This is a genomic window from Xanthomonas sp. F4 (genome assembly GCF_011761895.1).
Genome location: NZ_JAASQX010000001.1, coordinates 112,290 through 223,151 on the forward strand (window position 1 = coordinate 112,290; position 110,862 = coordinate 223,151).

The window sequence follows — 110,862 nt, forward strand, 5'->3', positions numbered from 1 at the left end:
CCATCCGCTGTGGATGCTCGGCTTCCTGGTGCTGACCGCGCTGACCTTCAGCCTGTTCGGCTTCATCATCGGCGTGTGGGCCGACGGCTTCGAGAAGCTGCAGGTGATCCCGCTGATGGTGATCACGCCGCTGACCTTCCTCGGCGGCAGCTTCTACTCGATCAACATGCTGCCGCCGCTGTGGCAGAAGATCAGCCTGTTCAACCCGGTGGTGTATCTGGTCAGCGGCTTTCGCTGGGCGTTCTACGGCAAGGCCGACGTGCACATCGCGGTCAGCGTGGGCATGACCCTGGGATTCCTGGCGCTGTGCCTGGGCGTGATCTGGGCGATCTTCCGCAGCGGCTACCGGCTCAAGCCCTGAGGCGGTAGCCGGGGCCGCGGCGTGCGGCCGGCCACCGCAATGTGCCGGCAGGCGCCGTGCCTGTCGGCGGTCGCGCTTACTTGGCGTCGAGCCAGAAGGCTTCGACCTGGCCCTTGACCTTCATGGTCATCGGATTGCCGCGGCGGTCGCGCGCCTTGCCGACCTGCACGCGGATCCAGCCTTCGCTGATCGAGTATTCCTCGACGTTGTCGCGCTCCACGCCATTGAAGCGGATGCCGACGCCGCGCGACAGCGTCTCGGCATCGTGGAAGGGGCTCTGCGGGCTGACCGCCAGGCGGTCGGGGGGCGTGTCGGACATCGTGGTGGCTTCGCGTGGCGGCGGACAGCGCCGTCTTCCGGGCTGCGAAGGATAAACGCCCGCGGCGCCGTTGCCGAGTTCCGCGCTTCCGTCGTCGCGCCGGGCGCGGCACACTGGCGCTCCCCCGTGATGCCCGATCCGCCGCCATGCCCGACAACAGCGCCGACTACGACGATCCCGACGACCTGTTCGACGACGACGACGATCCGGACACCCAGCAGGGCCTGATCTGGAACCTGTTGCTGCTGATCAACCCGGGCGACGAGGAAAGCGCGCTGCGCCAGTTCGACGCCTACCGCGAGGCGGCCGGCGAAGCAGAGCGCGAGAACGCCGATTGGCTGTGGACGCTGAAGGACGCGATCGACTGGCGCGCGGGCTTCTACGTCGACGGCCACGACCGCGAGGCACTGATCGGCGCGATCGACGAACTGGCCGCGCGCTGGAACCTGCGCATCGACTGGGGCGGCGACATCGACGACGCCGATTTCCTCGAGGATCACGACAGCGCCTCGCTGCTGGCCGTGGCCTACGACCGCCTGCGCGAGCACGGCTACAGCATCTGGTGCTGGGACGCCGGCAGCGAGATCCGCGCCGGCTGGATGGCGCTCAGCCGCGACGACCAGGACATGCAGCGCCTGGCCGCGATCCTGGGCATCGACCTGCGCCCGGGCAGCGATCCGTTCTAGGCAGACGTCAGTCGGCGCTGCGGGCGTGCTGTAGGAGCGGCTTCAGCCGCGACAGGCTTTCCCGGGAACGCCATCGCGGCTGAAGCCGCTCCTACGAAAAGCGCGTTGGCGGACGCGGTGGCATCGCTCACTGCGCCTCGCCGCGCGCCTGCGCACGCGCATGGCGGATCAGGGCTTTCAGCAGTTCGCGATCGCTGTGCCGCGACACCGGCACCGCGCCCAGGCGGATCGCTTCGTCGCGCAGGGGCGCCGGCACGTCGTAGTGCGCGCCGCTGAGCTTGTTCTGGAAGGCGCGGCGGGGAATGCCCAGCCGCGCCGCCATGGCGTGCAGTTCGTCCAGCGTGTCGGCGAGCAGGTGGCCCCAGCGCTGGCCGCGCCAGGGATGCACCGCGTCGTCGATGTAGACCGCCATCGGGTCCGGTCAGGCCGGCTTGTGCGTGCCGTCGGCATCCGCCGCGGCGTCAGGCGCCGCGCTGCTGTCGGCCTGCGCCGGCGCGGAACCGGTCGTCTCCGGCGCGTCGTCCGCGTCGGTCCCGTCCTCGTCTTCGTCCGCATTCTCTGCCGCGCCGTCGCCAGCCGCGAACTCGGCGACCAGCGCGTCCAGATACTCGGCCGGGGTCTGGCCGGCCTCGGCCGCCAGCGCGTCGATCATCTGCTGCAGCTGCGTCGAGTATTCCAGGGTGATGGTGTTGCCTTCCTGCTCCTGCAGGTTGGCCAGGTGCTTGAGCATCGCCAGCATCGGCACTGGATTGTCGGCATTGCCCATGGTCTGGCCGCCGACCGCCAGCAACCACTGGCGTCCCTGCAGGCCGATCGCGGCCAGCACGCGGCCGCTCTGGTCCTGCAGCACGGCATGGTTGGCGATGGGCTGCTCGCGGCCCAGGCGGGCGAAGGGGCGCGGCGACTGCTGCTTCTTGCGCTTGTCGCGCTTGGCTTTGGATTGCTTGGACACGGCGGTCTCGTTGGCGAAGTGGCGGCCATTGTAAGCGCCGCGCCGTGTACGGTCCTGCCGGGCCAGCGCGGTGCGGCCACTGGCCGCCGGATGCGCCGCCGCGATCAGCGTGCGCTGGCCGCTTCGGCCCCGCCGCTGCCGGCGGCGGCCGTCACCGGTGCGCCGCCGTTGATGCTGCGCAAGGCATCGCGTGCGGCGGCGGCCGCGGTCTCCGGCGAGGTCGTGCGCGGCTCGGCGATCTGCACCGTGGCCTTGGCCGGTGTCGCAGCCGGTGCCGCCGGGGCCGCGCCAGGCGTGGCGGCAGGCGCCGCCGCGGGCGCGGCCTTGCCGCTGGCCGGTGTCGCGGCCGCTTCCGTCGCCGCGGCGCTCAGGTCCGGCACCTTGGTGTCGGCATCGGATTGCACCGTGCCCAGGGCGACACTGTGGTCGCCATCGGCCGTGGCGGCATCCTCGGCATCCTTGGTCATCACCACGATGCTGATGCGGCGGTTGATCGGGTTGTTCGGCACCTGCTTGTCGAACAGCACCGACGAGGACAGCCCGACCACGCGCGAGACCTTGTCCTCGCCCATGCCGCCGGCGACCAGCTCGCGGCGCGCGGCGTTGGCGCGGTCCGCGCTCAGCTCCCAGTTGCTGTAGCCGTTCTTGCCGCTGTACTGGGTGACGTCGGTATGGCCGGTGATGCTGATGTGGTTGGGCACCTGGTTGATGAAGCCGGACAGCTCGTGGAGGATGCCGCGGGTATAGGGCTTGAGCACCGCGCTGCCGAGGTCGAACATCGGCCGGTTTTCCTTGTCCACGATCTGGATGCGCAGGCCGTCCGGGGTCAGGTCCAGCAGCAGCTGGTCCTTGAACGGCTCCAGCGCCTGGCTCTTGTCGATGGCTTGCTTCAGTTCCTGCATCAGCGTTTCCAGGCGCTCCTTTTCCTTCTCGCGCTGGCTGCTCTTGCTGTTGTCGTCGCCCTTCAGGCTCTTGCTGCCGAACGGATCCTTGTTGTTGCCGCGCTGCATTTCGCCGGCGCCGCCGAGCTTGATCATCGAGGTGCTGGCGCCGCCGGGGCCGGCCATGCCGGGGCTCGGCGCCGGGCTCTTGCCGGCCAGCGGGCTGGGATTGCGGAAGTATTCGGCGATCGCCGCGCGCTGTTCCTTGGTGGTGGCCGCGACCAGCCACAGCACCAGGAAGAACGCCATCATCGCGGTCACGAAGTCGGCATAGGCCACCTTCCACGCGCCGCCGTGGTGGCCGCCGCCCTGGACCTTCTTGACCCGGCGGATGACGACGGTGGGCTTGGTCTCGGCCATGGCGGCGTTACTTGATCGTCTTCAGATGCGTTTCGAAATCGGCGAAGCTCGGCCGCACGTCGGTCGGCAGGGTCTTGCGCGCGAATTCGAGGGCGATCTTCGGGTTGTAGCCGCGCAGGCAGGCCAGCAGCGCGGTCTTCACCGATTCGAAGATGCGGCTGTCCTGCTCGGCGCGCGCTTCCATCGCCGCCGACAGCGGCGAGACGAAGCCGTAAGCCATCAGGATGCCGAGGAAGGTGCCGACCAACGCCGCGCCGACGTGGTGGCCGATCTCCTCGATCGGGCCGCCGATCGCGCCCATGGTGATCACGATGCCCAGTACCGCGGCGACGATGCCGAAGCCGGGCAGGCCGTCGGACACCTTGCTCAGCGCATGGGCCGGCGCCATCGCCTCGTGGTGGTGCTTCTCCAGCTCCAGTTCCAGCAGCGGTTCCAGTTCGTGCGGCTCGATGTTGCTGCCGATCATCAGGCGCAGGCAGTCGGTGATGAAGTCGAGCAGGTGATGGTCGGCCAGCACCTTCGGGTAGTTGCCGAAGATCGCGCTGTCGGCCGGCCGCTCGACGTGGTCTTCCAGGGCCATGAAGCCGTCGCGGCGCGCCTTGTTCAGCAGTTCGTAGATCAGGGTCAGGGTGCTGCGATAGTCGTCGGACTTGTACTTCGGACCCTTGAACACCCCCATCACGTCGGCGATGGTGGCCTTGACGATCTTGCCCGGGGTGCTGACCAGGAACGCGCCCAGCGCCGCGCCACCGATGATCATCAGCTCGTAGGGCTGCCACAGCGCGCCGAGTTTGCCGTGCGACAGCACGTAGCCGCCGACCACGCTGATGATGACGACGATGAAGCCAACGATGATGAGCATGGCGGGGCAGCCTGCGGGCCGAAGCGGGGACGCCCTAGATGTCGGCCCCGCGGCGCCATTCTGAAGGTGTGAACTGTGCCGGCTTTTTGGCGGTGTGGGTGGCGGACCGGGTGCTCAGCCGGTCATGCCGCTGTCATGGCGGACGCATTTGAGCGTCTCGCCCACACCCGCCAGGGTCAGCGTGGCCTGGTCCGGCTGCGACTGCCAGAAGGTGTTTCCCAGTGCGTCGGCGTAGCGCGCGCCGGTGGCGGTGCCGGCATCGGTGCGCTGCATGTCCAGGCGGGTGCCGCGCACCTGCAGGGCCAGGCGCTCGCGCGCCGGATCGGCCGCCGCCTGCACCAGTTCCTCGCCGCAGCGCCATTGCATGGGCAGGGCATCGGCCTGCAGGCCGGGCGCGGCGGCGGGCGAAGACGTGGCCGCTGTCGGCGTGGTCTGCGCCGGCGGCGGGGTGGGGCTGCGCTGGCAGGCGCTCAGGGCCAGTGGCAGGAGCAGGAGGGGAAGCAACGGGGTACGCATACCGGTGGTCTCCCTATGGCGGCGCGGCTGCGCCGGAATCAGGCCGGTTCGGTCTCGCCGCCGGCGCGGTGCAGCGGGTTGGGCAACGCCTGGCCCTGTTCGGTGAACTGCAGCGAGACCGAATTCAGGCAGTGGCGCTCGCCGCTCGGCGGCGGGCCGTCCGGGAACACGTGGCCGAGATGGCTGTCGCAGCGGGCGCAGACGATCTCGGTGCGGATCATGCCGTGGCTGGTGTCGCGTATCTCGCGCACGTGGTCGGGGTGGTAGGGCGCGAAGAAGCTCGGCCAGCCGGTGCCGGAATCGAACTTGGCGCTGGAGCGGAACAGCGGCAGTCCGCACAGCCGGCAGGTGTAGACGCCCTCCAGCTTGTTGTCCAGGAACACGCCGCAGAACGGCGCTTCGGTACCGTGCTGCAGCAGCACCCGGCGTTCCTCCACGTTCAGGTCGCCGATCAGGCGCTCGCGCTCGGCAGTGGTGGGAGGCGTGAGGTCGAATCGGCTCATGGCGGGACCCGTGGCTGGAGGAGGGGAAAACAACATGAGGGCTGTACGCGGCGGATCAAGCGCGCCGTACCGCGTCGACGCGGCCTCGGCGATGCGCTAGCGTGGAACGCTCCCCCGGCCCATCGACGGAGCCACCGTGAACCGCTTGCTGCCCTGCGTTGCCATCGCCTTGCTCGTGCCGGCGCTTGCCGCCGCGCAGATTCTTCAGCCAGTCCCCGGCGCACCGGCCGGCAATCGCGACGCCAATACCCTGCAGTCCGCGCCGCCGCCGGCGCCCTCGGTGGCCAGCCGTCTCGACGAGCGTGCGCCGGCATCGACGACCGCTCCCAGTGCCGCGCCTGTGCCGTCCAACCTGGACGACCGGCAAGGAAAGACTCGGCACACGCGCCCGGCCAGCCCGGCAGTGCCTGCGGCCGCGGTCGCCGACCCCTCCGCACGCCGTCCGGTGCGCCTCTACGACCGCAGCGGGCAGGTGGTTCCCGGAGCGATGCAGGTCGGCCCGAACCGCGCGCTGGACACCCGCACCGGCCGTTATTACGACACCGTCCCCAGCGGCGACGGCGTGCGCATCCAGGAGTGATGCGCTTGCACCCGCGCGACGAACGCGCGGCGAACGCCGCGTGGCCGCCATCCTCACAAATCGGTTTCTAGACTGGCGTACCGGCCGCGATTGCCGCGGCGCCATGTTTCGCAGGAGAACCGATGAGCAAGCTTCCCGACAACACCCTGATCGTCGTCGCCGACCGCACCAGCGCGCGCCTGTTCCGGGTCAACCTGGCCGGCGAGACCGCGCTGCTGGAGCAGACCGAAGTGCTGAACCCGACGCCGATCGAGGGCGTGGAGGACGGCGACCGGCCGATGACCATGGATGAGGCCGGGTTCGTGCGCCAGGTGGCCGAGCGGCTGTACCAGGACGCGTTGCGCGGACAGGTGGAGCACCTGATGCTGGTCGCCGACCCGCACACGCTTGGGCAGTTGCGGCCGCTGCTGCACAAGGAGGTCCAGAAGCGGGTGGTGGCGGAACTGGCCAAGAACCACGCCAATTCCTCGCGCGACGATCTCGAGAAGCTGCTGGTCTCCTGACCTGCATCCCGCGCGAAACGCTCAGTCGGCGATCGGCAGGCTGAGCGTTTCCTTCACTTCCTCCATCACGATGTAGCTCTTGGACTCGCGCACGTGCGGCAGGGTCAGCAGAGTGCTGCCCAGCAGCTTGCGGTAGGACGCCATCTCGCTGATGCGCGCCTTGAGCAGGTAGTCGAAGTCGCCCGAGACCAGGTGGCACTCGAGTACGTTCGGCAGCTTGAGCGCGGCGCGGCGGAACTCCTCGAAGATGTCGCCGGACTTGTAGGCCAGGCTGATCTCCACGAACACCAGCAGGCTGGCCTTGAGGTAGTGCGGGTCCAGCCGCGCGTAGTAGCCGGTGATGGCGCCGTCGCGTTCCAGCCGGCGTACCCGCTCGGTGCAGGGGGTGGTCGACAGGCCGACCCGCTCGCCCAGTTCGGTGAAGGAGATGCGCCCTTCCTGCTGCAGGATGCGCAGGATCTTGCGGTCGATCTTGTCCAGTTCGCGGAGGCGTGCGGCCATGCGGGTGGGTCTCAGGGGTTTGGCCTGCCAGGCCGGCAGAAGTCAGGGGAAAATCCTGGGTTGCGCTGCCTATACTGCACCGAACTTCTGCCCTGGCGCCATCCAGCCAGGGAATTGATCCGAACGGAGTAGGCGCATGCGGGTTCTGGTTCTCGGCAGCGGTGTGATCGGCACGGCCACGGCGTGGTATCTGGCCCGCAGCGGCTGCGAGGTGACGGTGGTCGACCGCCAGCCGGCGGCCGGGCTGGAGACCAGCTACGCCAATGCCGGCCAGGTCTCGCCCGGCTATGCGTCGCCGTGGGCGGCGCCCGGGGTGCCGCTGAAGGCGCTGAAATGGCTGTTCCAGCGCCATGCGCCGCTGGCGATCACGCCGACTGCCGACCTGCAGCAGTACCTGTGGCTGGCGCAGATGCTGCGCAATTGCACCGCCGAGCGCTATGCGATCAACAAGGCGCGGATGGTGCGCCTGTCCGAATACAGCCGCGACTGCCTGGACCAGCTGCGCGCCGAGACCGGCATCGCCTACGAAGGCCGCCAGCTCGGCACCACCCAGTTGTTCCGCACCCAGCAGCAACTGGACGGCGCGGCCAAGGACATCGAGGTGCTGCGCGAGTACGGCGTGCCCTACGAACTGCTGGACCGTGCCGGCATCGCCCGGGTCGAGCCGGCCCTGGCCAGCGCACCGGCGACCCTGGTCGGCGCGCTGCGCCTGCCCAACGACCAGACCGGCGACTGTCGCCTGTTCACCCAGCGCCTGGCGGCGATGGCGGCTGCGGCCGGCGTGCAGTTCCGGCAGGGCGAGACCATCGAGGCACTGCAGGCCGATGGCGATCGCATCGACGGCGTGCGCATCGGCGGCCGGCTGGAGCGCGCCGACCGCTACGTGGTCGCGCTGGGCAGCTATTCGCCCGGCCTGCTGGCGCCGCTGGGCATCCGCCTGCCGGTGTACCCGCTGAAGGGCTATTCGCTGACCCTGCCGATCCGCGACGCGGCGTTGGCGCCGACCTCCACCATCCTCGACGAGAGCTACAAGGTCGCGATCACCCGCTTCGACGAGCGTATCCGCGTCGGCGGCATGGCCGAACTGGCCGGCTTCGATCTGTCGCGGCCGGCGCGGCGCCGCGCCACGCTGGAGAAGGTGGTCAACGACCTGTACCCGCACGGCGGCGACCTGGCCGCGGCCGAGTTCTGGACCGGGCTGCGTCCGGCCACCCCGGACGGCACGCCGGTGGTCGGCGCCACCGGCTACCGCAACCTGTTCCTCAATACCGGCCACGGCACGCTGGGCTGGACCATGGCCTGCGGCTCCGGCCGCTACCTGGCCGACCTGATGGTCTCGCGGCAGCCGCAGATCAGCGGCGAGGGCCTGGACATCTTCCGTTACTCCCGCGGTTCCGCCGCGTCCGTCGCCGAGGCCGTCGCGTGCGCCCAGCCCGTGCATTGATCGACCTCGACGCGCTGCGCAACAACTACCGCCTGGCCCGCCAACTGAGCGGCGGCAAGGCACTGGCGGTGGTCAAGGCCGATGCCTACGGGCATGGCGCGGTGGCGTGCGCGCGCGCGCTGGACGGCGAGGCCGACGGCTTCGCGGTGGCCTGCATCGAGGAGGCGCTGGAACTGCGCCAGGCCGGCATCGCCGCGCCGATCCTGCTGCTGGAAGGCATCTTCGACGCCGACGAATTGCCGCTGGTCGCCGAACACCGGCTGTGGTGCGCGGTGGCCTCGCCCTGGCAGGTGGAGGCGATCGCCGCCTTCGCCGCGCCGCAGCCGCTGTGCCTGTGGCTGAAGCTGGACAGCGGCATGCACCGGCTGGGCCTGGCGCCGGAGGAATTCCGCGCCGCGCATGCGCGCCTGAGCGCGTTGCCGCAGGTCGAGCGGCTGGTGCTGATGAGCCACTTCGCCCGTGCCGACGAACTGGACAGCGCACGTACCCGCGAGCAGGTGGAGGTGTTCCGCCAGGCGACTGCCGGCCTGGCCGGCGAGACCAGCCTGTGCAATTCGCCGGCGCTGCTGGGCTGGCCTGAGCTGCACAACGACTGGGGGCGGCCGGGGCTGATGCTGTACGGTGCCGACCCGTTCGCCGCGACGGCGGCGCTGCCCGGCGAACTGCGCCCGGTGATGACCCTGCAGTCCAAGGTCATCTCGGTGCGCGACCTGGGGCCGGGTGAGCCGGTCGGCTATGGCGCGCGCTTCGTCGCGGCGCGCCCGACCCGGGTCGGGGTGGTGGCGATCGGTTATGCCGATGGCTATCCGCAGTTCGCGCCCAACGGCACGCCGGTGCTGATCGACGGCGCGCCTGGTGAACTGATCGGGCGCGTGTCGATGGACATGCTGACCGTGGATCTGACCGACCACCCGCAGGCCGGACTCGGCAGCGAGGTGCAGTTGTGGGGCGCGCAGCCGCGTATCGATGCGCTGGCCGGGCGTTGCAACTCCAGTGCCTACCGGTTGCTGTGCGGCCTCAAGCGCGCGCCGCGCACTTATCTCGGCGGTTGACCCGTGCCTGACGGCGCCGGCGCGATGCCGGCGCCGCGCGGACGGCTTCAGCGCTCGGCGACCGCGCTGTCCTTGTTGCGGAACTGGCGGCGCAGCCAGTCGTCGAGCATGCGTTTTTCGTAGCGCAGCGGATCGGTGCTCAGGCCGACCGAGCTGTTGTACAGGTAGCTCGGGTCCATCAGCTTCGGCTGGCCCTGCGCCAACACCTCGCCGTCGGCGCCGTACAGGGTGAAGTCGAGGCTGATCCGCGGCGGGTACAGGTCGCGCATCACCCGCACGTCGTTCCAGTTCGGGCCGTGCCATGGCTCGTAGTCGCCGGCGCGCTTGATGTCGGTCAGTTTGATGTCCAGGCGCTGGCCGGGCTGCAGTTGCTTGGCGGCCTGCTTCTGCAGGTAGGCGGCCAGGTCCTGCACCCAATCGCCGCGTTCGGCTTCCCAGCGGTTGCGGCTCTGCCGCAGTTCGCTGAAGCTGGCCGGATCGGCCCAGCTGACCTGCACCGGGCCGTCGCTGGCGAGGCTGCGCGGCGCCTGCGGGTCGGTGACGTTACGGATCTCGGCGGAGGCGCCGCCCGCCCACAGGCAGGCAACAGCCAGCGCCGTCCAGGCATAGCGGATCTTCATGGCGGATCTCCAGGAGGCGTGTGTCCAGTGTGTGCCTGTGCCGGCGCGCCCGCAATCGCGGCGAGGCGTGTGGCGAGCACCGTTGGCCGCGGATTCATCCGCTCCGGCGTGACGGCCGGCTCACATCGCCTCGCCGCCTGCTTCACGGTGCGCGCGCGAGCATGGAGGCCACTGGAGTGATGCGGGGATCGCATGAAGACGCCGTTGTTCCACCACGCCCATACCGGTAGCGATGTGCGGCTGCAGTTCATCGAGTGGGCCAAGCGCCACGGGCACAGCCCGGCCAGTGGCGCGGCCGCGTTCGTCGAGCACCAGGCCAACCTGGACGAGGCGGCGCGCCAGCTGCGCCTGAACCCGGGCGACGACGTGCGCCATCTGTTGCGGCGCTACCTGGTCTCGCTCGGCGAGGCGCAGGACGTGGCCGTGCAGTTCCCGCCCAGTTACCACTACCGCAGCCCGCAGGGGCAGAGCTTCCGCTATACGCTGATGCTGGTGCTGGCCGAAGACGGCGTGGAGTGGAAGGCGCGGGTGTGGGCCGGCCTGGAGTACCTGGGCCTGATCGTCGGCCGCGGGGCCGGCCCGCGTGCCAACTACACGCGATTGGCGCGGATGGCGGTGGAGCACGAGCTCGCCAGCGACGCACCGCGTTTCACGCTCGGCTGAGCGGTTCAGGAAGCTTGTCATGTCCGTTGTGAGCGCACCCCAGCGACCCGTGATCCCCGCAGAATGCCGTCGGCAATGCCGGCAGCTGGGGGCGGCACGCGTCCAGCAACTGCTGGAATCCTCTCCGCCGCCGCCGTGGCGCGAGGAAGCCGAGCGTTGGCTGGAAGAGCAGGCCTTGCGCAGCGCGCGCCTGACCCAGTGGCTGGTGTTTGCCGGGATCGGTCTCTCGCTGCTGGGCATCGTCCTGGTGATCGCCTTCTTCTGGTGACCAGGTTCCGCAGGTGCAGCGTGCACCCTGGCTTGACGGCGGCGGAGTGGCTTAACAAGATGGGGGTTCCGCCTCGCCGTTCCTAGCGCGTCGTTGTTGCGCCGCGGATGCAGGGCACCGTCGTCATCCGTTGCCGTAGGCCGCTTCCAGAGTTACTCCGTCATGCATGCCAGCCCAGAATCCACCTCGTCTTCGTTCGCGCAGGCGACGGACCTGCAATACCGCGAAATCTTCGACAAGATCGATTCCGGCTTTTGCGTGATCCAGATGCTGTTCGAAGGCGAGCGCGCGGTCGATTACGTGTTCCTGCAGGTCAATCCGGCCTTCGAGCGCGAGACCGGCCTGCGCGAGGTGGTCGGGCGGCGCATGCGCGACATCTCGCCGACCCACGAGGAGCACTGGTTCCAGCGCTACGGCGAGGTGGCGCTGAGCGGCCGCTCGGCGAAGTTCGAAAACTTCGCCACCGCGCTGGACCGCTGGTGGGCGGTGGATGCGTTCCGCGTCGGCGCGCCGGAACTGCGCCAGGTTGCCGTGCAGTTCCTCGACATCACCGAGCGCAAGCGGATGGAGCGCGACCTGGCCGAGAGCGAGGCGCGCTTCAGCGCACTGGCCGAGGGCCTGCCGATGCCGGTGTGGGTGCTGGACGCCCAGGGCGAGCTGCGTTTCACCAACACTGCCTACGCCGAGTTCTTCGGCATCGATCTGGACACCGATGGGGTGCGCCCGGGCTGGGGCGATGTGCTGCATCCGGAGGATGTGGGCGTGTTCGCCTACGAACTGCGCAACGCGCTGCACGACCAGCGCAATCTGCGCGCGCTGGTGCGCGCGCGCCGCCACGACGGCGAATGGCGCTGGGTGGAAATGACCGCGGTGCCGCGCTACTCCGCCGAGGGTAAGTTCATCGGCCTGGCCGGCAGCAGCCCGGACGTCACCGAACGCCGCGACATCGAACTGGCGCGCGAGCAACTGCTGGAGTCCGAGCGCAGCGCGCGCAACGCCGCCGAGAGCATGGCGCGGCTGAAGGACGAATTCCTGGCGACGCTGTCGCACGAACTGCGCACGCCGCTGACCACCATCCTCGGCTGGAGCGATCTGCTGCTGCAGCGGTTGCCGCCGGGCGACCCGAGCAGCAAGGGCCTGTCGGTGATCGCCAGTAGCGCGCGTGCGCAGCAGCGGCTGATTTCCGACATGCTCGACCTCAGCAGCATGCTGCTGGGCAAGGTGCAGTTGGAAGTGGAGGCGCTGGACCTGGCCGAGCAGGTGCGCGAGGCGATGCGCGCGCAGGAGCCGGTGGCCGAAGGCAAGGACCAGGCGCTGACCCTGCAGGCGCCCGCGCAGCCCTGCATGGTGCTGGGCGACGCCACGCGCCTGCAGCAGGTGTTCTGGAACCTGTTGTCCAATGCGATCAAGTTCACCCCCGCGCACGGGCGCATCGCCCTGGCGATCGAGCTCGACGACGATGGCGAGCACGTCAGCGTCGCCGTGCGCGATTCCGGCGACGGCATCCCGCCGGAATTCCTGCCGCACCTGTTCGGCCGCTTCCGCCAGGCCGACAGCACCACCACGCGTCTGCACGGCGGCCTCGGCCTGGGTCTGGCGATCGTGCAGCAACTGGTGGAGATGCACGGCGGCCAGATCAGCGCGTTCAGCGAAGGCCGCGACTGCGGCTCGGTGTTCACCGTGCGCCTGCCGCTGCACCGCGACGCGCCGGGCTCGCGCCCGCTGCGCGAAGTGCGCGCCTTCGCGATGGCCGAACAAGTGGTCGAGGCGTATTCGCTCAAGGGCGTGCGCCTGCTGGCGGTGGAGGACCAGCCGGACATGCTCGACTACCTGCGGCGCCTGCTCGAGGAGCAGGGGGCCGAAGTGGTCGCGGTGGGCTCGGCCAGCGAGGCGCTGGAGGTGCTCGATGGCGGCGGCCATGCGGCGATCGACGTGATGGTCACCGACATCGGCATGCCGGGCATGGACGGCTACGGCCTGATCCGCACCGTGCGCGAGAACATGGGTCTGAGCGCGGATGACCTGCCGGCGGTGGCAGTGACCGCGCTGGCGCGTGCCGACGATCGCCAGCGCGCGCTGCAGTCCGGCTTCCAGGAGCACCTGGCCAAGCCGTACAGCGTGGCGCAGCTGGTGTCTGCGGTGCGCTTCGCGCGGCAGCGCTGACTGCCGGCTCACACCGGCGGCGCTAGGGTGCAGCGGTCCCCATACGGAGTCCGCCGATGACCCAGTTTGCCGAGCGTATCCACACCGACCAGGCGCAGATCCAGGCGCTGGAAGCGTTGATCCTGCAACTGCCCGGTCAGTCGCATGTGCGCATCGAACTGACCGACGGCAGCGTGTGCTTCGGCACCGTGTCGGTGCGCCCCAGCATCCAGCAATTCCGCGATGCCGACGGCAACGAAGGCAGCAATGCGCAGGTGCGCATCGACGATCTCGACGATCCGGCCCAGCACCGTTACCTGTGGCTGGACGAAATCCGCAGCGTGCGCCAGCTGCCGGCGCGGCCCTGGGACAGCGATCCGCGCGGCGACGCCTCTTGACGCATCTTTCACTTTTTCCGCGGCGGGGCTGGGCATCATCGGCGTTCCCCCGTGTTCCCGGATATCCAAGACGCATGACCATGTCTTCGCCGATTCGTGCCCGTTGGGTGTTGTGTGCGCTCAGTGCCGCCTTGCTCGCTGCCTGCGGCGACACCGCCAAGCACCCCATCGAGGACGGCATGGGGCCGAACCCGGTGCTGCCCGATCCGGTCAAGCGCATGATCCCCACGGTCAAGGTCGCCGAGGTCAAGCGCTGGGCCGATGGCGCCGCGCCGGTACCGGCCGCCGATCTGGCGGTGCAGGCCTTCGCGCGCGACCTCGACCATCCGCGCTGGCTGTACGTGCTGCCCAACGGCGACGTGCTGGTCGCCGAGACAGCCGAGCCGCCGGCGCCGGAAAAAGAGAGCAGCGGGCTGCGCGACAAGATCCAGGGCGCGATGATGTCCAAGGCCGGTGCCAGCGTGCCCAGCGCCAACCGCATCACCCTGCTGCGCGATGCCGACGGCGACGGCGTCGCCGAAGTGCGCACGCAGTTCCTCAAGGGCCTGTATTCGCCGTTCGGCATGGCCCTGGTCGGCGACCGCCTGTACATCGCCAATGCCGATGCGCTGGTCAGCTTCCCGTACAAGGAGGGAGACACCCAGATCACCGCCGCGCCCAGCTTCGTCGCCAACCTGCCCGGTGGCATCAACCACCACTGGACCAAGAGCCTGCTGGCCAGCCGCGACGGCAAGAAGCTTTACGTGGGCGTCGGCTCCAACAGCAACGTCGCCGAAAACGGCATGGAGCAGGAACTCAACCGCGCCGCGATCCTGGAAGTGGACGCGGCCAGCGGCGCCACCCGCGTGTTCGCCAGCGGCCTGCGCAACCCGGTCGGCCTGGCCTGGCAGCCCGGCACCGACACCCTGTGGACGGTGGTCAACGAGCGCGACGAACTCGGTAGCGACCTGGTGCCCGATTACCTGACCTCGGTGCGCGAGGGCGGCTTCTACGGCTGGCCCTATAGTTACTACGGCCAGCACGTGGACGAGCGTGTGCAGCCGCAGAACCCGGAGATGGTGGCCAGCGCGATCAAGCCTGATTACGCGCTGGGCGCACATACCGCCTCGCTCGGCCTGGCTTTCTACGAAGGCGCGCTGCTGCCGCAGACCTACCTCGGCGGCGCCTTCATCGGCCAGCACGGCTCCTGGAACCGCGACCCGCCGTCGGGCTACAAGGTGATCTACGTGCCCTTCGCCAACGGCAAGCCCAGCGGCAAGCCGCAGGACGTGCTGACCGGCTTCCTCGACGCCGAAGGTCGCGCCCAGGGCCGCCCGGTCGGTGTGGCAGTGGACAAGCCGGGCGCACTGCTGGTCGCCGACGACGTCGGCAACGTGATCTGGCGGGTGACGCCGAAGCCGGGCAAGTGAGCTTCAGGCGCTGGCGTTAGGCGCGCCTGTTCGCACCTTAGGAGCGTATTTGGTCGCGATCAGCGCTTCCTTGATGGAGCCCGGTCGCGGCTGAAACCACTCCTGCAAAAGCATTTCGGAGCTGACCGGTACAGGACCACTAAGGCTCCCGCATTCGCGCATCCCGATGCACGGCGTCGCCGCGTCCTTCTAAGAAGATGTGCACTTCTTCGCAGCAGCGGCTGCAGCCGCGACCGGGGATTCCTGGTAAGGCCCGGTCGCGGCTGCAGCCGCTCCTACTTATCGAGTCTGGACTTCCTACGCCAACTGCCCGGCATCAATGCTCCACCGGCGCCGGCTCCACGCCGAAACGGCGGGCGTAGCCGCGTTCGTTGAATACGCGCTCCACTTCGGTGTCGCCCAGTTCCGGGGCGGCGTAGACGGCGTAGACCACGCTGCCGTCGTCGCGCGCGCCGCGCTGGTGCAGGCGGTAGCGCGGGCGCCCGGTGCCGGTGTTCTCCGGGTAGTGCAACGGCGGCTGGCTGCCATCCAGGTCCACTTCGCTGTTGTCGACGACGCCGCCGATGAACACTGCGCGCATGCTGCCTCTCCGGTCATTGGGTGTCTTGCAGCCTAGGCGCGGCGATGTTGCCGGAACATCAATGATGCGTTGGATTCGCGCAAAACCGGGGTCGCGGCGCGCTGCCGGTAGAATGCGCGTCCCTGTTCCGATGACCATGCCCGATGCCGGCCGCGCAAGACGCTCCCCTCGATACCCTGTTCCTGCCGTTTTCCCAGGGCGTGCTGCGCTGGCCTGCGGGCAAGGTGCTGTTCCTGCGCGCCCGCGACGGCTGGGCGCTGCGCCAGCACGCGCAGTCGGCGCAACTGGTCTGCGAGCAGGACTACCGGCCGTTCGCCAGCGCGCTGCAGCAGGGTGGCTGGACCGTGCGCGCCGAGCAGGACGGCGCCGCCGATGCCGGCGGCTACGCGCTGGTGCTGGTGCTGCCGCCGCGCCAGCGCGAGGAGGCGCGGGCGCTGCTGGCGCGCGCCGTGGCGCTGGCCGCGCCTGGCGGCGTGGTGGTGGCCTGCCAGGCCAACAACGAGGGCGCGCGCTCAGGCGAGGACGACCTGCAGCAACTGGCCGGCCTCGGCGGCAAGTTGACCAAGCACCACTGCCGGGTCTACTGGACCGCGCCGCTGCAGGGCGGCCACGACGCCGCGCTGCAGCAGCGCTGGGCAACGCTGGATGCGGTGCGGCCGATCCTGGACGGGCGCTTCCGTAGCCGCCCCGGCGTGTTCGCCTGGGACCGCATCGACCCGGCCTCGGCGCTGCTGGCCGAGCACCTGCCCGCCGACCTGCGTGGCCGTGCCGCCGATCTCGGCGCCGGCTACGGCTACCTGTCGGCGGAACTGCTGGCGCGCTGCCCGCAGCTGACCGCGCTGGACCTGTTCGAGGCCGACGCGCGCGCGCTGGCGCTGGCGCGCGCCAACCTGGCGCAGGCGCCGACCGGGACGACGCTGGGCTTCCACTGGCACGACGTGACCACCGGACTGCCGGGGCAGTACGACGTCATCGTCAGCAATCCGCCGTTCCACGCACCGGGGCGGCTGGAACGGCCCGACATCGGCCGGCGCTTCATCGCGGTGGCGGCGCAGGCGCTGGCGCCCGGCGGGCGGCTGTTCCTGGTCGCCAACCGCCATCTGCCCTACGAGGCGGTGCTCGATGCCAGCTTCGGCGCGACCGAGGTGCTCGCCACCCGCGACGGCTTCAAGCTGATCCACGCGGTGCGCAGCCGCGGCGGAGTGCGCCGATGAAACTGGTCAAGCACCTGGCCAACCTGGGCTACGGCAGCCGCAAACAGGTGGCGCTGATGTTCCGCGAAGGCCGCATCACCGACGCCGAGGGCGAGGTGCTGTACGCCGACGACCAGGTGCCGCACGCGGCGATCCGGGTTGACGGTGAGCCGCTGGATCCGCCGCCCGGGCTGATCCTGGCGCTGCACAAGCCGGTCGGCTACACCTGCTCGACCAAGGATCCGGGACGCATCGTCTACGACCTGCTGCCGCCGCGCTTCCGCCTGCGCTCGCCGCTGCTGTCCACCGTCGGGCGGCTGGACCGCGACACCAGCGGCCTGCTGCTGATGACCGACGACGGCGCGCTGCTGCACCGCATCGTCTCGCCGAAGGCACGCCTGGCGAAGGTCTACGAGGCCACCCTGGCCGAGGATCTGCGTGGCGACGAAGCGGCGCAGTTCGCCAGTGGCACGCTGATGCTCGAGGGCGAGACCACGCCGCTGCTGCCGGTGGCGCTGGAAACGCTGGGGCCGCGGCAGGTGCGCGTCGCCCTGCACGAAGGCCGCTACCACCAGGTGCGGCGCATGTTCGCCGCCGTCGGCAACCACGTGACCGCGCTGCACCGCAGCCGCATCGGCGGCTTTGCGCTGGGCGATCTACCCCCGGGACAGTGGCGGGTGCTGGAGGCAGCGGACGTGGCGGTGCTGTTCGAGGGCCGGGAGTAGGGATTGGGGATTCGGGATTGGCAAAGGCGCGATGCGCCTCGCACCGCGGCGAATCCCGCTTTTACGAATCCCCAATCCCGAATGCCTAATCCCGGCCGTCAAGCGCCCGCTTCCAGCCCTCCAGCCCCAGCTTCTCCAAGGTCTGGAGATTGCGCTCGACGATCACGTCCGCGTCCGGGAACGCGGCCACCGCGCGTTCCACGCTGTCCTCGCGCAACAGGTGCAGGGTGGGGTAGGGCGCGCGGTTGGTATAGTTGCCGATGTCCTCCGGCGCGGTGCCGGCGAACTGGTACTGCGGATGAAAACTGGCCACCTGCAGGATGCCCTGCAGGTCCAGCGCCTCGACCGCGGCGTCGGCGTTGTCGAGGAAGTCGTTGTAGTCCAGGAAGTCCTGCAGCACGTCCGGGTGCACGATCAGCGTGGTGTCGATCTGCTCGGCCGGGGTGTCGCGCAGCAGCACCAGTTCCTCGGCCAACTGTTCGAGCAGCGCCTCCGGCGTGCTCGCATCGCTGAGCACGTAGCGGATCTGCTGCTTGACGTGCACCGCCTTGGCGAAGGGGCACAGGTTCAGGCCGATTACCGCGCGTTCCAGCCAGCGGCGGGTGTCGCCCAGGTAATCGGGCGCGTCGCCAGGGATCTCGTCGTGCATCGGTCGCAGCAATGGCTTAAGGAAGATGGAGGCGATTGTAGGCGGTGTCCAGCCACGCCGGCGTTTCGGTGTACATCTCGCGGATCAGCCGCTGGATCAGCGGCAGCAGTTCGGAGCTGTCGTTGCGGCGATGGCTGAGGATGATCGGCGAGGTCGCGTGTTCGTCGTCGAGCAGGCGGTAGTGCAGGTCGCGGCGCAGCACCCGCACCGAGGCGGGGATGACGCACAGGCCCATTTCCGCGGCGACCAGGCCGAGCGCGGTCTGCAGCTCACGCACTTCCTGCACCGCCAGCGGGCGGATGCCGCGGTCGCGCAGCAGCGACAGCACCTGGTCGGCGAAGCTCGGCCGCGGCTGGCTGGGGTAGACGATCAGGCGCTGCGCGGTGAGCGCGTCCGGCGCCAGCGGGGCGTCGGTGGCGGCCAGCGGATGCTCCATCGGCAGCGCGACCACCAGGCGCTCCTCGCGCAGCACCAATCGCTCGACCGCATCATCGTCGTGGCGGATGCGGCCCACACCCAGATCGATGCGGCCGGTCTTCAGCGCCTCGATCTGCTCGCCCGACATCAACTCCAGCAGGCGGATGTCCAGGTCCGGGCGCTGCTGGCGCAGCCGCCGCACCAGCGTCGGCAGGCCGCCGTAGAGCGCGGAGGCGACGAAGCCGATCGCGAACACCCGCTGCTCGCTGCGGCCGAGCCGGCGCGCGGCGTCCTGCATCTGCTCGACCCGGCCCAGCACCTGCAGCGCTTCCTCGTAGAACAGCTTGCCAGCGTCGGTCAGCCGCAGCGGGCGGCTGCTGCGCACGATCAGGCGCGTGCCCAGTTGCTCTTCCAACTGCTGGATCTGCCGGCTCAGCGGCGGCTGCGCGATGTGCAGCAGCTCGGCGGCGCGGGTGAAGTTGCGCTCGCGGGCGACGGCGACGAAGTAGCGGAGTTGGCGCAGGTCCATCGGAAGTCCGTACTCGCTCGGAGTATGTTGCGCTGCAATAAAAGCAGGAATGAAGCGGTTCGCGTAGATAAAATACCAAAAAGGTATGGAGCGAGACCGGCAGAGTCTTGGACGTGGTCGCGCGGCCGGCGCAGTGTGGCCCACATGGACCCGTTGCCCACCCCCGCCCGCCGCACCGCCGCCACCGTCGAGCGGGTCGAGACCTTGCTGCTCGACCTGCCGACCATCCGCCCGCACCGCCTGTCGGTGGCGACCATGCAGGGGCAGACCCTGATGCTGGTGCGCCTGCACTGCTCCGACGGTGTGGTCGGCGTGGGCGAAGGCACCACCATCGGCGGCCTGGCCTACGGCGCGGAAAGCCCGGAAGGCATGAAGTTGGCGATCGACCGCTACCTGGCGCCGCTGCTGGCCGGCGCCGACGCCACCGCCGTGCAGGCGCTGATGCAGCGCATCGGCAAGCAGGTCAAGGGCAATCATTTCGCCAAGTGCGCGGTGGAGACCGCGCTGCTGGACGCGCAGGGCAAGCGCGTCGGCCTGCCGCTGTCCGAGTTGCTGGGTGGGCGCCTGCGCGAGCGTCTGCCGGTGGCCTGGACCCTGGCCTCGGGCGACACCGCGCGCGACATCGCCGAGGCCGAGCAGATGCTGGACCTGCGCCGCCACCAGGTGTTCAAGCTGAAGATCGGCGCGCGGCCGCCGGCCGAGGACATCGCCCACGTGGCCGCGATCAAGCGTGCGCTGGGCGCGCGCGGCGCGGTGCGGGTCGACGTCAACATGGCCTGGAGCGAGGCCGAGGCGGTGCGCGCGCTGCCGGCGCTGGCCGATGCCGGGTGCGAGCTGGTCGAGCAGCCGGTGGCCTCGCGCGAGGCGATGCAGCGGCTGATGCAGCGCTTCCCGCTGGCGTTGATGGCCGACGAGATCCTGGCCGGGCCGGAGAGCGCGTTCCTGGCCGCGCGGGCGCCGGCGGCCGACGTGTTCGCGGTGAAGATCGAGCCGTCCGGCGGGCCGATCGCCGCGCAGAAGGTCGCCGCCATCGCCGAGGCGGCCGGCATCGGCCTGTACGGCGGCACCATGCTGGAAGGGCCGATCGGCACCATCGCCTCGGCGCAGGTGTTCGCCACCTTCCCGCAACTGCAGTGGGGCACCGAACTGTTCGGGCCGCTGTTGCTGACCGAGCACCTGCTGACCGAGCCGCTGCGCTACGCCGATTTCCATCTGCATCTGCCCACCGGCCCCGGCCTGGGCATCGCGCTGGACGAGGCGCAGGTGCAGGCCTTCCGCCGCGATCGCGGCCGCAGCGTGGTGGCGGTCAGCGCCACCGCGGAGGACTGACCATGCTGTTCCACGTGACCATGGACGTGAATCTTCCCGCCGACATGCCGCCGGAGCGCGCCGAGCAGCTCAAGCGCGAGGAGAAGGCGCGCTTCCAGGAACTGCAGCGCGACGGCCGCTGGCGGCACATCTGGCGGGTGGTCGGGCAGTACGCCAACGTCAGCATCTTCGACGTGGCCGACAACGCCGAGCTGCACGCGCTGCTGCTGTCGCTGCCGCTGTTCCCCTACATGCGCATCGCGGTGACCCCGCTGTGCCGGCATCCCTCGTCGCTGTACGAGGACGATCGCTAGTTCCGCTGCGGACGCCCCCTCGGGAGGGGACGTGTCTCGGCCGCCATCGCCACCACGAGAAAGGAAGGGCATCACCATGAGCGTCAAGATCTTCGCCACCCCCGATGTGCAGGCGTTCCTGCGCCAGGTCAGCGGGTTGGACATGCCGGGCGGTGCGCCGCGGGTGAAGCAGATCGTGCACCGCGTGCTCTCGGATCTGTTCCGCAGCATCGACGAGTTGGAGATCACCCCCGACGAATACTGGGCGGCGATCGCCTGGCTCAACGACCTGGGCGCGGCCGGGCAGGCCGGGCTGATCTCGCCCGGGCTGGGCCTGGATCATTTCCTGGACCTGCGCCTGGACGCCATCGATGCGGCACTGGGCATCGACAATCCCACCCCGCGCACCATCGAAGGGCCGTTGTACGTGGCCGGCGCGCCGGTGGCGCACGGCTTCGCCCGCCTCGACGACGGCAGCGACGAGAACGGCCACACCCTGGTCATGCACGGCACCGTGTACGGTGCCGACGGCCGCCCGCTGCCCGGGGCCAGCGTCGAGGTCTGGCATTGCGACACCCGCGGCTTCTATTCGCACTTCGACCCCACCGGCAAGCAGGCGCCGTTCAACATGCGCCGCACCATCATCGCCGACGGCAACGGCCAGTACCGCTTCCGCAGCATCGTGCCCAAGGGCTACGGCGTGCCGCCGGGCAGCCCGACCGAACGCCTGCTGTTCGCGCTCGGCCGGCATGGCCAGCGGCCGGCGCACATCCACTTCTTCATCGGCGCCGAGGGCCACCGCAAGCTGACCACGCAGATCAACATCGCCGGCGATCCGCTGGTCGACGACGACTTCGCCTACGCCACCCGCGACGGCCTGGTGCCGGCGATCGTGGAGCACGGCGACCCGGCCAGCATCGCCGCCAACGGCGTGGACGGTCCGTTCGCCGAAATCGCGTTCGATTTTCACCTGACCCCGCTGGTCGACGGCGTCGACAACCAGGCCAATCCGGCGCGTCGCCGCGTGGCCGCCTAGCCAATCGCGCAGCGCGGCCAGGTTGCGGCCGCGTCGCGCATCCAACGCCGTCTTCAGTTCCTGAGTTCCTGGCACCCGCTGCCGCCGCCGTCTCCGGCGGCGGTACGGACCTCTGCGCGTCGCCGTCCGGCGGCCGCATCCACGCATCGGCTCGGAGGGAGGGCCCGATCATGCAGCAGTTTCCACAACCAACGCGTTGCAGGACGCAACGGCAGGGCACGCCACGCTGGACCACGCTGTTGTGGACCATGGCGGCGGTTTCCGGCGGTGCCGCCGCCAACAACGGCGTGGCCTTGCCCGGCTACGGCGCGCAGACCCAGGGCCTGGCCGGCACCTCGATCGCCTTGCCGCTGGATGCGGCGGCGTCGGCCAACAACCCGGCCGGCATGGGCGCGGTCGGCGACCGCATCGATGCCGACCTCACCCTGATCTCGGCGCCGGTGCGCAGCCAGGTCGGCACGACGCGCTACAAGGACGATGCGCTGATCCCGGTGCCGACCGCCGGCTACAACCGCCAACTCAACGACGACCTGAGCCTGGGCGTGTCGGTGTTCGGCCATGGCGTGGCGCTCGACTACGGCGCCCCGGTCTATGGCAGCCACGACACGCTGTCCAAGCTGCAGCAGGTGGTGCTGGCGCCTACCCTGGCCTGGCGCGTGGGCGAGCACCAGTACCTGGGTGTCTCGCCGCGGTTGGCCTACCAGCGCCTGCACATCGCCGGCCTGGAGGGGATCGGTTTCCAGTCGGCCGGTGCCGACTCGGCGTACGGCTATGGCGTGGCGCTGGGCTGGTACGGCCAGTTGGCGCCGGGGTTGAACGCAGGCATTACCTGGTCCAGCCGCATCCGCTTCGGCCGCCTGCAGCGCTACCGCGGACTGCTGCCGGAAGGCCGCCTGGACCTGCCGCAGCAGGCCGGCGCCGGCCTGGCCTGGCAGCCCACCGCGGCGCTGACCCTGGCGGCCGACTGGCTATGGATCGACTGGTCCGGCGAGCGCGCCTACGGCAATCGCATCGACCAGGGCGGCGCGCTCGGCGATGCGGACGGCCCCGGCTTCGGCTGGCGCAGCCAGCGCGTGTTCCGGCTCGGCGCCGACTACCGCCTCGACGATGCGTGGTCGCTGCGGCTGGGCTATTCGCGCGCCAGCCGCCTGATCCCCGACAGCCAGGCGCAACTGGCCGTGCTGGCGCCGCTGGCGCAGTACCGCCACTACGCGCTGGGCGCGACCTGGCGGCTGTCGCCGCAGCTGTCGCTGACCGGCAGCGTCACCCACGCGCCGGGTGGCGCGGTCGCCAGCGGCGGCGTGCAGGCCGGGACCCGCGATCTCACCTACTTCACTCTCGGCATCGGCTGGACCTTCCGCTGAGCCTCACGGAGACGACTCCATGCAAACCTATCTGTTGCTGCACGGTTCCTGGCATGACGGCCACGCCTGGGACGGCGTCGCCGACCACCTGCGCGCGCACGGTGCGCAGGTGCATGCGCCGACCATCGCCGGGCATGGCGCCGGCGCCGACAAGCGCGTCTCGCACGCCGACTGCGTGGCCTCGGTGGTGGACTACGTGCGCCGCCACGACCTGCGCGACCTGGTCGTGCTCGGCCACAGCTGGGGCGGCAGCATCGTGCAGCGCCTGGCGGAAGAGGAACCGGAACGCTGCAAACGCCTGGTGTTCCACAATGCCTTCGTGCTGCGCGACGGCGAGGCGCTGTTCGACCTGCTGCCGCCGCACTACCAGGCGCTGTGGAAGAACGCGGTCGATGCCGACGGCGGAATCATGCTGCCGTTCCCGATCTGGCGCGACGGCTTCATCGGCGACGCCGACCTGGCGCAGGCGCAGCAGGCCTACGCGCAGCTGAGCCCGACCCCGGCGCGCAGCCATTTCGACGCGGTGCCGCTCAAGCGCTTCCATGAGCTGCAGATCCCGCGCAGCTGGCTCTACGCCACCGACGACGTGGCGCTGCCGCCGGGCGAGTACGGCTGGCATCCGCGGCTGAGTGCGCGCCTGGGCGCCTATCGCCTGGTCAGCCTGCCGGGCAGCCACGAAGTGTGTTTCAGCGCGCCCGCGCGGCTGGCAGAGAAGATCCTGCTGGCCGGCCGCGATTGACGATCCCCACCGGAGAACTCCAGATGACTCCTGCATCCCCCCTGCGCATCGGCATCGTCGGCGGCGGCATCGCCGGCGTCGGCCTGGCCCTGGGCCTGTGCCGCCACCGCCATCTCGACGTGCAGTTGTTCGAATCGGCGCCAGCCTTCGGCGAGATCGGCGCCGGCGTCTCGTTCGGTCCCAACGCGGTGCGCGCGCTGGCCGGCCTGGGCATGGGCGAGCCTTATGCCGAACTCGCCGACCGCACGCCGGCACCGTGGCAGGACGTATGGTTCGAATGGCGCCGCGGCGAGGACGCGCGGCTGCTGGGGCAGACCCTGGCGCCGGGCGTCGGCCAGTCCTCGGTGCATCGCGCCGACTTCCTCGACGCGCTGGCCACGCGCCTGCCGTTCGGGCTGGCCCAGTTCGGCAAGCGCGCGGTCGCCGTGGAGCAGGATGCCGACGCGGCGCGCGTGCGCTTCGCCGACGGCAGCCAGTACGAAGGCGACGTGCTGATCGCCGCCGACGGCATCAAGTCGGCCTTGCGCGGCGAGGTGCTGCGCGCGCTCGGCCACGCGCCGGCGGAGCCGCGCTTCACCGGCACCTGCGCCTATCGCGGCCTGATCGACGCGGCGCGGTTGCGCGCCGCCTTCGCCACGCGCGGTGTGGACGAGCACCTGGTCGACGTGCCGCAGATGTTGCTGGGCCTGGACGCGCACATCCTCACCTTCCCGGTGAAGCAGGGCCGGCTGATCAATGTGGTCGCCTTCGTCTCCGACCGCAGCGACCCGGCGCCGCAGTGGCGTACCGGCCAGGCCTGGGTGCGCGAGGCCAGCCGTCGCGAGATGCTGGAGGCGTTCGCGCACTGGGGCGAGGCGGCGCGCACTTTGCTGGAGTGCATCGACACGCCCACGCACTGGGCGCTGCACGATCTGGCCGAGTTGCCCGGCTACGTGCACGGGCGGCTGGCGCTGATCGGCGATGCCGCGCACGCGATGCTGCCGCACCAGGGCGCCGGCGCCGGGCAGGGCCTGGAGGACGCCTATCTGCTGGCGCAACTGCTGGCCACGCCCGGCCTGACCCGCGGCGATCTGCCGGCCCTGCTGCAGGTCTACGAGCGCCTGCGCATGCCGCGCGCCTGCCGCGTGCAGCGCACCTCGCGCGAGGCCGGCGAGCTGTACGAGCTGCGCGATCCGCAGGCCGGCGCCGACGATACGCGGCTGGCGCAGACGCTGGCGCAGCGCTTCGACTGGATCTGGACGCATGACCTGGAGGCCGAAGTGGAGCAGGGGCGGCGGATGCTGGCCGCGGGCGTCACTGCGAGCGGTTAGACCGGGATTGCGGCGGGCGGCGTTGGGCGCGCGCGGCGTGGAGACGGTAGCGCGGTTGGTTGTGCCGTCTCGTTGCGATGCGCCGCACGTCGCTTGCGCATGCGTTGCAATGGGCAAGAGGCGTTGCGGTTGCCATGGCCGGGACGTCCGCGCCTGCACAGGCCGGATGGCGTGCGCAGGTCGCGACATGGCGTGCACGTCGCCGTGGCGCGCAGCAGTCGAAGGCGAGGCGATGCGCAATCGCGTGCACTCACACACCACCGGCGGAAACATCGTGCGGTCCAGTGCAAGACGCCCCGTCGACACGCGGTGGTCGTCTGGCACCCTGGCACCGGCATGGCGATGACGCGCGAAGCGCCTGCGCCGCAGCCTCAGTCGCGGAAGTTGTCGAACTGCAGCGGCAGCTCGAAATCGCTCTTCTTCAGCAGCGCGATCGCGTCCTGCAGGTCGTCGCGCTTCTTGCCGCTGACCCGCAGCTTGTCGCCGTTGATCTGCGCTTCCACCTTCAGCTTGGCCTCCTTGAGCGAGGCCACGATCTTCTTGCCCAGCTTCTGCTCGATGCCCTGCTTGACGGTGATCTTCTGTCGTGCGCCGGCCAGGTTGGTCTCCACGTCGCCGAACTCCAGGCAGCGCACGTCGATGCCGCGGGCCAGCAGGCGCGCGCGCAGGATGTCGGTCATCTGCTTGACCTGGAAATCGCTGGGCGCGGACTGCGTGATGACCTGGTCGTCCAGTTCGAACTTGGCCTCCACGCCCTTGAAGTCGAAGCGCGTCGACAGCTCGCGGTTGGCCTGGTCGACGGCATTGGTCAGTTCGTGCTTGTCGACTTCGGAAACGATATCGAAGGAAGGCATGGGCGGGTCCTCGGCAAAGATGCCTATCGTAGAACGTGCGGGCGGCGCGTGGGGACGTGCATGTGCGCAATGCCGTGCGTTGGTCGATGCGGCGCGTCGCGACTGAAGGCGCTTCCACAGGAGGCGACATCGGCCGGCACGCCGGCTGGCGCCATGTGGGAGGGACTTCAGTCCCGACGCGATGGTTCCGGCGCCACGCACCGCGCCGATCGGGGCGATAATGCGCCGATGCCCAACTCCCGTTCCAATGCCGCCGCCGCCGCGTGGATGATCGCCGCCGTCGCGTTCTTTTCGCTGATGGATGCGTCCATGAAGCAGCTCAGTACGCATTACCCCGCGCTGCAGGTCGCGGCGCTGCGCGGCGGCGCCTCGCTGCCGTTCGTGCTGCTGTGGGTGCTGGCCAGCGCCGGGCCGCGTGCGATCTGGCCGGTGCGCTGGGGACTGCATCTGCTGCGCGGGGTGCTCGGCATCGCCATGATCGGCTGCTTCGCCTGGGCCTTGCGCAGCCTGCCGCTGTCCACCGCCTACACCATCTACTTCGTCGCCCCGCTGCTGGTGGCGGCGCTGTCGGTACCGCTGCTCGGCGAGTACGTGGGCCCGCGGCGCTGGGCGGCGATCGGCGTCGGGCTGGTCGGCGTGCTGGTGGTGCTGCGCCCCGGCATGGATGGGTTCGTCTCGCTGCCGGGGCTGATGGTGCTGCTGGCGGCCGTGGCCTATGCGGTCGCCTCGGTGTTGGTCAGCCTGCTGGCGCGCACCGACACGTCGCAGTCGCTGGTGGTGTGGTTCCTGCTGATCATGGCGCTGGGCGCCGGCGCGTTGGCGCTGCCGGACTGGACCCCGCTGCGCCCGGCCGACACCGGCTGGATCGCCGGCATGGGCCTGGCCGGGGCGCTGGGCCAGGTGGCGCTGACCCAGGCGTTCCGCCGCGGCGACGCCTCGCTGGTCGCGCCGCTGGAGTACAGCGGCCTGCTGTGGGTGATTCCCTGGGACTGGCTGCTGTGGCGCAAGCTGCCCGATGTCTGGACCTGGGTGGGCGGGGCGATCATCGTCGCCAGCGGCCTGTACCTGCTGCACCGCGAGCGGATCCGCGCGGTGGCGCATCCGCCGCCGCAGGCGCGGCCGTAGTCGTAGCCGGCTGCGATGCGCGCCTACGTTAGAATCGAATGGAATAACGCACGCCATCCTGGCCTGCTAGGCTTTGCGCCCCCTGTCGCTGCCGGTCCCGCGCGTTGATCCAGTTCGAGCGCCTGCACAAGTCCTATTCCGTCGCCGGCCAGCCGGTCGTGGCGCTGCATCCGCTCGACCTGCGCATCGACGCCGGCGAGGTGTTCGGCATCATCGGCCATTCCGGCGCCGGCAAGTCGACCCTGATCCGGCTGATCAACCGGCTCGAGGAGCCCAGCGGCGGCCGCCTGATCATCGACGGCGAGGACGTCACCGCGCTGGATCGCGCCGGGCTGCGCACGCTGCGCCAGCGCGTGGGCATGATCTTCCAGCACTTCAACCTGCTGTCCTCGCGCACGGTCGCCGGCAACGTCGCGTTCCCGCTGGAACTGGCCGGCACACCGCGCGCGGAGATCGACGCGCGGGTGGCCGAACTGCTGGAGCGGGTGGGGCTGGCCGCGCATGCCGGCAAGTATCCGGCGCAGCTGTCGGGCGGGCAGAAGCAGCGCGTCGGCATCGCCCGCGCCCTGGCCACGCGCCCGCGGATCCTGCTGTGCGACGAGGCCACCAGCGCGCTGGATCCGCAGACCACCGCCTCGGTGCTGGCGCTGCTGGCGCAGATCAACCGCGAACTGGGCCTGACCATCGTGCTGATCACCCACGAGATGGGAGTGATCCGCCGCGTCTGCGACCGCGTGGCGGTGCTCGATGCCGGGCGCCTGGTCGAGAGTGGGCCGGTCACCGAGGTGTTCCTGCATCCGCAGCATCCGACCACCAAGCGCTTCGTCTCCGAGGCCGAACACGTCGACGAGGCCGAGCTGTACCGCGACCTCACCGCGGTGGACGGGCGCATCCTGCGGCTGACCTTCCTCGGCACCGATACCTACGCGCCGCTGCTCGGGCGCATCGCCCGTGCCACCGCGGTGGACTACAACATCCTGTCCGGGCGCATCGACCGGATCAAGGACACCCCTTACGGCCAACTGACCGTGGCCCTGGTCGGTGGCGACATGGATGCGGCGCAGGCCGCCTTCGTCGCCGCCGGCGTGCATGTGCAGGAGCTGCGCCGATGAGTCCGTTCGCCACCGCCGCCGCCGGCTTCTTCCGCAATCTCGATGCCGGCAAATGGAGCGAGATCGGCCGCGCCACCGTCGACACCCTGTTGATGCTCGGCGGTTCGCTGCCGCTGACCCTGCTGATCGGCCTGCCGCTGGGCGTGCTGCTGTTCCTGACCGGCCCGCGCCAGACCCACCAGAAGCCGCTGCTGTACGGCGGCCTGGCGCTGGTCATCAACGTGCTGCGCTCGGTGCCCTTCATCATCCTGATGATCGCGATGATCCCGCTGACGCTGTGGGCGATGGGCACCTCGCTGGGCGTGCGCGGCGCGATCCTGCCGCTGGTGGTAGGGGCGGCGCCGTTCTACGCGCGGCTGGTGGAGACCGCACTGCGCGAAGTGGACCGCGGCGTGGTCGAGGCCAGCCTGGCGATGGGCGCGACCACCTGGCAACTGGTGACGCGGGTGCTGCTGCCGGAAGCGCGGCCGGGCCTGATCGCCGGCGCCACGGTGACCACCATCGCGCTCATCGGCTTTACCGCGATGGGCGGCGCGATCGGTTCCGGCGGCCTCGGCGACCTGGCCTACCGCGACGGCTACCAGCGCTCGCATGCCGACGTGGCGCTGGTGACGGTGGTGATCCTGCTGCTGCTGGTGCAGGCGCTGCAGATGCTCGGCGACCGCCTGGTCGCGCATTACAGCCGGCGCTGATGCCCTCCTGGTTGTCGTCGTAGGAGCGGCTCTTGTCCCTTTGCGGGATCAGCCGCGACCGCTGGCGGTAGCGCGGTCACGGCTGACCTACAGCGCACACGAGCGTCGCTCCCACAACACGACGCAATCTAAGATCTTTCGCCGCAGAGCGAGGCCGGGTCTGCTAGCGTGCTGACAAAGCTGGCCGCTGCCCTTCTCCTTCCCCACGTTTTCCGGATACCTGCCATGACCCGATTCCCGTTCCGCCTCCTGCTCGCCAGCGCCGTGCTCGCCCTCGGCGGTTGCGGCAAGCCCGATGCCGGCGCCGCCAGCGACCACCTCAGCGTCGCCGCCACCGCGGTGCCGCACGCCGAGATCCTGGAGGTGGTCAAGCCGATGCTGGAACAGCAGGGCGTGACCCTGGACGTGCGCGTGTTCAACGACTACGTGCAGCCCAACGACCAGGTGGTGCAGAAGCAGATCGACGTGAACTACTTCCAGACCGAGCCCTACCTGCAGGCCTACAACCGCGACCGCAAGAGCGATCTGGTCACCGTGGTCGGCGTGCACATCGAGCCGTTCGGCGCCTACTCGCGCCGCTACAAGTCGCTGGACGCACTGCCGCAGGGCGCCGACGTGGTGATCCCCAACGACCCCAGCAACAACAGCCGCGCGCTGATCCTGCTGGACAAGGCCGGGGTCATCAAGCTCAAGGACCCGCGCAATGCGCTGTCCACCCAGCGCGACATCGTCGCCAATCCCAAACAGCTGAAGTTCCGCGAGCTGGATTCGGCGATGCTGCCGCGGGTGCTGGACCAGGTCGACCTGGCGCTGATCAACACCAACTATGCGCTGGACGCCGGCCTCAACCCGACCCGCGACGCGCTGGCGATCGAGAGCAAGGATTCGCCATACGTGAACTTCCTGGTCGCGCGTGCCGACAACAAGGACGATCCGCGCGTGCAGAAGCTGGCCAAGGCGTTGACCAGCCCGGAAGTGAAGGCCTTCATCCAGCGCAAGTACCAAGGCGCGGTGCTGCCCGCGTTCTGATCGGCCCACACGCATGCCGCTGCTGCTGGCCATCCCGCTGGCGATCGTGATCGCGCTGGCGGTGACCGCGGTGCTGCTGCCGCTGTCGCTGCTGCAGCGGTTCCGCGTGGGCACGGCGCGGCGTCAGGCGCGCGGCTGGCTGATCGCAGTGCAACTGTGGTCGGCGCTGCTGTCCAGCGTGGTGCTGCTGGTCTTCGCCCTGATCGCCGCGCACTGGTGGCCCGGTGCGGCCATCAGTGCGTTGGCCGGCTGGGGTATCGGCGTGCTGCTGGGTGCGCTCGGCATCGTCGCCACCCGCTTCGAGCCGCTGCCGCACGGGTTGCACTACACGCCGAACCTGTGGCTGGTGCTGGGCATGACCGCGCTGGTGGCGGTGCGCATCGGTGCCGGGGTGTGGCAGGGCTGGCGCAGCCTGGTCGATGGTGCGGCCTGGCCCACCGAGGGCTGGATGAGCCACGCCAGCCTGCTGGCCGCGGCGGCCTTGTTACTCGGTTATGCCTGCGCCTATGCCTGGCTGTTGCGGCGGCGCCTGCGCCGTTTCGATCGCTACCGCGGTTTCGATCGCTCGCCGCGTTGAGGGCGAGCGCGCCTGCAAGACGATTCGGTACCGCTTCTGTCGATCGCGCTGCCAGCAGCTTTCAGCGCAGAGTCGAGCGCCGCACACGCACAAAAACAAACGGGCCCTTTCGGGCCCGTTTGCGCAAACACTGGAGACGGAACGCTTAGAAGCGCGCGCCGACGCCGAAGCTGAACAGCCACGGATCCAGCTTCAGGTCTTCGCCGGTGCCTTCGCCGGCCACCTTCACTTCCGGACGCGAACGCATGTAGCGCGCATCGGCACGGGCGAACCAGGTGGAGTTGATGTTCATGTCCACGCCGACGGTGCCGATGGCGCCCTTGGCGGTGTCCAGGCTCACGTGCTGGCCGGTACCGGCAAGCGCGTCGATCTTCTCGTTGCTGAAGTTGGACTCGTAGTAACCGACGCCGACGAACGGACGGAACACGTTGTCCGCCTGGCCGAAGTGGTACTGGCCGCTCAGCGCGATCGGCTGCTGTTCGACGGTGCCGACCTTGCCAACGCCGTCCGCCTTGACGCGGTGGTTGAACTTGTCGGCAGCGCCCCACAGTTCGACCGCCCAATTGTCGTTGATCAGCCAGCTGGCGCTGATGGTCGGCGCCGGGCCGCCGTCGACGTCGAGGCCGGCCGCCGGCTTGGAGTGCGTGTCGAGCAGGGTCGCGCTGCCGACGACGGAGAAATGCTTGCCGGACGCGGTATCGGCATCCTGTGCGAATGCGGCGGGCGCAAACGCAAGGGCGGACACGACAGCCAGGCTCAGGATCTGAATGGACCGCATGGGGTATCTCCTCATCTTTTTCTTGTGGGGCCACGGGAGTGGGCGCGCACACCGTATCGATGAGAAGATGAATCGTCGCCGACCCTCGCCGGACCAATGCAGGCGACGTTCAGGCACTTGCGCCTGACGCTTGAAATAACGAGGTTTTAAGGCTTTTGGCTGTTCATCCTGATGTGTGCGACGTGACGACGCAGCCGCTGTTGCAGGGTCTGCCCGCGCAGATACGCGACGATTGCCGGGTGCTGGTGCTCGGCTCCATGCCAGGCGCGGCGTCGTTGCAGCAGGCGCGTTACTACGCGCATCCACGCAACCGGTTCTGGCCACTGATGGCGGCGCTGTGCGGTTTCGATGTGGCACTGGACGCCGAAGCGCGGATGCAGGCGCTGCACGCCGCCGGCGTCGGCCTGTGGGACGTGATCGGCCAGTGCCGACGCCGCGGCAGCCTGGATGCGGCGATCGTGCGCGGCAGCGAAGTCCCCAATGCCTTGCCCGAACGCATCGCGCAGTTGCCGCAGTTGCGCGTCATCGCCTGCAACGGCGCGGCGGCGGCGCAGGCGTTCGCGCGCTTCGTGCAGCCGCAACTGCCGCTGCGCGATCGGCCGCTGGCGTTGCTGGCGCTGCCTTCCAGCAGCCCGGCCAATGCCGCCTTCGCCTGGCCGCGCCTGCTGCAGGCGTGGTCTCAGCTGCAGCCCTGGTTGCGCGCGCCGGCAGCCGGTGATTGAAGGGCGCCTCCAATCCCTCACGCGGCACATGCTTAGGAGCGGCTTCAGCCGCGACGAGGCGCTCCCTGCAACACTGTCGCGGCTGAAGCCGCTCCTACGAGAGACGGCGTGCTGTGCGGGAAAAACAGGTGATTGGCGGTGCCCTGACGTCGCGCCGATCGATCAGCGCCGCGCGCGCAGGCGCAGCCACAGGGTCTGCAGCGCCAGCGCGGCGGCCAGCAGCAGCGCCACCCATGCCGCGGTCTGCGCACCGGCGAGCGTGCTCTCTGCCTGTTTGACGTAGACCGCGGCCAGCGCCCACAGCGCCGCCGCCGCATAGGCAAGATTGCCGCGCATCGCCCGATTCATGCCCAGCAGCAGCGCCGCCGCCAGCGCGAACAGCACCAGGCTCCACGGCAGCATCCGCTCGGTCGAGAGCCAGCGGTAGGCCACGACCACCTGCGCGGTGTTCAGGAACGCCGCCAGCGACAGCCAGCCGGCATGCAGCGACAGCGGCAGCCAGGCCCACAGGGTCTGGCCCGGTTCGGTCGCCCGATCGCGCGACAGCCGCAGCGCGGCCAGCAGCATCGCCGCCAGCGCGGTCCAGATCACCGCCAGCGCCAGCAGGAAGTGCTGCTGGGAGAACACCGGCATCCACGCCGCGGTCAGCGCGAAGCCCAGCGCGGCCGGTGCCCGCACCTGCGCCAGCGCGCTGCCGCGGCGGTGCCGCGCGCTGAATTGCCACAGGCCGAAGGCCAGGTCGAGCAGGAAGATCACGCCCCAGATGGCAAAGGCGTAGCCGGCGGCGACGATCAGGGTCGGGTAACGGTCGGAGATGGCGCCGTTGGTCGGGCCGAACGCGCCGCGTTGCCCGAACCAGGCGACCAGCGGCATCGCCAACGCCATCAACAGCACCAGGATCCGCATGCCTGCCCTCCGGAAATCTGCGGCGAGCCTAGCGGCGGCCCCGTGAAGGCGGTGCACCGGCGGCGGGCGCCGCGGGCCGGCAACATGCGCCGGCGTACTGTCCGCCGGCAGTCGCGCGCCGCGCAGGCGATCGGGCTTTTTTGCCCGGCAAAGGTTGGCGCTGCGGCTGCGGGCCGCCACAATAGGGGTTTCCCCCTCATTAGTTGCCGGAGTTGCCCGCATGGCCGAAATCAAGGAAGCACTTGTCCCCGATATCGGTGACTACAGCGACGTCCCGGTAATCGAAGTGCTGGTGGCCGTCGGCGACACGGTGAAGAAGGACCAGAGCCTGGTCACCCTGGAGTCGGACAAGGCGACGATGGAAGTGCCGTCGCCGTTCGCCGGCGTGGTCAAGGAACTCAAGGTCAAGGTCGGCGACAGCCTGTCCGAGGGCAAGGTGGTGGCGCTGATCGAAGTGGCCGAGGGTGGCGCCAGTGCCGCACCCGCTGCGCCTGCAGCCGCCAAGGCCACGCCCGCGCCGGCCCAGCAGGCCGCCGCCCCGGCCGCCGCACCCTCGCAGAATGCGGTCAAGCCGGCGCCGGCCGCTGCCGCTGCCGCGGCGGGCGGCGTGGTCGAGGCGCGGGTGCCGGACATCGGCGACTACAGCGACGTGCCGGTGATCGAGGTGCTGGTCGCGGTCGGCGACACGGTCAAGAAAGACCAGAGCCTGGTCACCCTGGAGTCGGACAAGGCGACGATGGAAGTGCCCTCGTCGGTGGCCGGCGTGGTCAAGGAACTCAAGGTCAAGGTCGGCGACAGCCTGTCCGAGGGCAAGGTGGTGGCGCTGATCGAAGTGGCCGGCAGCGATGCCGACGCACCGTCCGCGCCCGCGATCCAGCCCAGCGCCGAGACCGGCGGCGGCGTCGAGCCGGTGCCGACCTCCTCTGCGCCGGACAAGCTGGCCCAGCGCGAAATCGCCCAGGTCCAGGCCACGGCGCCGGCCAAGGCCGCCGCGCCGTCCGCCACCCAGAGCAGCCCGCCGGTGGCGTTCGACGCCGACAGCGTGCTGCCGCAGAAGGTGCCCTATGCGAGCCCGGCGGTGCGCGTGTTCGCCCGCGAACTCGGCGTGGACCTGTTCCAGGTCAGCGGCTCGGAACAAGGCGGCCGCATCAGCAAGGACGACGTGCAGCGCTACGTCAAGGCGGCGCTGTCCGGCGCCGCGCCGGCCGCTGCGGGTGCCGCACCTGCCGCCGGCGGCAACGGCCTGAACCTGCTGCCGTGGCCGAAGGTGGACTTCGCCAAGTTCGGCGAGGTCGAGGTCAAGCCGCTGTCGCGGATCAAGAAGATTTCCGGCGCCAACCTGGCGCGCAACTGGGCGATGATCCCGCACGTCACCCAGTTCGAGCAGGCCGACATCACCGATCTGGAAGCCCTGCGCGTGGCGCTGAACAAGGAGAACGAGAAGGCCGGCATCAAGCTGACCATGCTCGCCTTCCTGCTCAAGGCCAGCGCCGCGGCGCTGAAGCAGTTCCCCGAGTTCAACGCCTCGCTCGATGCCAGCGGCGAGAATCTGACCCTGAAGAAGTACTTCCACATCGGCTTCGCCGCCGACACCCCGAACGGGCTGGTGGTGCCGGTGATCCGCGACGTGGACAAGAAGGGCGTGGTCGAGCTGGCGCGCGAGAGCGGCGAGCTGGCCAAGAAGGCGCGCGACGGCAAGCTGGGCCCGGCCGACATGAGCGGCGGCTGCTTCTCGATCAGCTCGCTCGGCGGCATCGGCGGCACTGCCTTCACTCCGATCGTCAATGCGCCGGAAGTGGCGATCCTGGGCGTGTCCAAGTCCTCGATCCAGCCGGTCTGGAACGGCAAGGAATTCGCGCCCAAGCTGCTCCTGCCGCTGTCGCTGAGCTACGACCACCGCGTCATCGACGGTGCCGCGGCCGCGCGCTTCACCACCTACCTGAGCCAGGTGCTGGCGGACATGCGCCGCGTGCTGCTGTAAGCCCTGCCGTCACGGCGCCGCGTCCGTCGCGGTGCCGGTTTTCCCCCACTTGCGCGCGCCGCGTGTTTGCGCGGTCGCGCCGACGAACTGCAAACGCCCACCGCCGCGGCGATGGGCCACAGGAGAAGCTGCATGGCGGTCATTGAGGTCAAGGTCCCGGATATCGGCGACTACAGCGACGTTCCGGTCATCGAGGTGCTGGTCGCCGTCGGCGACACGGTCAAGAAGGATCAGGGCCTGGTGACGCTGGAGTCGGACAAGGCCACGCTGGAAGTGCCGTCCGCGGCCGCCGGCGTGATCAAGGAGCTGAAGGTCAAGCTTGGCGACACCCTGTCCGAGGGCGCGGTGATCGCGCTGCTGGAGACCGCCGACGGCGCCGCTGCTACGCCCGCCGCGGCCCAGGTCGAGGTGCCGGCCAGCAAGCCGCCGGTGGCGCCCTCGCACCGCGCGCCGGCCGAGCCGCCGGCGCCCAAGCCGGCGCTGTCCAGCGGCAAGCCCGCCGACATCGAATGCAAGATGGTGGTGCTCGGCGCCGGCCCTGGCGGCTACACCGCCGCGTTCCGCGCTGCCGACCTGGGCCTGGACACGGTGCTGATCGAGCGCTACGCCAGCCTCGGCGGCGTCTGCCTCAACGTCGGCTGCATTCCCTCCAAGGCGCTGCTGCATGCGGCCGCCGTGATCGACGAGGTCGCCCACGCCGGCGACTTCGGCGTGGACTTCGGCAAGCCGAAGATCACCCTGGACAAGCTGCGCGAGTACAAGGAGAAGGTGGTCGGCAAGCTCACCGGTGGCCTGGCCAGCATGGCCAAGCAGCGCAAGGTGCGCACCGTCACCGGCGTGGCGTCGTTCGTGTCGCCGAATGAGCTGGAGATCGTCGGCGCCGACGGCAAGACCCAGTTGCTGCGCTTCGAGCACTGCATCGTCGCCGCCGGCTCGCAGGCGGTGAAGCTGCCGAATTTCCCGTGGGACGACAAGCGGGTGATGGACTCCACCGACGCGCTGGAACTGCAGGACATCCCCAAGACCCTGCTGGTGGTCGGCGGCGGCATCATCGGCCTGGAAATGGCCACCGTGTACAGCGCGCTGGGCAGCAAGGTTACCGTCGTCGAGTTCATGGACCAACTGATGCCGGGCGCCGACAAGGACCTGGTCAAGCCGCTGGCCGACCGCTTGAAGAAGCAGGGCGTGGAGGTCCATCTCAAGACCAAGGCGGCCGAGGTCAAGGCCGACAAGAAGGGCATCACTGTGTCCTTCGAAGCCGCTACCGCGGGCGAAACGCCGGCGCTGGCCGCCACCACCTACGACCGCGTACTGGTCGCGGTGGGTCGCGCGCCCAACGGCAAGAAGATCGGCGCCGACAAGGCGGGCATCAACGTCACCGAGCGCGGCTTCATTCCGGTCGACCGACAGATGCGCACCAACGTGCCGCACATCTTCGCCATCGGCGACATCGTCGGTAACCCGATGCTGGCGCACAAGGCCACCCACGAGGGCAAGCTGGCCGCGGAAGTGGCCGCCGGCGAGAAGAAGGAGTGGGTGGCGCGGGTGATTCCGTCGGTGGCCTACACCAACCCGGAAATCGCCTGGGTCGGCGTCACCGAGACCGAGGCCAAGGCCAAGGGGTTGAAGGTCGGCGTGGCCAAGTTCCCGTGGGCGGCCAGCGGCCGCGCCATCGGCATCGGCCGCACCGAGGGCTTCACCAAGCTGATCTTCGACGAGGAGACGCACCGGGTCATCGGCGGCGCCATCGTCGGCGTGCACGCCGGCGACCTGCTGGCCGAGATCGGCCTGGCGATCGAGATGGGCGCGGAGGCCGAGGACATCGGCCACACCATCCACGCGCATCCGACCCTGAGCGAGTCGGTCGGCATGAGCGCCGAGGTCTACGACGGCACCATCACCGACCTGTACATCCCGAAGAAGAAGTGACGCCCCGCGCGACCGTGCCGCCGCGTGCGGTGCGGTCGCTGCGTTGGTGAATCGATGCATGGAGGTCGCTGTGGGGCAGGACAATCTGTGTCCCGAACTGCAGGCGCTGCTGCAGCGCGAACTGGCCGGCGGCAACCGCATCGCCGAGCCGCCGCGGCGGACCGACTGGCCATATCCGGGCTCGGTGTTCGTGTCGCTCAAGCGCGACTTGCGCAGCGACGTGGCGTCGCTGCCGGCGGCGGTGCAGCATGCGATCTGCACCGATCCGCACTACGGCTGGCACGACGAGTGCTACTGCACGGCGCACCAGCATCTGCTGGTGGCGGGGGCGACCAAGCCGCCCTGAGCGTGTATCGGCTGCGCGACGCGGCTGCCGCCGTGCCGGCCATTGGCCACGTACCCGTTAAACGACAGAACCCCGCATCGCTGCGGGGTTCTGCATGAAGCTGCTTGCGGGTCCCGGGTCCCGGGTCCCGGGTCCCGAACCAATCAGAACGCGAAGGTCACGCCCGCGACCGGACCCTTGAATTCCTGCTTCAGGCCGATGCTGGCATTGTCGCGCTTGCGGTCCACGTCGAGCTTGAACCAGTCGTAGCCGGCGAAGATGCCGAAGTTGCGGGTGAAGCGGTATTCGACGATGGCGTTGGCGCGGCTCAGGTCGCCGTCGTACTTGTCGAAGTTGCCCCACTTGGTGTTGAGGTACTGGCCCTGGATGTTGAACAGCCAGTGCTCGCTCGGGTGCGCGGTGAAGCGCAGGCCGACCACCGGCGCGGCGCCGTCCTCGCTTTCGTCCAGGAAGGTGCCGGCGTACACCGGGCCCAGGTCGGCGTAGGCGTTGGCCTGCACCTTGGCCCATTCGGCACCGATCTGCAGGCCCATGCTGAACTGCGGGTTGTCGATCACCGAGTAGTCGTACACCAGGCTGGCGACCTGGTACTTCAGTTCGCCCTTGACGAAGCTGCCGGTCGGCACGGTCACGCCGCCGAAGCTGACGTCCTCGCCCAGCTCTTCGCGGCGGTCCTTGTCGTACTTGAAGTAGTCGAAGATCAGGCGCTGGCGGGTGCTGAGGCGGAACACGCCATCCACGCGCGGCTCCCATTCCTTGCCGCCGAAATTGAAGTCCTGCGCGCCGGAAATGGCGTTGCCATTGATCACGGCATTGCCGCGCAGGGTGTTGTCGTTGTCCACGTTCATCGCGCCCACCCGCAGGGTGAAGCGGTCGTCGCCGTCTTCGGCGTGGGCGGGCGTGGCGTAAGCGGCGGCGAGCGCGAACGGCAGCGCCAGGGCAAGCAAGTGTTTCATGGGGGACAAGCTCCGTCGTCTTGGGTTCTTGGGATAGGTCGTCGATGGCTGGCGCCAGCGCGTGGCGTCACTATCCTTAAATCCGCGTCCACCATTCGTGAAAGTATGGTTGCCCGTGTCGCCACCCACGTCCCAGAACGCGCAACGAAAAGAGCCCCGGAATGACCGGGGCTCGGTGGGTCTGCGCTGTGGGCCGACGAGGATGGGCGCAGTCCCTGTCCGATCAGACAGGGCAGTGGACAGAAAGTTCCTCCGCAAAGACGTGTTGCAACGCCGCATTCGGCGCCGGCCGTGGGCGACGGCCGTGCTATCGTCTACGGGCGGATGGGCATTCGGGCGCGGTCAGGACCACTGGCGGTTGTCTCGCAAATTGTCCCATTGCTATAATTCCGCGGCTCGACGGACGCGAAGCCGTCCTCAATCCACCACCAAATGCAGGATTTTCTGTGCTGAACTCCGTTGATGCGGGTCGGCGGCTGATGCTGCGCGCAGCGATTTACCCGCTGGTGGCGGTGGCCGTGATGTCCCTGCTGTTCTTGCTGCTGGGGCCGAAGTACGCGATGGGCGCTGCCGCAACCGGGCTGGCGACCGTGGCAGGGGGATGGCTGGCAGCACGTACCGCGCTCAATGGCGGTGTGCAGGCGGCGGGTTCGGCATTGGCGCGGTTGATCGTGGCCATGGTGCTGAAGTGGGTGTTGGTGTTCGCGGTACTGGCGCTGGGCTTTGCCTGGTGGCGGCTGCCTCCTCTGGCCCTGTTGGCGGGTATCGCCGTCGGGCTGATGTTCCAGGTTCTGGCTCTGGCCAGACGTTGATCGAATCAAGAAAAGGCTCAGGACACATGGCGGGCGAGGCAGAAACCCCTACCTCCTACATCCAGCACCATCTGCACAACCTCACCTTCCAGGTGCAGGAAGGCGGGTTCTGGCAGGTGCACGTCGATACCATGGTCATGTCGGTGCTGTCCGGCCTGCTGATGGTGTTCGGCTTCTGGCTGGCCACGCGCAAGGCCACCGCCGGCGTGCCGGGCAAGTGGCAGGCGTTCGTGGAGATCCTGCTGGAGTTCGTGGACCGTCAGGCCAAGGACACCTACCACGGCACCAGCAAGCTGGTGACGCCGATCGCGATCACCCTGTTCTTCTGGATCCTGATGATGAACCTCATCAAGATGATCCCGGCGGACTTCCTGGCGATCCCGCTGAGCTGGGCCGGCGTGCACTACTGGAAGCCGGTGCCGACCGCCGACGTCAATGCCACCCTGGGCATGTCGATCAGCGTGTTCTTCCTGATGATCTTCTTCTCGCTGCGCTCCAAGGGCGTGGGCGGCATGGCCAAGGAATTCCTCACCGCGCCGTTCGGCAAGTGGATGCTGCCGTTCAACCTGATCCTCAACATCGTCGAGTGGCTGAGCAAGCCGGTGTCGCTGGCGATGCGACTGTTCGGCAACATGTTCGGCGGCGAGATCGTGTTCCTGCTGATCTGGGTGCTCGGCGGTGCCGGCATCTTCGGCGCGCTGGCCGGCGGTGCGTTCGGCTTCGGCTGGATGCTGTTCCACCTGCTGGTGATTCCGCTGCAGGCGTTCATTTTCATGATGCTGTCCATCGTGTATCTGAGCCTGGCGGAAGACAGCCACTGACGTTTCTGTTTCACGCGTTCTAAGCAACCCTTCGTTCGATTCACCATCCTCAAGCAACTTTGTTCCTGGAGAAAACCATGTACTTCGCCGTCCTGACCAACCTCGCCCAAGTCCAGAGCTCCACCGTCCTCGCCGTCGGCATCATGATCGGCCTGGCCGCGCTGGGCGCCGGCCTCGGTCTGGCCATCATGGCCGGCAAGTTCCTGGAATCGGCCGCGCGCCAGCCGGAACTGATCCCGGTGCTGCAGGTCCGCATGTTCATCACCGCCGGCCTGATCGACGCCGCGTTCATCATCAGCGTCGCGGTCGGCCTGCTGTTCGCGTTCGCCAACCCGATGATCGGCGAGTTCGTCGCGCGTCTGCCGCAGGGCGGTTGATCCCGTCGTACCGGCGTGCGGTCGCCACCGGCGGCCGCCGCTACGGATGAAGGTTCGGACGCGCTGCCGTGCTGGCGGCGCGTCCACCCCGTCACCATTGGCTGAGCGTACCCCATGAATATCGGTCTCACCCTCTTTGCCCAGGCGCTGGCGTTCGCCGGTCTGATCTGGATCGTCGCGACCAAGATCTGGCCGCCGCTGATGCAGGCCATCGAAGAGCGCCAACAGAAGATCGCCGAAGGCCTGGCCGCCGCCGATCGCAGTCAGAAGGATCTGGCGCAGGCGCAGGAAAAGGTCAACGAAGCGTTGAAGGACGCCCGCATCAAGGCCAACGAGATCATCGATCAGGCCCATGCGCGCGCCAATCAGATCGTCGAGGCGGCCAAGCACGAGGCGATCGTCGAAGCCAACCGGCAGAAGGAACTGGCCCAGGCCGAGATCGACGCCGCGGCCAACCGTGCGCGCGAGGACCTGCGTCGCCAGGTGTCGCTGCTGGCGGTGAGCGGTGCCGAGAAGCTGCTCAAGCGCGAAATCGACGCCAACGCCCACAAGGCGCTGCTCGACGAGCTGGCGGCGGAGATCTGAGATGAGCCAGGCCCTCACACTGGCGCGTCCCTACGCCCGTGCCGCGTTCGCCGCGGCCAGCGACGCCGGCAAGCTCGCGCCCTGGTCGCAGGCGCTGGCGTTCTCCGCCCAGGTCGCGGCCGACCCGCGCGTGGCCGCGTTGCTGCACAACCCGCTGCTGCAGCGGGAGCAGGCGGTGTCGCTGCTGGCGCCGGAAGCCGCCGACGAGCAGTACCAGCGCTTCCTGAGCCTGCTGGCCGAAGGCCAGCGGCTGCCGCTGCTGCCGGAGATCGCCGGGCTGTACGACCAGCTGCGGGCCGAGGCCGAGCGCGTGGTGCAGGCCAACGTGACCTCCGCGACGGCGCTGAGCGATGCCGAGGTGGCCTCGCTGAAGGTGGCGCTGAAGCAGCGCTTCGGCCGCGAGGTCGAAATCACCACGGCGGTGGACGCTTCGCTGATCGGCGGCGCGGTGATCGACGCCGGCGACGTGGTCATCGACGGTTCGTTGAAAGGCAAGCTGTCGCGTCTGCAATCCGCACTGGCCCACTAAGAAACGGGAATGGCGAATAGAGAGGAGAGAACCCGGCCCGGCGGCGACGCCACCCCCGATTCCCGATTCCCCATTCCCGATTCTCAAAGAAGCTAACCACACGTCGCCATCCGCCGCTGCGCGATGGACGATCCGAAGGAAACCAAGATGGCAACCACGCTCAACCCCTCCGAAATCAGCGAACTGATCAAGAACCGCATCGAGCAGGTCAAGCTGGCCGCGGAGTCGCGCAACGAAGGTACGGTCACCAGCGTGTCCGACGGCATCGTGCGCATCTTCGGCCTGGCCGACGTGATGCAGGGCGAAATGATCGAACTGCCGAACGACACCTACGCCCTGGCGCTGAACCTGGAGCGCGACTCGGTCGGCGCCGTGGTGCTCGGCGACTACGAGAGCCTGCGCGAAGGCGATGTGGCCAAGACCACCGGCCGCATCCTGGAAGTGCCGGTCGGCAAGGAACTGCTGGGCCGCGTGGTCAACGCGCTGGGCGAGCCGATCGACGGCAAGGGCCCGCTGGGCACCAGCCAGACCGCGCCGGTGGAGCGCGTGGCGCCGGGCGTGATCTGGCGCAAGTCGGTCGACCAGCCGGTGCAGACCGGCTACAAGTCGGTCGACGCGATGATCCCGATCGGCCGCGGCCAGCGCGAGCTGGTCATCGGCGACCGCCAGACCGGCAAGACCGCGCTGGCCATCGACGCGGTGATCAACCAGAAGAACACCGGCATCAAGTGCGTGTACGTGGCGATCGGGCAGAAGGCCTCGACCGTCGCCAACATCGTGCGCAAGCTGGAAGAGAACGGCGCGCTGGCGCACACCATCGTGGTCGCCGCGACCGCCTCCGAATCGGCGGCGATGCAGTACATCAGCGCCTACGCCGGCTGCACCATGGGCGAGTACTTCATGGACCGTGGCGAAGACGCGCTGATCGTGTACGACGATCTGTCCAAGCAGGCCGTGGCCTACCGCCAGATCTCGCTGCTGCTGAAGCGCCCGCCGGGCCGCGAAGCCTACCCGGGCGACGTGTTCTACCTGCACAGCCGCCTGCTGGAGCGCGCCGCGCGCGTGTCCGAGGACTATGTGGAGCAGTTCACCAAGGGTGAGGTCAAGGGCAAGACCGGTTCGCTGACCGCGCTGCCGATCATCGAGACCCAGGCCGGCGACGTGTCCGCGTTCGTGCCGACCAACGTGATCTCGATCACCGACGGCCAGATCTTCCTGGAAACCGACCTGTTCAACGCGGGCATCCGCCCGGCGGTGAACGCCGGTATCTCGGTGTCGCGCGTCGGCGGCGCCGCGCAGACCAAGATCATCAAGAAGCTCTCCGGCGGCATCCGCATCTCGCTGGCGCAGTACCGCGAGCTGGCGGCGTTCGCGCAGTTCGCCTCGGATCTGGACGAAGCCACCCGCAAGCAGCTCGAGCGCGGCCAGCGCGTCACCGAGCTGATGAAGCAGAAGCAGTACCTGCCGATGTCCATCGCCAACCAGGCGCTGTCGATCTACGCCGTCAACGAGGGCTACCTCGACGACGTGCCGGTCAACAAGCTGCTGGCGTTCGAAGAGGGCCTGCACGCCCACTTCGCCAACACCCAGGGCGAGCTGATCGCCAAGGTCAACGACACCGGCGACTGGAACGGCGACATCGAGGCCGCGTTCAAGAAGGGCATCGGCGAGTTCAAGACCACCGGTAGCTGGTAAATCAGTTGCAGGGAATGGGGAATAGTGAATAGGGAATCGTAGGAGCGGGATCCGGGCTTGCCCATTCCCGATTCTCTATTCCCCATTCCCACAAAGCGAGCAAAGCGAGCGAGAGCATGGCAGGCGGACGCGAAATCAAATCCAAGATCAAGAGCGTGCAGAACACCCGCAAGGTGACGCGCGCGCTCGAGATGGTCTCGGCCTCCAAGATCCGCAAGGCGCAGGATCGGATGAAGACCTCGCGTCCCTACGCGCAGGCGATGAAGCAGGTGATCGGGCATCTGGCGCAGGCCAGCACCGACTACACGCATCCGTTCCTGGTGCAGCGCGAGTCGGTCAAGCGCGTCGGCTACATCGTGATCTCCTCCGATCGCGGCCTGGCCGGCGGCCTGAACAACAACCTGTTCCGCAAGATGCTGGGCGAAGTGCGCCAGTGGCAGGACCAGGGCGCGGGCGTGGACGTGGTCACCATCGGCCAGAAGGCCTCGGTGTTCTTCCGCCGGCTCAAGGTGGACATGGTCGGCAGCGTCAGCCACCTGGGCGACCTGCCGCGCGTGGAGCAGCTGATCGGCGTGATCAAGGTGATGCTGGATGCGTTCACCGAAGGCAAGCTGGATCGCGTGTATCTGGTCTACAACCGCTTCGTCAACACGATGACGCAGAAGGCCAGCTTCGACCAGCTGCTGCCGCTGCCGGCGGCCGAGAGCCAGGTCGCGCACCACGACTGGGACTACCTGTACGAACCCGATGCCGCGACCGTGCTCGAGCACGTGATGACGCGCTACATCGAGTCGCTGGTGTACCAGGCGGTGCTGGAGAACGTGGCGTCCGAGCATGCGGCGCGCATGGTCGCGATGAAGGCGGCCAGCGACAACGCCAGCAAGCTGATCAGCACCTTGCAGTTGGTCTACAACAAGGCGCGTCAGGCTGCGATCACCCAGGAAATTTCCGAAATCGTCGGCGGCGCAGCCGCTGTGTAGCCGGGAATGGGGAATGGAGAAACGGGAATGGTCGAAGCAGCAGCGCTTGATCTTCCCATTCCCGATTCCCCGTTCCCCATTCCCGACACCAGTTTCGAACAGACATTAGTGGAGTTATCCAAATGAGTCAGGGCAAGATCGTTCAGATCATCGGCGCGGTCGTCGACGTCGAATTCGCGCGTGCCGATGTGCCGAAGATTTACGACGCACTGAAGGTCGAAGGCACCGCCATCACGCTGGAAGTGCAGCAGCAGCTGGGCGACGGCATCGTGCGCACCATCGCCCTCGGTTCCACCGACGGCCTCAAGCGCAACCTGATCGCCACCAACACCGGCCGCGCGATCTCGGTGCCGGTCGGTGCCGGTACGCTGGGCCGCATCATGGACGTGCTGGGCCGTCCGATCGACGAGGCCGGCGACGTGCAGGCCAGCGATCACTGGGAAATCCACCGCGCGGCGCCGACCTATGAAGACCAGTCTTCGGCCACCGAGCTGCTGGAAACCGGCATCAAGGTCATCGACCTGATGTGCCCGTTTGCCAAGGGCGGCAAGGTCGGCCTGTTCGGCGGCGCCGGCGTCGGCAAGACCGTCAACATGATGGAACTGATCAACAACATCGCCAAGGCGCACTCGGGTCTGTCCGTGTTCGCCGGCGTGGGCGAGCGTACCCGCGAGGGCAACGACTTCTACCACGAGATGAAGGACTCCAACGTCCTGGACAAGGTGGCGATGGTGTACGGCCAGATGAACGAGCCGCCGGGCAACCGCCTGCGCGTCGCGCTGACCGGCCTGACCATGGCCGAGTACTTCCGCGACGAGAAGGACGCGTCGGGCAAGGGCAAGGATGTGCTGCTGTTCGTCGACAACATCTACCGCTACACCCTGGCCGGTACCGAAGTGTCGGCGCTGCTGGGCCGCATGCCGTCGGCGGTGGGCTATCAGCCGACCCTGGCCGAGGAAATGGGCGTGCTGCAGGAGCGCATCACCTCGACCAAGTCCGGCTCGATCACCTCGATCCAGGCCGTGTACGTGCCCGCGGACGACCTGACCGACCCGTCGCCGGCGACCACCTTCGCCCACCTCGACGCCACCGTCGTGCTGTCGCGTAACATCGCCTCGCTGGGCATCTACCCGGCGGTGGATCCGCTCGATTCGACCAGCCGCCAGCTGGACCCGAACGTGATCGGCCACGAACACTACGACACCGCCCGCCGCGTGCAGTCCACCTTGCAGAAGTACAAGGAACTGAAGGACATCATCGCGATCCTGGGCATGGATGAACTGTCCGAAGAGGACAAGCAGGCCGTGTCGCGCGCGCGCAAGATCGAACGCTTCTTCAGCCAGCCGTTCCACGTGGCCGAAGTGTTCACCGGCTCGCCGGGCAAGTACGTGTCGCTGAAGGACACCATCCGCGGCTTCAAGGCCATCGTCGACGGCGAGTACGACCACCTGCCGGAGCAGGCCTTCTACATGGTCGGCGGCATCGAGGAAGCGGTCGAGAAGGCCAAGAAGATGGCCGAGAAGGCCTGATCTGGACGCCGGCCGCATGCGGCCGGCATCCGGGAATGGGGAATCGGGAATAGAGAATCGTCAAGGCGGGACACGCGGCATCCGAGGCATCGCGCAAGTGGTCAGTGGCAATCTGCTTCTCACCATTCCCGATTCCCGAATCCCGAATCCCGCCTCACCCAGTGAGGCACCATGAGCACCATCCGTTGCGACATCGTCAGCGCCGAGCATGAGATCTACCACGGCGACGCCACCCTGGTGGTCGCGACCGGCGAACTGGGCGAGCTGGGCATCGCGCCCAAGCACGCGCCGCTGATCACCCGGCTCAAGCCCGGCAAGGTGGTGGTGACCACCCCGAGCGGCGAGCAGCTGGACTTCGCCATTTCCGGCGGCATCCTCGAGGTGCAGCCGCAGGTGGTGACGATCCTGGCCGACACCGCGATCCGCGCGCAGGACATCGACGAGGCGTCGGTGCGCAAGGCCAAGGAAGAAGCCGAGCGCCTGCTTGCCAACCGCGGCGAAGGCATGGACGTGGCCGAGGCGCAGGCCAAGCTGGCCGAGGTCACCGCGCAGCTGCAGGCGCTGGAGCGCCTGCGCAAGAACCTCAAGCACTGAGTTCCGTGCCACGCGGCCAGCGGCCGCATGCGCGACGACGACGCCGGCGTTTGCCGGCGTTGTCGTATCTGGAGATGGGTGCTCCGCGCTTACGTGGTGCGTCCGCGCGCGTGCGCCTGGATCGTCGTCGCGGCATCGATGCGGAATGCGACGCAGCGCACGGCGCTGGCTTGCTGGTCGCTGACTCGGCCGCGATGTCATGCGACAAGACTCGAGTGCGGTCATCGTTCGGTCCGCGGACTACGGCAAGATGACCGCCCGATCTGCGGTCCATCCCCCACCCGCAGACGGTTACCGGAGAATCGAGATGCCCCTGTCCGCTTCTGTTCCTCGTCCCTGCGTGCACGCGTTGACCGCCGTGCTGGCCGGCGCCCTGTTGATGGGATGCGCGTTGCCCGCGCGCAGCGCCACCCCGCTGGAGCCGCTGCTGGATCGCATCGTCGAGCGCAATGCGATCGGTGACCAGGTCGCGTTGAGCAAGTGGGACAGCGGCAAGCCGGTGCTGGACGCCACGCGCGAGGCCGCGGTGCTGGCGAGCGTGCGCGATCAGGCGCCGGCCCACGGCCTGGATCCGGACGATGCGGCGCGTTTCTTCGGCATGCAGATCGAATCCAACAAGCTGGTGCAGTACGAACTGCTGTCGCGCTGGCACCTGCGGGGCCGCGCGCCCAACAGCCCGCGCCCGGACCTGACCGCGCTGCGCGCGCGCCTGGATCAGCTGCAGGGCGAGATGCTGGATGCGCTGCAGGCCAGCGCTGCGGTGCGCCAGGCGCCGGATTGCCCGGCCACGACCGCGCGCGCGGCCGAGGCCTATGCGCTGCGCTGGCAGTTGGACCAGCTGCACCGCACCGCGCTGGTGCGCAGCCTGGGCGATTTCTGCCACTGAGTCCTCGGTAGTGGGCCGGCGACGGATGGTCTGCGTTGGAGGGAGGCGAAGTTGTTCTGGCGATCAGCGCCCCTGATGCGGGCCCGTCGTTCGGGCTTCGATCGTCGCGACTGAAGGGTCTCTCTAATAACACTCGTTGCCGCGGCGCAGCCGGACACATCTTTATCCTCGTAGGAGCGGCTTCAGCCGCGACCTGCGTTTCCGGTAGAGCTTGTCGCGGCTGAAGCCGCTCCTACAAAGGGACTGCGTGGTTATTCGAGGTTCCCTGAAGTCGCCCCCACAGGGACGCTCCCGGCATCCGCTGGCTCTTGTGGGAGGGGCTTCAGCCCCGACAGCCATCGATGCCGATTGCGCGCAGCGGCGTGCCGTCTGTATGCCCGCCGTGCTGCCAGCGCTAGCGGTAGACCAGCTGCCGGCCGAGGAAGAACGACACGACCGCCAGCATGCCTTCGACCAGCGGCTTGGCCAGCCAGGCCAGGCGCAGGCCCAGCGCGTGGGCGCACAGCGCCACCAGCCAGGTGCTGAGCACGGTAAGCACCAGCCACATGGCCATGAAGCGGCCGAAGCGGCGCCAGCCCAGGCGTGCGGCGTCGTCGCTGGCGAAGGTGATGCGGCCGTTGAGCCAGAACCCGAGCAGGGCGCCGCAGACGCGGCCCAGCACGTTGCCCGGCACCGTCGGCATGCCGGCCGCGGTGGCGGCGACGAACACGCTCCAGTCGATCAGCAATTGCAGCAGGCCGATCAGCAGGAACTGGCTGCCCTGGCGCAGGAGACCCATGAACATCCGCAGGAGGAGACGATCGCGCATGCTAGCGCTTGCTGGGTCCACGTGCAGCTCGCGATGTGATGACGCTACTTGCCACTGCAGCTACTAGAATTGCAATCCACTCGCAACGGAAACGCACCATGACTCTGCCCCTACACGTCGTGATTCTCGCCGCCGGCGCGGGCAAGCGGATGAAGTCGATCAAGCCCAAGGTGCTGCAGCCGATCGCCGGCCGGCCGATGCTGGCGCATGTGATCGAGACCGCGCGCCAATTGCAGCCGGATGCGATCCACATCGTCCATGGCCATGGCGGCGAGGCGGTGCTGGCGGCCTTCGCCGACCAGCCGGACCTGCTGTGGGCCGAGCAGGCGCAACAGCTGGGCACCGGCCATGCGGTGCAGCAGGCGATGGTGGCCGTGCCCGACGCGGCCACGGTGCTGGTGCTGTACGGCGACGTGCCGCTGATCCGCGTCGAAACCCTGATCCGCCTGCTGCATGCGCCCGGCCGCGTCGCGGTGCTGGTGGCCGAACCGGAGGATCCCACCGGCTACGGCCGCATCGTGCGCGACGCCGCCGGCAAGGTCGCGGCGATCGTCGAGCAGAAGGATGCCGACGACGAGCAGCGGCGCATCCGCACCATCAACACCGGCATCGTCACCGCCGAGTCCACCGCGCTGAGACGCTGGCTGGCGCAGCTACGCAACGATAACGCGCAGCGCGAGTACTACCTGACCGACGTGTTCGCCGCCGCCTCCGCCGAGTTCACTCCGGCGGAAATAGTGTTGGTGGCCGATCCGATCGAGGCCGAGGGCGCCAATGATCCGTGGCAGCTGGCGCAACTGGAACGCGCCTGGCAGCTGCGTGCGGCGCGTGCGCTGTGCGAACAGGGCGTGCAACTGATCGACCCGCATCGCCTGGATCAGCGCGGCCGCGTACGTGTCGGCCACGATGTGTGCATCGACGCCAACGTGATCCTGGAAGGGGAGGTGGAACTGGGCGATGGCGTCAGCATCGGCCCGTTCGTGCGGCTGAAGGACGTGGTGCTGGGGCCGGGCACCGAGGTGCGCGCGCATTGCGACCTGGATGGCGTGGTGGCCGAGGGCGCGGTGCAGATCGGTCCGTTCGCGCGGTTGCGCCCGGGCACAGTGCTGGCCGACGGCGTGCACATCGGCAATTTCGTCGAGACCAAGAAGACAGTGCTCGGTGTCGGCAGCAAGGCCAATCACCTGACCTACCTGGGCGATGCCACCATCGGCAGCGGCGTCAACGTCGGCGCCGGCGTGATCACCTGCAACTACGACGGCGTCAACAAGTCGCAAACGGTGATCGGCGATGGCGTGTTCGTCGGCTCCAACAGCGCGCTGGTGGCGCCGGTGGAGATCGGTGAGGGCGCCACCATCGGCGCCGGCTCGGTGATCACCCGCAGTGCGCCGGCCGGCAAGCTGAGCGTGGCAAGGGTACGCCAGGAAACCGTCGAGGACTGGAAACGCCCGGGCAAGCGCGACTGAGGCATGGCCACGCACATCCGCCTGGCGCGCGAGCACGAGCTGGCGTGGTTGCCGGAAATCGAGCGGCGCGCCGGCGCCCTGCTGCAGGGCCATGCGGCGCAGGCCGTGTTCGCGGCGCATGCGTTGGAGATGGACGCCCTGCGTGCAGGACTGGCGCGCGAGCAGCTGTGGGTGGCGCTGGACGACGATGGCGATTGCACGGGCTATCTGCTCGGCGGATGCCTGGACGACGGCTTCCATGTGCAACAGATGGATGTGGATCCGCGCTACGGGCGTCGTGGCCATGGCCGTGCGCTGCTACGGCATGCGCGCGCAGCTGCGGTGGCGGCCGGCTTCCCATGCATGCTGCTGACCACCTTGCGCGACGTGCCGTGGAATGCGCCGTTCTACGCCAGCGAAGGCTTCGTCGAGTTGCCGCCTACGCAGTGGGGGCCGCAGCTACGCGCGACCTGGCAACAGGAAGCCGCACTCGGCTTCCCCATGCACCTGCGGGTGGCGATGCGTTGTCCATTGCCGTTGCGCTGAGCGGGGTGCGGCAAGTCGCCGTCTCTCAGATTGCAGCGGCTGCCATGTTTCTCGGGAGCCGGGTTACGAATCCCCAATCCCGAATCCCCAATCCCGGCTCCAAAAACAATCAGCCCCGTTCCCCCTGCGGCAACTGCACCGTCACGCACAGCCCGCCTTCGTCGCGGTTGTGCAGGGACAGGCGGCCACCGTGGGCTTCGACGATCTCGCGGGTCAGGGCCAGGCCCAGGCCGGTGCCGTTGCGCTTGGTCGAATAGAACGGCATCAGCGCGTTGTGCAGCACCGCCTCGTTCATGCCGCTGCCGCGGTCCAGCACTTCCAGGCGTAGCCAGTCCGGGCGGGTGGACACGCGCACGCGCACGCCGTCGGCCGGCGTCTGTCCCTCGGGCAGGGATTCGTGCGCGTTCTTGACCAGGTTGAGCAGCGCCTGCTGCAGTTGCGCCGGATCGACCCGACTGTGCAGGTCCGGCGACTCCAGGTCCAGCGCGAACGGAATCTGCTGCTGCAGCCCGGCCAGGAACTGCGCCCAGTGCACCGTCTGCAGTTGCGGCTGTGGCAGCTTGGCGAAGCGCGCGTAGCCGCGGATGAAGCCTTCCAGGTGCCGCGCGCGTTCCTCGATGGTGCCGAACACCTCTTCCAGCCGCTCCACCTTCTGCCGCCGCACCAGCTCGGCGCCGGAGTGCGCCAGCGAGGCGATCGGCGCCAGCGAGTTGTTGAGCTCATGGCTGATGACCCGGATCACCTTCTTCCACGTATGCACTTCCTGGCGGCGCAGCTCGGCGGTGAGCAGGCGGATCAGCAGCAGTTCGTGCGGGCGGCCGTTGAGATGGAAGCGGCGCTGCGACAGGTGGTAGATCTGCTCCTCGTCCGGATCCTCGTCGCCGCCCTCGATCGCAAACAGGCTGTCGCCGCCGCGCGAGATCGCCTCACGTAGCGGGGCCGGCACGCCGAGCAACAGGTCGTCCAGGCGCTGGCCTTCCAGCTTCCAGCCGCTGTGCAGCAGCTTGCGCGCGGCCAGGTTGGAGAACACCACGCGGCGCAGGCCGTCGCCGCCCTTGGAGGTGAGCAGCATCGCCACCGGGGTGTTCTGCACCATGGTGTCGAGCATCAGCTCGCGCTGAGCCAGACCCTGGCGTTGCTCGCGCAGGATCTCGCCCAGTTGCGCGTGCGCGGCGACCATCTCGCCCAGTTCGTCGTCGCCGCGCCAGTGCACGCCGAAGTTGTACTCGCCGTCGCGATAGCTGCTGACGGTGCCGGCCAGGGCGCGGAACACCGAGCGCATCGGCGCGGTGGCGCGGCGCAGGGTCCACCACATCAGCAGCAGCAGGGCCAGCGTCGAGGCCGTCACCACTTCCCAGCCGCGGTCCATCCAATAGGCCAGCAGCCACGGCAGGGCCGCCGCCAGCGCCAGCACCGGCAGCAGGCGCAGGAACAGCATGGCTGTGAAGGAGCGGCGCAGTTTCATTCGCGCGGGATGCCGTAGCGGTCCATGCGCCGGTACAGCGCCTGCCGGCTCATGCCCAGTTCGGCGGCGGCCTGGGCGATGACGCCGTGCGCGCGGCCGAGTTCGGCCACGATGCGCTCGCGGTCGGGTTCGGCGGCGGCGATCATGCGCGGCGCTGCCGGCTTCGGCAGGTTGAGGTCGGCGACCTCGATCTGCGCGCCGCTGGCCAGCAGTTCGGCGCGCTGCACCACGTTGCGCAGTTCGCGCACGTTGCCGGGCCAGGCGTGGCGCTGCAGTGCCTGGCAGGCGCCGGACGACAGCGGCTTGTCGCCGGAGAGGAAGTGCTCGGCCAACGGCACGATGTCGCCGGGGCGCTCGGCCAGCGCCGGCAGCGACAGTTCCACCGCGTTGAGCCGGTAGTACAGGTCCTCGCGGAAGCTGCCCTCGCGGATCATCGCGGTCAGGTCGGCGTTGGTGGCGCTGATCACCCGCACCTTGACCTGCCGCTCGCGGTTGGAACCGAGCCGCTCGAAACGCCCGGTCTCCAGCACCCGCAGCAGCTTCATCTGCCCGGCCAGCGACAGGTTGCCGATCTCGTCCAGGAACAGGGTGCCGCCGTCGGCGGCCTCGAACTTGCCCTCGCGCACCTTGTTGGCGCCGGTGTAGGCGCCGGCCTCGGCGCCGAACAGTTCGGCCTCGATCAGTTCGGCCGGGATCGCGCCGCAGTTCAGCGCCACGAACGGGCCGCGTCGCACCGAGGAATTGGCCTGGATGATCTGCGCGATCTTCTCCTTGCCGCTGCCGTTGGGGCCGGTGATCAGTACCGGCAGTTCCGAACGCGCGACCTGGCAGGCCAGGGCGATGGCGCGCTCGCTGGCGGGGTCGGCGAACACCGCGCCGCACAGGTCGTAGCGCTGCGCCAGTTGCTGGCGATGGCGGCGCTCGCCGTCGCGGCGGCGCTCCAGTTCGCGGCGCGTCTCGGACAGTTCCAGCAGGTTGTTGACTGTGGTCAGCAGCTTGCGGTCGTCCCAGGGTTTGGCCAGGTAGTCGGCGGCGCCGGCCTTGACCAGTTCCACCGCGCTGCTGAGCTGGGTCCAGGCGGTCAGCAGGATCACCGGCAGGTCCGGATGGCGCGTGCGGATCGCCTCGAACAGGGCCACGCCTTCCTCGCCGGAGGTGGTGTCGGCGGTGAAGTTCATGTCCTGCAGCACCAGGTCGATGTCGCTCTCGGCCAGGCGCTGCAGGCCAGCCTGCGGGCTGTCGGCATACACCGTGTCGATGTCGTGCAGGGAGAACAGCACTTCCAGCGCAGTGGCGACCGCGGGGTTGTCGTCGATGATCAGCAGGCAGGGCATCGTGCACCTTGGGCGCGGGTCGGCGCGCCGGTGGAGGAAAACGGATCAGGCCGCATCATCGCAGCCTGCGTCCGGCTTGTCGTGTGTCCGCGCATCGCTGGCTCAGACACTGCGCGTGGCCACTGCCGGCGGAACCGCGGCGGCGCGGCGCGCGGGCGCCAGTATCGCCAGCTGGCCGAGCAGCAAGAGCGCTGCAGCGACGGCCGGCAGGTAGACCAGCGGCAAGCGTGGCAGATCGTAGCGCTGCAAAAGCGCGTGATTGAGCAGCAATGCCAGCACCATGCCCACGGCGCTGCCGACGCTCACGATCAGCAGGTTTTCGGTCCGAAAATGCCACAGGATGTCGCGACGGCTGGCGCCGATGGCACGGCGGATGCCGATCTGGCGCGTGCGTTGCTGCACCCAGAAGCTGGCCAGGCCGCCGATGCCCAGGGCGGTCACGAACAACAGGCCCGTGGTCGCTGCGAGCAGCAACCCGATCATGGTGGCATCGCGCTGGAAATAGCGCTGCCGCAGCTGGGAGTAGCTGCGGCGCCCTTCGCGCGGAATCAGCCGCAGCGGCCCTGCCTTTGCTAGCGCGCCGGCCGCTGCGGCCAGGACCCGTTCGCGGTCCTGCGGCGCGCTGCGCAACAGGTATTGCACGTGGTTGCCCGCGGGAAGCTGCGGCGACAGTGCGGCAAGGTGGTCGACCGTTGCGCCACGCAGCGTCGTGCGCAGCAGATCGTCGACGACGCCGACGACGATGGCGCCCTGGACTGCGCCATACAGCGTTTTGCCGACCGCAGGTTGACCTGGCCACAGTTGCTGCGCCAGCGTGCGGGTGACGATCACCGCGCTTGGCGAGGCGGTGGAATATTCGTCGGCACGGAAGTCGCGGCCGGCGATCAGGTGCGCGCCCATGGCCTGCACGAAACCTTGCGAGCCGGCGTAATACGTGGCCTGGATGCACCCTGTATTGTCCATCGAATGCTGCGCCATCGCGCGGTCCAGCGTCTGCCGGTCGGGGCAACCGCCATAGTCGTTGGCGCCGCCGGACAGCGGCAGGCTGAAGCCGATCGCGGCGGCTGCGGTGACACCGGGGATGCTGCGCAACGCCCGCAGATCGGATTGTTGCTGGGCCAACGCATTGCCATCGCTCTGGACGCCGCGGACCGAGATCAGCGCGAGTTCTTGCTCCGGCAAGCCGCTGGGGACCCGCAACCGTTCGATGCGCCCACCGATCAGGAACACGGCGTTGGCGACGAAGGCGCAGGTCAGCGCGACCTGCAGCGCCAGCAGCGTGGCGGTGAGGCGGTGATGTTGCAGGCTGGAGAGGATGGGGCGGATCGGCAGATTCATGTCAGGTCCTTGATCTGCAGGGCGGGGTTGATCCGGCTCGCCCGCCATGCGGGCAGCAGGCCCGCCAGCAGCGCGGCGATCACCGCCAGCGCCACGGTGGCGAGCAGCATCTGCAGGTCCATCCGCGCCAGCCTGGCGTAGTCGTCCGGGCGCTGGCGCACGCTCCACAGGCCCAGCTCGGCGATCGCGATGCCCAAGCTGCCACCGAGCAGCCCGATCAGTGCGGCTTCGCTGCCGAACTGCAGGAACACATGGCTCCGGCGGGCGCCGAGCGCGCGCCGCACGCCGATCTCGCCGCCGCGACGCAGGAATTTCGCCAGCAGCAAGGCGATCACGTTGACCAGACAGATCCAGAGGAAGCCCAGTGCCAGCAGCGTCTGCAGGCGCACATCGTCGGGCACCATCCGCAGGTGGCGCAGCCAGTCCATCAACGCATACAGTCGTGCCCGCTCCGGCGGGCGCTGGAAGCGTCCGCTGGCGTGTTGTGTCGCGGCATAGTCGTAGAGCAGGCGCTGGTAGTCGGCGACCTGCTGCGGCGTGTCCAGCCGCACCCAGAATTGCAGCCAGCTGGTCGAAGGATCTTTTAATCGCGCCGCGTCGTCGCCGCTGACCTTGTCCCAGCTACTGATGTTGCCGTTGACGTCCAGCGCCAGTTCCATCGCGGTTGACAGCGGCAGGAAGAAATCGTCCTGCTGGCCGAAGCTGCCCTTGCTGCCCGGATCGCCATAGAACAGCGGTTGCGGATTCCATGGGCCGGCCACGCCGATCACCTCGAAGCCGATGCGCTTTTCCCCGAGCGCCACCCGCTGGCCGACCGGGTCGCGCGCGCCGAACAGGGTATCGGCCAGGGTGCGGCTCAGCACGATGACGCGGGCATGGTTCTGGTCGTCCTGCGCGCTCCAGCCGCGTCCGCGCTGCAAGGGGATGCCGAACAGGGCGAAGAACCCGGCGCTGGCGTAGCGCCCGCTCAGGTCGAGCGGCGCTTGGGCCCCGCGCGGTGGCCACAGCAACGCTTGCCCGCCGGTCATCGCCGCCTGTGGCGTGGCCGGGGCGGCGCGCAGCAGCGCCATGGCGTCGGGCCAGGTGAGGTTGTCAGCCGGATCGCTCCACTCCTGGCTATCGGGGTAACTGGCCGGCAACGGGTCAAGATGCGGGGTGTAGAGCGCAGCGCTTCTGCCCGGCAGCGGATCGCGCGACATCACATGCAGCACCGTCAGCATGGTCATGCTCGCGCCGATGCCCAGGCCGATCGCCAGCACCATCAACGCGGTGGCGACCGGCGTACGCCGCAGGCTGCGCCAGGCCAGCGGCAGATAATAGTTCAACATGCGACAGCTCCTTCCTTGGGTGGTGGCCGCGTCGGGTCAGACACTGCGCGTGGCCACCGCCGGCGGCACCGCGGCGGCGCGGCGCGCGGGCGGCAGCACCGCGAGCTGGCCGAGCAGCCACAGCACCAGCGCGCCGACCGGCAGGTACCACAGCGGCAGCCGCGGCAACTCGTAGGCGCTCATCAGGTACAGGTTGGCGGCGTAGGCCAGCAACATGCCCAGCACGATGCCGGTGCTGGCGAGCAGGAAGTTCTCCAGTTGGAAATGCCGCAGGATCTGCGTGCAGGTGGCGCCGAGCGCGCGGCGGATGCCGATCTGCTTGGTGCGTTGCTGCACCCAGAAGCTGGTCAGGCCGACGATGCCCAGCGCGGTGATCAGCAGCAGCGCCACGCTCACGCCGACCAGCAGCCAGGCCATCGCCTGGTCGTCGCGGTAGTAGGCCGCGCGCGCCTGCTGCAAGGTCTTGGCGCCGTTCACCATGCGCCGTGGACCGTGTTGCGACAGCGTCGCCTTGGCTTGCCGCAATATCGCCTCGCGCTGCGCCGGGTCGCTTACGCGCAGCAGGTAGGTGCCGTGATCGTAGGGAACGTTCACCGGGAACAGCATCGTGTCTTCGTACTGGCCGGTGGTCCCGCCTTCGCGGGGCTGCACCAGGCGCTGCACCACGCCGACGACGCGGTGTTCGCCGTAGACGTAGATGGTGCGGCCCACCGCGTTCTGGCCGGAGAACAGGCGTTGCGCCAGCGACTGGCTGAGGATGACCGAGGGCGGGATGCGCTTGGCGACCGGATCGCGCAGTTGCGCGTAGTCGATGAACTCGTCTTCCCCGAAGCGGCGCCCTGCGACCAGATGCAGCCCCAGGGTGTCGAGCAGCCGTGCGTCGCCGAAGTACTGCACCGCATGCAGGGTGCTGCGTTCCTGGTCCGGGCGCAGCGACACGCCGCTGTAGCCGAGCGAATCGCCGAACAGTGCCTGGTTGATGATGCTGGCGTCGCGCACGCCGGGGATGCGGCGCAGCGCGTCCAGGTCGGCCCGTGTCTGCGCGGCGCCGTTGCCGTCGCTGACCACGCTGCGGCTTCGCAGTTGCACCAGTTCCCGCTCGGCGACGCCGCTGGGCCGGTGCATGCGTTCGAGCCGTTGATCGATCAGGAACAGCGCATTGCAGACCACGGCGCAACTGAAGGCGATCTCCAGCACGATCAGGCCGGCGGCGACGCGGTGCTTGCGCAGACTGGAGAGGATGGGATGGAGGGACACGGCGGGAGTTCCTGGCGGAGAGGGGCGCGTGCGGCGCGTCATTGCGACTTGAGTTGCAGGGCGGTGGGCACGCGCATCGCCTGCCAGGCCGGCAGCAGCCCGGCGAGCAGGCTGCTGCCCAGGCTCAACGCCAGCGCGAGCAGCAGCATGCGGCCATCCATGTGCGCCAGCGCGGCGTAAGTGGACGGCTGCTGCCGCACCAGCCAGGTGCCGATCCACGCCAGCAGCAGGCCGCCGCTGCCGCCGACCACGCCGATCGCCGCCACTTCGACCAGGTGCTGGGCGAAGATCGCGCGGCGCGAGGCGCCCAGCGCGCGGCGCACGCCGATCTCGCCGCTGTGGCGCAGGAACTTGGCCAGCATCAGCCCGGCGGTATTGAGCAGGCAGATGCCCAGGAACGCCAACGCCAGCCACACCTGCAGGCGCACGTCGGAGGGGACGGCGTGGTTGCGGTCCAGCCAGGTCATCACGTCGCTGAGGCGGATGTCCGGCGGATGGCGGAAGCGGCCGGCGTCGCGCTGCTGCTGCGCATAGGCCTGCAGCGCGTCCAGGTAGGCGGCGCGCTTGTTGGGGCTATCCAGCTCCACCCAGTACTGGATCCAGGCGCAGGACGCGCTCTCGCTGGTCTTGTCGCCACCGCTGTCGCCCCAGCAGGACATCGAACCGCTGACGTCCAGGTCCAGGTCGCGCGCGGTGGAGAACGGCACGAACACGTCCTCGCTGTCGCCGTATTCGTTGTTGGTGAGGTCGTAGAAGCGCGGGTTCATGTCCCAGGCGTCGATCACCCCGACCACGCGCAGCACCGCATCGCCGAGCTGCAGCTGGCGGCCGATGCTGTCCACGTCGCCGAACAGCTGGGTATTGAGCCGCCGCGAAATCACCGCCACGCGCGCGCGCCGGGCGTCGTCGTCCGCGGTCCAGGCATGCCCGTAGCGCATCGGCACGGCGAACATCGGGAAGAAGTCGGCGCTGGTGTAGCGCGCTTCGGCGCCGAACGGCGTCAGCTGCGGCTGCGTCGGCACCACGGTCACGCTGCCGGCCGACATCAGCGCCTGGCGATCGCCGCGCCTGTCGCGCAGCAGCGCCTCGGCATCGCGGCGGGTCAGTTGCTGCGGGTCGGTGTCGTTCGGATCGTAATGGTCGTCCGGCTCGACGTTGAATTCGACGTTGAACAGCTGCGCGCTCTTGCCGGGAATGGGATCGGCCGCCAGCACATGGAACACGGTCAGCGTGGTCATCGACGCGCCGATGCCGACCGCGATCGCCAGCACCATCAGGGCGGTGAGCAGGCGATTGCGGCCGAAGCTGTGCAGCGCCAGTTTGCAGTAGTAGCCGACCATCGGGGATCCTGAAGAAAAAAGGCCGGCCGGAGCCGGCCAAGGGGATGGGTCAGGTGCTGCGGGTGGCGACGGCCGGCGGCACGTCGGCGGCGCGGCGCGCCGGCGCGAATACCGCCAGCTGGCCGAGCAGCCACAGCGCCACCGCACCGATCGGCAGGTAGGCCAGCGGCAGCCGCGGCAGTTCGTACTTGCCCATCAGCCACTGGTTGATGGCGTAGGCCAGCAGCATGCCGAGCACGATGCCGGTGCTGGCCAGCAGGAAGTTCTCGGTCTGGAAATAGCGCAGGATCTGTCCGCGAGTGGCGCCGAGCGCGCGGCGGATGCCGATCTGCTTGGTGCGCTGCTGCACCCAGAAGCTGGCCAGGCCGACGATGCCCAGTGCGGTGACCACCAGCAACGCCACGCACACCGCGCCGAGCAGCCACACCATCGCGCGGTCGCCCTGGAAGTAGTCGTCGCGGATCTCTCTGTAGGTCTGCTGCTTGAGCACCAGGCGGCTGCTGTCGACCTTCATCAAGGCCGCGGTCGCCGCGTTCAGCACTTCCTGGCGCCGCGCCGGGTCGGTGACCCGCAGCACGTACAGCCCGTCGGTGTACTTCAGGCGTAACGGCAGCAGCATCGCGTAGTCGATCTCGGCCAGGCCGCTGGCGGCGGTGGGGCGCGCCAGCGTGTCGACGATGCCGACGACGCGCGCGCCCACCGGGCCGGTGTACACCGTCTTGCCCAGCGCGTTCTGGCCCGGGAACATCTTTTCCGCGGTGGCGCGGTTGAGGATGACGGCGGTGCCTTTCTCCCGGATCTGCTTGTCGGTCTGGGCGGCGTCCATATCCATGTACTCGTCGGGCGCGAAATCGCGTCCGGCCACCAGCTTCAGGCCCAGCGTCTTCAGCGTGCCTTCCTCGGCCATGTACTGCGCCGCATTGAGGGTGGACCGTTCCTGGTCCGGGGTCAGCGACAGGCCGGTATTCCAGGAATAGTGCACGAACGGCACCTGGTTGAGCAGCGTGGCGTTGCGCACGCCGGGCACGGCGCGCAGTGCGGCCAGGTCCTCGCGGGTGCGGGCGGCGGCGTTGACCTGCTGGCCGATGCCGCCCAGCGAGATCGTCACCAGTTCCGACTCGGCGATGCCGCTGGGCCGGTGCAGGGTCTCGATGCGGTTGCCGATCAGGAACAGCGCGTTGCACACGATCGCGCAGGCCAGGGCGATCTCCAGCACGATCAGCGCGGCGGCGGTCTTGTGCCGGCGTAAGGTGGACAGGATGGGGCGGATATCCATGGCGATGACCTTGTGAGAGAGCGTGGACGGCGCAGGGCGTGCAGGGTCAGGACTTGAGCTGCAGGGCGGGCGCCACCTGGATGGCGCGCCACGACGGCAGCAGGCCGGCGAGCAGGCTGGCGCCCACCGCCATGGCGAAGGTCAGCGCCAGCATGCTCGGATCCAGGTGCGCCAGCTTGGCGTAGCTGGCGGGCTGCTGACGGACCGCCCACAGGCCGAGCGTGGCCAGTCCCAGTCCGGCCACACCGCCGGCCAGGCCGATGGCACCGGCCTCCACCAGGCATTGCGCGAAGATCGCCCCGCGCGAGGCGCCGAGCGCGCGGCGTACGCCGATCTCGCCGCTGCGGCGCAGGAACTTGGCCAGCAGCAGGCCGACGGTGTTGAGCAGGCACACCAGCAGGAAGCCCATCGCCAGCCACAGCTGCAGGCGTACGTCGCCGGGCACCACTTTGTTATGGTCCAGCCACTGCATGACGTCGCGCAGGCGCACGTTGTTCGGGCGCTGGAAGCGTCCGGCCGCGCGCTGCTGCGAGGAGTAGTTCTCCAGGTAGGCCTTGTAGTCGCTAGCCTGCGCCGGACTCTCCAGTTCCACCCAGTACTGCACCCAGGTGCAGGGCGCATTGAGCGCGGTCTGGTCGCCATTGCTGTCGCCGAAGCAGTTCATGTTGCCGTTGCGGTCCATCTTCAGGTCCATCGCCACCGAAAACGGCAGATAGGCCTGTTCGTCCGACCCGTAGGTGTTGGTGACGTCGTAGAAGCGCGGCTTGGGCTCCCAGGTGTCGAGCACGCCGACGATCCGGAAGGTGTTCTGGTCCATGCGCAGTTCGCGGCCGACGCTGTCGGCGCCGTCGAACAGCTTTTCGTTGAGCTTCCTGCTGATGACGACCACGCGCTCATGGCGCTCGTCTTCCGTGCCGGTCCAGCCGTGCCCGTACAGGAACGGCGTATCGAACATCGGGAAGAAGTCCGCCGAGGTGAAACGCACTTCCGACTTGAACGGCTTTAGTCCGCTCTTGAGCGGTTCGATCGCTGCGCTGCCGCCGCTCATCAACGCCTGGCGCTTGGCGCGCTTCTCGCGCAACAGGGTCTCGGCATCGAAGCGGGTGTTTTGCAAATCCGGTTCCTCGCCCGGCTGGTAGCCGGCCTTGGGCTGCGCATCCACCTGCACGTAGAACAGGCGGTCGCTCTTCTGCGGGATCGGATCGCCGGAGAGCACGTAGAACACGGTCAGCGTGGTCATGCTGGCGCCGATCCCCAGGGCGATGGCCAGCACCATCAGTGCGGTGAGGACCTTGTTGCGGCCGAAGCTGCGCAAGGCGAGGCGGACGTAGTAGCCGAACATGGGAGCTCCGGGATCAGGCGCTGCGGGTGGCGGTGGCGGGCGGGACGGCGGCGGCGCGCAGGGCGGGGCCGAGCACGGCACACTGGCCGAGCAGCCACACCGCGACCATGCCGGTGAGGACGGTGGGCGAGGACAGCCGCTCCAGTTCGAAGCGCTGCATCAGCCACTGGTTCATGACGTAGGCGAGCACCGCGCCGAGCAGCGCGCCGCCGCCGACGATCAGCAGGTTTTCCAGCTGGAAGTAGCGCAGGATGTCGCCGCGGGTGGCGCCGAGCGCGCGGCGGATGCCGATCTGCCGGGTGCGCTGCTGCACCCAGAAGCTGGCCAGCCCGCCGATGCCCAGTGCGGTGACGGTGAGCAGGATCAGGATGATCGCCAGCAGCATCCGCGCCACCGCGCTGTCGCTCTTGAAGTACTCGGTCCGCAGCTCCTGCATGGTGGCGACCTGCTGCTGCACATAGGTGGGGTTGGCGCGCTGCATCGCCGCCGCCGCGCGCGGCAGCGCCTGCGCCAGTTGCCCAGGCGCGCTGCGGATCAGGTAGCCGCCGCCCCAGCCCTCGCTGCTGGCATGGATCTCGGTGAGCAGCGCATCGGCATCGTCGTCGTGGCCGGTGATCTCGCCGCGCAGCGGCGCCATCACCCCGACGATGTCCAGGCGTACCTGCTGGTTGAAGGTGCTGGTGTAGAGCGTACGCCCCAGCGGCGAGGCGCCGGGGAACAGCTTGGCGGCCAGCGACGGGGTGATCAGCGCCGGCAGGCGCCGCTCGATCTCGGCAGGCGCGCCGAATAGGGCCGAGGCGCCGGGCAGCTCCGCATCGCGCAGGTCGCGGCCGGCGACGATGCGGATGCCCAGCGTGCGGTTCAGGCCCTGGCTGCCGAGGAACAGACAGGCACGGGCGACCGGTTGCGTGGCCTGCGGCTGCAGGAACAGCTGCGCCTGCGCCGGCCCCCACAGCGGCGGCGCGCCGAACGCCGCCGCTTCCACGCCGGGCACCGCCTGCAGGATGTCCAGGCTGCGGCCGACGCTGCTGACACTGCCTGGCTCGCCGACCACGCTGATGCTCTGGATGAGGCCGATGTCCTGTTCCATCACCCCGGTCGGGGTCTGCACGCGCTGGTAGGTGCGGGCGATGATGAACACCAGGTTGCACAGCACCGCCAGGGTCAGGGCGATCTGCAGCGCCATCAGCACCACCGCGGCGCGATGGCTGCCCAGCGCGGACAGGATGGGACGCACGGGAGGCAGCGCGGTCATAGCGATTTCACCTGCAGGGCGGGGGCGATGCGCGAGGCACGCCAGGCCGGCCACAGGCCGGCGGCCAGCGCCGACAGCGTGGCCACGGCCAGGGCAATGCCCAGGATCGCGGGATCGGCATGCGCCTGTTGCGCGTAGGCCACCGGTTGCTGGCGCACCAGCCACAGGCCGATCCAGGTCAGCGGGATGCCGAGCAGGCCGCCCAGGCAGCCGATCAGCGCCGATTCGGCCAGGCATTGCGCGAACACCGCGCGGCGGCTGGCGCCGAGCGCGCGGCGCACGCCGATCTCGCCGGCCTTGCGCATGAACTTGGCGACCAGCAGGCCGACCGCATTGAGCAGGCACACCAGCAGCACGCCGAAGGCGATCCAGGTCTGCATGCGCACCGTGGCCGGCACCACCCGCTTGTAGTCCAGCCAGTCGACCAAGCTGCGCAGGCGGGTGTTGGGCGCGCGTTCGAAGCGGCCGAGCTGGCTCTGCTGCGCGCTGTAGGCGTCCAGCGCCGCGCGGTAGCGCCGCACCTGTTCCGGCGTGTCCAGCCGCACCCAGTACTGCACCCAGGTGCACTGCGCCGCCTTGGGGTCGTGCAGGCCCGCCTCGCCGTCCTTGCCCCAGCACTGCATCGGCCCGTAGCCGTAGTCCTGCGGCAGGTCCAGCCAGGTCTCGAACGGCATGTACAGCGCTTCCGGCGGCGTATACGCGCCGGAGTTGAGGTCGTAGAAGCGCGGCTGCGCATTCCAATCGTCGATCACCCCGACCACCCGGAACGGGCGGGTGGCGATGGTCAGGGTCTTGCCGACGCTGTCCGCGCCGCCGAACAGCGCGTCGTTGAGCTTGCGGCTCAGCACCACCACCGGCGCGCGCTGGGTATCGTCATGACGGCTCCAGCCGCTGCCGTAGAGGAAGCGCATGCCGAACATGGCGAACAGGTCGGCGGTGGCGGCGCGGGTGGTGAGCATGCGCAAGGGGCTGTTGGGCACGGTCTGGCGCACCGGCAGCCAGTTCGCGCTGGTCATGGTCTGCGCCGGCGCCGCCTGCGCCCGATACAGCGCGGTGGCGTCCTGCCAGGTCAGTTCGTCCGGCGGCTCGGGGTCGGCGCTGGGCAGGTTGCGCGGACGCGGGTCCACCTGCGGATGGAACAGCGTGGCGCTGCGCCCGGGCAGCGGATCGCCGGAGAGCGTATGCAGCACCGTCAGCATGGTCATCGACGCGCCGATGCCCAGCGCCACGGCCAGCACCATCAGCGCGGTGAGGATGCGGTTGCGGCCGAAGCTGCGCAGTGCCAGGCGGAGGTAGTAAGCGAACATGCGGGCTCCGGGTCAGGCGCTGCGGGTGGCGATGGCGGGGGCGACGGCGGCGGCGCGCAGGGCCGGGCCGAGCACGGCAAGCTGGCCCAGCGCGCACAACAGCAGCGCGCCGACCGGCAGGTAGCTAGCCGGCAGCCGCTCCAGTTCGAATACGTGCATCAGCAATACGTTGCCGCCATAGGCCAGCAGCATGCCCAGCGCCACGCCGGCGCCGACCAGCAGCAGGTTCTCGGTCTGGAAATAGCGCAGGATGTCGCGGCGGGTGGCGCCGAGCGCACGGCGGATGCCGATCTGCTTGGTGCGCTGCTGCACCCAGAAGCTGGCCAGGCCGACGATCCCCAGCGCGGTCACCAGCAGCATCGCGACGATGATCGCGACTAGCAGCCCGGTCATGGCGCGGTCGCTCTGGAAGTATTCCTGGCGCAGGTCGACCAGCGGCTTGCTGTACGCGTTGTCCATCACCGCTTCGGGCACCGCCCGCGCCACCGCGGCGCGCGCCTGCGCCAACACCCGCGGCAGCTCGCGCGGATCGGCACGCAGCACGTAGGTGCCTGAGCGCTCCGCTTCGCGCACCGGGATGACCACCGACCAGTCGCTGCCGATCACGCCGTCTTCGCTGCGGCCTGGATCGGGGCGCGCCAGGTGGTCGAGTGTGCCGATCACGCGGAAATGGCCGCCGGCCCAGAACTCCTTCCCCAGCGGATCCTGGCCCGGCCACAGATGTGCGCCCAGCGCGCGAGTGATCCACACGCTGGCCGCGGTCGGGAGGCCGTTTTTGAGCGGTTGGTAGTCCGCGTCGCCGAAGGTGCGGCCGCTGTCCGGCTGCAGTGCCAGGGCCGCGACAGCGCCGGGACTGACCATGTAGAAATGCGGCACGCCGCCGATCTGGGTGCAGTCCTGGTCCAGGCACAGTCCGTTGTTGTTGGTGGGCGTGGCGAACGGCACGCTGTTGACCACGCCCGCCGCACGTACGCCGGGCGTGCGGCGCACCGCATCCAGCGCGCGGGCGTTGAGGTCGGCATTGTTGCAGTCGTCGCAGCCGGACAGCGACACCAAGCCCAGCGCGGCCTCGTCGATGCCGCTGCGCAGATGCACCAGCTCCATGCGGTTGCCGATCAGGAAGAAGGCGTTGCACAACACGGCGCAGGCCAGCGCCACTTCCAGGGCGATCAGCGTCGCCGCGATGCGGTGGCGCGCCAGCGCGCTCAGGATGGGTTTGATCTGCATCGTCGTGCGCCCCGGTTACAGACTCTTGAGTTGCATGGCCGGCGCGATACCGCTGGCGCGCAGGGCGGGGAACAGGCCGGCCGCGAGGCTGCAGGCGATCGCCAGGGCGAAGGTGCCGGCGAACGTCGCCAGGTCCAGGTGCGCCAGGTCGGCGTAGGCGGTGGGTTGCTGGCGCACGCTCCACAGGCCCAGCAGGGTCAGCAGCCAGCCGCCGGCGCCGCCGATCAGGCCGATCACGCTGGCCTCGGTCAGGCACTGCGCGAAGATCGCGCGGCGCGACGCGCCCAGCGCGCGGCGCACGCCGATCTCGCCACCGCGGCGCAGGAACTTGGCCAGCAGCAGGCCGACGCTGTTGAACAGGCACAGGCCCAGGAACGCCAGCGCCAGCCAGCTCTGCAGGCGCACGTCGCCCGGCACCACGCGGTTGTGCTCCAGCCATTGCGGCAGGGACAGCAGGCGCGCGGTGTCGGCGCGGCCGATGCGCCCGGCGGCGTGCTGCTGCGCGGCGTAGTCGGCCAGCAGCCGGCGGTAGTCGGCGACCTTCGCCGGCGTGTCCAGTTGCACCCACAATTGCAGCCACACGCACGGCGCATCGCGCAGGTCCATTGCGGAATCCACCTTGCTGAAGCAGGTCCATGGCTGGATATGGCCGTCGTTGACCTCCAGGCTGCTGGACAGCGGCATGAAGACGTCCTGCGGCCGTCCATAGAAACTGGCGGTATCGCCATGCGCGAAGCTGCCGCCGGCCAGCGTGTAGAACAGCGGCGAAGGCCGCCACGGCGCCAGCACGCCGACGATGCGTACCGCGGTGCCGCGCACCAGCAGGCTGCGGCCGACGCTGTTGCGTCCGCCGAACAGCTTGGCGTTGAGATCGGCCGAGATCACCGCCACCCGTGCCCTGTCCTCATCGTCGCGCGCCCGCCAGCCACTGCCGTAGGCGAACGGCACCTGGAACATCGGGAAGAAATCGGCCTGGGTCATCAGCAGCTGGGCCATGAACGGCGGGGTGGCGCTGTCCGGCGCGCGCACCTTGATCTCGCTCTCGGCGACCATGGCCTGGCGATCGGCGCGCCCGCGCTTCCACAGGTCCATGGCCGAGGGGTAGTCCAGCTTGTCGTACGGCTTCTGGTTGGCGCCGTTGCCGGGGCGCGGATCGAGTTGCGCGAAGAAGATCTGCTGGCTGCGCCCGGGCAACGGATCGCCGGACAGCAGCCGCATCACCGTCAGCGTGGTCATCGCCGCACCGATGCCCACGGCGATGGAGAGCACCATCAGCGCGGTGAGCACCGGGCTGCGCCGCAGGCTGCGCAACGCTTGCTGGAAGTAGTAGCCGAGCATGCCAGTCTCCGCGCCGTCGCCCTGCCGATCAGCCTGCGGCCGCGGCGTCGTTGCCGCCGTGCGCCAGCACCGGTTCGCGCTGCAGGTCGGTGGCCTGGCCGTCGACGATGTGCACGTTGCGCTGCGCGCGCGCGGCCAGCTCCGGATCGTGGGTGACCATGACGATGGTCGAGCCCTGCGCGTTGATCTCCTCCAGCAGTTCCATCACCCCGCGCGCCATCTGCGAGTCGAGGTTGCCGGTCGGTTCGTCGGCCAGCAGCAGGCGCGGGCTGCCGGCCAGGGCGCGGGCGATCGCCGCGCGCTGCTGCTGGCCGCCGGACAGTTCGGACGGATAGTGCTTCATGCGCGAGCCCAGCCCGACCCGGCCCAGTGCCTCTTCGATGCGCTGCTTGCGCTCGGCCGCGCCCATGCCGCGGTAGCGCAGCGGCACGTCGACGTTGTCGAACAGGTTGAGGTCGGGGATCAGGTTGAAGCCCTGGAAGATGAAACCGATCTTCTGGTTGCGCATGCGCGAGCGCGCATCGTCGTTGAGGTTGCTGACGTCCTGGCCATCGAGCAGGTACTGGCCGCTGGTGAAGGTTTCCAGCAAGCCGGCGATGTTGAGGAAGGTGGTCTTGCCCGAACCCGACGGCCCGGTGACGGCGACGAACTCGCCCTCGCGGACATGCAGGTCCAGCGAGCGCAACGCATGCGTCTCGACCTGTTCGGTGCGGAAGACCTTGGAGACGGAGCGCATTTCGAGCATGGCGTGAGTTCCTGTGGTGGTGGAGCGGGGATTGGGGATTGGGGATGTCGGGATTCGAAAGCGGCGGCCAGGAGAGGAAAACGAGAGGGGGCTTACGAATCCCCATTCCCGATTCCCCAATCCCGGCTCCTAATGCACCGTCACCTGCGGCGCGTCGCCGAACAGGTCGCTGCCGGAGACCACGACCCGGTCGCCCGGCTGCAGGCCAGAGCGCACTTCGACTTCGCCCAGGCTGGTGACGCCCAGTTCGACCGGGCGGCGCACCGCCGAGTCGCCGTCCATGACGTAGGCGTAGCGGCCGCCGGACTGTTCGACGAACGGACCGCGCTCGAGCTTGAGCACGTTCTTGCGGGTATCCAGCAGCACCCGCGCACTCATGCGCTGGCTCTGGCGCAGGCCCGGCGGCTGCTTGTCGGTGAAGCGGATGCGCGCGTTGACCTCGCCGTTGACCACTTCCGGCGACACCGCCGAGATCGCACCGGCGAACGGTTCGCCGGCACCGCTGGTCAACTGCGCCGGCATGCCGATGGCCAGGTCGCGGGCGAAGCTTTCCGGTACCTTGATCTCCAGTTCGAACTTGGACAGATCGACCACGCTCAGCACCGGCGCATTGGCGGCGACATTGGTGTGCTGCGAGACCTGCACCTGGCCGACCTGGCCGTCGAACGGCGAGCGCAGGGTCAGCAGGTCGACCTGGCGCTGCACCTCGGCCACCACCGCGCGCTGGCGCTCGGCGAGCAGGCGCTTGTTGCGCGCGTCCAGCGACGCACCCTGCGCCTGCAGGCCTGAGTCCTTCTGCGCGTGGCTCATCGCGATGTCGGCCTTCTTCAGCGTGTCCTGGGCCTTGGCCAGCTCCACCTGCGGCACCGCGCCGCCTTCGTAGCCGCGCTCGTAGCGCTCCAGGTCGCGGCTGGCGGCCTGCCGCTCGATCTGCGCCTGGTCGATCAGCTTGCTGGCGTTGGCGCGGGCCAGGGTCGCGTCCAGGTCGGCGCGGCCGGCCTCGGCTTCCAGGCCGGCCAGGGTGGCCTCTTCCTGGGCCAGCTTGCTGCGCAGCTCCGGGCTGTCGATCTCGGCCAGTTCCTGGCCCTGCTTGACCACGTCGCCGGCGACCACCTTCAGGGTCACGGTGCCGCCGGAGATGGCGTACAGGGTCGGGCTGTTGGCGGCGATCAGGCGGCCGTCGGCGGAGATGTCGCGGACCAGGTCGCCGCGGGTCACCGTGGCGATGCGCACGCGTTGCGCGTCGAACGAGCGGCTGCCGGCGATCCAGCCGCGTGCGGCGAAGGCAATGCCCAGCAGTACCAGCGCAACGATCAGCCCGGGCCACAGCCAGCGGCGCCAGGCGGCGGAGCGGGGGCGGGCGAGAACCTGGTCCTGGGCGGAGGTGTCACGGATCATCGGACGATCGCAGCGGTGAGGATGGGGACTTCATCGCAGGATGCGTGCCAACTACAAGTCATTGAATTGCATGGGGGCGGGCGGCGCGGACAAGTGTCCGAGTGTCCGCGGACACGTTCGCGGACATAGCGTCCGGCAGCGGACAGGGGCGAGACATTCAGCGGACTTGGCTAGAATGGCGGACTTTTCGTCGGAGGGGCTGGCTATGTGCGGTATCGTCGGTGCGATCGCGGATCGCGATGTGGTTCCGGTCCTGATCGAAGGGCTCAAGCGTCTGGAGTACCGGGGGTATGACTCGGCCGGCATCGCTGCCATCGCCGACGGCGCGGTTCGTCGTGTGCGCCGCACCGGCCGTGTTGTGGAGACCGAGAGCGCCGCGCTGGCCGAGGGCCTGCATGCGCCGCTGGGCATCGGCCACACCCGCTGGGCCACGCACGGCGGCGTCACCGAGGCCAATGCGCACCCGCACGTCAGCCACGGCGACCTGGCCCTGGTCCACAACGGCATCATCGAGAACCACGAACAACAGCGCGAGCGCCTGACTGCGCTGGGCTATGTGTTCGAGTCGCAGACCGACACCGAGGTCATCGCCCACCTGATCCACCACTACATCGACCAGGGTCGCGATCTGCTCGGTGCGTTGCAGGCGGCGGTGAAGGAACTGACCGGCGCCTATGCGGTGGCCGCGGTGAGCAAGTCGCGCCCGGACCTGCTGGTGTGCGCGCGGATGGGCTGCCCGCTGCTGATCGGCCTGGGCGAGGGCGAAAACTTCATCGCCTCCGACGTCTCGGCGGTGATCCAGGCCACGCGCCGGGTGATCTTCCTGGAAGAGGGCGATACCGCCGAACTGCGCCGCGACGGCGTGCAGGTGTACGACGCGCAGGACCAGCCGGTGCAGCGCGAGCCGCACGTGTCCGATGTGTCGCTGGCCTCGCTGGAACTGGGCCCGTACCGGCACTTCATGCAGAAGGAGATCCACGAGCAGCCGCGCGCGCTGGCCGACACGCTGGAGGCGCTGTTCGACGCCGGCGGGTTCGACACCACGCTGTTCGGCAGCAAGGCCGAGGCGCTGCTGGCCGACGTGGACGGCGTGCAGATCCTGGCCTGCGGCACCAGCTACTACGCCGGGCTGACCGCGCGCTACTGGATCGAGGGCATCGCCGGGCTGCCGTGCAGCGTGGAGATCGCCAGCGAGTACCGCTACCGCGACGCTTGCGCCAATCCGCGGCAGCTGATCGTGACCATTTCCCAGTCCGGCGAAACCCTGGACACGATGGAGGCGCTCAAGTACGCCAAGTCGCTGGGCCACGCCAAGACCCTGTCGATCTGCAACGTGCCCGAGAGCGCCATCCCGCGCGCCAGCGCGATGGTGCTGTACACCCGCGCCGGCGCCGAGGTCGGCGTGGCCTCGACCAAGGCCTTCACCACGCAGCTGGCGGCGCTGTTCCAGCTCACCTGCGTGCTGGCCAAGCGCCGCGGGCGGCTGAGTGCCGAGCAGGAGGCCGAGTACCTGGAGCAGTTGCGCTACCTGCCCGGCAGCGTGCAGCACGTGCTCAACCTGGAGCCGCAGATCGCGGTATGGGCCGAGCGCTTCGCCGACAAGCACAACGCGCTGTTCCTCGGCCGTGGCCTGCATTACCCGATCGCCCTGGAGGGCGCGCTCAAGCTCAAGGAAATCACCTACATCCACGCCGAGGGCTACCCGGCCGGCGAGCTCAAGCACGGCCCGCTGGCGCTGGTCGACGCCAACATGCCGGTGGTGGTGATCGCGCCCAACGACACCCTGCTGGAGAAGGTGAAATCCAACATGCAGGAAGTGCGCGCACGCGGCGGCGAGCTGTTCGTGTTCGCCGACCAGGACAGCAACTTCAACGAATCCGAGGGCGTGCACGTGATCCGCACGCCGCGCCACGCCGGTGTGCTCAGCCCGGTGCTGCACACCGTGCCGGTGCAATTGCTGGCCTACCACACCGCGCTGGCGCGCGGCACCGACGTGGACAAGCCGCGCAATCTGGCCAAGTCGGTGACGGTGGAGTAAACGCGTCCAGGGACGTTCGGCGCGCCAGCGATGGCGGGCGTGCGCGGGCCGCCATGACGGTGCGATGCGGACGGGAAGCGCTGTGGCGATGTCCGCCGTAGCGCCACCGGAGGTCGCTGGCGGCTACGTGGCGACGCCGTTGAAGAAGTCGACCAGGCTCTGCGGCGCGGCGTCGTCGAAGAACAGGGTGAGATTGCGCTGGGATTCGCGGGCGAACGGCGCGCTGCGGGCGAACAGTCGGGTTTCGTACGTGGCCAGCGCGGCCTCGATCGCGCCGGGATACGCGGCGATGGCCTTGCCCAGCTCGGCACCGTCGTAGAGCGCGAGGTTGGCGCCTTCGCCGGCGAACGGCGACATCAGGTGCGCCGCGTCGCCGAGCAGGGTCACGCCGGGGACGCGCTCCCATTGGTGCTCGACCGGCAAGGCATGGATCGGGCGCAGCACCGGCGGCGTGTCGCTGGCGGTGATCAACGCCGTCAGCGCCGGCGCCCAACCGGTGAACTCCGCGGCAATGCGCGCCATCGCGCTCGCCGGCACGGCGACGTCGATGCCGTCGAACCACGCCTGCGGCCTGACCAGCGACACATACGCATGCAGCGTGCCGTCGGCATAGCGGTGCGCGAACAGGCCCTTGCCCGGTGCGACCGCCATCAGCGTTCCGTGGCCGACCAGTTGCGCGCTGGCCGGATGCCGGGTGTCGGCCTCCAACAGGCGGGTCTCGACGAACGTGGTGCCGCTGTAGGCGGGCACGGCAGCGGACAGCAATGGCCGCACCTTCGACCAGGCGCCGTCCGCACCGACCAGCAGATCGGTGGTCACCGTGGCGCCATCACTGAAGCGCAATAGATGCCGCCCATCGGCGAGCGGCGACACATCGGCGAGTTTGCAGCCCCAGCGCACCGCGCCGGCGGGGAGGGCGTCGAGCAGCAGGCGGCGCAACTGCCCGCGATCCACCTCCGGCCGGTTGCCGGCGCCGAGGTCCGGCCGCTCGATCAGGAGGGTGCCATCGCGGTCGACGACCCGTTTCGCATCCGCGCCGGGCAGCACCAGCGCGCGGAACTGCGGGTAGAGCCCGGCGTCCTTGAGCGCCAGCTGGCCGTTGTAGTCGTGGATGTCGAGCAGGCCGCCCTGCGGGCGCGCATCGGCCGATGCCTCGGCTTCGTAGAGGGCTGCGGCGATGCCGTGGAGGTGCAGCACGCGGGCGAGCGCGAGCCCGCCGAGTCCGGCACCGATGATTGCGATGGGAGTGTGCATGGTGCCTCGATGACGGGTGGGCGCGACCAACCCCGCTGCGCCGAGCTGGATGGAATGGCGTTCCATCATCTTGGAATGGCGTTCCATCCATGTCAAGATCGGCCATGACCAAGACACGACGCAATCAGCCCCGCCGTGACGCCGCACTGTCGCGCGAGCAGATCGTGGAGGCGGCGATCGCCCTGCTCGATCGCGACGGCGAGGCTGGGCTGACCTTCCGCGCCTTGTCCGAACGGCTCGCCACCGGGCCAGGCGCGCTCTACGGACATATCGCTGACAAGCGCGATCTGCTGACGACCGCCTGCGACGCGGTCATCGCGCGCAGCCTGCCGGCGGCACCGGCCGGCGCCACGCCGCAGGCCGCCATCCGCACGCTGGCCCTGGCCATGTTCGACACGATCGATGCGCATCCCTGGATCGGGTCGGCCCTGTGGCAGGCGCCGGGACAGTTGCCGATCGTGCGCATCATCGAAGGCCTTGGCCGGCCGCTGCGTGCGCTTGGTGTGGCCGACACGGCGCAGTGGGAGGCGGTGTCCGCTCTGCTCAACTACATGCTGGGCGTAAGCGGACAGAACGCGGCCAATACGCAACTGGCGCTCACCCAGGGCCTTGTCCGCGACGCGACACTGGCCGCAATGGCGAGCACGTGGTCGCGGCTCGATCCGGTCGCGTATCCCTTCGTGCGCAGCATGGCCGGCGCACTGCAGACGCACGACGACCGCGTGGACTTCATCGCCGGGATCGACCTGATCCTTGCCGGCATCGTGGCGCAGGGCGGCGCGCAGGTGGCCGGCGGCGCGCGCAAAAAGCCCCGTCATTCCTGAGCGGTCCTGCAGGGACGCGCCTGCTGCTGGCACGCACGCCGCGCACGTCGCGCACGCTACGCACGTCGCCGCGTCGCGCTGTTGTCTGCGCAGTTAAGTCTGTGCAGGCAGCGCCGTCGGCCTGGCGCGATTCATTGCCCGGAATGACGTGGCCAGGCCACGGTGTCGGTGCGTCCAGCATCGGTCGCCAGGTGGTGTCGCCGAGGAGGCGGAGGCACATCGCGCTTCGTCCGGTTCTGATGCGCGCGCGGCGCCGCCGGTCCATGCGGCGAACGCTGGCGCCTGTGGGCAAGCCGCGTAACCGGGCCACGTCGGTGACGGTGGAGTAAGGCGCCGCAGCGGCACCGCCTTGGCAGACGGCGTGGTCGGCTGCCAGCGCACTGGCCCGGGTTATGCATAAGCTTCCTGCGAGGGTTCCCACCACGCAGGAGGACGTATGTACGAGTCTTTCAGACAGGGGGCGCCGGCCGAGGTGTGGCAGGCGCTGGTGCACGAGGCCGGGCAGCGCCTGGGCCGGCCGCTGGACGAATCGCGCGAGCACTATCTGGTGTTCGTGCTGCTGCGCTACCAGCGCGACGCGCAATTGCTGGCGCGCATCCAGGCGCTGGCCTGGCTGCATGCGCAGGAGCAGGTCGGACGCACGCGCGCCGACGCGTTGCGCGAGGTCGGCGACGGTTGCCTGCTGATCGCCGGGCTGTTTCCCGGCGTGGCGGAACGGCGCCGGGTCAGCGTCGACTACTTCATCGATCTCGGCCGCGGCGCCTATGCCGAAGTCGCCGAGACCCGGGACAGCGACGCCGGGCTGTTCGCGCAACTGGCGCGCAGCTACCGCGAACTGGTCGGCACGCTGGGCGCGCTGCGCCCGCCACGGCACGAGGTGGCGGCGTTGCAGGCGGCCCTGCACGCGTGAGCGGTGGCGAGGCACGTCGGACGTCCTTCGCCGTTCATGCGTGATGCGCTGTGGCCCGGCCCCGTCTCGGCGTCTCGTAGGAGCGGCTTCAGCCGCGACGGGCTTTCCCGGTAACGCCCCTCGCGGCTGAAGCCGCTCCTACAAAGGCACGTCTTCGTTGTTCGTGCCTGGATGGTGGCGATGGGCGCACATGCAGCTGGGGCACCGCGAACGCCGGTCTAGCGGCGGTGCCGTGTTTCGCCAAGGCGGCGCGTCTTCTGCGCCGCCGTTCGCCATGTGCTACGGCGCGCCGCCGTGGCTCAGAACCAGAATCGCAGGCCGGCGACCCAGCGCGTCTCGCGTGTTGCCTCAGCTGCGGCGCGACGCTGGTCGGCGGTGTCGCCGAAGCTGCACACGTGCTCCACGCCGACATACGGCGCGAACCGGCGCGTGACCTCGTAGCGTAGGCGCAAGCCGCCCTCCACGGTGGTCAGGCCGCTGCCGGTGCGGTGCGCCGGATCGTCGCGCGCGGCCAGTTCCGCTTCCAGTTTTGGCTGCAGGATCAGGCGATTGGTCAGCAGCACGTCGTACTCGCCTTCCAGGTGCAGGCTGGCATGGCCGCCTTCGCCGACGTAGAGCATGGCCGACACCTCGAACTTGTACGGCGCCATGCCTTGCACGCCGAACGCGGCAGAGGTCCGCGCGTGGCCCGGCGCGAACGTCCGCCTGCCGCCGATCAGCACGTCCCACCAGGGCGAGATCGCGCGGCCATAGGCCAGTTCCAGCGAGGACGCCGTGGTGCGGCCGCCCTCGCGTTCGCCGTCGCTGCGCAGCCATAGCCGGTCGATGTCGCCGCCGTACCAGCCGCGCGCTTCCCAGGCCTGGCCGCTGCCATGGGCGTTGTCCCAGCCCTCCAGGCGATCGGCCAGCAAATAGCCGGTGCGCGCGGTGCCGTGCGCCATGCCGTGGTCGCGCAGCACCGGGAACGCGGCCGCACGGTCGGCCGCGGTGATCGGCGGGATCGGCTCGCGCGTCAACGGCGTGTTGGCGCTCGCGGGACAGTGGCACGCGGTCGCTGTCGGGGCAGGCGCCGAGGGCATCGCGTGGTCCATGCCGTCGTGATGCATGCCGTCGTGCGCGGAGTGCGCGTGTTCGCTGTGATCGCCCTGCGACGCCGGCGCGGCCGCGTGGTCCATCGTGGCGTGGTCCATGTGCGCGTGCGACATGGCGTCGGCGTGCTCTGCCGTGGTCTGCGTGGCAGACGCGCCTTGCATGGCCGGCACGTGCGCGGCATGCCCCATGGCTGCGTGGTCCATGGCGCCATGCATTGCCGTGTCGGGCTGCGCTGCCGCCGCGTCCGCCATGGGCACGGCGGCAGCGGACGCAGGGCAGGCGCAGCGCGCGGCAGCTGCGTCGGCGCCGGTGTCGGCAGCATGGGCATGCTGCGCCTGCGCTGCGGCGTGCGCCAACAGCAGCGCCAGGCCGGTGGCATGGGCGAGCGGAGCGAGGCGCGAGCGGCTCATGCGTCCACCCGCACTTCGCGCATCATGCCGCCGTCCATGTGATACAGCAGATGACAGTGGTAGGCCCAGCGCCCCAGCGCGTCGGCGCGCACGCGGTAGCTGCGGCGCGTGCCCGGCGGCATGTCCACGGTGTGCTTGCGCACCTGGAAGCGGCCGGCGGCGTCCTCCACGTCGCTCCACATGCCGTGCAGGTGGATCGGGTGCTGCATCATCGTGTCGTTGACCAGCACGATGCGCAGGCGCTCGCCGTAGTTGAGCCGCAACGGTTCGGCGCTGGCGAAGGGAACGCCGTCGAAGGACCAGGCGAACTTCTCCATGTTGCCGGTCAGGTGCAGCTGGATCTCGCGTCCCGGCTCGCGTCCGTCCGGATCCTCGAACAGGCTGTGCAGGTCGGCATAGGTCAGCACGCGGCGGCCGTTGTCGCGCAGGCCGATGCCCGGATCGTCCAGTCGCGGCGCGGTGGCGGAGGACTGCATGTCCACCAGCGGATTGCCGCGTTCGCTGCGTGGATGCGCAGGTGCGGCGGCAGCGCCTGCAGTTGCGTGCGCGGCGTGCTCCATGCCCGGCATGCCGGCCATGTGCATGCTCGCGCCGCAGCTGCCCTCCATGCCGTGCATGGCCGTGCCCGCGCCGTGCTCCATGCCGGCGTGCCCGGCCATCGCGTGGCCCATGTCCTGCATGCGCAGCAGTGGGCGTGGATCGTTCGCCGGCACCGGCGCCTGCAGCCCGTCGCGCACGGCCAGGGTGCCGCGGGCGTGGCCGGTGCGGCCCATGTCCTGGGCGAACACCGTATAGGCGTCCTGGCCGCTGGGTTCGACCAGCACGTCGTAGGTTTCGGCCGCGGCGATGCGGAACTCGTCCACGCTCACCGGATGCACGTACTGGCCGTCGGCGGCGACCACGGTCATCTTCAGCCCGGGGATGCGCACGTCGAAGTAGCTCATGCTGGAGGCGTTGATGAAGCGCAGCAGCACCTTCTCGCCGGGGCGGAACAGCCCGGTCCAGTTGCCGGCCGGGGTCATACCGTTGAGCAGGTAGGTGTAGGTGTTGCCGTTGACGTCGGACAGGTCGCTGGGGGTCATGCGCATGCGCCCCCACATGCCGCGGTCGGCGAGGGTGGCGCGCAGCCCGTCCTGCCGCGCGTCGCGCAGGAAATCGCCGACGGTGCGCTGGTACAGGTTGTCGTAGGACGGCATCTGCTTCAGCCGCCGGAACAGCGCGGCCGGGTCCAGGTCGGTCCAGTCCGACAGCAGTAGCACGTGCTCGCGGTCGTAGCGGTACGGCGGCGGGTCGCGCGGGTCGATCACGATGGCGCCGTACAGCCCGGCCTGCTCCTGGTGCAGCGAATGGCTGTGGTACCAGTAGGTGCCGGACTGGCGCAGGGCGAAACGGTACTGGTAGGTCTCGCCCGGATAGATGCCGTCGAAGCTCATGCCCGGTACGCCGTCCATGTTGGCCGGCAGCAGCAGGCCGTGCCAGTGCACCGAGGTCTGGGTGTGGCCGGGCAGGCGATTGGCCACGCGGATGGTCACGGTGTCGCCTTCGCGCCAGCGCAGCATCGGTGCGGGCACGCTGCCGTTGACGGCGATGGCGGGGCGCTCGCGCCCGGTGAAGTTGACCCGGGTGCTGCCGATGCTCAGGTCCAGGTCGGTGCCGTGCAGCACATAGGGCGCGGCGCCGTTGCGGGCGAGCGCGCTGGCCTGTGCGCTGCGCAGCGGCAGCCCGCTGAGGCTGGCGGCGCCCAGCGCCAGCCCGGTGACGAAGCGGCGCCGCGACGGCAGCGCCGGCAGGCCGGAAGAAGATGCGTTCATGTGTCAGGTCCATAAGCGGATGCGATGTGCCGCGCAGCGCCGACGGGGCGCTGCAGGCACGGACGCGGCAGCGTCTGTGCGCCGCCGCCAGGAGACCGCCCGTGGGGCGGCCGCGCGCGCTCAGGCGCTGGGAGGGCGTTCCAACCGCGGCAGGCCGGGCGCACCGTGCGCGGCCTGGGAAGCGGCGGCGACCAGGGTGCGGGGCATGCGCGGCAGTGCCAGCGGCATCGCCAGCAGGGCCGGCAACGGTTGCGCATGCGGACATTGGCAGCCCGCCATGCCGCCGCAGCCGCCGTGCTTGCCGGCATGGTCGTGGCAGGGGCCGTCGTGATCCGCCGGTGGCGGTGGCGGCGCGTCGTGGCAGGGCATCGCCGCATGCGCCGGCGCCGCGCTGGCCATCGTGGCAGCCGTGTCGTGCGTCGAGGGGCCGTGCGTCGCCATGCCCGGCATCGCCATGGCGGCCGCGGTGCCGTTGAGCAGCAGGCTCAGGCACAGCAACAGGCGCATCAGGACGGCGAAGGTCGGCACAGGCGGCGGGGTGACGGCGGGAAGCGCAGAGGATACCGAAGCCGGCGTGGGCGGCAAGCGACTGCCGCGCGGGAAGGCTTGACTCTGGACCCGACTCCAGGGAGTAGGGTGTGCGCATGCGATCCGATCCCGCCACCGTCCGCTTCACCATCGGCGCGCTCGCCCGCCAGGCCGACGTCGCCATCGATACCGTGCGCTACTACGAGCGCCAGGGGCTGCTGCCGCCCGCCCCGCGCCGCGCCTCCGGCTACCGCGAGTACGACGCCGCGGCGGTGCAGCGGGTGCGCTTCATCCGCCGCGCCAAGGAACTGGGCTTTTCGCTGGAGGAGATCGGCGAGCTGCTGGCGCTGCAGGACGATCGCGTGCACGGCGTGGAGGGCATCAAGCAGCGCGCCAGCGCGCGCCTGCAGGCGCTGGACCGGCGCATCGCCGAACTGACCGAGATGCGCGACACCCTGGCGATGCTGGTCGAGGAGTGTCCCGGCCGCGGTGCGCCGGACGCCTGCCCGATCCTGGGCGACATCCGCGGCGATGCCGCCGGCGAGCCGCCGCGATGAGCGCGGACCGCGCCACCGCCTCGTTGACCTTGCCGGTGCAGGGCATGACCTGCGCTGCCTGCGCGGCCGGCGTGGAGAAGGCGTTGCAGCGCCTGCCCGGGGTCGCGGCGCAGGCCAGCTATGCCGGGGCGCGCGTGCAGGTCGACTATGACCCGCAGCAAGTGGACCTGCCGACACTGTTGCAGCGCATCCAGCAGGCCGGCTACAGCGTGCCGACCCAGACCCTGACCCTGGAACTCAGCGGCCTGCACTGCGCCTCCTGCGTGGCGTCGATCGATGCGGTGCTGGCGAAGACCCCGGGCGTGCTCGCCGGCCACGCCAACCTGGCCTCGGCCAAGGCGCGGGTGGAGATCGTGAACGGTGCGGTCGCGCCGGCGGAGCTGATCACGCGGATCGCCCGTGCGGGATTCGGCGCGCGCGTCGCGCAGGCCATGGACCCCGAGCAGCTGGCCGAGCGCGACCGCAGCGAGCGCCGCGCCTGGCGGCGCGAGCTGGGAATGTTCGCAGCGGCGGTGCTGCTGACCCTGCCGTTCTGGGGGCAGATGCTCGGCATGCTGGATGGCGACGCCCTGCGCGGTGCGCATGCCGAGCCGCTGCCGCGCTGGCTGCAGTGGCTGCTGGCGACACCGGTGCAGTGCTGGATCGGCGCGCGCTTCTACCGTGCAGGCTATCGCGCCCTGCGCAACGGCAGCGCCAACATGGACGTGCTGGTCGCGCTGGGCACCGGCATGGCCTATCTGTACAGCGCCGTGGTCACCGTGGCCGGCCTGCACGACCAGCACGTGTACTTCGAGGCCAGCACCAGCGTCATCACCCTGGTGTTGCTCGGGCGCCTGCTCGAGGCCCGTGCCAAGCGCCGCACCACCGCGGCGGTGCGCGCGCTGCTCGACCTGGCGCCGACCACTGCGCGGGTCGAGCGCGACGGCGTCATCGTGGAGGTGGATGCGGCGGAACTGGCGGTCGGCGATGTGTTCGTGGTCGCTGCCGGCGAGCGCGTGCCGGTCGACGGCGAGGTGCTCGACGGCCACTCCAGCGTGGACGAGGCGATGCTCTCCGGCGAGGCGCTGCCGGTGGCCAAGGCACCGGGTAGCCGCCTGCATGCGGCCACGGTCAACCAGCTCGGCCTGTTGCGCGCGCGGGCCACCGGTGTCGGTGCGGACACCCTGTTGGCGCAGATCGTGCGCATGGTCGATGCCGCGCAAGGCTCGCGCGCGCCGATCCAGCGCCTGGTCGATCGCATCGCCGCGGTGTTCGTGCCGGCGGTGCTGGCCATCGCCGCGATCACCCTGGGCGCGACCTGGGCGCTGGGCGGCAGCTTCGCCGACGCCCTGGTGCACGCGGTGGCGGTGCTGGTGATCGCCTGCCCGTGCGCCCTGGGCCTGGCCACGCCGACCGCGATCATGGTCGGCACCGGCGTCGGCGCGCGCGCCGGCATCCTGATCCGCGACGCCGAGGTGCTGGAACGCGCCCGTGCGCTGACCGCGCTGGTGGTCGACAAGACCGGCACCCTGACCCTGGGCCAGCCGCAGGTGACCGCGGTGCTGGTCGCCGACGAGGCCGAGGCCGCGCCGCTGTTGCGCCTGGCCGCGGCGCTGGAAACCGGCTCGGCGCATCCGCTGGCGCGCGCCATCGTGCAGCGCGCCGCCGACCTGGGCGTGCGCGCGGCCGTGCCGGCGCCGCTGGCCGAGGCAGTGCAGACGCTGCCGGGGCAGGGCGTGCGCGGCCGCGTGGACGGGCGCGAGGTCGTGCTGGGGGCGCTGGCGTGGCTCGATGGCCTGGTCGCCGTGCCGGCCGACCCGCCGCTGCGCCGCCAGGCCGAGGCGGCGCAGGCGCAGGGCCAGAGCGTGGTCGGGGTGGCGGTGGACGGCGCCGTGGCCGGCTACATCGCCATCGCCGATCCGCTGCGCGAGGACGCCGCCGAGGCGGTGGCGTTGCTGCAGGCGCGCGGTATCGCCGTGACCATGCTCAGCGGCGACAACCGCCATGCGGCGCAGGCGGTGGCCGCGCGGCTCGGTATCGAGCAGGTGCAGGCCGAGGTGCTGCCGCAGGACAAAGCCGCGCATGTGCGCCAGCTGCAGGCCGTGCCGGGCGCGCACGTCGGGATGGTCGGCGACGGCATCAACGATGCCCCGGCGCTGGCCGCGGCCGACGTCAGTTTCGCCATCGGCAGCGGTTCGGACATCGCCATCGAGGCGGCCGACGTGGTGCTGATGCACGGCGACCTGGCCGGCGTCGCCGCCGCCATCGACCTGTCCGCGGCGACCGTGCGCAAGATCCGCCAGAACCTGTTCTTCGCCTTCGTCTTCAACGGCCTGGGCATCCCGCTGGCCGCGTTCGGCCTGCTCAACCCGGTGATCGCCGGCGCGGCGATGGCGCTGAGTTCGGTCTCGGTGCTGGGCAACGCGCTGCTGCTGAATCGCTGGCGTGCGCAGTGAGCGCGTGTTCGATTTCTTCACTTTGGAGCCTGACATGCAACATCTCGATCTCCTCGTCCACGGCATGAGTTGCGGCGGCTGCAGCGCGCGGCTGCAGCGGGTGCTGGACGCCTGCCCGGGCGTGAGCGCCAGCACGGTGGTGCTGGAGGGCGGGCGCGTGGGCATCGACTACGACCCCGCGCGCATCGACGTGGCCGCGCTGGAGCAGGCGATCGCCGACGCCGGTTTCAGCGTGGCCGCCGGCTGAGCGCCGCCCCGGCGCCGTGCCACGCCGGGTGAACGCCGGCGTGGCGGCCACGGTCGCGCATGACCCGGGCGCGTGCCGGGCGTGTATCGTGGGCGCGGTTTCTCCGCTCCCGCACCGCCATGACCCATCGCGCTTGGGTGGCCGCCGCCATCCAGAAGATCGAAGCCGACTTCAATCGCTCGGCCGACACCCATCTGATCCCGCTGGACCTGCCCGGTTTCCCCGGCATCGACCTGTATTTCAAGGACGAATCCAGCCATCCCACCGGCAGCCTCAAGCATCGCCTGGCGCGCTCGCTGTTCCTGTACGCGCTGGCCAACGGCTGGCTGCGCGAGGGGCGGCCGGTGATCGAGGCCTCCAGCGGCTCCACGGCGGTGTCCGAGGCGTACTTCGCGCGCCTGCTGGGGCTGCCGTTCATCGCGGTGATGCCGGCGACGACCTCGCCGGAAAAGATCGCCGCGATCGAGTTCCAGGGCGGGCGCTGCCATCTGGTCGGGCGCGCCTGCGACCTGCATGCCGATTCGGTGCAGCTGGCGCGCGAGACCGGCGGCCATTTCATGGACCAGTTCCTCTACGCCGAACGCGCCACCGACTGGCGCGCCAACAACAACATCGCCGAATCGATCTTCCGGCAGATGCAGGAGGAGCCGCATCCGATCCCGGCCTGGATCGTGTGCAGCCCCGGCACCGGCGGCACCGCGGCCACGCTCGGGCGCTACGTACGCTACCGGCGCCATCCCACCCGCATCCTGTGCGCGGACCCGGAGGTGTCGCTGTTCTTCGACGGCTACCGCGAGGCGCTGGCCGGGCGCGACTACGCCGGCCTGGAAAGCACCGGCGGCTCGCGCATCGAAGGCATCGGCCGGCCGCGGGTGGAGCCGAGCTTCATCCCCAGCTGCGTGGATGCGATGGTCAAGGTGCCCGACGCGCTGAGCCTGGCGGCGATGCGCTACGTCAGCGCGCGCCTGGGCCGGCGCGTGGGCGGCTCCACCGGCACCAACTTCGTCGGCGTGCTGCAGGCGGCCACGCGCATGCGCGAGCAGGGCCGCAGCGGCGCCATCGTCACCATCCTGTGCGACAGCGGCGAGCGCTACGTGCACAGCTACTACCGGCCGCAGTGGTACGCCGAGCACGGCATCGATGTGGACCAGGCCGATGCGCAGCTGGCCGCGGCGGTGGCCGGCGCCGGGTTGCCGCCGCTGCCTTGTGCCGCGCTGGACTGACCGCCATCTCACTGCCATGGCCGGCGCCGCCGACCTTCCTTCCGTGACCGAGACTTCCGCGATGACCAATCCCCTGCTCGATTTTTCCGGCCTGCCGCGCTTCGATGCGATCCAGCCCGAGCACATCGGCCCGGCGATCGACACCCTGCTGGCGCAGGCCGAGGCTGCGGTGGCCACCGCCGAGACCGTGGCGCCGGTGCGTTGGGACAACTTCGTGGCGCCGCTGGACGACGCCACCGAGCGCCTGTGGCGCGCCTGGGGCCAGGTAGGCCACCTGCAGGCGGTGGTCAACACGCCGGCGCTGCGCGAGGCCTACAACGCCAACCTGCCCAAGGTGACGCGCTTCTCCAGCGCGCTGGGGCAGAACCTGGCGCTGTTCGCGCAGTACCGCACGCTGGCGCATTCGCCGGAGGCGGCCACGCTCGGCCCGGCGCAGCGCAAGGTGCTGGACAACGCGCTGCGCGATTTCCGCCTGGGCGGCGCCGAACTGGGCGAGGCCGACAAGCAGCGCTTCGCCGCGATCCAGGAAGAACTGTCGGCGCTGTCGGCCAAGTTCTCGCAGAACGTGCTCGATGCCACCGACGCGTGGTCGCTGTTGATCGACGACGAGGCGCGCCTGGCCGGCCTGCCCGAGGACAGCATTGCCGCCGCGCGCGCAGCGGCCGAACGCGATGGCAAGGCGGGCTGGAAGCTGACCCTGCAGATGCCCTGCTACCTGCCGGTGCAGATGTACGCCGAGGATCGCGCGCTGCGCGAGACGCTGTACCGCGCCAACGCGATCCGCGCCTCGGAGTTCGGCGATGCGGCGCTGGACAACAGCGCGGCGATCGGTCGCATCCTCGCCTTGCGTGGCGAACTGGCGGCGCTGCTCGGCTTCGCCAGCTACGCCGAGTATTCGCTGGCCACGAAGATGGCGCAGGATCCCGCACAGGTGCTGGCGTTCCTGCACGATCTGGCCGTACGCGCCAAGCCCTACGCGCAGCGCGACCGCGCCGAGCTGGAGGCATTCGCGCGCGAGCATCTGGGCCTGGACACGCTGGAAGCCTGGGACCTGGCCTATGCCGGCGAGAAGCTCAAGCAGGCGCGCTACAGCTTCTCCGAGCAGGAAGTGAAGCGCTACTTCACCGAGCCCAAGGTGCTGGACGGCCTGTTCGGCCTGATCCACGACCTGTACGGCTTGCGCGTGGAGGCCGACAGCGCGCCGGTGTGGCATCCGGACGTGCGTTTCTTCCGCCTGAGCGACGCGCAGGGGCGCCTGGTCGGGCAGTTCTATCTGGACCTGTACGCGCGCGAAGGCAAGCGTGGCGGCGCCTGGATGGACGATTGCCGCAATCGCCGCGAGCGCGCCGACGGCGTGCAGACCCCGCTGGTGTACCTGGTGTGCAACTTCGGCCGCGGCAGCGACGGCAAGCCGGCCACCTTCACCCACAACGAAGTCACCACCCTGTTCCATGAGATGGGCCACGGCCTGCACCAGTTGCTGACCCAGGTCGGCGAACTGGGCGTGGCCGGCATCAACGGCGTGGAATGGGATGCGGTGGAACTGCCCAGCCAGTTCATGGAGAACTTCTGCTGGGAATGGCCGCGCCTGCAGGCGATGACCGCCCACGTGGACAGCGGCGAGCCGCTGCCGCGCGCGCTGTTCGACAAGATGCTGGCGGCGAAGAACTACCAGAGCGGCATGTTCACCGTGCGCCAGCTCGAGTTCGCGCTGTTCGACATGCAGTTGCACCACGGCTTCGATGCGCAGACCGACAGCGTGCTGCAGTTGCTCGAGCGCGTGCGCGACGAAGTGGCGGTGAACCGGCCGCCGGCCTGGAATCGCTTCCCGCACCAGTTCAGCCACATCTTCGCCGGCGGCTATGCGGCCGGCTACTACAGCTACAAATGGGCCGAGGTGCTCAGCGCCGACGCCTATGCGGCGTTCGAGGAAGCGCCCGACCAGTTGCCCGCCACCGGTGCGCGCTTCCTGCGCGAGATCCTCTCGCGCGGCGGCAGCCGTCCGGCGCTGGAGAACTTCACCGCCTTCCGTGGCCGCGGGCCGGAGCTGGAGGCGCTGCTGCGGCACAGCGGCATGGCGGGGTAAGCGGGGATTCGGGAGTTGGGATTGGGGATTTGTAATTTTTCGCGAGTGCATGGCATTCCTCGCGCTTCTGGCTTTGTTGTAGGAACGGCTTCAGCCGCGACGGGGCATTACCGGTAACGCCTGTCGCCGCCGAAGCCGCTCCTACAGAAAATCGCTTGCCAATGATCTGGCTCCGCACAGCACGCTGCCGCCCCCAATCCCCAATCCCCAATCCCCAATCCCCAATCCCCAATCCCCAATCCCCAATCCCCGCTTTCAACAGCCACAGGCTGGTCATCCCCAATCCCCAATCCCGGCTCCTCTGTGCTAGAACAAAGCGCAGCGGCACGGCGATCTTCGTCGCCGCAATCGCGGCGCAGGACACTGCCGCACTGCACAAGGAGGACCGCATGAAGCGAGCAGGGTGGTGGACGCCGTTGCTGTTGGGCATGGCCGCGCCGGCGTTGGCGCAGGATGGCAGCGGCACGGTGCGCATCGGCGCCAGCCTGCGTGCCGGCCCCGCACCGGAGTATCCGCGCGTGGCCACCCCGGTCACCGACGAGGCGTTGCGGGTACATGGCTGCACCCGCGACTGGGCCTGGTGCGATGTCAGTTGGCGCGAGAAACGCGGCTGGCTGCCGGCCGGCGCGATCGACTTCAACGCCCAGGAACAGGGCGTTGCACCCGGCGTGCCCACGGTCGGCTTTGCGCTGGACCGCTATTGGGACACGCACTATCGCGGTCAGCCGTGGGCGCGCGAACGCGCGCGCTATCGATCGCTCGAAAGTACCGCGACCGCGGCCGGCCCGGCGCAGATTCCGGCCCCGCTGCAGCGCCAGTTGGCGCCGCAATGGCGGGCGCCACCACCGCGGCCTGCCTCCGCGTCCGAAGCCGTGAGCGCCACGCCGCAATGGACGCCGCCTGGCGAGCAGATGCATCGGATCCCGCCGCCGGACGCGCTCAATCCCCGCTACAACAAGGAACTGGCGAAGGAGTTGCAACGCCAGGACGACGACCGCCGCCAGCGCGAAGCGATGGGCCTGACGCCCGTGCCGCCGCCTGAGTCCGCGCCGTCGGCATCGCCGTCCTGGCCGCCGTCGCCGGCGACGATCCAATGGGTCGAGCGGCATCCGCCGAAGCCGAGTTCGCCACCACCACCACCACCACCGCCTCCGCCACCGCCACCGCCACCGCCTTCAGCGCCACCGGCCAAGCCGGAAGCGCACAAGGACGATAGCGCCGGGCGCCAAGACGTCAGGCAACTGGAGCGTTGACGCGCGGCGCGATGCCGTTGCCGGCACCGTGCATGCGTGGCCCGGCTCAGGCCTTGGCGAACACCAGCGCGGCGTTGGTGCCGCCGAAGCCGAAGCTGTTGGACATCACCGTGCGCAACGCGGCGTCGCGGCTTTCGCGCACGATCGGGAAACCCTCCGCGCGCGGATCCAGCGTGTCGATGTTGGCCGAGCCGGCGATGAAGCCGTCACGCAGCATCAGCAGGCAGTAGATCGCCTCGTGCACGCTGGCTGCGCCCAGCGAATGCCCGGACAGCGCCTTGGTCGAGGACAGCGGCGGTACCGCATCGCCGAACACCGCGCGCACCGCATCCAGCTCGGTGACATCGCCCAGCGGGGTCGAGGTGCCGTGGGTGTTGAGATAGTCGATCGGCGCATCCACGCCCTGCAGCGCCATGCGCATGCAGCGCACCGCGCCTTCGCCGGACGGGGCGACCATGTCGGCGCCGTCGGAGGTCACGCCGTAGCCGACCAGTTCGGCATGGATGCGCGCCCCGCGCGCCACCGCGCGCTCGTAGTCCTCCAGCACCAGCATGCCGCCGCCGCCGGCGATGACGAAGCCGTCGCGCGCGGCATCGTAGGGCCGCGACGCCACCGCCGGCGTGTCGTTGAAGCCGGTGGACAGCGCGCCCATCGCGTCGAACATCAGGCTCATGGTCCAGTCCAGCTCTTCGCCGCCGCCGGCGAACATCACATCCTGCTGGCCGTGGCGGATCAGGTCCGCCGCCGCGCCGATGCAGTGCGCCGAGGTCGCGCAGGCCGCCGACAGCGAGTAGCTCACGCCCTTGATCTTGAACGCGGTGGCCAGGCTCGCCGACACCGCCGAACACATCGTGCGCGGCACCATGTACGGGCCGACCTTGCGCACGCCGCGGTTGCGCAGCAGGTCCGCCGCTTCCACCTGCCAGTGGCTGGAGCCGCCGCCGGAGCCGGCGATCAGGCCGATCCGCGGATCGCTGATCGCCGCCTCGTCCAGGCCGGCATCGGCCAGTGCATCGCGCAGCGCCAGGTAGGCGTAGGCCGAGGCATCGCCCATGAAGCGCTTGAGCTTGCGGTCGATCGCCGCGTCCAGGTCCAACTGCACATCGCCACCGACCTGGCTGCGCAGGCCGGCTTCCACCGCCTGCGGGTTATGGCGGATGCCGGACTGGCTTTCGCGCAATGCGCGCGACACGCTGTCCAGGTCGTTGCCCAGGCATGAAGTGATGCCCATCCCAGTAATTGCCACGCGCCGCATCAGAATGCCTCCGTCGAAGTGAACAGGCCCACGCGCATGTCCTTGGCGGTATAGATCTCGCGCCCATCCACCGACATGCGGCCATCGGCCACCGCCATCACCAGCTTGCGGTTGATCACCCGGCTGATGTCGATCTCGTAGACCACCTGCCTGGCGGTGGGCAGCACCTGGCCGGTGAACTTCACCTCGCCCACGCCCAGCGCACGGCCACGGCCGGGTGCGCCCAGCCAGGTCAGGAAGAAGCCGGTCAACTGCCACATCGCATCCAGGCCCAAGCAGCCGGGCATCACCGGGTCGCCGATGAAATGGCAGCCGAAGAACCACAGGTCCGGGCGGATATCCAGTTCGGCGCGGATCACGCCCTTGCCGTGCGCGCCGCCGGTCTCGTCGATGGCGACGATGCGGTCGAACATCAGCATCGGGTCGTTGGGCAGGCGCCCGGCGTCGGCGCCGAACAGCTCGCCGCGTGCGCTGGCGAGCAATTGCTCGCGAGAATAGGAGGACAGACGACTCATGAGCGGAACATTCCCAGGCGAGACAGTCGAGGCGCGCAAGAGTGCATGAGCCTTGCGCGTTCAATCAAACGTTTTATCCGTACGCACGCGTAGTGTCGGCATCTGCGGCGGCGCGCGCACTGCGCCGGATCAAGGCGCGCATTCTCAGCCCGTGCGCAGTGCGGGGCTTATCATGCGCGCACCGTTCGCAGGCGTAGGGTATGGGGTCGATGCGCAAGATCATTCACGTCGACATGGATGCGTTCTACGCGTCCGTGGAGCAGCGTGACGATCCGGCGCTGCGCGGCAAGCCGGTGGTGGTGGCCTGGCGCGGCATGCGCTCGGTGGTGTGCGCCGCCTCCTACGAGGCGCGCGTGTTCGGCGTGCGCTCGGCGATGCCGGCGCTGCGCGCCGAGCGGCTGTGCCCGGACGCGATCTTCGTGCCGCCGGATTTCGCTCGTTACAAGGCGGTGTCGCGGCAGGTGCGCGAGATCTTCCAGCGCCACACCGACATGATCGAGCCGCTGTCGCTGGACGAGGCCTACCTGGACGTCACCGCGCCCAAGGGCGAATTGCGCACGGCCACCGAGATCGCCCAGACCATCCGCGCGCAGATCCGCGAGGAAACCGCGCTGACCGCCTCGGCCGGGATCGCGCCGAACAAGTTCCTGGCCAAGATCGCCTCGGACTGGCGCAAGCCCGACGGCCAGTTCGTGATCCGTCCGCATCGCGTGGACGCGTTCCTGACGCCGTTGCCGGTGAACAAGGTGCCCGGCGTGGGCAAGGTGATGGAGGCCAAGCTGGCGGAACTGGGCATCGCCACCGTCGGCGACCTGCGCGCGCGCGGCGAGGCCGAACTGGAAGCGCGCTTCGGCAGCTTCGGCCTGCGCCTGTACCAGCGTGCGCGCGGCATCGACGAACGCCCGGTGGAGTCGGACCAGCCGGTGCAGTCGATTTCCTCCGAAGACACCTTCGCCGAAGACCTGGCGCTGGACGCACTGGAGCCGGCGATCCGGCAACTGGCCGAGAGGACCTGGAACGCCACCCGCCGCACCGACCGCATCGCGCGCACGGTGGTGCTGAAGCTGAAGACCGCGCAGTTCCGCATCCTCACCCGCAGCTTCACTCCGGAGCAGCCGCCGGATTCGCTGCAGGCCTTGATCGACATCGCCCTTGCGCTGCGCGAGCGCGTGGACCTGCCGACGTCCACCCGTTACCGCCTGGTCGGCGTGGGCCTGTCCGGCTTCCACGAACGCGAGCCGGGACAGGCGCAGGGGCGCTTGTTCGGTTGAGCTGGTCGCGCGCGGGGGGCTTATCGTGTTGTGCCTGGCGTGTGGATTGAAACGGGTTGTTGTAGCCGTTGAGGATGCCGAGTTGGCAGCCGCACCTTCACCGGTGCAGAGGTCGAAATAGGAACGGCTGCACCATAGGCAGCGTCTGTCGCAGTCCTGCCCTTAAGTGTGCGTGGATTGAAACCCGATCCGGGACAGCCACGACAGGCACCAGCTCCAGTCGCACGGTTACCGGCGTGGATTGAAAGCCAAGGGAGACGCGAGCGAACCGGAAACGCGGCCTTCGCCTCTTCCGCGTCGGGACTGAAGTCCCTCCCACAGGGGCATGCTGCAAGGATTGGAACACCGACTTCATCGTCTGGTCATGCTGATCGGCCTTGTCGCGACCGCATACCAGCCTTGCCCCACCTACAATGCGCACTTCCCCCTCCCGCACTGGCACGATATGACGTTCCCCTACGCATTGGTGGTGTTCGACCTGGACGGCACCCTGGTCGACAGCGGCGCCGACATCGCCGAGGCGTTGAACCGCACGCTGGCCGACTTCGGCCTGCCGCGCGTGCCGGAGGCGACCGTGCTCGGCTGGATCGGCGAGGGCGTGCGCAAGCTGGTCGAGATCGCCTGGCGGCATGCCGGCGACGCCACGCCACTCGAGACGGTGATGCCGACCTTCATGCGCCACTACGCCGAATGCCTGTTGCGCAGTCCGCGGCTGTATCCCGGCGCGGCCGAGACGCTGACGCAACTGCACGCGGACGGGGTGACGCTGGCGTTGTGCACCAACAAGCCGTCGGCGATGGTGCCGCCGCTGCTGCGCCATCTGGGCGTGGCCGATCTGTTCTCTGCGGTGCTGGGCGGCGACAGCCTGCCCGAACGCAAGCCCAGCCCGGTGCCGCTGCTGCACCTGGCACAGCAGTTCGCGCAACCGCCGGCACGCTGCCTGATGGTCGGCGATTCGGGGACCGACCTGCAGGCCGGGCAGGCGGCCGGCATGCCGGTGGCGCTGGTGCGCTACGGCTATCCGCGCGATCTGGATCTGGCCACCGCCGACGTGGTGCTGCTGATGGACGACCTGCGCGAGCTGCTGCAGTTGCGCTGAGGCGCTGCGCAGCGCCCCGGCGCAGCGCGAAGATCCAGCTCTTTCGTACAAACGGCTTCAGCCGCGACAGGCTTTCCCGGCAAAGCCCGTCGCGGCTGAAGCCGCTCCCACAACCCATGACGCATTACGCCCCTCTCCCCCTGGGAGAGGGGTTGGGGTGAGGGTACGGGCGCGTAGCGGGCGCCGAACTGTAAGGTTTGTGCGGCGATGCATGAGCACGAAGGCGGGTGTTTGCGTTCGACAGCCAGCGGCCCTTATCGCGAGCGACCAATTGCGCGATGCGTGGCGCATGCCTGCGTTGAGAATGCGCGCATCTACATCCGACGTGGTCGCACATGCCGCCTTTCGTAGGAGCGGCTTCAGCCGCGACGGGAGTTCGCGGGAAAGCCTGTCGCGGCTGAAGCCGCTCCTGCAAAAAAGACGCGCGTGTTTTCCGTGCGGGCTGCCCCGCGCCACGCCCGCCGGCGCAGCGCGGGACGCCGACTCAGCGCGCCGCCGGCGCGTAGCGCAGGGTCAGCGCGTACTCGCGGCCAGGCTGGTTGTACCAGTTGATGGTCTGGTAGTCGCGGTCGAACACGTTGCTGGCCTTGGCCTGCAGCGTCCAGTCCGGGGTGAACGCGTATTCCGCGCGCAGGTCGACGGTGCCGTAGCCGGCCAGGCGTACGCGGTTGGCCGCATCGTCGAAGCGGTGGCCGCTGCCGAACACGGTGACGCCGAGCTTGACCGGGCCGATGCCGCGATCCACGTCCAGGCGCGCGGTGTTCTGCGCGCGGCGCGCCAGCCAGTTGTCGCGGTTGTCGCCATCGCTGCGGTTGCGCGGGTCGGTGTGGCTCAGCTGCGCCGACAGTTCCCAGCCGGCCAACAATGCATAGCCGGTCAATTCGGCGCCGCGGATGCGCGCCTCGTCCACGTTGACCGGCAGGAAGCTGACCGCGTCGTAGGAGATCAGGTCCTTGACCCGGGTCTCGTAGGCGTTGAAGGTCCAGTTCCAGCTGTCGGCGTACTGCGCCACGCCCAGGTTGCCGCTCTTGGAGCGCTCCGGCTTCAACTCCGGATTGCCGGCGAACGGGTAGTACAGATCGTTGAAGGTCGGTGCCTTGAAGCCGGTGCCGACGCTGGCGGTGAGCTTGAGGCCATGCGCCAGCGCCAGGCCCCAGCCGAGGCTGCCGGTGGTGTGTTCGCCGAACTGCTCGTTGTCGTCGCTGCGCACGCTGGCCTGCACCTGCTGCGCGCCGAAGCGGCCCTGGTACTCGGCGAACACGCCGGTGTTGTCGCGGCTGTCGACGTCGAAGGCGGTGGTGCTGGTGACGTGCTCGCGTTGCCAGTCGCTGCCGACGCTCAGCAGGTGGCCTTCGGCCAGGGTGACGTCGCCCTGCAGCGCGGCGGTGTCGCGGCGGCTGTCGAAGGTGCTGACGAAGCTGCGGGTGCGCGCGCCGGGGGCACGGTAGTAGCTGTCGGCGTCGTCGACGTTGCGACCGAGCTGCGCGGCCAGGTGCAGGCGATCGGACGGGGTCCAGTCCAGCTTGCCGCCGAACACCTGCTGGGTGTTGTCGGCCTCGTTGCCGGCGAACAGCGGATCGCCGTCGTACTCGTTGCGGCTGTCGATGTTCAGCGCCTGGCCTTCGATGCGCAGCGTGTCGGTCAGCGCGTAGCCGCCGCGCGCGCTCAGCGAGACGTTGCGGTAGCCGTCGCGGTCGGGCTGGTCGACGAAGCAGCCGGCGAACAGCGTGGCCGAACCGTTGCAGGCATTGATGCCGTCGGTCTCCTGGTAGCCGCCCTGCACGGCCAGCCAGCCGCGCTCGCCGCGGTTGCTGAAGCCGGCGCCGGCCTCGCGCAGGCCGTGGCTGCCGCCGCCCAGGCTCAGGTTCTGCTGGAAGCCCTGACCGCCGCGGCGGGTGAAGATCTGGATGACGCCGCCGATCGCGTCGGAGCCGTACAGGCTCGACCGCGGGCCACGCACGATCTCGATGCGCTCGATCTGGCTCAGCGGCAGGTCCTGGAACGCGGCCAGGCCGGCGCTGGCCGAGCCGATGCGCACGCCGTCGACCAGCACCAGCACGTGGTCCGATTCGCTGCCGCGCAGGCTCAGCGTGGTCAGCTTGCCCAGGCCGCCCTGGTTGGAGATGCCGATGCCGGCGCGGCCCTGCAGCAGCTGCGCCAGCGACGTGGCCTGGCTGCGCTCGATCTCCGCGCGGTCGATGACCTGCGCCGGGACCACGCTGTCCTCCACCGAGATCTGGGTGCGGGTGGCGGTGACCAGGACCTGGTCGAGATCGGTGGCGGCGTCGGCGGCGTGGGCCAGCGCGGGCAGGGACAGGGCGGACGCGATCGCGACCGAAAGCAGGCGGGACGACATGGGTGGCAACTCCGGCGCGCGGCTGCGCGCTGTGACGGCGAGGGAGTCGCGAACGGAAGGTGCAAGCGGACGGCGCCGAACGCGGCGCGGCACGCCGCGACGCCCTCCGCATCGCAACCAGTGAGCTGCAAGGCCGGTCTCCGGGCTGGCGATCGGGGAGGCGGACCTCCCGGCTGCGACGCCTTCCCATGCCGTGGCACAGTGGCGAAAGTCGTCAGCGCGGATCGCTTACCGTTGCGGGGGCAGCGCCGGCCTTGTCGCAAGACGCACCGGCTTCCCGTTTCAACCCGCTGGCCGGAGCCGGTGGGTCACCTTGAAGCGGCGCGATTGTACGCGATCGCCGCTGGCTGCGCGGGGTAGGGCATGCCCATCCATCCCGGGGATGCGGCTTTGGGTCTGGCAGGCGCACCACCGGTATTGCGCGGCGTAGCGCCGAGGGGTAGTCAGGTCGGGCCGCGCGGCGCAGGCGACATGCCGGCCAGACTCCGCCCGAAGGGCTGTGATCGCGCGCGTCCGTGCTCGCGTCGTCGCTCGGGCGCGGACTCACATCCACGTTCTGCGTTGTCACAGGCATGCGCAATCAAGGCGCGGCATGCTTGCGGATGCGGCAACGCCCTAGTCGGCGTGGGTGCCGTGGCCGTCGTCGTCGCCGTGATGGTCGTCCATCGGCGTTTCGTGCGTGTCGTGCGCGTAGGCGCCGTCGGCGTCATCGTCGCCGCGCGTGTCGTCGCGGTCGAAATGGGTCGTCGCCACCGGCCCGGCGACCGGCAGGCCGCGCTGTGCCGGCAGCGCCGCCGTTGCGGTTTCCAGCTCGCCCAGCAACTGCGCGCGGCGCGCCTCGGACAGTTCCTGCCAGTGGCAGCCGCTGAGCGCGCCTTCCAGCGAGTACAGCAGGTTGAGGCTGGGCTTGAAGCCGGCGCGCTTGACCTTGACGAAGGCGCCGACCGCGCCGGCCGCCTCCAGGTCCTGCTGCGTGCGCACGCCGACCTGGCGCAGCCAGGCCGCGCTCTTGGGGCCGATGTTGCGCAGCTTGGCCGTGCTCATCGCAGGCTGTCGATGAAGACCTGGGCGATCGCTTCCAGGCCGCGCTGGTCGTCGGCGTCGAAGCGGGCCAGGTCCGGGCTGTCCAGGTCGAACACGCCGACCAGCGCACTGTCGCGCAGCAGCGGCACCACCAGTTCCGAGCGCGAGGCGGAATCGCAGGCGATGTGTCCGGGGAACGCCTCCACGTCGTCGATGCGCTGGGTCTGGCCGCTGCTGGCGGCCGCGCCGCACACGCCCTTGTGCAGCGGAATGCGCACGCAGGCGGGCAGGCCCTGGAACGGGCCGACCACCAGTTCCTTGCCGTCGTAGAGATAGAAACCGACCCAGTTCAGCCGCGGCAACGCGTGGTACACCAGCGCGGCCAGATTGGCGGCATTGGCGATGCGGTCGGGCTCCCCGGCGACCAGGGCACGGGCCTGGTCGAGCAACTGGGCGTACTGTTCCGGCTTGCTGCCGGTGAGCGAGGACGAGGCGAACATCGCGCGAGTCTAGCAGCGCGCTGCGTCCGCCGGCACCGCGGCGGCTGACGCGCGCGACGCGCCCGGCTATCCTGCGCGCCGCCGCGCGTCCCGCCGGCCAACCGACAGGGTTTTTGCATGGCTGTTCCCGCCTTCTACGTCACCGGCACCGATACCGGCATCGGCAAGACCATCGCCAGTACCGCGCTGCTGCATGCCTTGCGCGCGCGTGGTCAGCGCGCGGTGGGCATGAAGCCGGTCGCCAGCGGCTGCAGCCGCGACGCTGACGGCTGGCGCAACGAGGACGCGCTTGCCCTGCAGGACGCGAGCGCGCCGCGGCCGGCCTACGCCGATCTCAATCCCTACGCGCTGCCGCTGCCGCTGGCGCCGGAACTGGCCGCCGCCGATGCCGGCGTGCAACTGGAACTGGCGCCGATCGCCGCAGCCTTCGAGCGCCTGCGCGCGCAGGCCGACGTGGTGGTGGTGGAGGGCGTCGGCGGCTGGGCGGCGCCGCTGTCGGCGACGCTGGATCAGGCCGATCTGGCGCGCGCGCTGGGACTGCCGGTGGTGCTGGTGGTCGGCCTGCGCCTGGGCTGCCTCAACCATGCCCGGCTCAGCGCCGCGGCGATCGCCGCCGACGGCCTGCAGTGCATCGGCTGGATCGGCAACGAGATCGACCCGGCGATGGAGCGCATCGACGACAACATGGCGATGCTGCGCGCGCGTCTGCCGATGCCGTGCTGGGGCCGCCTGCCGTACCGGCCGCAACCGCAGGCCGCGCAGTTGGCGGCGGAGCTGCAGCCGTGGGCGGGAATGTCGCCGGACTGAGCCGCTGCCGAGACGCGCGCTGCGCTGCCGGCTTGTGTGGGAGGGACTTCAGTCCCGACGCCTTGCCGATGACGCGTCGGGGCTGAAGCCCCTCCCACAGGCAGGCATCCCGACGGCGGGATCGGGCTCGTCCCGAATGTTCGCTCCCACTCCCGAAGCACGCGCATAAGCCGGTAGAAGAAGAGATCTACCGGTTTCGAGCAGAGCATCGGCGCTGAAGCCTCTCCCATGAAGGAAACCAGGAACGCCGGGACGCGCGGGATCGACAAATCCCCAATCCCCACTCCCGAATCCCGTCCATAAAAAAGGCCCGGTAGAGGGAGGGATCTACCGGGCCTGGGGTTGCACGGGGGGAGGGACCCATGCAGACCGAGCGTGCGTCGGGCGGCGAACCGCAGCGACGTCGAAAACGGTATTACTTGGCGGTGGGCTTGGCCTTGGGCGCAGCCTGTTCGGTCGCCGCCTCGAACTGGTGCTTGGCCAGCTGGCCGATCGCCTCGGAGGTCTTCAGGCCCAGGCCGAACACTTCCTGGTTGGCCGTGGCCAGCCGCTCGAAGTTGTCGCGGGCGATCTGCAGGCCCTTCGGCCACAGCGCCTGCACGGTGCCCAGATCGCGGGCCTCGGTCAGTTCGCCGAGGAAGCCGGTGGTGGCCGACACGTTCTTCTCGAAGGTCTTCAACTGCACGCCGAACACGCTCTCGGCGCTCTCCAGCGCCAGGCGGTTGGCACGCGCCGCGGCAGCGGCGAACTGCTGGGTGTAGCTGCTGAACTGATCGTTGAATTGAGCGGACATCATGCAACTCCGTTGGAATGCCGACTGCTGTTGCAGTGCAACATACGCCCATTCTGCTGCGATGCAACAAAATTTTCTGAAGCCGCTCAGGATGCGTTCAATCTACCTTCCGGATCAATGGTTTGGCGCAATTTCCCGGGGCTCGGCAAGGCGCCTCTGGGTTTCTGGCAAGCGCCAATGCGCGCTACGACGCACGGGCAGGCGGCATCGCAAACGCTCAGCCACCGCGGTGCCGCCCTTGCGATTCCCCACTCCCCATTCCCAGCCTTTCAACCCGGACCGCGATAACGGCAGCCGGAGGTGCAGGTTTCATGGACCACCACTTCGCTCAGCAGCGGCAGCGCCGGCTTGAGCCGGTCCCAGATCCACACCGCCAGGCGTTCGCTGGTGGGGTTGTCCAGGCCCTCGATGTCGTTGAGGTAATGGTGGTCGAGCTGGTCGTAGAGCGGGCGGAAGGCCGCCTTGATGTCGCCGAAATCCATGACCCAGCCGCTCTCGGCGCCGGGTTCGCCGCTGACGTGCAGCTCGATGCGGAACGAGTGCCCGTGCAAGCGCGCGCACTTGTGGCCGGGCGGCACGTTGGGCAGGCGGTGTGCGGCTTCGAGGGTGAAGACTTTGAAGATATCCATGGGCGGCATTGTACGGGCAGGGGCGGGAGCGGCGCGGTCGCGCGCGGGTCGAGGCGATGCAGCGGCGGTGGCCCGCGGCAGGCATCGCACGGCGACGCCGTGCCTGTGCCCGCGTTGGGACCACGCAACGAAAAAGCCGCCCCGAAGGGCGGCTTGTCGAGTGACGCGGCAGCGCTGTACGGGCGCTGCGATCAGCGCGGCGCGGCGGGACGGTTGCCGCCGTTGCCCTGCCGGCGTCCCTGGCCCTGGCGGCGGGCGCCGTCGGCGTGGTTGCCGCCGGGCTTCTTGCTGCCGGCATGCGCATGCGCGTGCGCCGGCGCATCGCCATGGCCGCGACGGGCATGGCTGCCGCGACGCGGCGGACGGGCACCGCCCGGACGCTCGTCCGGCGGGTTGTTGTTGCCCCAGCGGATCGGCGTGACCGGCTCGAAGCCCGGCACGTCGCGGATGTCCATCTCGCGCTTGAGCATGCGCGCGATCGCGCGCAGCAGCTTGGCCTCGTCCTGCGCCACCAGCGAGATCGCCTCGCCGGTCGAACCGTTGCGGCCGGTGCGGCCGATGCGGTGCACGTAGTCCTCGGCGACCATCGGCAGATCGTAGTTGATGACCTTGGGCAACTGGTCGATGTCGATGCCGCGCGCGGCGATGTCGGTGGCGACCAGCACGGTGATGCGGCCGGCCTTGAAGTCGCTCAGCGCGCGCAGGCGCTGGCCCTGGCTCTTGTTGCCGTGGATCGCGGCGGTCTTCAGCCCGGACTTGTCCAGGAACATGGTCAGCTTGTCGGCACCGTGCTTGGTGCGGGCGAACACCAGGGTCTGCTTGCGCGAGTCTGCGGCCAGCAGGTGCAGCAGCAGTTCGCGCTTGCGCGCGCCGTCCACCGGGTGCACGCGGTGGGTGATGGTGTCGGCCACGGTGTTGCTCGGGGTGGCCTGGATTTCCTGCGGATCGTGCATGAACTCGCGGGCCAGCTGCTTGATGCCTTCCTCGAAGGTGGCCGAGAACAGCAGGGTCTGCCGGTTCTGCTTGGGCAGCTTGGCGAGGATGCGCTTGATCGACGGCAGGAAGCCCATGTCGAGCATGCGGTCGGCCTCGTCCAGCACCAGGATCTCGATGCCCGACAGGTCCACGCTGCGACGCTCCAGGTGGTCGAGCAGGCGACCCGGGCAGGCGATCAGCAGGTCCACGCCGCGGCGCAGCGCGTCGAGCTGGTTGCCCATGCCCACGCCGCCGTAGATGGTGGTGCTGGGGATGCGCAGGTACTTGCTGTAGCCGCGCAGGCTGTCGTGCACCTGGGTGGCCAGCTCGCGGGTCGGGGTCAGGATCAGTGCGCGCGGCTTGCGCGGGCCGCCACTGCTGACCGGCTGCGGCGAGGTGCCCAGGTGCTGCAGCAGCGGCAGGCCGAACGCGGCGGTCTTGCCGGTGCCGGTCTGCGCGCCGGCCATCAGGTCATGGCCTTCCAGGGCGACGGGAATGGCCTGCGCCTGGATCGGGGTGGGGGTTTCGTAGCCCTGCTCGGCCAACGCGCGCAGCAGGAAGGGCGCAAGGCCCAGGGATTCGAACGACATGAGAATGCTCCGGATAACGCGCCGACGCCGGGACGGACCCGGCGCGCAGGCGCAAGTAGGTGAGGCTCGGAGCGTTCCCGTGAACCGCGCTGCGAGAGGGTGGATCAACCCGCAGCGCGAGGCTGGGGTTCGTCGGCACCACGAAAGGCGTCGGGCGGGGCGGGCGAGTCGGATCGTTGCGATCCTGGCCTCGCCGGCTGTCCCTGAGGGAAACGGACGGCCGCATGCAGACCGACATAGTCTACCTGAATTGGCGCGCTGCACAAACGTGGTGTCCGTTTCAGTTGAAACCAAGCAGGCGTCTGGCCGTACAATCGCCGGCTCAGCCCCCAGCACTGGACGGACATGAAGCTAGGTTCCCTGAAGGAAGGCGGTCGCGACGGCACCCTGATCGTCGTGTCCCGCGATCTGACCCGCGCGGTGCGCGCCACCGGCATCGCACCGACCCTGCAGCGCGCGCTGGAGGACTGGAGCAACCTCGCCCCGCGTCTGAACGCCCTGTCCGAGTCGCTCAACGACGGCAGCGCCGACGGCCAGTTCGACCTGGACATGGCGGCGCTGGCGGCGCCACTGCCGCGCGCCTACGAATTCCTCGACGGCAGCGCCTACCTGCCGCACGTCGAGCGGGTGCGCCGTGCGCGCGGCGCCGAGGTGCCGGAGAGCTTCTACACCGATCCGCTGATGTACCAGGCGGTCAGCGCCGGCTTCTACGGCCCGCGCGATGCGGTCAAGGTGGTCAGCGAGGACTACGGCATCGACCTGGAGGCCGAGATCGTGGTGGTCACCGACGACGTGCCGATGGCGGTCAGCCCGGCGCAGGCCGCCGCGCACATCCAACTGATCGGCCTGGTCAACGACGTGTCGCTGCGCAACCTGATTCCGCCGGAGCTGGCCAAGGGCTTCGGCTTCGTGCAGTCCAAGCCGCGTTCGGCGCTGTCGCCGGTGTTCGTCACCCCCGACGAACTGGGCCAGGCCTGGCAGGGCAACAAGGTGCACCTGCCGCTGCTGACCCACATCAACGGCGCCTGGTTCGGCGCGCCGGAAGCCGGCGAGGACATGCAGTTCGATTTCGCGCAGTTGGTCGCGCATGCGGCCAAGACCCGGCCGCTGGCGGCCGGCGCGGTGGTCGGCTCGGGCACCATCGCCAACCAGGACACCACGCGCGGCGCCTCCTGCTTCGCCGAGCAGCGCACCGTGGAAACCCTGCGCGACGGCAAGCCGAGTACCCCGTACATGTCCTTCGGCGACGTGGTACGGATCGAGATGCTGGACCGTGACGGAGTCAGCATCTTCGGCGCGATCGAGCAGCGCATCGAGCAGGCACCGCTGCCCTGACCCGGCCGGCGGCGCTACCGGGGCGACCGGCGGCGCCGCGACGCCGCTGTCCACCGGTATCGTTGTCGATTGCGCAGACGGAGGCGGGCATGGACGAGGCACTGCAGCTTTACACCTACTGGCGATCCAGCGCCGCGTACCGGGTGCGCATCGCGCTGGAGCTCAAGCGTCTGGCCTACCAGTCGCTGCCGGTGCATCTGGTGCGCGACGGCGGGCAGCAGCACTCGCCGGAATATGCGCGGTTGAACCCGCAGGAACTGGTGCCGACCCTGTGCCACGACGGCCAGCCGATCCGCCAGTCGCTGGCGATCCTGGAATACCTGGACGAGCGCTGGCCGGAGCCGCCACTGCTGCCGGACGCGCCGATCGACCGCGCCCGCGTGCGTGGCCTGGCGCAACTGATCGCCTGCGACATCCATCCGCTCAACAACCTGCGCGTGGCGCAGTTCTTCGAGAGCGCCTGGAACGTGCCGCAGCCCGAGCGCGAGGAGTGGATGCGGCACTGGATGCAGACCGGCTTCGACGCGCTGGAGCAGTTGCTGGCCGAGTCGCCCGACACCGGCAGTTTCTGCCACGGCGAGCAGCCGGGCCTGGCCGACTGCTGCCTGGTGCCGCAGCTGTACAACGCGCGCCGCTTCGGCGTGGACCTGCAGGTCTACCCGACCCTGGAACGGATCGAGCGCGCCTGCCTGGCGTTGCCGGCATTCGAGGCGGCGCGCCCGGAGAACCAGCCCGACGCGCAGTGAGTCGCGCTGCGCCGTAGCAGCGGCTTCCGCCGCGACCGGGCTTCCGATGATGCCCGGTCGGCCACTACCACCCTCCACCGCCGCATCGTTGCGCGTGAGGGTATGAGAGGGGCTTCCGTCCCGACTGCAGTGTGTCGGACGCTCCGGCTTTCGCGCGTCGCGGCTGAAGTCGCTTCCATAGAAGCTTGCGGCGAACTAACTCGCCGGGTGCACTGTGGGAGGGACTTCAGTCCCGACGACGAAGGGTGTCAGTCGGCTTTTGGCTTCGCGCGTCGCGGCTGCATGACAGTTGACTCCCACAGTGGCTGGGGCCGGGCCTGGCGCGCAACTGCGTGGAAGTGGCGTTTGCCCTGGCAAGGGCGACGCGGCAGCGACCGCCGATGGGCGGTCGGTCCACTGTTGCCGCCGTTGCCGCGGCTGCATCGCGATCGCAGACCTGCGAAGCCCCGGCCGCGCCCTCGCCGCTGCTGCGACGAAGCGGCGAGGCTTCAGACGAACCCGTGGGTGATCCGCGGCGCGGCGCTGGGGCTGTCGTAGTCGGCGTAGGGGTCGTGCTCGCCGCTGCCGCCTTCGGACAGGCGGAACTTCAGGGCCAGGCCGTCGCGCGAGTCGGCTGCGCGCAGCGCTTCCTCCTGCTCGATCTGGCCCTGCTTGACCATGCGGAACAGGCACTGATCGAAGGTCTCCATGCCTTCCTCCAGCGACTCCTCCATCGCCTGCTTGATCTCGTGGACCTGGCCGCGGCGCAGCAGGTCGCGAATCATCGGCGTGTTCAGCAGCACTTCCGAGGCCGGTCGGCGGCGGCCGCTGCTGTCCTTGACCAGGCGCTGCGAAATCACCGCGCGCAAGTTCAGCGACAGGTTCATCAGCACGTTCTTGTGCGCGTTCTCGGGGAAGAAGTTGAGGATGCGCTCGATGGTCTGGTCGGCATTGTTGGAGTGCAGGGTGGCCAGGCACAGGTGCCCGGTCTCGGCGAAGGCGATGGCCGCCTCCATGGTCTCCGCGTCCAGGATCTCACCGATCAGGATCACGTCCGGCGCCTCGCGCATCGCGTTCTTCAGCGCGTTGTGGAAGGCGTGGGTGTCCAGCCCGACCTCGCGCTGGTTGACGATGGACAGCTTGTGCTTGTGCAGGTATTCGATCGGGTCCTCGATGGTGAGGATGTGCCCGGTGGTGGTGCTGTTGCGGTAGTCGATCATCGACGCCAGCGAGGTGGACTTGCCCGAGCCGGTCGAGCCGACCACCAGGACCAGCCCGCGCGGGGTCATGATCACGTCCTTGAGCACCTGTGGCAGGTGCAGCTCCTCGATGCTGGGGATCTTGCTGCGGATCGCGCGGATCACCATGCCGACCTCGCCGCGCTGCTTGAACACGTTGACGCGGAAGCGCCCGGCGTCCTGCAGGGCGATGGCCATGTTCAATTCCAGGTCCCGCTCGAACTGCGGCACCTGGCCTTCGTCCATCAGCGAGTAGGCGATCTTCTTGACCATGCCTGGCGGCAGGCCGGTGGCACCGAGCGGGTACAGCTTGCCTTCGATCTTGATATAGACCGGTGCTCCTGTGGTCAGGAACATGTCCGAGGCGTTCTTTTCGGTCATCAGCTTCAGGAAATAGCCGATATCCATGCGCAATGGTTCCCCAACGATCCGCAATCGCCCGTTGCAAGCGCGCCACAGGCTTCCGACAATGGCCGTGACCGACGTCTCCGTCCACGGCCCCCTAGATGAAAACTAGCTTCGCACACTTCCGTTGTCAGCAGTATGTGATGGCCTGCGCATTGGCGTTGTTCGCCGCGCCGGCCGCGTTCGCCCAGGTGGCCTCGCCGGAGCTGCTGTCTGCCCAGCAGGCGGTGCAGCGCGCGATCCAGGCCGATGCCGACCAGTACGCGCCGGACCTGCTGGCCAGTGCCCGCCAGGGCCTGGAACAGGCGCAGCAGGCCGCGCTCGACCGCCGCCAGCGCAAGACCGCGCCGCAGCTGGCGCTGCGCGTGGCCGCCGATGCCGATCTGGCGCGGGCGCGCAGCGAGGAGGCGGTGGCCAATGCGCAACTGAAGCAGCGCCAGGCCGAGGTGGCCCAGCTGCAACAGACCCTGGGCACCGGGGAGGGCCGTCCATGAGCCGCGTCCTGCACGGAATGCGCCGCCTGGCCCTGCTGGCGTTGCTGCTGGCGCCGCTGGGCGCGATCGCGGCCGACGATCCCGAGCTGGCCGTGCTCAACCAGCGCCTGATGGCGCTGCAGGCCGATCCGCTCAATGCCGATGTCGCCGCCTACGAGCGCCTGCAGGCGCAGCAGGCGGTGGCCAACTTCGCCAACGCCAAGCGCAAGGAGCGCGACGAGGCGCGCTACCTGGCCGAGCGCCGGGTCGAGATCGCCGAAACCATGGCCCGCGCCGAAATTGCTCGGCGCCGGGTCGACCAGTTGGAGAAGACCCGCAGCGACCTGCTGATCGAGGCCAGCCGTCGCGAGGCCGCCCGCGCCCGCCAGGAGGCCGAGCGCCTGCGCGTGCAGGCGCAGATCCAGGCCGAGGAGGCCGAGAGCCTGCGCCAGGCCGCCGAAGCCGAGCAGGCCGCGCGGGCGGACGCGGATGCCGCGCTGGCCAGCGTCGCCGGGCAGCAGACCGCCAAGCTCAGCGCCGCGCAGCAGAAGTCGGCCAAGCTGGCGCGCGAGGAGGCCGAGTTGGTCGCCGGCACCAAGCTGCCGGCCTCGCGCTTCGAGACCCGCGGTGAGGTCTTCACCTTCTCCGGTGCGGCCTTCGGTGCGGGCAAGGCCGCGTTGTCGGGCGACGCCACCAATCAGACCAAGGCCCTGTCGCAGTATCTGCAGATCAGCAAGGGCAAGGTGCGGATCGAGGCCTACGACACCGACGCCGGCGTGGCGCAGAAGCGCGCCGACGCCCTGCGCGCGGCCCTGGTGAGCGGCGGCGTCGCCGCCAACCGGGTGCAGGCGGTCGGCAAGAAGGGGCCCTCGACCAAGGCGCGTTCGGCCGAAGTTGTGATCGCGCCCTAAGGTCTGCGGGCGCCCTGCGCAGGCGGTTTAACGGGGTTTTTCCCTGGGCCTGAGCGCCGAGCAACTGAATGCGGCAAAGCGGGCCTGCTTCTCTTGTCCGCGGCGGTGGGGAAGCGTAGGGTCGGTATTCCAGGTGGCACTCCCGCCGCCTGGTGCCAACGGAGGAGTTCGAGCCGATGACGCAGTGGCGCACACCGCGGTCCGACGTCGCAGGAACCATGGTTCCAGGCGTTGCAGCGGTACAGCCGGCGGCTCGCGCGCTTCCGCTCCCAGGCAACGCCCCGTGCCGCAGCGGCCGGGGCGTTCTTGTTTCTAGCTGAAGGAGGCTATTCCTATGTTCGAAGGGCAACCGCAGACCGAAATCGACGCGTTGATCAAGTCCGATCCGGAGTTCAAGCAGCTCTACCAGCGCCACAAGACCTTGGACAAGAAGTGCATGGACGCCGAACTCGGCGTGCTGCCGATCGACGATGTCACCCTGGCGCAGATGAAGCGCGAAAAGCTCGCCGCCAAGGAAAAGCTGCTGCGCCTTTACGAGCAGAAGCCGCACTGACCGTACTATTGCCCCCTTGTCGCGGGCGGTGGCTGGCCTCCTCGTCGGTTTGCCACCGTCCGCGTCATCCCTCTCCAAAGCCGCGATCGCGGCTTTTTTCGTCCCCGCCGCGCGTTTCCATCCCCGAGCGGGGATAATGACCGGTCCAGCCGCTGCCGCGGCGCGACGCATTCGGACCCGATGGCCATTCACTCCTCCGTACTCGACCTGATCGGCGACACCCCCATCGTCAAGGCCAGCAAGCTCGACACCGGGGTGTGCGAGCTGTACCTGAAGCTGGAGAGCGCCAATCCCGGCGGCTCGATCAAGGATCGCATCGGCCTGTCGATGATCGAGGCGGCCGAGCGCCGCGGCGATCTCAAGCCGGGCGCGGTGCTGGTCGAGGGTACCGCTGGCAATACCGGCATCGGCCTGGCCCTGGTCGCCCAGCAGAAGGGCTACAAGCTGATCCTGGTGGTCCCGGACAAGATGAGCCGGGAGAAGATCTTCAACCTGAAGGCGATGGGCGCCGAGGTCGTGCTGACCCGCTCCGACGTGGCCAAGGGCCACCCGGAGTACTACCAGGACCTGGCCGCGCGCATCGCCGCCGAGACCCCTGGCGCCTATTTCATCAACCAGTTCGGCAACCCCGACAATCCGGCCGCACACGAGTTCGGCACCGGCCCGGAGATCCTGCGGCAGATGGATGGCCGGCTGGACGCGATCGTGTTCGGTTGCGGCAGCTCCGGCACCATGACCGGCCTGTCGCGCGCCTTCGCCGCCGCCTCGCCGCACACCGAACTGGTGCTGGCCGACCCGGTCGGGTCGATCCTGACTGAGTACATCGAGCAGGGCACGGTCAGCGAGAAGTCCGGCAGCTGGCTGGTGGAAGGCATCGGCGAGGACTTCCTTCCGGCGATCTCCGATTTCAGCCGGGTCAAGAAGGCCTACTCGATCAGCGATGCCGAGAGCTTCCACACCGCGCGCGAGCTGCTGGCCAAGGAGGGCATCCTCGGTGGCTCCTCCACCGGCACCCTGCTGGCGGCGGCGTTGAAGTACTGCCGCGCACAGACCGAGCCCAAGCGGGTGCTGGTGTTTGTCTGCGACACCGGCAACAAGTACCTGTCGAAGATGTACAACGACTACTGGATGCTGGACAACGGCTTCCTGGAGCGCCCGCAGCACGGCGACCTGCGCGACCTGATCCTGCGCCCGTACAGCCAGCGCGACACCGTGGTGGTCGGCCCCAAGGACCTGCTGACCACCGCCTACCAGCGCATGAAACTGTACGACGTGTCGCAGCTGCCGGTGATGGAGGGCGACCAACTGGTTGGCATCGTCGACGAAAGCGACGTCTTGTTGCATGTATACGGCGACGAGGCGCGATTCCGCGACCCGGTCGCCACGGCCATGGTCAGCAAGCTCGACCGGCTGGACGTCAAATCGCCGATCGAGGCCCTGCTGCCGGTGTTCGATCGCGGTCAGGTCGCCATCGTGATGAACGAGGGCGCCTTCCTTGGCCTGATCACCCGTATCGACCTGCTCAACTACCTGCGCCGCCGGGTGCAGTAACACTCCCCGCGGCTGGCCGGCTCCGCTGCATTGGGCCATTCAGACCGCGCTGGTAGAATCACGCCCCTTTTCCGGTAACCCCCTCATGACGGACAACACGTCGAACCCCCAAGGCGACGGCCCAGCGCTGGCGCTGGCGACCCTGGCCATCCATGGCGGACAGCACCCGGACCCGTCCACCGGCGCGGTGATGCCGCCGATCTACGCGACCTCCACCTATGCTCAGTCCAGCCCCGGCGAGCATCAGGGGTTCGAGTACTCGCGCACCCACAACCCGACCCGCTTCGCCTACGAGCGCTGCGTGGCGGCCCTGGAAGGCGGCAGCCGCGGCTTCGCCTTCGCCTCCGGCATGGCGGCGACGGCCACGGTGATCGAGCTGCTGGACAGCGGCAGCCACGTCATCGCGATGGACGACTTGTACGGCGGCAGCTACCGCCTGTTCGAGCGGGTGCGCAAGCGCACCGCCGCGCTGGAGTTCGGCTTTGTCGACCTGACCGACCCGGCTGCGTTCGAGGCGGCGATCCGACCGACCACCAAAATGGTGTGGATCGAGACCCCGACCAATCCGATGCTGAAGATCGTCGATATCGCCGCGATCGCCGCAATCGCGCGCAAGCACGGTCTGCTGGTGGTGGTCGACAACACCTTCGCCTCGCCGCTGCTGCAGCGGCCGCTGGCGCTGGGCGCGGACATCGTGGTGCATTCAGCGACCAAGTACCTCAACGGCCATTCGGACATGGTCGGCGGCATGGCCGTGGTCGGCGACAACGCCGAACTGGCCGAGCAACTGGCCTTCCTGCAGAACTCGGTGGGCGGCGTGCAGGGTCCGTTCGACAGCTTCCTGGCCCTGCGCGGCCTGAAGACCCTGCCGCTGCGCATGCGCGCGCACTGCGACAACGCCCTGGCTCTGGCGCAGTGGCTGGAAACGCACCCGGCGGTGGAGAAGGTGATCTACCCGGGCCTGCCCTCGCACCCGCAGCACGCCCTGGCCGGCCGGCAGATGGCCGGCTACGGCGGCATCGTCTCGATCGTGCTCAAGGGCGGCTTCGATGCGGCCAAGCGTTTCTGCGAGCGCACCCGCCTGTTCACCCTGGCCGAATCCCTGGGTGGCGTCGAGAGCCTGGTCAACCACCCCGCAGTGATGACCCACGCCTCGGTGCCGGTGCAGCGCCGCGACCAGCTCGGCATCAGCGATGCGCTGGTGCGGCTGAGCGTGGGGGTGGAGGATGTAGGGGATTTGCGGAACGACTTGAAGGTAGCACTTGAATGACTAGCCAAAACCAGACGGGGACAGCAATACACACAGCCGAAAGTCGCGCCTCGGAACTGTCTTCTTCGCACTATGCGTGTTATCGGGACACTCAACAAGGCCCAATGCGATCGCTTGCTGCCGATGTGGTTGCCGGTATGGGCGCATGGCGTGCTTGGCTCTCTTTGGCTGTGTTGGACACCAAGCATAAGTACCGCCGTTCAATTCTAGGGCCACTTTGGATCACGATAAGCATGTTTGTGCTGATCCTTGGTGTTGGGCTGTTGTATAGCCAGCTGTTTCGAATGAATTTAAGGGATTATCTGCCTTATATCGCGCTTGGCGATATTATCTGGATCTATATCTCTACGACGGTCCAGGAGGGGTGCACCACTTTCACGGCTTCCGAAAACCTTATCCGTTCCATGCGGCTGCCGTTGACTCTGCACTGTATGCGGCTAGTGGTTCGCACTTTTATCGTGTTCTTGCACGGTGCAATTGCCTACATACCGTTCGCCATCTACCTGAAAATAGAGCCGCAAGCAATATGGTGGCTGGCCATTCCGGGCGTGGTTGCCATTCTTGTGGTGTCTATCCCAGTAACTGCGCTGTTCGGATTGCTCTCTGCACGATTTCGAGATCTGCAGCCAGCTATCGCAAACTTCATGCAGCTTGGCTTCTTCATGACGCCGATCATTTGGAAGGCCGATATGCTCGGGCCGCATCGGTGGGTTGCGGACTTCAACCCCGTATATCATTTCATCCAGCTCGTGCGTGCTCCACTCATGGGTGAGATGCCAGCCGCCCATTCCTACTGGGTGGTGATCGGATTCACTATTGGTTGCTACTTGGTCGCAGTGCCGTTTCTTGCTGTGAACAGGCATAAGATCTCCTTCTGGGTGTGAAATGACGTTCATTAGTGTTGTAAATTGCAGCGTAAAGTTGCCCATCTATGGCACCAATAATCGGTCCATGAAAGGTGTCATCATGGCTGCGGTTACCGGCGGAAAGGTCGCGCCCACAAGCCGCAATATCACAGTGGTGGACTCACTTCGGGATGTTTCGTTCGAATTGCGCGAGGGTGATAAGCTTGGCTTGGTCGGACACAATGGTGCTGGCAAGACTACGCTGCTGAAAACACTCGCTGGCATTTATGAGCCCACCTTCGGCTATGTACGAAGCCAGGGTCGCATCGCGAATCTTCTGGACGTGACGATGGGTATGGATTTCGAGGCGACAGGTCTCGAAAACGTGCGGCTGAAAGGCCTGCTGCATGGCTTGTCAAGCGCTGAAATAGCCAAAAAAATACCTGGTATTGTTGAGTTTTCTGGGCTTGGCAGCTACGTCGCAATGCCCGTGCGGGCTTACTCAAGCGGAATGCTGGTGCGGCTTGCTTTCGCCATCGCCACCAGCTTCGATGCAGAGATTTTGTTGATGGATGAATGGCTGGGTGTGGGTGATGCTGATTTTAATGCCCGGGCGCAGCAGCGCCTTGCTCATATCGTGAGCCAGGCGAGTATTTTGGTGTTGGCAAGCCACAATCAAGATATTATTAGCGCGAATTGCAATCGCATCATGCATCTTGAGCATGGTCGTGTGATCGCCGACGAGATGCGGAGCTAATGATTAATTCAGGCAGCGAGAATCGCGATTATTGGTTGAGCAGAGACGGGCGGCTGTATGCGGAACAACAGCGCATTCGTCGCGAGTTGAATAACGTAAATTACGAAATGCAGGAGCGCTGGCTGCAAGATTACTTGAGGAAGCTTGCGGCTGCCAAAGAAGGGCCGATCTCGGTGCTAGATTTCGGTTGTGGATTCGGAAGGATGACACATCTCCTTTCCGAAATCGATGGTGTCCACTACTATGGATTCGACATTTCCACGGCTATGGTGCAGCCGCTTTTGGATAGCCCGCCGGCCTCACTCGCTGATATCATCCATGAGCGGATCGCCATTGGTGAGGATTTGCCGTGGGGTCCAGAAAGCTTCGATGTGATATTTACTGTTTCTGTATTGATCCATAACAACCGCCAGCAAGCGCGCTCAGCGCTTGAGGCGATGCGGCATGTTTTGCGCAAAGATGGCGAAATATGCTTGATCGAGAATAAGCCGGTTTCGATCGATATTCTGGGTAATCGCTGGCACGCAGGATGTTGGACGCACGATTATGCTTTCACGTTGGCGCAGGATTTCGAGCTTGACGTTGACGGTGAATCCTTTCCCGATCATGGGCTTTATGTGTTGCGGCCCGCTGAGTCCAGCGAAGCTCGTTGTTTGCGCTGGTTTATTGGCGGACAGTTCGTGCCTGTGAGCAGAGCCGAGTATCTGGACAAGGTTCACGAAAATACTATCGCGGCCGTGCGTACGGCAGAGTCTGAATTCGCCTCGAAGGTCGAGGGGGCGGTGCTTGGAAAAGCGCACGATGCCGATGAAATGCTGCACGCCGCTGAGCGTGCAGCCGAGAAGCTGCTTGAGAAAGTGAGGGAGACGCGTCCGGAACTCTTGGAAGGCGCGGCATCGGATTCGCCGATGTATAGCGTGGTACAGCTGGGTGAACAGCTTGTTGATCGCATTCGCGACGAAACAGAAAGAAGTTCTGCTGATGCCGAACGACTTGCGGTCTTGGAGCGGCAGCTCGATTTGAGGGAGAAAATCAGAGCGGCGCTGCTCGGCCGTACCGAGAAGGGAGGCGTTTCGCATGGCTCCTCAACGTCTGCATCGCTCTCAACAGCTTCCTTGGTGCCCCCGCCGTACGAATTGGATTCTGCGCGGGACACCATGTTCACGCGCTCAGTTCCTGGTTTCGATAAAGTCTGCCACTTATTCCATCAGCAGTGGTTCGGCATCCGCGCGGCGGCCGGGGCGCTGCCTGGTCACAAGTTGGCAATCGATGCTGGCTCCAGTCCGACATCCGCCGATTTGGAGGACGTTTCCCAATGGCTGCAGGCGCGCGCTGTTGAGCGCCTCGTAGTGCATGGATTCTCGCTCCAGATGACCCACTGGATCAGGGGGCTGCGCGAAGCCGGGTTTGATCATGTATATCTCGTTTGGCATGGGGCACCGGTCATGTGGGTGCATACGGAGGAACGCAAGTTCTTTTCGATGGCTCTCAAAATGGCGCATGAGGGGTTGATCCGTCGCATTCAATGCATGCGTGGCGGGAGCGATGTCACGATCGGTGAGGTTGGCTGGAGGCCACAGATCTACAACGTTCCGCCTTTTGCCCCGTCGCTCAGGAGGAAGGTCGCCAGGCGTCGGGATGCGGCAACTGCTTTCTCGCCTTCCTGGAACCTTGTACATAAGAACCTGATGACCAATGTGGCAGCAGCCGTGCATTCGCCATCGGTCGGAAAGGTCTGGGTACTCGCGGATGATTTCCATCTGCCTTACACGCCCGGAAAACCGATTGAGCGGCTTCCGAAATTGGATGCAAGGCAGATGTTGCAGACCATGTCGCTTGCAGATCTGGTACTTAATGTCTCTATAGTCGACTGCCATCCAATGGTTGAGCTTGAAGCGCTGGCCGTGGGAACTCCGAGCATACGTGGACGCCTTGGCTTGGATGCTCTTGAGGATCATCCATACGTAAGGTGTACGCAGGTCGAAGACCCGCTTTCGGTAAGTGGTATTTCTGAAGCTATTTCTCGGGTGTTGTCCATAGATCACTCGGAGATGGACGGGATGATGGATTCCTACTGTGAGCAACTCACCGCCTTGGCCGCTACTCGCTATGCTGATTTTCTGGAGATATGATCGATGGGCTTGACAGTTTTTGTGACTCGGGAACTGTATCCCTTTACCGCTGGGGGCATCGGTCGTGTGGTGGCCAATATATTGGCCACGACGCCCGCAGAACAACGCGCGCATATGGCCGTGCTTTACATTGGCGACAATGTCTCTGCAGATAGCTTTTCATCCGTCTATCCCGACGTCGCATTTCTTGCGTTCGCCAGTCCCGATTACCAACTATGCGACGATCAGGGCAGGCGTTATGCTCCGATGCATAGCTACAGCAATACCGTGTTGCATTGGGAGTCGACGCTGGTTCTGCAGGGGCTGAGAAAATTACAGCAGCTCCATGGAAAACTCGATTACATAGAGTTTATCGACTGGGGTGCGGGCGCATTCGCTTGCACGCAGGAAAAGCTGCTTGGCAGCGACTTTGCCGAGACAGTGCTAGCCGTCCGTCTTCATACAACCGACAGCATTCTTTGCGATTTTGAGCCGCGCGCGCCTAGCGTGCATGGTTTGTGCCTTTACGATCTTGAGCGCAAGGCGTTGGCCGATTGCGATCTGATCGTCGCACAGTTGTCGACTGTGTCGCGTGCGTTCCAGCGTTTTTATGGATTTGATTCGGTCGAATGGGATAAGAAGGTCTGCTTGCATGCTCCGCCCGTGCTGCTGGATCATCTTGAACCTGTTTCAAGAAGTGTTGAGCTTGGCATCGACACGCCTCTGGTTTTTTCCTCCAAACTTCAAGATATCAAACGTCCGGACGTTTTTGTGAGGGGTTGTGTGCAGTTCATGCGCTCGGCTCCGAAGTACAACGGGAAAATCGTCTTCCTTGCTCACTCTTTCGACGCCAGTTACAGAGAAGCGATCATTTCTCTAATTCCTCAAGATCTGAAGGATCGGGTGTCCTTCAGAGCTGGGGTATCCGGGGCGGCGCGAGAGCAGGCAATCGGTGGGTCGGTATGCATCTTCCCGTCGCCTTGGGAATCTTTCTGCCTTGCGGCCTATGAGGCATCCCTGGCCGGTGCCGTTTGTGTGCTCAATGAGCGTAATCCCGCATTTGGCGCTGGAACTCCTTGGGTTGATGGTAGGAACTGTGCGAAGTTCGATGGAACGGCAGGCGGGCTTGCCTCAGCTCTACTTCATATATTCTCGGATGCGGGGGCGGTGGAGCGCGTTCCGGTTCAGGTTCCTGACGATGCGAAGCCATGGATGCGTCGTTACAGCGAGTCTCCTACAAGGCGTCCGGCGCTGCCGAGTCTGTCCGTTGTCATCCTGAATCAGGATGGCGGAAGTAACCTCTTAGCGACAGTCGACAGCGTCCTAGGTTCCAATGCGGCTATCAGTAAGATAGTTGTGGTTGACGATGCGTCGAGTGACCCGACCAGTCCGGACGCGCTGCATGCACTAGGTGGATTGGGCGAGGGGATCACGGTCGTTCGCCAAGTCATGCGTGGCGGCGGAGCGGTCGCGCGTAATGCTGCAATCGAACTTATCGAGTCGGATACGGTGTTCTTCATCCGCTCCGGTGAGTTTGTCAGCGCGGGCTTTTTGTCCAGGGGCTTGCATTGCCTTGCTAATCATCCGCGATGCGACGCGGTTACCGCGCAATATGGTGTTGCTTCTAATCTACCGTCAGCCGTCGATCGCAACGCCAACTTCGATCTGTACAGCATCTTTTGCGGAGAAGCTAGGCTTGGCGGACTGTACGAGAATCGTTTTGGCCCTGAGTCCTTCATGGTTCGGACGGCCGCCGCCCGGACGCTGCGCTTCGATGAAGCGTTGCCCGTTTCCGAAGGATGGGAATTTCTGCTCAGGCTATGTCAATTGGGCTCCGCGATTGTTGTTTCATCAGCAGTTGAAGTTGCGTCCTATCCCATGCATCCGATGACGAATGGAGTAGCGAGCCCCTCGGACGCCTATGTACAAGCGTATCGACGCCTTATGCACTCCAAGCAGATCAATCTCGGGTCATCGTTGGTTGTACCGGCATATGCAATCGGCGTGCAGGGCGGAGGTGGGTCCGGCATGGTCATTATTGGATCTGATGTGGCGTCGCAGCAACTGCGTGAACTGCGTGAAAGTGAAGCGGTGCGCTATGCATTGATGTGCGCGAGATTTTTGCAAAGGCGTGCACCATGGTCGCTGGGATTCGGCAAATGGCTGGCGCGCAAGACGCTCGGCGTTAGGGCTCGTTTGGGCAAGCGCGCGATCTAAAATATGCGCGCTTTTGTATTTGATGGCAGGGGCTCTACTCTTGACGAGGAAGACGCCCTTCTGCTGCAAGCCAGGTTGGCTTCCGAGCCCAGCGACAGCCTTTTGGTCATCATCGGAGAAGATAGAGGCCAACTTCGTTGGCGCAACAGGGTGTCGCTTAATGTTGATGCCGACGCAGAGCCCGGCTCTTCTCCAGAGCGCTT

At 68.5% G+C, this 110,862-nt stretch carries 108 protein-coding genes and 1 riboswitch (2 of these 109 running past the window's edge); of the genes, 64 read left to right on the forward strand and 44 right to left on the reverse strand.

Features of this window, described 5'->3' with window-relative positions; all coding sequences use genetic code 11:
- A protein-coding gene (locus FHR66_RS00505; protein ID WP_160968136.1) for an ABC transporter permease crosses the window boundary here: on the forward strand, positions 1-361 show its end. The gene continues 401 nt to the left of window position 1, outside the view; the window shows 361 of its 762 coding nt (coding positions 402-762); its start codon lies off the left edge, out of view; its stop codon occupies positions 359-361.
- A gap of 76 nt (positions 362-437) precedes the next feature.
- Here the strand turns inward: FHR66_RS00505 and FHR66_RS00510 are convergent, their stop codons facing one another.
- The gene (locus FHR66_RS00510; RefSeq protein ID WP_048492240.1) at positions 438-680 is read right to left on the reverse strand and encodes a DUF3297 family protein; all 243 of its coding nucleotides are present in this window, start codon (positions 678-680) and stop codon (positions 438-440) included.
- Between the two features lie 146 nt (positions 681-826).
- On the opposite strand from FHR66_RS00510, the gene FHR66_RS00515 reads away from it, so the two are divergent.
- Positions 827-1,366 carry a DUF6630 family protein gene (locus tag FHR66_RS00515; protein ID WP_160968134.1) on the forward strand — a complete coding sequence of 180 codons (540 nt, stop codon included), beginning with the start codon at positions 827-829 and terminating at the stop codon, positions 1,364-1,366.
- Between the two features lie 127 nt (positions 1,367-1,493).
- Here FHR66_RS00515 and FHR66_RS00520 read toward each other — a convergent pair whose 3' ends face one another.
- The 6 genes from FHR66_RS00520 to msrB all read right to left on the reverse strand — a co-directional run bounded on the left by FHR66_RS00520 (position 1,494) and on the right by msrB (position 5,500).
- On the reverse strand, positions 1,494-1,778 hold the full coding sequence (locus tag FHR66_RS00520) for a DUF4031 domain-containing protein (RefSeq protein WP_160968132.1): 285 nt from the start codon (positions 1,776-1,778) through the stop codon (positions 1,494-1,496).
- Between the two features lie 9 nt (positions 1,779-1,787).
- Positions 1,788-2,318 carry a hypothetical protein gene (locus FHR66_RS00525; protein ID WP_160968130.1) on the reverse strand — a complete coding sequence of 177 codons (531 nt, stop codon included), beginning with the start codon at positions 2,316-2,318 and terminating at the stop codon, positions 1,788-1,790.
- Between the two features lie 104 nt (positions 2,319-2,422).
- Positions 2,423-3,619 (reverse strand): flagellar motor protein MotB, encoded by a 1,197-nt coding sequence (gene motB, locus FHR66_RS00530; RefSeq protein WP_160968128.1) that lies wholly within the window; start codon positions 3,617-3,619, stop codon positions 2,423-2,425.
- A gap of 7 nt (positions 3,620-3,626) precedes the next feature.
- On the reverse strand, positions 3,627-4,481 hold the full coding sequence (gene motA, locus FHR66_RS00535; RefSeq protein ID WP_160968126.1) for a flagellar motor stator protein MotA: 855 nt from the start codon (positions 4,479-4,481) through the stop codon (positions 3,627-3,629).
- Between the two features lie 114 nt (positions 4,482-4,595).
- Complete coding sequence (locus tag FHR66_RS00540) at positions 4,596-4,985, reverse strand: MliC family protein (RefSeq protein ID WP_208417121.1); 390 nt, start codon at positions 4,983-4,985, stop codon at positions 4,596-4,598.
- A 50-nt stretch (positions 4,986-5,035) separates the two neighbouring features.
- On the reverse strand, positions 5,036-5,500 hold the full coding sequence (gene msrB, locus FHR66_RS00545) for a peptide-methionine (R)-S-oxide reductase MsrB (RefSeq protein WP_160968122.1): 465 nt from the start codon (positions 5,498-5,500) through the stop codon (positions 5,036-5,038).
- A gap of 136 nt (positions 5,501-5,636) precedes the next feature.
- Between msrB and FHR66_RS00550 the strand changes: the two genes are divergently transcribed.
- Together FHR66_RS00550 and FHR66_RS00555 are read left to right on the forward strand one after the other, a co-directional pair.
- On the forward strand, positions 5,637-6,080 hold the full coding sequence (locus FHR66_RS00550; protein ID WP_160968120.1) for a hypothetical protein: 444 nt from the start codon (positions 5,637-5,639) through the stop codon (positions 6,078-6,080).
- 122 nt (positions 6,081-6,202) lie between these two features.
- Positions 6,203-6,583: a baeRF12 domain-containing protein gene (locus tag FHR66_RS00555; protein ID WP_048492458.1), complete on the forward strand. Its 381-nt coding sequence runs from the start codon at positions 6,203-6,205 to the stop codon at positions 6,581-6,583.
- A gap of 21 nt (positions 6,584-6,604) precedes the next feature.
- On the opposite strand, the gene FHR66_RS00560 is transcribed toward FHR66_RS00555, so the two are convergent.
- A complete protein-coding gene (locus FHR66_RS00560; RefSeq protein WP_017908762.1) occupies positions 6,605-7,084 on the reverse strand; it encodes an Lrp/AsnC ligand binding domain-containing protein in 480 nt (159 codons plus the stop codon).
- Between the two features lie 136 nt (positions 7,085-7,220).
- Here FHR66_RS00560 and FHR66_RS00565 point away from each other — a divergent pair, with 136 nt between their 5' ends.
- A complete protein-coding gene (locus FHR66_RS00565; protein WP_160968118.1) occupies positions 7,221-8,528 on the forward strand; it encodes a D-amino acid dehydrogenase in 1,308 nt (435 codons plus the stop codon).
- Positions 8,507-9,580, forward strand: coding sequence for an alanine racemase (gene alr / locus FHR66_RS00570; protein WP_160968116.1), 1,074 nt, complete (start codon positions 8,507-8,509; stop codon positions 9,578-9,580). The genes FHR66_RS00565 and alr overlap by 22 nt, the downstream gene beginning before the upstream one ends.
- A gap of 47 nt (positions 9,581-9,627) precedes the next feature.
- On the opposite strand, the gene FHR66_RS00575 is transcribed toward alr, so the two are convergent.
- Entirely contained in the window at positions 9,628-10,200 is a 573-nt protein-coding gene (locus FHR66_RS00575; RefSeq protein WP_160968114.1) for a DUF3016 domain-containing protein, read from the reverse strand.
- Between the two features lie 192 nt (positions 10,201-10,392).
- On the opposite strand from FHR66_RS00575, the gene FHR66_RS00580 reads away from it, so the two are divergent.
- From FHR66_RS00580 to FHR66_RS00600, 5 genes are all read left to right on the forward strand, one after another.
- Positions 10,393-10,863 carry a hypothetical protein gene (locus FHR66_RS00580; protein WP_160968112.1) on the forward strand — a complete coding sequence of 157 codons (471 nt, stop codon included), beginning with the start codon at positions 10,393-10,395 and terminating at the stop codon, positions 10,861-10,863.
- A gap of 19 nt (positions 10,864-10,882) precedes the next feature.
- Positions 10,883-11,131, forward strand: a complete 249-nt coding sequence (locus FHR66_RS00585) for a hypothetical protein (RefSeq protein ID WP_237475366.1) — start codon at positions 10,883-10,885, stop codon at positions 11,129-11,131.
- Between the two features lie 162 nt (positions 11,132-11,293).
- Positions 11,294-13,294, forward strand: a complete 2,001-nt coding sequence (locus FHR66_RS00590; protein WP_167087268.1) for a hybrid sensor histidine kinase/response regulator — start codon at positions 11,294-11,296, stop codon at positions 13,292-13,294.
- Between the two features lie 56 nt (positions 13,295-13,350).
- Positions 13,351-13,671 (forward strand): DUF3247 family protein, encoded by a 321-nt coding sequence (locus FHR66_RS00595; protein WP_160968108.1) that lies wholly within the window; start codon positions 13,351-13,353, stop codon positions 13,669-13,671.
- Between the two features lie 74 nt (positions 13,672-13,745).
- A complete protein-coding gene (locus FHR66_RS00600; RefSeq protein ID WP_160968106.1) occupies positions 13,746-15,080 on the forward strand; it encodes a PQQ-dependent sugar dehydrogenase in 1,335 nt (444 codons plus the stop codon).
- A 316-nt stretch (positions 15,081-15,396) separates the two neighbouring features.
- Here FHR66_RS00600 and FHR66_RS00605 read toward each other — a convergent pair whose 3' ends face one another.
- Positions 15,397-15,660, reverse strand: coding sequence for a hypothetical protein (locus FHR66_RS00605; RefSeq protein ID WP_017908770.1), 264 nt, complete (start codon positions 15,658-15,660; stop codon positions 15,397-15,399).
- Positions 15,661-15,803: 143 nt separating this feature from the next.
- On the opposite strand from FHR66_RS00605, the gene FHR66_RS00610 reads away from it, so the two are divergent.
- Positions 15,804-16,874: a class I SAM-dependent methyltransferase gene (locus tag FHR66_RS00610; protein ID WP_160968104.1), complete on the forward strand. Its 1,071-nt coding sequence runs from the start codon at positions 15,804-15,806 to the stop codon at positions 16,872-16,874.
- Entirely contained in the window at positions 16,871-17,578 is a 708-nt protein-coding gene (locus FHR66_RS00615) for a pseudouridine synthase (RefSeq protein WP_160968102.1), read from the forward strand. The genes FHR66_RS00610 and FHR66_RS00615 overlap by 4 nt, the downstream gene beginning before the upstream one ends.
- A gap of 85 nt (positions 17,579-17,663) precedes the next feature.
- Here FHR66_RS00615 and FHR66_RS00620 read toward each other — a convergent pair whose 3' ends face one another.
- Together FHR66_RS00620 and FHR66_RS00625 are read right to left on the reverse strand one after the other, a co-directional pair.
- Positions 17,664-18,227: a DUF1415 domain-containing protein gene (locus FHR66_RS00620; protein ID WP_160968101.1), complete on the reverse strand. Its 564-nt coding sequence runs from the start codon at positions 18,225-18,227 to the stop codon at positions 17,664-17,666.
- A 16-nt stretch (positions 18,228-18,243) separates the two neighbouring features.
- Complete coding sequence (locus FHR66_RS00625; protein ID WP_160968099.1) at positions 18,244-19,173, reverse strand: LysR family transcriptional regulator; 930 nt, start codon at positions 19,171-19,173, stop codon at positions 18,244-18,246.
- 144 nt (positions 19,174-19,317) lie between these two features.
- On the opposite strand from FHR66_RS00625, the gene FHR66_RS00630 reads away from it, so the two are divergent.
- The 6 genes from FHR66_RS00630 to salA all read left to right on the forward strand — a co-directional run bounded on the left by FHR66_RS00630 (position 19,318) and on the right by salA (position 25,223).
- Entirely contained in the window at positions 19,318-20,502 is a 1,185-nt protein-coding gene (locus tag FHR66_RS00630; protein WP_167087270.1) for a muconate/chloromuconate family cycloisomerase, read from the forward strand.
- Positions 20,503-20,504: 2 nt separating this feature from the next.
- A complete protein-coding gene (gene catC / locus FHR66_RS00635; protein ID WP_160969290.1) occupies positions 20,505-20,795 on the forward strand; it encodes a muconolactone Delta-isomerase in 291 nt (96 codons plus the stop codon).
- Positions 20,796-20,871: 76 nt separating this feature from the next.
- Positions 20,872-21,810 carry a catechol 1,2-dioxygenase gene (gene catA / locus FHR66_RS00640; RefSeq protein WP_160969288.1) on the forward strand — a complete coding sequence of 313 codons (939 nt, stop codon included), beginning with the start codon at positions 20,872-20,874 and terminating at the stop codon, positions 21,808-21,810.
- A gap of 170 nt (positions 21,811-21,980) precedes the next feature.
- Entirely contained in the window at positions 21,981-23,174 is a 1,194-nt protein-coding gene (locus tag FHR66_RS00645; RefSeq protein WP_160969286.1) for an OmpP1/FadL family transporter, read from the forward strand.
- Between the two features lie 19 nt (positions 23,175-23,193).
- Positions 23,194-23,913, forward strand: coding sequence for an alpha/beta fold hydrolase (locus FHR66_RS00650; RefSeq protein ID WP_160969284.1), 720 nt, complete (start codon positions 23,194-23,196; stop codon positions 23,911-23,913).
- Between the two features lie 23 nt (positions 23,914-23,936).
- Positions 23,937-25,223: a salicylate 1-monooxygenase gene (salA, locus tag FHR66_RS00655; RefSeq protein ID WP_160969282.1), complete on the forward strand. Its 1,287-nt coding sequence runs from the start codon at positions 23,937-23,939 to the stop codon at positions 25,221-25,223.
- Between the two features lie 371 nt (positions 25,224-25,594).
- Here the strand turns inward: salA and FHR66_RS00660 are convergent, their stop codons facing one another.
- On the reverse strand, positions 25,595-26,077 hold the full coding sequence (locus FHR66_RS00660) for a YajQ family cyclic di-GMP-binding protein (RefSeq protein ID WP_160969280.1): 483 nt from the start codon (positions 26,075-26,077) through the stop codon (positions 25,595-25,597).
- A 228-nt stretch (positions 26,078-26,305) separates the two neighbouring features.
- Here FHR66_RS00660 and FHR66_RS00665 point away from each other — a divergent pair, with 228 nt between their 5' ends.
- The 5 genes from FHR66_RS00665 (at position 26,306) to FHR66_RS00685 (ending at position 30,612) form a co-directional block, all read left to right on the forward strand.
- Positions 26,306-27,202, forward strand: coding sequence for a DMT family transporter (locus FHR66_RS00665; protein WP_160969278.1), 897 nt, complete (start codon positions 26,306-26,308; stop codon positions 27,200-27,202).
- 104 nt (positions 27,203-27,306) lie between these two features.
- Positions 27,307-28,314 (forward strand): methionine ABC transporter ATP-binding protein, encoded by a 1,008-nt coding sequence (locus tag FHR66_RS00670; RefSeq protein WP_160969276.1) that lies wholly within the window; start codon positions 27,307-27,309, stop codon positions 28,312-28,314.
- Positions 28,311-29,006, forward strand: coding sequence for a methionine ABC transporter permease (locus FHR66_RS00675; protein ID WP_160962381.1), 696 nt, complete (start codon positions 28,311-28,313; stop codon positions 29,004-29,006). The genes FHR66_RS00670 and FHR66_RS00675 overlap by 4 nt, the downstream gene beginning before the upstream one ends.
- Before the next feature lie 225 nt (positions 29,007-29,231).
- Complete coding sequence (locus FHR66_RS00680) at positions 29,232-30,035, forward strand: MetQ/NlpA family ABC transporter substrate-binding protein (protein WP_160969274.1); 804 nt, start codon at positions 29,232-29,234, stop codon at positions 30,033-30,035.
- Positions 30,036-30,048: 13 nt separating this feature from the next.
- A complete protein-coding gene (locus tag FHR66_RS00685) occupies positions 30,049-30,612 on the forward strand; it encodes a DUF1453 domain-containing protein (protein ID WP_160969272.1) in 564 nt (187 codons plus the stop codon).
- Between the two features lie 145 nt (positions 30,613-30,757).
- On the opposite strand, the gene FHR66_RS00690 is transcribed toward FHR66_RS00685, so the two are convergent.
- Positions 30,758-31,390 carry an OmpW/AlkL family protein gene (locus FHR66_RS00690; RefSeq protein ID WP_160969270.1) on the reverse strand — a complete coding sequence of 211 codons (633 nt, stop codon included), beginning with the start codon at positions 31,388-31,390 and terminating at the stop codon, positions 30,758-30,760.
- A 182-nt stretch (positions 31,391-31,572) separates the two neighbouring features.
- Between FHR66_RS00690 and FHR66_RS00695 the strand changes: the two genes are divergently transcribed.
- The gene (locus FHR66_RS00695; RefSeq protein WP_160969268.1) at positions 31,573-32,112 is read left to right on the forward strand and encodes a DNA-deoxyinosine glycosylase; all 540 of its coding nucleotides are present in this window, start codon (positions 31,573-31,575) and stop codon (positions 32,110-32,112) included.
- Positions 32,113-32,274: 162 nt separating this feature from the next.
- Here the strand turns inward: FHR66_RS00695 and FHR66_RS00700 are convergent, their stop codons facing one another.
- Positions 32,275-33,018, reverse strand: coding sequence for a hypothetical protein (locus FHR66_RS00700; protein ID WP_160969266.1), 744 nt, complete (start codon positions 33,016-33,018; stop codon positions 32,275-32,277).
- A 220-nt stretch (positions 33,019-33,238) separates the two neighbouring features.
- Here FHR66_RS00700 and aceF point away from each other — a divergent pair, with 220 nt between their 5' ends.
- From aceF to FHR66_RS00715, 3 genes are all read left to right on the forward strand, one after another.
- Entirely contained in the window at positions 33,239-34,999 is a 1,761-nt protein-coding gene (gene aceF, locus FHR66_RS00705) for a dihydrolipoyllysine-residue acetyltransferase (protein WP_160969264.1), read from the forward strand.
- Positions 35,000-35,131: 132 nt separating this feature from the next.
- Positions 35,132-36,928, forward strand: a complete 1,797-nt coding sequence (gene lpdA / locus FHR66_RS00710) for a dihydrolipoyl dehydrogenase (RefSeq protein WP_160969262.1) — start codon at positions 35,132-35,134, stop codon at positions 36,926-36,928.
- A 58-nt stretch (positions 36,929-36,986) separates the two neighbouring features.
- On the forward strand, positions 36,987-37,274 hold the full coding sequence (locus FHR66_RS00715) for a hypothetical protein (protein ID WP_160969260.1): 288 nt from the start codon (positions 36,987-36,989) through the stop codon (positions 37,272-37,274).
- 143 nt (positions 37,275-37,417) lie between these two features.
- Here FHR66_RS00715 and FHR66_RS00720 read toward each other — a convergent pair whose 3' ends face one another.
- On the reverse strand, positions 37,418-38,230 hold the full coding sequence (locus FHR66_RS00720; protein WP_160969258.1) for a porin family protein: 813 nt from the start codon (positions 38,228-38,230) through the stop codon (positions 37,418-37,420).
- Positions 38,231-38,676: 446 nt separating this feature from the next.
- Here FHR66_RS00720 and FHR66_RS00725 point away from each other — a divergent pair, with 446 nt between their 5' ends.
- The 10 genes from FHR66_RS00725 (at position 38,677) to FHR66_RS00770 (ending at position 47,038) form a co-directional block, all read left to right on the forward strand.
- A complete protein-coding gene (locus FHR66_RS00725; RefSeq protein ID WP_184450328.1) occupies positions 38,677-39,042 on the forward strand; it encodes an ATP synthase subunit I in 366 nt (121 codons plus the stop codon).
- 26 nt (positions 39,043-39,068) lie between these two features.
- Positions 39,069-39,863 (forward strand): F0F1 ATP synthase subunit A, encoded by a 795-nt coding sequence (gene atpB / locus FHR66_RS00730; protein WP_160969256.1) that lies wholly within the window; start codon positions 39,069-39,071, stop codon positions 39,861-39,863.
- Between the two features lie 77 nt (positions 39,864-39,940).
- Positions 39,941-40,240: a F0F1 ATP synthase subunit C gene (atpE, locus tag FHR66_RS00735; RefSeq protein ID WP_010340497.1), complete on the forward strand. Its 300-nt coding sequence runs from the start codon at positions 39,941-39,943 to the stop codon at positions 40,238-40,240.
- 114 nt (positions 40,241-40,354) lie between these two features.
- Positions 40,355-40,825, forward strand: a complete 471-nt coding sequence (locus FHR66_RS00740) for a F0F1 ATP synthase subunit B (protein ID WP_017910291.1) — start codon at positions 40,355-40,357, stop codon at positions 40,823-40,825.
- A gap of 1 nt (position 40,826) precedes the next feature.
- Positions 40,827-41,354, forward strand: coding sequence for a F0F1 ATP synthase subunit delta (locus FHR66_RS00745; RefSeq protein ID WP_017910292.1), 528 nt, complete (start codon positions 40,827-40,829; stop codon positions 41,352-41,354).
- A 147-nt stretch (positions 41,355-41,501) separates the two neighbouring features.
- Complete coding sequence (gene atpA / locus FHR66_RS00750) at positions 41,502-43,049, forward strand: F0F1 ATP synthase subunit alpha (protein WP_160969254.1); 1,548 nt, start codon at positions 41,502-41,504, stop codon at positions 43,047-43,049.
- 116 nt (positions 43,050-43,165) lie between these two features.
- Positions 43,166-44,029, forward strand: coding sequence for a F0F1 ATP synthase subunit gamma (gene atpG / locus FHR66_RS00755; protein WP_048492349.1), 864 nt, complete (start codon positions 43,166-43,168; stop codon positions 44,027-44,029).
- Between the two features lie 122 nt (positions 44,030-44,151).
- Positions 44,152-45,558: a F0F1 ATP synthase subunit beta gene (atpD, locus tag FHR66_RS00760; RefSeq protein WP_160969252.1), complete on the forward strand. Its 1,407-nt coding sequence runs from the start codon at positions 44,152-44,154 to the stop codon at positions 45,556-45,558.
- A gap of 171 nt (positions 45,559-45,729) precedes the next feature.
- A complete protein-coding gene (locus FHR66_RS00765) occupies positions 45,730-46,152 on the forward strand; it encodes a F0F1 ATP synthase subunit epsilon (protein WP_019796279.1) in 423 nt (140 codons plus the stop codon).
- A 307-nt stretch (positions 46,153-46,459) separates the two neighbouring features.
- Positions 46,460-47,038: a chorismate mutase gene (locus FHR66_RS00770; protein ID WP_160969250.1), complete on the forward strand. Its 579-nt coding sequence runs from the start codon at positions 46,460-46,462 to the stop codon at positions 47,036-47,038.
- Between the two features lie 394 nt (positions 47,039-47,432).
- On the opposite strand, the gene FHR66_RS00775 is transcribed toward FHR66_RS00770, so the two are convergent.
- Entirely contained in the window at positions 47,433-47,816 is a 384-nt protein-coding gene (locus tag FHR66_RS00775; protein ID WP_160969295.1) for a GtrA family protein, read from the reverse strand.
- Positions 47,817-47,944: 128 nt separating this feature from the next.
- Here FHR66_RS00775 and glmU point away from each other — a divergent pair, with 128 nt between their 5' ends.
- A complete protein-coding gene (gene glmU, locus FHR66_RS00780) occupies positions 47,945-49,312 on the forward strand; it encodes a bifunctional UDP-N-acetylglucosamine diphosphorylase/glucosamine-1-phosphate N-acetyltransferase GlmU (RefSeq protein ID WP_160969248.1) in 1,368 nt (455 codons plus the stop codon).
- 3 nt (positions 49,313-49,315) lie between these two features.
- Positions 49,316-49,837 carry a GNAT family N-acetyltransferase gene (locus tag FHR66_RS00785; protein ID WP_160969246.1) on the forward strand — a complete coding sequence of 174 codons (522 nt, stop codon included), beginning with the start codon at positions 49,316-49,318 and terminating at the stop codon, positions 49,835-49,837.
- Between the two features lie 109 nt (positions 49,838-49,946).
- Here the strand turns inward: FHR66_RS00785 and FHR66_RS00790 are convergent, their stop codons facing one another.
- From FHR66_RS00790 to FHR66_RS00855, 14 genes are all read right to left on the reverse strand, one after another.
- Entirely contained in the window at positions 49,947-51,302 is a 1,356-nt protein-coding gene (locus tag FHR66_RS00790) for a sensor histidine kinase (RefSeq protein WP_160969244.1), read from the reverse strand.
- Positions 51,299-52,636, reverse strand: a complete 1,338-nt coding sequence (locus FHR66_RS00795) for a sigma-54-dependent transcriptional regulator (protein ID WP_160969242.1) — start codon at positions 52,634-52,636, stop codon at positions 51,299-51,301. The genes FHR66_RS00790 and FHR66_RS00795 overlap by 4 nt, the downstream gene beginning before the upstream one ends.
- A 102-nt stretch (positions 52,637-52,738) precedes the next feature.
- Complete coding sequence (locus tag FHR66_RS00800; RefSeq protein ID WP_167087643.1) at positions 52,739-53,974, reverse strand: FtsX-like permease family protein; 1,236 nt, start codon at positions 53,972-53,974, stop codon at positions 52,739-52,741.
- Entirely contained in the window at positions 53,971-55,302 is a 1,332-nt protein-coding gene (locus tag FHR66_RS00805; protein WP_160969240.1) for an ABC transporter permease, read from the reverse strand. The genes FHR66_RS00800 and FHR66_RS00805 overlap by 4 nt, the downstream gene beginning before the upstream one ends.
- A gap of 36 nt (positions 55,303-55,338) precedes the next feature.
- Positions 55,339-56,559, reverse strand: a complete 1,221-nt coding sequence (locus FHR66_RS00810) for an FtsX-like permease family protein (RefSeq protein WP_160969238.1) — start codon at positions 56,557-56,559, stop codon at positions 55,339-55,341.
- 38 nt (positions 56,560-56,597) lie between these two features.
- The gene (locus FHR66_RS00815; RefSeq protein ID WP_160969236.1) at positions 56,598-57,899 is read right to left on the reverse strand and encodes an ABC transporter permease; all 1,302 of its coding nucleotides are present in this window, start codon (positions 57,897-57,899) and stop codon (positions 56,598-56,600) included.
- Between the two features lie 49 nt (positions 57,900-57,948).
- Positions 57,949-59,175 carry an ABC transporter permease gene (locus FHR66_RS00820; protein ID WP_160969234.1) on the reverse strand — a complete coding sequence of 409 codons (1,227 nt, stop codon included), beginning with the start codon at positions 59,173-59,175 and terminating at the stop codon, positions 57,949-57,951.
- A gap of 46 nt (positions 59,176-59,221) precedes the next feature.
- Entirely contained in the window at positions 59,222-60,517 is a 1,296-nt protein-coding gene (locus FHR66_RS00825; RefSeq protein WP_160969232.1) for an ABC transporter permease, read from the reverse strand.
- A gap of 13 nt (positions 60,518-60,530) precedes the next feature.
- On the reverse strand, positions 60,531-61,772 hold the full coding sequence (locus FHR66_RS00830; RefSeq protein ID WP_160969230.1) for an ABC transporter permease: 1,242 nt from the start codon (positions 61,770-61,772) through the stop codon (positions 60,531-60,533).
- Positions 61,769-63,079 (reverse strand): ABC transporter permease, encoded by a 1,311-nt coding sequence (locus FHR66_RS00835; RefSeq protein WP_160969228.1) that lies wholly within the window; start codon positions 63,077-63,079, stop codon positions 61,769-61,771. The genes FHR66_RS00830 and FHR66_RS00835 overlap by 4 nt, the downstream gene beginning before the upstream one ends.
- 12 nt (positions 63,080-63,091) lie before the next feature.
- Positions 63,092-64,306 (reverse strand): ABC transporter permease, encoded by a 1,215-nt coding sequence (locus FHR66_RS00840; protein ID WP_160969226.1) that lies wholly within the window; start codon positions 64,304-64,306, stop codon positions 63,092-63,094.
- A gap of 15 nt (positions 64,307-64,321) precedes the next feature.
- Positions 64,322-65,644, reverse strand: coding sequence for an ABC transporter permease (locus FHR66_RS00845; RefSeq protein ID WP_160969224.1), 1,323 nt, complete (start codon positions 65,642-65,644; stop codon positions 64,322-64,324).
- Positions 65,645-65,672: 28 nt separating this feature from the next.
- Positions 65,673-66,389 carry an ABC transporter ATP-binding protein gene (locus FHR66_RS00850; RefSeq protein ID WP_160969222.1) on the reverse strand — a complete coding sequence of 239 codons (717 nt, stop codon included), beginning with the start codon at positions 66,387-66,389 and terminating at the stop codon, positions 65,673-65,675.
- Positions 66,390-66,518: 129 nt separating this feature from the next.
- The gene (locus FHR66_RS00855; RefSeq protein WP_160969220.1) at positions 66,519-67,787 is read right to left on the reverse strand and encodes an efflux RND transporter periplasmic adaptor subunit; all 1,269 of its coding nucleotides are present in this window, start codon (positions 67,785-67,787) and stop codon (positions 66,519-66,521) included.
- Positions 67,788-67,992: 205 nt separating this feature from the next.
- On the opposite strand from FHR66_RS00855, the gene glmS reads away from it, so the two are divergent.
- Positions 67,993-69,825 (forward strand): glutamine--fructose-6-phosphate transaminase (isomerizing), encoded by a 1,833-nt coding sequence (gene glmS / locus FHR66_RS00860; protein ID WP_160969218.1) that lies wholly within the window; start codon positions 67,993-67,995, stop codon positions 69,823-69,825.
- Between the two features lie 123 nt (positions 69,826-69,948).
- On the opposite strand, the gene FHR66_RS00865 is transcribed toward glmS, so the two are convergent.
- Positions 69,949-71,079 (reverse strand): FAD-dependent oxidoreductase, encoded by a 1,131-nt coding sequence (locus tag FHR66_RS00865; protein WP_160969216.1) that lies wholly within the window; start codon positions 71,077-71,079, stop codon positions 69,949-69,951.
- A gap of 164 nt (positions 71,080-71,243) precedes the next feature.
- On the opposite strand from FHR66_RS00865, the gene FHR66_RS00870 reads away from it, so the two are divergent.
- Both FHR66_RS00870 and FHR66_RS00875 read left to right on the forward strand, forming a co-directional pair.
- A complete protein-coding gene (locus tag FHR66_RS00870; RefSeq protein ID WP_343160688.1) occupies positions 71,244-71,903 on the forward strand; it encodes a TetR/AcrR family transcriptional regulator in 660 nt (219 codons plus the stop codon).
- Between the two features lie 436 nt (positions 71,904-72,339).
- On the forward strand, positions 72,340-72,813 hold the full coding sequence (locus FHR66_RS00875) for a hypothetical protein (protein WP_160969212.1): 474 nt from the start codon (positions 72,340-72,342) through the stop codon (positions 72,811-72,813).
- A gap of 299 nt (positions 72,814-73,112) precedes the next feature.
- On the opposite strand, the gene FHR66_RS00880 is transcribed toward FHR66_RS00875, so the two are convergent.
- The 3 genes from FHR66_RS00880 to FHR66_RS00890 all read right to left on the reverse strand — a co-directional run bounded on the left by FHR66_RS00880 (position 73,113) and on the right by FHR66_RS00890 (position 76,633).
- Positions 73,113-74,315, reverse strand: a complete 1,203-nt coding sequence (locus tag FHR66_RS00880) for a copper resistance protein B (RefSeq protein WP_160969210.1) — start codon at positions 74,313-74,315, stop codon at positions 73,113-73,115.
- Complete coding sequence (locus tag FHR66_RS00885) at positions 74,312-76,126, reverse strand: copper resistance system multicopper oxidase (RefSeq protein WP_160969208.1); 1,815 nt, start codon at positions 76,124-76,126, stop codon at positions 74,312-74,314. The genes FHR66_RS00880 and FHR66_RS00885 overlap by 4 nt, the downstream gene beginning before the upstream one ends.
- A gap of 120 nt (positions 76,127-76,246) precedes the next feature.
- A complete protein-coding gene (locus tag FHR66_RS00890; RefSeq protein ID WP_202394902.1) occupies positions 76,247-76,633 on the reverse strand; it encodes a CopL family metal-binding regulatory protein in 387 nt (128 codons plus the stop codon).
- 137 nt (positions 76,634-76,770) lie between these two features.
- On the opposite strand from FHR66_RS00890, the gene FHR66_RS00895 reads away from it, so the two are divergent.
- The 6 genes from FHR66_RS00895 (at position 76,771) to FHR66_RS00920 (ending at position 84,455) form a co-directional block, all read left to right on the forward strand.
- Positions 76,771-77,211 carry a heavy metal-responsive transcriptional regulator gene (locus FHR66_RS00895; RefSeq protein ID WP_160969204.1) on the forward strand — a complete coding sequence of 147 codons (441 nt, stop codon included), beginning with the start codon at positions 76,771-76,773 and terminating at the stop codon, positions 77,209-77,211.
- Positions 77,208-79,646, forward strand: a complete 2,439-nt coding sequence (locus FHR66_RS00900) for a heavy metal translocating P-type ATPase (protein WP_167087272.1) — start codon at positions 77,208-77,210, stop codon at positions 79,644-79,646. The genes FHR66_RS00895 and FHR66_RS00900 overlap by 4 nt, the downstream gene beginning before the upstream one ends.
- 34 nt (positions 79,647-79,680) lie before the next feature.
- Entirely contained in the window at positions 79,681-79,893 is a 213-nt protein-coding gene (locus FHR66_RS00905; protein ID WP_184448460.1) for a heavy-metal-associated domain-containing protein, read from the forward strand.
- 119 nt (positions 79,894-80,012) lie between these two features.
- Entirely contained in the window at positions 80,013-81,116 is a 1,104-nt protein-coding gene (locus FHR66_RS00910) for a PLP-dependent cysteine synthase family protein (RefSeq protein WP_160969200.1), read from the forward strand.
- Between the two features lie 61 nt (positions 81,117-81,177).
- Positions 81,178-83,202: a M3 family metallopeptidase gene (locus FHR66_RS00915; RefSeq protein WP_160969198.1), complete on the forward strand. Its 2,025-nt coding sequence runs from the start codon at positions 81,178-81,180 to the stop codon at positions 83,200-83,202.
- Positions 83,203-83,591: 389 nt separating this feature from the next.
- Positions 83,592-84,455: a hypothetical protein gene (locus tag FHR66_RS00920; RefSeq protein ID WP_456361717.1), complete on the forward strand. Its 864-nt coding sequence runs from the start codon at positions 83,592-83,594 to the stop codon at positions 84,453-84,455.
- Between the two features lie 46 nt (positions 84,456-84,501).
- On the opposite strand, the gene fabB is transcribed toward FHR66_RS00920, so the two are convergent.
- Complete coding sequence (gene fabB, locus FHR66_RS00925; RefSeq protein WP_160968845.1) at positions 84,502-85,710, reverse strand: beta-ketoacyl-ACP synthase I; 1,209 nt, start codon at positions 85,708-85,710, stop codon at positions 84,502-84,504.
- Positions 85,710-86,225 carry a 3-hydroxyacyl-[acyl-carrier-protein] dehydratase FabA gene (gene fabA / locus FHR66_RS00930; protein ID WP_160968846.1) on the reverse strand — a complete coding sequence of 172 codons (516 nt, stop codon included), beginning with the start codon at positions 86,223-86,225 and terminating at the stop codon, positions 85,710-85,712. The genes fabB and fabA overlap by 1 nt, the downstream gene beginning before the upstream one ends.
- 209 nt (positions 86,226-86,434) lie before the next feature.
- On the opposite strand from fabA, the gene dinB reads away from it, so the two are divergent.
- Entirely contained in the window at positions 86,435-87,496 is a 1,062-nt protein-coding gene (gene dinB / locus FHR66_RS00935; RefSeq protein ID WP_160968847.1) for a DNA polymerase IV, read from the forward strand.
- Positions 87,497-87,941: 445 nt separating this feature from the next.
- Positions 87,942-88,595, forward strand: a complete 654-nt coding sequence (gph, locus tag FHR66_RS00940; RefSeq protein ID WP_160968848.1) for a phosphoglycolate phosphatase — start codon at positions 87,942-87,944, stop codon at positions 88,593-88,595.
- 484 nt (positions 88,596-89,079) lie between these two features.
- On the opposite strand, the gene btuB is transcribed toward gph, so the two are convergent.
- From btuB to FHR66_RS00955, 3 genes are all read right to left on the reverse strand, one after another.
- The gene (btuB, locus tag FHR66_RS00945; protein WP_160968849.1) at positions 89,080-90,951 is read right to left on the reverse strand and encodes a TonB-dependent vitamin B12 receptor; all 1,872 of its coding nucleotides are present in this window, start codon (positions 90,949-90,951) and stop codon (positions 89,080-89,082) included.
- 114 nt (positions 90,952-91,065) lie between these two features.
- Positions 91,066-91,282, reverse strand: a riboswitch (cobalamin riboswitch).
- 284 nt (positions 91,283-91,566) lie between these two features.
- Entirely contained in the window at positions 91,567-91,995 is a 429-nt protein-coding gene (locus FHR66_RS00950; protein ID WP_160968850.1) for a TfoX/Sxy family protein, read from the reverse strand.
- Complete coding sequence (locus FHR66_RS00955) at positions 91,992-92,474, reverse strand: GAF domain-containing protein (RefSeq protein WP_160968851.1); 483 nt, start codon at positions 92,472-92,474, stop codon at positions 91,992-91,994. The genes FHR66_RS00950 and FHR66_RS00955 overlap by 4 nt, the downstream gene beginning before the upstream one ends.
- 117 nt (positions 92,475-92,591) lie before the next feature.
- Between FHR66_RS00955 and bioD the strand changes: the two genes are divergently transcribed.
- The gene (gene bioD / locus FHR66_RS00960) at positions 92,592-93,281 is read left to right on the forward strand and encodes a dethiobiotin synthase (RefSeq protein WP_160968853.1); all 690 of its coding nucleotides are present in this window, start codon (positions 92,592-92,594) and stop codon (positions 93,279-93,281) included.
- Between the two features lie 415 nt (positions 93,282-93,696).
- Here bioD and FHR66_RS00965 read toward each other — a convergent pair whose 3' ends face one another.
- From FHR66_RS00965 to FHR66_RS00975, 3 genes are all read right to left on the reverse strand, one after another.
- On the reverse strand, positions 93,697-94,074 hold the full coding sequence (locus FHR66_RS00965; RefSeq protein WP_160968855.1) for a phasin family protein: 378 nt from the start codon (positions 94,072-94,074) through the stop codon (positions 93,697-93,699).
- Between the two features lie 269 nt (positions 94,075-94,343).
- Positions 94,344-94,703, reverse strand: a complete 360-nt coding sequence (gene queD, locus FHR66_RS00970; RefSeq protein WP_017916250.1) for a 6-carboxytetrahydropterin synthase QueD — start codon at positions 94,701-94,703, stop codon at positions 94,344-94,346.
- 191 nt (positions 94,704-94,894) lie between these two features.
- Entirely contained in the window at positions 94,895-96,268 is a 1,374-nt protein-coding gene (locus tag FHR66_RS00975; RefSeq protein WP_167087274.1) for a DEAD/DEAH box helicase, read from the reverse strand.
- 345 nt (positions 96,269-96,613) lie between these two features.
- On the opposite strand from FHR66_RS00975, the gene FHR66_RS00985 reads away from it, so the two are divergent.
- Together FHR66_RS00985 and maiA are read left to right on the forward strand one after the other, a co-directional pair.
- Complete coding sequence (locus tag FHR66_RS00985) at positions 96,614-97,603, forward strand: fumarylacetoacetate hydrolase family protein (protein ID WP_160968859.1); 990 nt, start codon at positions 96,614-96,616, stop codon at positions 97,601-97,603.
- 89 nt (positions 97,604-97,692) lie between these two features.
- Positions 97,693-98,349: a maleylacetoacetate isomerase gene (maiA, locus tag FHR66_RS00990; protein WP_160968861.1), complete on the forward strand. Its 657-nt coding sequence runs from the start codon at positions 97,693-97,695 to the stop codon at positions 98,347-98,349.
- Positions 98,350-98,837: 488 nt separating this feature from the next.
- On the opposite strand, the gene FHR66_RS00995 is transcribed toward maiA, so the two are convergent.
- Complete coding sequence (locus tag FHR66_RS00995; protein WP_160968863.1) at positions 98,838-99,974, reverse strand: PilT/PilU family type 4a pilus ATPase; 1,137 nt, start codon at positions 99,972-99,974, stop codon at positions 98,838-98,840.
- 98 nt (positions 99,975-100,072) lie between these two features.
- Between FHR66_RS00995 and FHR66_RS01000 the strand changes: the two genes are divergently transcribed.
- The 10 genes from FHR66_RS01000 to FHR66_RS01045 form a co-directional block, all read left to right on the forward strand.
- The gene (locus FHR66_RS01000; RefSeq protein ID WP_048491628.1) at positions 100,073-100,465 is read left to right on the forward strand and encodes a DUF4398 domain-containing protein; all 393 of its coding nucleotides are present in this window, start codon (positions 100,073-100,075) and stop codon (positions 100,463-100,465) included.
- 17 nt (positions 100,466-100,482) lie between these two features.
- A complete protein-coding gene (locus FHR66_RS01005) occupies positions 100,483-101,355 on the forward strand; it encodes a hypothetical protein (protein ID WP_160968941.1) in 873 nt (290 codons plus the stop codon).
- A gap of 334 nt (positions 101,356-101,689) precedes the next feature.
- Positions 101,690-101,908 carry a YdcH family protein gene (locus FHR66_RS01010; RefSeq protein ID WP_010340228.1) on the forward strand — a complete coding sequence of 73 codons (219 nt, stop codon included), beginning with the start codon at positions 101,690-101,692 and terminating at the stop codon, positions 101,906-101,908.
- Positions 101,909-102,088: 180 nt separating this feature from the next.
- Entirely contained in the window at positions 102,089-103,459 is a 1,371-nt protein-coding gene (locus FHR66_RS01015; RefSeq protein WP_010340227.1) for a pyridoxal-phosphate dependent enzyme, read from the forward strand.
- A gap of 85 nt (positions 103,460-103,544) precedes the next feature.
- Positions 103,545-104,729 carry a cystathionine gamma-synthase gene (locus FHR66_RS01020; RefSeq protein WP_160968865.1) on the forward strand — a complete coding sequence of 395 codons (1,185 nt, stop codon included), beginning with the start codon at positions 103,545-103,547 and terminating at the stop codon, positions 104,727-104,729.
- A gap of 233 nt (positions 104,730-104,962) precedes the next feature.
- Positions 104,963-105,613 (forward strand): ABC transporter permease, encoded by a 651-nt coding sequence (locus FHR66_RS01025; RefSeq protein ID WP_343160682.1) that lies wholly within the window; start codon positions 104,963-104,965, stop codon positions 105,611-105,613.
- A 67-nt stretch (positions 105,614-105,680) separates the two neighbouring features.
- Positions 105,681-106,331 (forward strand): ABC transporter ATP-binding protein, encoded by a 651-nt coding sequence (locus FHR66_RS01030; RefSeq protein WP_237475393.1) that lies wholly within the window; start codon positions 105,681-105,683, stop codon positions 106,329-106,331.
- Positions 106,331-108,463 carry a methyltransferase domain-containing protein gene (locus FHR66_RS01035; RefSeq protein WP_208417122.1) on the forward strand — a complete coding sequence of 711 codons (2,133 nt, stop codon included), beginning with the start codon at positions 106,331-106,333 and terminating at the stop codon, positions 108,461-108,463. Before FHR66_RS01030 ends, FHR66_RS01035 begins: the two co-directional genes overlap by 1 nt.
- 3 nt (positions 108,464-108,466) lie before the next feature.
- The gene (locus FHR66_RS01040; protein ID WP_160968873.1) at positions 108,467-110,659 is read left to right on the forward strand and encodes a glycosyltransferase; all 2,193 of its coding nucleotides are present in this window, start codon (positions 108,467-108,469) and stop codon (positions 110,657-110,659) included.
- Positions 110,660-110,662: 3 nt separating this feature from the next.
- Positions 110,663-110,862: the 5' portion of a glycosyltransferase family 2 protein gene (locus tag FHR66_RS01045; protein ID WP_160968875.1), read on the forward strand. 1,849 nt of this gene lie beyond the right edge of the window; only the first 200 of its 2,049 coding nucleotides appear in the window; it begins with the start codon at positions 110,663-110,665; the stop codon falls past the right edge of the window.

What these genes read in the sequence shown, in the direction of transcription:
- FHR66_RS00600 (WP_160968106.1), top strand. Translation starts at nt 13,746, where the DNA reads ATGACCATGTCTTCGCCGATTCGTGCCCGTTGGGTGTTGTGTGCGCTC.
- FHR66_RS00645 (WP_160969286.1), top strand. Translation starts at nt 21,981, where the DNA reads ATGCAGCAGTTTCCACAACCAACGCGTTGCAGGACGCAACGGCAGGGC.
- FHR66_RS00700 (WP_160969266.1), bottom strand. Translation starts at nt 33,018, where the DNA reads ATGCGGATCCTGGTGCTGTTGATGGCGTTGGCGATGCCGCTGGTCGCC.
- motB (WP_160968128.1), bottom strand. Translation starts at nt 3,619, where the DNA reads ATGGCCGAGACCAAGCCCACCGTCGTCATCCGCCGGGTCAAGAAGGTC.
- salA (WP_160969282.1), top strand. Translation starts at nt 23,937, where the DNA reads ATGACTCCTGCATCCCCCCTGCGCATCGGCATCGTCGGCGGCGGCATC.
- queD (WP_017916250.1), bottom strand. Translation starts at nt 94,703, where the DNA reads ATGGATATCTTCAAAGTCTTCACCCTCGAAGCCGCACACCGCCTGCCC.
- FHR66_RS00950 (WP_160968850.1), bottom strand. Translation starts at nt 91,995, where the DNA reads ATGAGCACGGCCAAGCTGCGCAACATCGGCCCCAAGAGCGCGGCCTGG.
- FHR66_RS00765 (WP_019796279.1), top strand. Translation starts at nt 45,730, where the DNA reads ATGAGCACCATCCGTTGCGACATCGTCAGCGCCGAGCATGAGATCTAC.
- FHR66_RS00825 (WP_160969232.1), bottom strand. Translation starts at nt 60,517, where the DNA reads ATGTTCGGCTACTACGTCCGCCTCGCCTTGCGCAGCTTCGGCCGCAAC.
- FHR66_RS00910 (WP_160969200.1), top strand. Translation starts at nt 80,013, where the DNA reads ATGACCCATCGCGCTTGGGTGGCCGCCGCCATCCAGAAGATCGAAGCC.
- FHR66_RS00580 (WP_160968112.1), top strand. Translation starts at nt 10,393, where the DNA reads ATGAAGACGCCGTTGTTCCACCACGCCCATACCGGTAGCGATGTGCGG.
- FHR66_RS00630 (WP_167087270.1), top strand. Translation starts at nt 19,318, where the DNA reads ATGGACCCGTTGCCCACCCCCGCCCGCCGCACCGCCGCCACCGTCGAG.
- FHR66_RS00830 (WP_160969230.1), bottom strand. Translation starts at nt 61,772, where the DNA reads ATGACCGCGCTGCCTCCCGTGCGTCCCATCCTGTCCGCGCTGGGCAGC.
- FHR66_RS00615 (WP_160968102.1), top strand. Translation starts at nt 16,871, where the DNA reads ATGAAACTGGTCAAGCACCTGGCCAACCTGGGCTACGGCAGCCGCAAA.
- FHR66_RS00875 (WP_160969212.1), top strand. Translation starts at nt 72,340, where the DNA reads ATGTACGAGTCTTTCAGACAGGGGGCGCCGGCCGAGGTGTGGCAGGCG.
- FHR66_RS00985 (WP_160968859.1), top strand. Translation starts at nt 96,614, where the DNA reads ATGAAGCTAGGTTCCCTGAAGGAAGGCGGTCGCGACGGCACCCTGATC.
- dinB (WP_160968847.1), top strand. Translation starts at nt 86,435, where the DNA reads ATGCGCAAGATCATTCACGTCGACATGGATGCGTTCTACGCGTCCGTG.
- fabB (WP_160968845.1), bottom strand. Translation starts at nt 85,710, where the DNA reads ATGCGGCGCGTGGCAATTACTGGGATGGGCATCACTTCATGCCTGGGC.
- atpG (WP_048492349.1), top strand. Translation starts at nt 43,166, where the DNA reads ATGGCAGGCGGACGCGAAATCAAATCCAAGATCAAGAGCGTGCAGAAC.
- atpE (WP_010340497.1), top strand. Translation starts at nt 39,941, where the DNA reads ATGTACTTCGCCGTCCTGACCAACCTCGCCCAAGTCCAGAGCTCCACC.
- atpD (WP_160969252.1), top strand. Translation starts at nt 44,152, where the DNA reads ATGAGTCAGGGCAAGATCGTTCAGATCATCGGCGCGGTCGTCGACGTC.
- FHR66_RS00920 (WP_456361717.1), top strand. Translation starts at nt 83,592, where the DNA reads ATGAAGCGAGCAGGGTGGTGGACGCCGTTGCTGTTGGGCATGGCCGCG.
- FHR66_RS00865 (WP_160969216.1), bottom strand. Translation starts at nt 71,079, where the DNA reads ATGCACACTCCCATCGCAATCATCGGTGCCGGACTCGGCGGGCTCGCG.
- FHR66_RS00625 (WP_160968099.1), bottom strand. Translation starts at nt 19,173, where the DNA reads ATGGACCTGCGCCAACTCCGCTACTTCGTCGCCGTCGCCCGCGAGCGC.
- FHR66_RS01020 (WP_160968865.1), top strand. Translation starts at nt 103,545, where the DNA reads ATGACGGACAACACGTCGAACCCCCAAGGCGACGGCCCAGCGCTGGCG.
- FHR66_RS00795 (WP_160969242.1), bottom strand. Translation starts at nt 52,636, where the DNA reads ATGCCCTGCCTGCTGATCATCGACGACAACCCCGCGGTCGCCACTGCG.
- FHR66_RS00955 (WP_160968851.1), bottom strand. Translation starts at nt 92,474, where the DNA reads ATGTTCGCCTCGTCCTCGCTCACCGGCAGCAAGCCGGAACAGTACGCC.
- atpB (WP_160969256.1), top strand. Translation starts at nt 39,069, where the DNA reads ATGGCGGGCGAGGCAGAAACCCCTACCTCCTACATCCAGCACCATCTG.
- FHR66_RS00880 (WP_160969210.1), bottom strand. Translation starts at nt 74,315, where the DNA reads ATGAGCCGCTCGCGCCTCGCTCCGCTCGCCCATGCCACCGGCCTGGCG.
- FHR66_RS01005 (WP_160968941.1), top strand. Translation starts at nt 100,483, where the DNA reads ATGCGCCGCCTGGCCCTGCTGGCGTTGCTGCTGGCGCCGCTGGGCGCG.
- FHR66_RS00560 (WP_017908762.1), bottom strand. Translation starts at nt 7,084, where the DNA reads ATGGCCGCACGCCTCCGCGAACTGGACAAGATCGACCGCAAGATCCTG.
- FHR66_RS01040 (WP_160968873.1), top strand. Translation starts at nt 108,467, where the DNA reads ATGGGCTTGACAGTTTTTGTGACTCGGGAACTGTATCCCTTTACCGCT.
- FHR66_RS00845 (WP_160969224.1), bottom strand. Translation starts at nt 65,644, where the DNA reads ATGCTCGGCTACTACTTCCAGCAAGCGTTGCGCAGCCTGCGGCGCAGC.
- glmU (WP_160969248.1), top strand. Translation starts at nt 47,945, where the DNA reads ATGACTCTGCCCCTACACGTCGTGATTCTCGCCGCCGGCGCGGGCAAG.
- FHR66_RS01000 (WP_048491628.1), top strand. Translation starts at nt 100,073, where the DNA reads ATGAAAACTAGCTTCGCACACTTCCGTTGTCAGCAGTATGTGATGGCC.
- FHR66_RS00770 (WP_160969250.1), top strand. Translation starts at nt 46,460, where the DNA reads ATGCCCCTGTCCGCTTCTGTTCCTCGTCCCTGCGTGCACGCGTTGACC.
- FHR66_RS00650 (WP_160969284.1), top strand. Translation starts at nt 23,194, where the DNA reads ATGCAAACCTATCTGTTGCTGCACGGTTCCTGGCATGACGGCCACGCC.
- FHR66_RS01035 (WP_208417122.1), top strand. Translation starts at nt 106,331, where the DNA reads ATGATTAATTCAGGCAGCGAGAATCGCGATTATTGGTTGAGCAGAGAC.
- FHR66_RS00885 (WP_160969208.1), bottom strand. Translation starts at nt 76,126, where the DNA reads ATGAACGCATCTTCTTCCGGCCTGCCGGCGCTGCCGTCGCGGCGCCGC.
- btuB (WP_160968849.1), bottom strand. Translation starts at nt 90,951, where the DNA reads ATGTCGTCCCGCCTGCTTTCGGTCGCGATCGCGTCCGCCCTGTCCCTG.
- FHR66_RS00690 (WP_160969270.1), bottom strand. Translation starts at nt 31,390, where the DNA reads ATGCGGTCCATTCAGATCCTGAGCCTGGCTGTCGTGTCCGCCCTTGCG.
- FHR66_RS00995 (WP_160968863.1), bottom strand. Translation starts at nt 99,974, where the DNA reads ATGGATATCGGCTATTTCCTGAAGCTGATGACCGAAAAGAACGCCTCG.
- FHR66_RS00715 (WP_160969260.1), top strand. Translation starts at nt 36,987, where the DNA reads ATGGAGGTCGCTGTGGGGCAGGACAATCTGTGTCCCGAACTGCAGGCG.
- FHR66_RS01010 (WP_010340228.1), top strand. Translation starts at nt 101,690, where the DNA reads ATGTTCGAAGGGCAACCGCAGACCGAAATCGACGCGTTGATCAAGTCC.
- FHR66_RS00620 (WP_160968101.1), bottom strand. Translation starts at nt 18,227, where the DNA reads ATGCACGACGAGATCCCTGGCGACGCGCCCGATTACCTGGGCGACACC.
- FHR66_RS00895 (WP_160969204.1), top strand. Translation starts at nt 76,771, where the DNA reads ATGCGATCCGATCCCGCCACCGTCCGCTTCACCATCGGCGCGCTCGCC.
- FHR66_RS00610 (WP_160968104.1), top strand. Translation starts at nt 15,804, where the DNA reads ATGCCGGCCGCGCAAGACGCTCCCCTCGATACCCTGTTCCTGCCGTTT.
- FHR66_RS00965 (WP_160968855.1), bottom strand. Translation starts at nt 94,074, where the DNA reads ATGTCCGCTCAATTCAACGATCAGTTCAGCAGCTACACCCAGCAGTTC.
- atpA (WP_160969254.1), top strand. Translation starts at nt 41,502, where the DNA reads ATGGCAACCACGCTCAACCCCTCCGAAATCAGCGAACTGATCAAGAAC.
- gph (WP_160968848.1), top strand. Translation starts at nt 87,942, where the DNA reads ATGACGTTCCCCTACGCATTGGTGGTGTTCGACCTGGACGGCACCCTG.
- FHR66_RS00515 (WP_160968134.1), top strand. Translation starts at nt 827, where the DNA reads ATGCCCGACAACAGCGCCGACTACGACGATCCCGACGACCTGTTCGAC.
- FHR66_RS00665 (WP_160969278.1), top strand. Translation starts at nt 26,306, where the DNA reads ATGCCCAACTCCCGTTCCAATGCCGCCGCCGCCGCGTGGATGATCGCC.
- FHR66_RS00680 (WP_160969274.1), top strand. Translation starts at nt 29,232, where the DNA reads ATGACCCGATTCCCGTTCCGCCTCCTGCTCGCCAGCGCCGTGCTCGCC.
- FHR66_RS00675 (WP_160962381.1), top strand. Translation starts at nt 28,311, where the DNA reads ATGAGTCCGTTCGCCACCGCCGCCGCCGGCTTCTTCCGCAATCTCGAT.
- FHR66_RS00745 (WP_017910292.1), top strand. Translation starts at nt 40,827, where the DNA reads ATGAGCCAGGCCCTCACACTGGCGCGTCCCTACGCCCGTGCCGCGTTC.
- catA (WP_160969288.1), top strand. Translation starts at nt 20,872, where the DNA reads ATGAGCGTCAAGATCTTCGCCACCCCCGATGTGCAGGCGTTCCTGCGC.
- FHR66_RS00805 (WP_160969240.1), bottom strand. Translation starts at nt 55,302, where the DNA reads ATGTTGAACTATTATCTGCCGCTGGCCTGGCGCAGCCTGCGGCGTACG.
- FHR66_RS01030 (WP_237475393.1), top strand. Translation starts at nt 105,681, where the DNA reads ATGAAAGGTGTCATCATGGCTGCGGTTACCGGCGGAAAGGTCGCGCCC.
- FHR66_RS00800 (WP_167087643.1), bottom strand. Translation starts at nt 53,974, where the DNA reads ATGAATCTGCCGATCCGCCCCATCCTCTCCAGCCTGCAACATCACCGC.
- FHR66_RS00790 (WP_160969244.1), bottom strand. Translation starts at nt 51,302, where the DNA reads ATGAAACTGCGCCGCTCCTTCACAGCCATGCTGTTCCTGCGCCTGCTG.
- FHR66_RS00835 (WP_160969228.1), bottom strand. Translation starts at nt 63,079, where the DNA reads ATGTTCGCTTACTACCTCCGCCTGGCACTGCGCAGCTTCGGCCGCAAC.
- FHR66_RS00915 (WP_160969198.1), top strand. Translation starts at nt 81,178, where the DNA reads ATGACCAATCCCCTGCTCGATTTTTCCGGCCTGCCGCGCTTCGATGCG.
- bioD (WP_160968853.1), top strand. Translation starts at nt 92,592, where the DNA reads ATGGCTGTTCCCGCCTTCTACGTCACCGGCACCGATACCGGCATCGGC.
- FHR66_RS00900 (WP_167087272.1), top strand. Translation starts at nt 77,208, where the DNA reads ATGAGCGCGGACCGCGCCACCGCCTCGTTGACCTTGCCGGTGCAGGGC.
- FHR66_RS00975 (WP_167087274.1), bottom strand. Translation starts at nt 96,268, where the DNA reads ATGTCGTTCGAATCCCTGGGCCTTGCGCCCTTCCTGCTGCGCGCGTTG.
- FHR66_RS01015 (WP_010340227.1), top strand. Translation starts at nt 102,089, where the DNA reads ATGGCCATTCACTCCTCCGTACTCGACCTGATCGGCGACACCCCCATC.
- FHR66_RS00555 (WP_048492458.1), top strand. Translation starts at nt 6,203, where the DNA reads ATGAGCAAGCTTCCCGACAACACCCTGATCGTCGTCGCCGACCGCACC.
- msrB (WP_160968122.1), bottom strand. Translation starts at nt 5,500, where the DNA reads ATGAGCCGATTCGACCTCACGCCTCCCACCACTGCCGAGCGCGAGCGC.
- FHR66_RS00590 (WP_167087268.1), top strand. Translation starts at nt 11,294, where the DNA reads ATGCATGCCAGCCCAGAATCCACCTCGTCTTCGTTCGCGCAGGCGACG.
- FHR66_RS00855 (WP_160969220.1), bottom strand. Translation starts at nt 67,787, where the DNA reads ATGATCCGTGACACCTCCGCCCAGGACCAGGTTCTCGCCCGCCCCCGC.
- FHR66_RS00905 (WP_184448460.1), top strand. Translation starts at nt 79,681, where the DNA reads ATGCAACATCTCGATCTCCTCGTCCACGGCATGAGTTGCGGCGGCTGC.
- FHR66_RS00785 (WP_160969246.1), top strand. Translation starts at nt 49,316, where the DNA reads ATGGCCACGCACATCCGCCTGGCGCGCGAGCACGAGCTGGCGTGGTTG.
- FHR66_RS00605 (WP_017908770.1), bottom strand. Translation starts at nt 15,660, where the DNA reads ATGCGCGCAGTGTTCATCGGCGGCGTCGTCGACAACAGCGAAGTGGAC.
- fabA (WP_160968846.1), bottom strand. Translation starts at nt 86,225, where the DNA reads ATGAGTCGTCTGTCCTCCTATTCTCGCGAGCAATTGCTCGCCAGCGCA.
- FHR66_RS00520 (WP_160968132.1), bottom strand. Translation starts at nt 1,778, where the DNA reads ATGGCGGTCTACATCGACGACGCGGTGCATCCCTGGCGCGGCCAGCGC.
- FHR66_RS00820 (WP_160969234.1), bottom strand. Translation starts at nt 59,175, where the DNA reads ATGGATATCCGCCCCATCCTGTCCACCTTACGCCGGCACAAGACCGCC.
- FHR66_RS00775 (WP_160969295.1), bottom strand. Translation starts at nt 47,816, where the DNA reads ATGGGTCTCCTGCGCCAGGGCAGCCAGTTCCTGCTGATCGGCCTGCTG.
- FHR66_RS00890 (WP_202394902.1), bottom strand. Translation starts at nt 76,633, where the DNA reads ATGCGCCTGTTGCTGTGCCTGAGCCTGCTGCTCAACGGCACCGCGGCC.
- maiA (WP_160968861.1), top strand. Translation starts at nt 97,693, where the DNA reads ATGGACGAGGCACTGCAGCTTTACACCTACTGGCGATCCAGCGCCGCG.
- FHR66_RS00685 (WP_160969272.1), top strand. Translation starts at nt 30,049, where the DNA reads ATGCCGCTGCTGCTGGCCATCCCGCTGGCGATCGTGATCGCGCTGGCG.
- FHR66_RS00740 (WP_017910291.1), top strand. Translation starts at nt 40,355, where the DNA reads ATGAATATCGGTCTCACCCTCTTTGCCCAGGCGCTGGCGTTCGCCGGT.
- FHR66_RS00585 (WP_237475366.1), top strand. Translation starts at nt 10,883, where the DNA reads ATGTCCGTTGTGAGCGCACCCCAGCGACCCGTGATCCCCGCAGAATGC.
- FHR66_RS00565 (WP_160968118.1), top strand. Translation starts at nt 7,221, where the DNA reads ATGCGGGTTCTGGTTCTCGGCAGCGGTGTGATCGGCACGGCCACGGCG.
- catC (WP_160969290.1), top strand. Translation starts at nt 20,505, where the DNA reads ATGCTGTTCCACGTGACCATGGACGTGAATCTTCCCGCCGACATGCCG.
- FHR66_RS00660 (WP_160969280.1), bottom strand. Translation starts at nt 26,077, where the DNA reads ATGCCTTCCTTCGATATCGTTTCCGAAGTCGACAAGCACGAACTGACC.
- aceF (WP_160969264.1), top strand. Translation starts at nt 33,239, where the DNA reads ATGGCCGAAATCAAGGAAGCACTTGTCCCCGATATCGGTGACTACAGC.
- motA (WP_160968126.1), bottom strand. Translation starts at nt 4,481, where the DNA reads ATGCTCATCATCGTTGGCTTCATCGTCGTCATCATCAGCGTGGTCGGC.
- FHR66_RS00595 (WP_160968108.1), top strand. Translation starts at nt 13,351, where the DNA reads ATGACCCAGTTTGCCGAGCGTATCCACACCGACCAGGCGCAGATCCAG.
- glmS (WP_160969218.1), top strand. Translation starts at nt 67,993, where the DNA reads ATGTGCGGTATCGTCGGTGCGATCGCGGATCGCGATGTGGTTCCGGTC.
- FHR66_RS00575 (WP_160968114.1), bottom strand. Translation starts at nt 10,200, where the DNA reads ATGAAGATCCGCTATGCCTGGACGGCGCTGGCTGTTGCCTGCCTGTGG.
- FHR66_RS00850 (WP_160969222.1), bottom strand. Translation starts at nt 66,389, where the DNA reads ATGCTCGAAATGCGCTCCGTCTCCAAGGTCTTCCGCACCGAACAGGTC.
- FHR66_RS00840 (WP_160969226.1), bottom strand. Translation starts at nt 64,306, where the DNA reads ATGCAGATCAAACCCATCCTGAGCGCGCTGGCGCGCCACCGCATCGCG.
- FHR66_RS00720 (WP_160969258.1), bottom strand. Translation starts at nt 38,230, where the DNA reads ATGAAACACTTGCTTGCCCTGGCGCTGCCGTTCGCGCTCGCCGCCGCT.
- FHR66_RS00815 (WP_160969236.1), bottom strand. Translation starts at nt 57,899, where the DNA reads ATGGTCGGCTACTACTGCAAACTGGCGCTGCACAGCTTCGGCCGCAAT.
- FHR66_RS00510 (WP_048492240.1), bottom strand. Translation starts at nt 680, where the DNA reads ATGTCCGACACGCCCCCCGACCGCCTGGCGGTCAGCCCGCAGAGCCCC.
- FHR66_RS01025 (WP_343160682.1), top strand. Translation starts at nt 104,963, where the DNA reads ATGTTTGTGCTGATCCTTGGTGTTGGGCTGTTGTATAGCCAGCTGTTT.
- lpdA (WP_160969262.1), top strand. Translation starts at nt 35,132, where the DNA reads ATGGCGGTCATTGAGGTCAAGGTCCCGGATATCGGCGACTACAGCGAC.